This is a genomic window from Devosia sp. 919, from assembly GCF_013185965.1.
Classification (GTDB): domain Bacteria; phylum Pseudomonadota; class Alphaproteobacteria; order Rhizobiales; family Devosiaceae; genus Devosia.
Window position 1 is genome coordinate 57,672 of the sequence record NZ_JABAOL010000002.1, and the last position, 112,283, is coordinate 169,954.

Consider the following 112,283-nt stretch of genomic DNA (forward strand, 5'->3'; position numbering starts at 1 on the left):
CAAGCAGCGCATAAACCAGCGAGGGCGCGAAATCGACGCCGATCTGGACCACCAGGGTCGACTCGTCCGGTGCAGTCACCATCGTGTCGACATTCTCCTTGGTCCAGCCCAGTTGCGAGAGCAGAAACACCGGCGACTTTTCGAGCTTGATCACCCGTTGCAGCGACCATGCGGCGTCGCCTGCAGTCACGGGGTTGCCCGAAGCAAAGGTCTGGCCCGGCCGCATCTTGAACGTAAAGGTTCTGCCGTCTTCGCTGACTTCAACGCTCTCGGCGGCGCCGGGGACCAGACTGTTCACGTCCGTCGGCTCGAACCGCATGATGCGGTCATAGGCGTTGGCGAGCACCTCGATGCCCGAGAGCTCATACGCCTCGGCGGGATCAAGGGAGATCAGATCGTCGATCTGTTTGGCGATCACCAGCGTATCGGCCGGTGTCGCGGCAAACGCGTGAGGCATGAGCGCCAACAGCGCCCCCGTAACAAGACTATATTTCAGGCCGTTCCACATGCACGTCTCCCTATGGAAGTCCTTCGCGGTCGTTTGCGAGCGAGGATCTTACCGCAACCACGTCATGTGAAGTGCTTTTGCCTAAAAAGACAAGAGACTGGCTAGGCGCCTGCCCGCGTAAAGCCACGGCTTGCTTGAACCAGGTTGCGCGTGTACTCGACTTTCATCTTGCCTGCCCGCAGGTCCTCGGCGCTGATCACTTCAACCACCCGGCCGAGCTGCATGATGGCAATGCGGCTGCAAAGATGCGCCACCACCGCAAGATCGTGGCTCACCAGGATGGATGTGAGGCTGTAGCTGCGCCCGAGCCGCCCCAGCAGATTGAGGATTTCGGCCTGGATGGATACGTCCAGCGCCGATGTCGGCTCATCGAGCAGCAGGATTGGCGGTTTGAGCATCAGGGCGCGGGCAATGGCTACCCGCTGGCGCTGGCCGCCGGAGAGCTGGTGCGGATAGCGGAAGCGCTGCATGGGTTGAAGTCCGACATCGGCAATCGCTTGCGAGACCTTTGCGTCGATATCGCCTTCCCGGTGGATCTCAAGCGGCTCCCTGAGGGTGTCGTCGACGGTCTTGCGCGGATGCAGGGAGCCGTAGGGATCCTGGAACACATATTGCAGCAAGCGCCGATCGGAGCGTCGTCGACTGCCAGCGGGCCGGCCGTTGACCTCGATGGTTCCATCACTGGGGGGCACGAGGCCCGCAATCGCCCGCAGCACGGTGGACTTACCTGAACCGGACTCGCCAACAATGCCAAAGCTTTCACCCGGCGCCACCGCAAAGGAAACGCCCTGCACGGCGCGGATTTCCCGGCTGCCCACACGAAAAATGATGTCGAGATTGTTGACCGAGATCACGCGAGCCACTCGGGGTCGCGGACCATGGTCGCAAGTTCAGCCTGTTGGGCATCGAGCGATGGAGTCGCGGCCACCAACGCCCTTGTATAGGGGTGGCGCGCATTGTGAAGGTCCCTGGCCGCGCATTGCTCGACAATGCGGCCGCCATACATGATCAGCACGCGGTCGCAGAAGCTCGCCACCATGGTCAGATTGTGGCTGATCATGATGAGCCCCATGCCGCGGTCACGCACAAGATCATCCAGAATGCGCAGGACTTCGTTCTGCACAGTGACGTCAAGCGCCGAAGTCGGCTCGTCGGCGATCAGCAGGTCAGGTTCGGCCACCAGCATCATGGCAATCATCACGCGCTGGCCCATGCCGCCCGAGAGCTGGTGGGGGTGGAGCCCATGAACCAGTTCGGGGTCGCGGATCTGCACCGCCTCGAGCATCGCCAGCGTCCGCTGCCGGGCGTCGGCGCGGGACGTCTTGATGTGCAGCAGCAAGGTTTCCTCGATCTGCTTTCCGACGGTCTGCACCGGGTTGAGCGAATATTTGGGATCCTGCATCACCATTGACATACGGCGGCCGCGCAGTTCGCCCCATTCACGCTCGGTGCAACCCAGCAGGTTCTTGCCGGCGTAGGACATTGTTTGCGCCGTGACAGTGGCCGAGCGCGGCAGCAGGCCGAGAAGCGCCCGTCCCATTGTGCTTTTGCCTGATCCGGATTCCCCGACGACACCGAGGCGCTCCCGGCCCAGGGTGAAGCTGGCGTCCCGGACCGCGCGCGTCACGCCGGACCGTGTTGGAAAGCTAACCTCGAGGCCTTCAACGACAAGAAGATTATCGGTCATTGGATTTCGGATCAAACACGTCACGCAGCCCATCGCCCAGCAGATTGAACCCCAAGCTGACGATGAAGATGGCGAGCCCGGGAATGGTCGCCACCCACCACTGGTCAAGAATAACTTCGCGCCCCGCCGAAACCATTGCCCCCCATTCAGGAGTCGGCGGCTGGGCGCCAAGGCCAAGAAAGCCGAGACCGGCGGCGGTGAGAATGATTCCAGCCATGTCGAGGGTGAGGCGGACGATCACCGAGGACAGGCAAAGCGGCACCACGTGTCGAAACAAGATCCGCCCGGTCGAGGCGCCCTGAAGGACTGCCGCCTGGATGAAGTCGCTATGGGCGATCGCCATGGTTTCCGAGCGCGCCAAGCGGGCATAGGCAGGCCAGGACGTCAGAGCAATGGCGAGCACTGCGTTTTCAATGCCCGGCCCGAGCGCCGCAGCAAAGGCAAGTGCCAAAATCAGGCGGGGGAAGGCCAGGAATATGTCAGTGATGCGCATCAACACCACGTCCAGCCAGCCACCCGCATAGCCTGCCGCGGTGCCCAGCGCGAGGCCAATCGGCACAACCACAACAGAAACGAGAAGCACGATGGTCAGGGTCGCCCGTGCCCCGTACAGTGTTCGAGTGAAGATGTCGCGGCCCAACTCGTCGGCACCAAACCAGTAAGTGGCGGAGGGCGGTGCAAGCCGGTCGCTGAGCACTGACTCGAACGGTGACTTGCCCATGGTCAACAAGGGCGCGAACACCGCCAGCAGAACCAACACCGTGACAATCACCAACCCGATCAGCGCCGTTGGATTGGCGACAACGGCGCGGAAACTGCGGTAAACGCTGCCGAATATGGCCTGACGCCGGGACTGGGGCGCGTCGCTTGCCAGCCACTGTCCAATGGTGTCGCTCATGAGCGCCTCAGCCGCGGATCGAACAACTTGTAGAGCATGTCGGACACGACGTTGATCGTGATAAAGACCGCGCCAACCAGCACCGTCCCGCCGAGCACGGCGTTCATGTCGCTGTTGAACAAGGCGCGGGTGATGTAGAGACCCAGCCCCGGCCAGGCGAACACGGTTTCCGTAAGCACGGCTCCTTCCAGCAGCGAGGCATAGCTCAGCCCGATTACAGTGATCAGCGGCACCATGATGTTGGGGAATGCGTGCCGCCAGACTGCGCCCCAATAGGAGTTGCCCTTGATGCGCGCCGCGATGACATATTCCTGGCTTAGCTGGTCGATCATGAAGCTGCGCGTCATGCGGGCGATATAGGCAAGCGAGAAGTAGCCCAGCAAGCTCGCGGGCAGTATCAGGTGACTGAAAGCATTCGAGAAGATCTCCCAGTTTCCTTCCAGCGCTGCGTCGATCAGGATCACGCCGGTGCGGTGCTCAAGGACGCCCTGGTAGAACACATCCAATCGACCAGTTCCTGCCACCCAGCCGAGCTTGCCGTAAAACAGGAAAAGTCCAACCAGACCGAGCCAAAAGATCGGGACGGAATAGCCGAGAAGACCCACCACCCGGATAACTTGATCCGGCCAGCGGCCCTTGGCGGCAGCTGCAACAACCCCCATTGGAATGCCAAGCACCACCCCGATGATGATGGCGATAGTTGCAAGTTCAAACGTGGCCGGAAATACGCGCAACAGGTCGCTCAGCACCGGGCGCGAGGTCAGCACCGAAACCCCGAAATCGCCGGACACGAGGCGCTTTAGGTAGATGCCGTACTGAACAAACACCGGTTGGTCGAGCCCGAGCTCCTTGTAGACCGCATCATAAGTTGCCGCGCCCACCCGGTCGCCCGTCACAGCGAGCACCGGATCGATATTGGTCAGGCGGCTGATCAGAAAGGTTACCGCGGTCAGGCCAACAAAAGTGATCGCGAGGGTAAGTACAAGTGAGGCAATCCGGCCTAGAACAGCCATCGGCCGCTTGCCGCTGACGCCTCGCGCAGCAATCTGACCGCTAGGGGCCTGAACTTCGGCGCTCACTCTGCCGCGCCCACACGCATTACGACCTGAAGACGTGCTGGGCTGCATAGCGCGGCCCGGGTTCCGAACCACTCTCTCTGGCCGCTACGCGGTCTGCGGCTTATGGGAGGAACCGGCCTGCTACGGTTGGTACGCAGCATCAAATCAGTGGCCATGTCGAGGTCTGTAACTCTAGAAAGCATGGCATCTACCATCCGCGCAGGCGAACCTTCCGCGTCCACCAACAAGATCCGGGGTTCCGCACCGCGACGGTGGCGGTGACAAATGCACCTGCCGCCGACATAGTTGGCCCCTCATGGACCAATACTTGCCACTCATTATATTTCGGCGCAAGGCAAGCCTGATATACATTGGAGCTTTATATACAGCCCCCGCACCCAGCAAATGCGCGGGGCGCAGCCCATCGTTCGTTTGATCGCATGAGCGAAGGCACTCTGTGAGGTGCAGCGGAGGGCTGCGGCAACCTCGACAACAGCTTCGCCCGTGCAAGTTTTCGTTGTGCCGGCAGCATCCGCCACCCTGCAGGGCGGTGGTTACCCCGCACAAGGCAGCGGGGCTAGCGCCGGAATTGCAACTGCTTGGTTCGATCAAAAGCCGTGTTGGGCCATGAGTTCGATGCCTTCCCGCGCGACCTCGTCGCCGTCCTCGAACATGTTGCGCCAGGCCCCGACGCCAGCCGTGATGTCGGGATGGGAAATGGCAGACGAAAAGGCCTCGACGCCAACCAGCCCGCTATACTCAGCCGCCTTGAGCCGCTGCAGCAATGGCGAGAACTGGATCGTGCCCCGGCTTAACAAACCACGGTGGTTCTGGTCGATCTCGAAATAGGCAAGATGCGGCAGTGCCAATTCCAGCGTGGCCATCATGTCGTCTTCCTCGATATTCATGTGGAAGGTGTCGAGGTCAACTTTCACATTGTCGGCGCCGATCGCCTCGATGAGGCGCACAGCGTCGGCGGCGGTGTTGATCAAGTTGGTTTCATAGCGGGTGACCACCTCGAGCGAGAGTATCATCCCCATGCCTCGGGCCGTTTCCGCAACCAGCGCCAGCCCTTCTGCCGCGGCCTTGAAATTGTCTTCGCCGGCAACGCGTGAGGCTTTGCGATGGAAGGCGTGCGTGGTGTTTTCTCGATGCAGCAGGACGGGGCGCCCTTGTCGGAGTTCCGTATGTTGCTTGACGCGGCGATTACCGCAGGGGTGGAACAATATATTCACTCGACCGTCTCTGGCGTGCCCCAGCAGGAAGAGATCTATGGACATGATGCGGATGAACTGAAGCCCAACTATTGGCCGTCCAAGATTAATCAGGAACGGTGGGTGCGTTCGGCGCCGTTTCGCTACCATGCCTTCCTGCGGCCCGCCCTGATCCTGGACAACCTCGTGCTACGCGCCAGCTTCCTCTATCCGCGCTTAGCGACGAATGCAGATATTCTGATCGCCATGTCGCCAGATCAGCGGGTATCCTTCGTTTCCTACGATACGATTGGCCGGGCAGCAGCCGAGATGCTCACCGATCCACAGCGGTTCCATGGAGCGGAAATAGAGCTTGCCGACGCGTATGTCTCCTATGCTGAACTCGCCGAAGTGCTCGAAAGCAACAGCGGCAAAGCGGTGAGCGTAACATCAGTCAACGTAGATGAGGCTGTTGCGCTCGGCCTGCCGGCGAGGGTGGCCCTTTCACATATTTGGTTGGCAGATGTCGGTTATCCCGCGCGCCCCGAAATGCTGCAGCGTCATGGAATTGAGCCTCTCACCATCACGGACTGGGTCAGCCGCAACATCGGCAGAATAAGCGCCGTCGCCTTTCGATGAAGTCGAGAAAGCCGCTGTCGAGCACCTCCTGTGCCAAGGGCATGATGCGGAGTGCGGCGTTCGATTTCAGCTTCAGTTCTTTGCGGCGGCTACGGTGACGAGGATCGCCATCGAAATCGAAGTGTAGCAGGTCAAGACACATCCGGCCGTGCAGCATGCGGAAATCAAATACACTGAGTTGAGTGAACTCCTGCAGCCGCAGACCTTGACGGAGATTGATGCGCGGCCACCAAAAATCAGCGGAATTTCTTGGTTTTTGGCCAGTCCGACGCATAATCTCGGCCTGCATCTTCATCGAGAACGGCAGCCGGACCACAACGTTGAGAACGTCCTCGTCATTTTCACCTTGGACGGATTTCACAGCGCTAACGGGATTGCTGGTGAGCAATGCCCCTCTCCACCAGATAGCCAAAGAATCCACGGACGATTGTCAGGTATTTGCTGTTTACGGTGGTTGAACTGATGCTCGGCAGAGGAACCGCACGTCGTTGGTTGAGCGCGATCGCGCGAACAGGATCATCTGTCTTAAGGTGCTTGATTGCATCATGAGGCATCTGGTCGATCAGATCGCGATAACCGAGAAGATCGCCCTTGTTATACTCATGCACGGGCTTGTCGCCGACGGTGCAAGCGAAGATGCGCATCTTGGTGCCCACCTCGCTGAGATACTGCTCCCCCCGACCAGCCTTGCGTAAAGCAGCGATATGCTTTGGCAGGAAAAATGTGAGAGGCATAGCTGCGTCAGGGTGGGTTTTGCCGAGGTTGATTGCCTCGATCACAGCCTGCGCAATTTCTCCAGAGCTTTGGGAGGTCAGCGATTTAAACGGCTGTCGCTGTGGCTCAGGGCCGCGGGAAACGGGGTGCGGTTCCGATGCTGTGATCACGGTTGCCGGCGGTGCACTGATTTCCCCTGCAGCTGCAGGTTCGGCACCAACTAGGCTGTCCAGCAATGCCCGGTACCGCAACCTCTGGGACCATTGCTGGCCGGACCGATCCAGATCGTCCATGACATTGTCAAGGACTGCACTCAACGCATCGCGCACGCCGGGCGTCAGCCCTGCGTTGCGCAATATCGCGAATGCTTCCTCGACCACCAAGATCAGTGCCCACGCCCTTTGCCGGGCTACCCGGGCATTGCACGTACGCAATGACCGCCGGATGTCCGAACTGCCAAGGCGATCAATCAGGTCGACGGGCACCGATTTGCGGAACCAGTAGACCGAACCTCGCCGGTGCACCAAGGATGCAATGGACTTAAGCAATGAACAAACGCCCCGTCGGATGTGACGGGATGCTGTGACAGAATCCGCGTTTTGATTCGGACTCTCGGTCTGCATTTTCAACGGCTTAGGAGTGGCGGAGAGGAAGACCGCCTCCGACCAACTCGGAATGAGCCGGAGAGTGTCGCAAAAGGTTCGCATAGAGGTCGGAAGCGCCTGCGTGAACGGCGATTTTTCTGTTTACTTGCGCCGTAATCGCGCATTATTCGTCGTTGTGTGTCCGTAGGCCAATCCGGGGGTTGATCCGGGTTCATAACGGTGGGTGCTTATGAAACTCTCGGTCAAGAAGGTGGAGCGCCTCACTGAGCCGGGCAGGTATGGCGACGGGCGAGGATTATACCTCCAAGTAACCCCTACAGGAACTAAGTCCTGGCTTTTCCGCTACGAGCGAGACGGCCGTGAGAAATCGATGGGCTTGGGCAGCGTCGCAGACTTTACTCTTGAAGAGGCTCGAGACAAGGCACGTGATGCGCGTCGCGCATTAGCGGATGGGCGAGACCCACTAACGGAGAAGCGGGCGAAGATGGCCGCCAGCTCACTTGCGGCAGCGAAAACCATTACGTTCAGGGACGCGGCGCAGCACTACTACGACCAGCACAAAGCGCAGTGGCAGAATCCGAAGCACGCAGCTCAGTTTCTTTCTACGTTGCGAGACTACGTGTTCCCACATTTCGGTGAATTGCCAGTTGGAGAGATCGGCACTTCGGAGGTTTTGAGAGCGCTTGAACCCATCTGGCACAGCAAGACCGAAACTGCATCTCGGGTCCGTGGCCGAGTAGAAAAAGTGCTGGCCTGGGCCACGGTTCGTGGCTTTCGCAATGGTGATAATCCCGCTCGCTGGACTGGGCACCTGAAGGAGGCGCTGCCGGCCCGCTCCCGCATCTCAGCCGTTTCCCATCATGCTGCACTCCCTCACGCCGACATTCCGCACTTCATGAGCGTTCTGAGCGCTCGCGAGGGAAGTTCGGCGCGAGCGCTGGAGTACACGATAATCTGCGCAGCAAGGACCAGTGAAGTCACCGGCGCTAGATGGGACGAAATCGACTTAGAAAATCGGGTTTGGACTATTCCAGCGGAGCGCATGAAAGCCGGCAAAGAGCACCGCGTCCCGTTGAGCCCTTCTGCAGTCAAAACTCTCCGAGCTTTGCCGCGCGAGGAGGGCAATTCGTTCGTGTTCGCTGGGCTGCGGAGGGGAACTGGGATCAGCAACATGGCAATGGCGTCGGTGCTAAAGCGGATGGGCTTTGATCATGTTACGGTACATGGCTTTCGATCCACCTTCCGCGACTGGGCAGCAGAAAGCACAAGCTACGCAAATCACGTCGTGGAAATGGCTCTCGCGCATACAATCATAAACAAGGTTGAGGCAGCTTACCGACGCGGCGACCTGTTCGACAAGCGCCGGGAGTTGATGCGTGATTGGGCAAAGTACTGTAGCGAATGATCTAGCGCGGTTCTGGAGCTCGATGATCCCACCCCTAAAGGCACTTACATCGACATGTGCACGAAGTTGCCGGTGATGGACCTGGGGGCCATTACGGTGCCGGTGATGTCATTCGCGGCGAATGGGATGGCATCCCCTCAGAGACTGACGTTCTGGCCTTCTTCACCGCTCTGCCCAACCCCTACAAGCAATTGATCATCCTGCCAGGGTCGCCCATGCGGCTCTCACCGCGAAAAACTACGCGCCAGCGACCCACACGCTGCTCTCGTACCTGTCGCGGCCTAACGCAGTTTAATCTCGGCTAGAAGCTAGGCGACGATGAGCCATTGCCCCTGCATCGTCTGGCACAGGCCTCCGGCAACCTGTGTCGGGGCTTGCAGGACCGGTAAATCGGAATGGCTATTGAGCGTCATGGTTGTTCGGTTAACAGTCCTCCTTTGGTTGCCGACTGCTCGCGCGTCCGCCAAGGAGGGAGGCGATGTACAGTTACAGCGTCAAGGTCCGCACGAAGACCTATCTGTGGGGATCGGCCGGCGTTGTTGTTGGGCTCGACGATCCGCTGTTGCTGATGATTCACAATGACCCGCGCGGTGACGAGATCGTGCTCACCGCTGAGCCGGCCGCCGGGGGCCTTGGCACCCTGCAGCCGGGCGAGTGCTGGACCTATCCGTTAAAAGGGCTCACCGGCCTTTTTGCCGATTGTGACGCCGATAGCACGGTGAGTTGCACGATCATGGCCTTGAGATCCTAGATGGCGATCCGCGCGGACGAGGGAGCACGAGAATGGTTTCTGCAAAGGCGATCGATCTGAGCGTCCGCCCAACCCAGTCTGCGGATCTTTGCTATCCCCTTAGCGGCATAATCGAGTATCTGCCGGAGGACCTGCTGGGTAGGACAGTGCAGTCCTTCGGCCTGCGCGAGTTTCAAGATGAGCTGCGGCCCGAGGTATCGCTACCTTCGCCCTACGACCTGCTGGCAGTCCTTGGTACGGGTCAGGCTACGCCCAAACCCAGCGCCGTGGCCAGTGCAATAGCCATGTCGCAGCCAATCGGCGATGGGGCCGACCAGATTGACACATCCCTGTCGCGGATTGCGCTATCGCGGCTTCGGGCGGCGGACATCGCTGCTGGGCTGACGCAGGCGCTGTCGTGGTATGCGCTCAAGAATGGCGCCGACTTGACTGACGAAGCCGTCAAGAAGCGAACCGAGCTCATCGGCCGCAACGCCAATGATCCCAACTCGCTGCTGAAGCTCCTCGACCGCCTCTCGGAAGTGCTCTCCAAGCGCCACGACCGGATTGCCACGCTCTATCAAGAGCTCGGACCGGGCGAGGTGCTCGCGCCCGAAAGCATCAGCACCTCTAAAAGCACGACTACGGGTGGGCAAAGCTTCAACACCACGGCCGAGATAACAACCCGGTACATCGGTCACGAATACCAGATACCTCCCGCCGACAACCGCGCGCGCTACCTACGGAGCGAGATCGCCCTTCGCCAGGAACGGCTCGCTGCCTATCGCCTTGTCAGCCTCAACACCCACGAGAATGTCCTCTTCCAGCGTGCGATGACCGCGTCCGAGGTGCGCAAGATCCAGCTGGCTTATGTCGACACGTTCCTGATGGCGCCATTCGACGGGGTGATCACCGCGGTCTTTCACAATGTCGGGGATTTCGTCGCCGTCGGACAACCTGTGGTTCGGCTCGAGAACGACCGCACTGTCTTTCTTGTCGGCACGATCAAGTGCCGCGGCTTGGTGCGGATCGGATACAATGCCGAGCTCACCACGCAGCTGTTCGGGGAACCCGGCGCCCCGCCGGTGGTGATCAATGGGGTGGTTAGCGCTATCCGTGGTCATGATCCCGCCGACGAGCAATGGAACGTCATCATCCGCTGCGACAATCAGGGCCCTACCGGACGCCTACTGCCACTCAACTACCACTTCGACTTCGACGCCACCGAAATCACCCTGACGCCCTGATGTGGAACCCCCTAGATTTCCTGGATGAGATATTCGGCGGTGGTGGTTCCTCTGATTCTCCCACTGGCGGAAGTGGCGTGGCGCAGTATTCGATAGGCCAGTGGTCTGCCCAGGTACCTCATCTGGGACCCATACTCGGACTCTATCTGACTGGGCGAGACGACTTGTCCGATCTGACCGGCGGATTTGATACGCGCGGCGACGATCCTTTTGCCATCCGCACGGCGGGTGTTGATGACGACGTGGAGGCGGGTCGGCCCCGCGCACAGCCGGCCGGGGATGATGCCGCCGACGATCAGACGCGCATGGTGCAGCGCGCGGCAGATCCAGACGGCCGTGATCCCTCGCAGAGCCTGCTCAAAAGCCCCGACCTTCTCGCCGACAATACGCCCGCACCGGCAACCCGTTCCGACTTCCCGGACTACACGCCCGACCCGCTGGGCCCGGTTCGAGGCGAGCTGACCATGGATTTCGACACCCGGGTAATTCCGCGCTCTGCACCTCCACCCCCGAAGCCGATAGACGAGGTCTTGGTTCGCGGTGTAAGGCCCTATCGCGGCCCCGCCGAGTTCACCGGGATAACCTCGTCCACCCAAGTGGATGGTAGCCGTTCACCGCCTCTGCCATCGCAGCGACGCCCATCGGCGCCCCGGCCGGAGCGGCTCGTTGCCTCACGGCCGGAACGCACCCCGCCAAATCCCCCGGTGCAGTGGACGGAAGAGGTGGTGATCTCGGCGCCGATGCCTTTCCAGCCCCAAGTCTCGCACCCGGAAGCGCTGAGGACTGCTGAGGGGCTCGGTCACATTGAGGTGGGTGACCTCGTGCAATTCGGGCGGGGCGGCTATAATGGCTTGCTGTCGGCTGCCCAGACACTCGGCAAATTGGCAACGCGGGCCGCAATGAGCCACCTCGGTCCGCTCGCACCCTTGTTGACGCCCTATACGGATCGTCCATTCGACGCTCTCGACGATTTCCGGCTACCCATTGATCCTCACCATGGCGGTGCCGGGATCATGGGCGAGCAGCTGTTCGAAAACCTCGCCTTCGAGGGCTTGCCCTTGCTGCCGCAGGCGGGAAACGCGGTGCGCCGCGCCCTCAGCAGCGAGCGGATGCTCGCTCCCGCTTTCTGGTTCATGGGCGCCGGCGGCGTTGGTGGCGGCGCCAAGATTGGTCGGGCACTGCGCGCCCGCCGCGCCGTCAGCCCCTACCGCTTCGTCGGCAGGACACCGATGACCGGGGAGGAGGGGTGGGCGGAGTATCAGCGCTGGGCGACGGGGACCAACAAGGAGGCTGTCTTTGCGACTACGACGCGCGGCAACACCAGGCACATCCTTGTCGACGCCATGACCAACGGCTATCTGGTCGAGGCGAAATATGGAAACATGGGTCAGATGTGGCTGCCGCAACGGGAGGCACACATCCTGCGCCAAGCTCGCAACTATATCGCCATCGCGGGGAGCGGCAACTACGCCGGCGTGCGCTACATGGTCAGCACCGAATTGGGCGCCCAACGGTTGTCGATGGTGTTCGCGCGGGAGTTTCCGTCAGCGGTGGAGTCCGGCCTGCTAACCGTCTGGTTTGTGCCTTGAGCTACCCGTGCCAGCGCCCTAGTGCTGCACCCATCCTCCTTGCTGCCGCGCGACTGACTGCCCTACCTTTGGCTCCTGTCAGCTGCCAGTCTGCTCACGGCGCCAACTTCGCCGAGCCAACAACATCCAGGCGGACTCCCACCGGGGTGGATGTCGCCCTCAATGAGGACGATCGTCTCTTTTAGGAACTCCTGGAACGCATGGGAACTGCCCTGTTAGATCACACAGGCGGTCAACCAACAGTCCGCTGAATGCGGAAAGCAAGGTGCTGTCCAGTGCGAGGCCAGTCCAGCGTTTTTCATCAGGCTCCATCCTACTTGGGATTTAGAGTCCCCGATAGACCCGGTGCGGTTCAGATTCCCAAGCTGAGTTTCAGTCATTCATATGGCGTCGGCGAGGTGGAGGGGGCTATCACACGCTAGCAGACTGGCCAGAGCTACTCGCAGCATCTGCGGGGTTTTGCGGCAGTTGAAACGCGTCGGCATCCGTGAGGCTGTCACTGAGGGTCGGGCTCAGCTCTTCTAGCTGCCCCCAGCCCTGACTTGAACCCAATCAAGTTGGCCTTCGCCACTCAAGACGCTGCTGCGGCAAGATCCGGCTTGCACTGCCAACGGCTGATCGACCGCGACGGCAAGCTACTCAACCGCTTGGTGCCCTTCCGAATGCGTCAGCTTCTAAAATCGCCCGGTATCAACACTCACAATGAAACTGCCCCAAACAGAAAAGAGCTTTTCTTTTATAGTTCAGTGGTTTACCAACTTTTCGGTTGCACACTCGTTGCTACTCGGCTAATGCTTGCAGACGTTCTCGAGCGTTTAAGAGGACAGATTACTCCGCCGGGGGTCTAGCCACTTCCCCACATCAATTGGCTTTGTAAGCGCGGAACCCTTTGCACCATTTTCTGGATCAGGAGTTCCAAGTGGAAACCGCACAGCAGAGCCTTGCCCGTTTCTTGCGGCGTGATGAAGTTGAGAAAATTGTCGGACTTAAACGAACAGCCATACGCGATATGGTTGCTAGCGGTGAGTTTCCAGCACCGATCAAGTTGAGCGACTCCGGGCGTGCCATCGCGTGGTTAGAGTCAGAGCTCGTTGAGTGGCAGCAGCGGAGACTTGCGAAGGCAAGAACCAAAGCCGCTTAGCTTCCAATTATAGACCGCAAGATTCAGTTCTGAGCGCCATTGGCTTGGCTGCGGCGCCCTTTTGTCCTGAGCACAAACAACGACAGGTGAGTGATGACTTCGGGCTCGTTTAACGAGGATGATGAAGATCGTCCGCGGTGGGGAAGATCCACTACTTTATTGCAACGCTTCGAATATCGTTCAGCAAGTGGAGAAGTTCTCTACTATATCGACAAAGGCCTTACTGGTTCGCAGGAGAAGGTTTTTCGGACCCGTCGCCCCAATTTATTGCGGTACGGAGACAGGCTAAACCCAGAAGATCATATGGAGGAGTACAACGGACTCGGAGACTTGCATCCGGTCCTATATCGACTTCCTGAGCTGACCCAATCCGACCGGGAGCACCTTGTTTGGATCACCGAAGGCGAGAAAGACGCCGAACGCCTCGTCTCTATGGGCTTAGTTGCAACAACTAACCCGTTCGGCGCCCTCAAGTGGAAGAACGAATTCTCCCCAGCCCTAACTGGACGTGACGTAATCATATGCGCCGACAATGATGAACGCGGACGACAGCATGCTGAACAGGTTGCAACCTCCCTGTCAGGACTGGCTAAAAGTGTGACGGTGCTTAGATTTGACGGCATGGCTGAGAAGAGTGACGTTTCGGACTGGCTGAATGCGGGCCACGATCTTCCGGCTCTGATAAAATTAGCGGCCGTCACTCCAGCATGGCGGCCACAAATAATAGTGACAGACGGCCGCCTCGTTGAGATTGTAGACCAAGCTGAGCAGCAATTACTAAGTTCAGGCGTAAAGATATACCAGCGCGGAGGTGAGTTAGTGCGCCCATTCCGCATTGGAGCAGGCGGAAGCAGCGCCGGCGATGTTCTTCGGGACGAAGGAACCCTCGTCCTTACAAGTGTCTCCTCTACCCATTTGACGGAGGAATTCGCCAGACATATGCGCTGGGTGCGGAGAAAGAAGCTCGGCAAAGACTATCAACTGGTCCCGGTGGATCCACCGCAGAAATATGCCGATACATACCTTTCAAGAAAGGGATCTTGGAAGGCGCCGAACCTTCGTGCGGTCGTAAACGCCCCGACTTTGGCAACTGACGGGAGGATAATCCAAGAGCCCGGGTTTGACGCAGAGAGTGGCTTGTTACTCGACTTCGGCAACTCCGTATTCCCAACGATCCCGGCTGAACCCAGTAAAGAAGAGGCGGCTGCGGGTCTGGAGAAGTTTGCCTTTCTCTTGAGCGAGTTCCCCTTTGTCGATCCCGTAGCTGACGACGAGAACGAAGCAGCACTTCCGACCAAGACGGCGAGTTACTCGGTTGCTCTCTCAGCCATGTTGACTGCGCTAATTAGACGAAGTTTGCAGTCTGCACCTCTGCACGCCTTTGACGCGCCAGCCGCCGGCACCGGTAAATCGATGTTAGCTGAATTAGCGGGAATTTTAGCATCCGGCACATGCCCGGCGGCAATGTCACAGGGGAAGTCCAGCGAAGAAGATGAAAAGCGGCTCTCCACAGTTCTCCATGCCGGAGATCCGGTTATTCTAATCGACAACATCGAGAGGCCTGTGTGCGGCGACTTCCTCTGCTCAATGCTGAGTCAGAGTGTTGTTCAAGCGCGGATACTTGGGCAGAGTGAGCGGCGCCTCCTGCCATGTGTCAGCTTAGTATTGGCGACGGGCAATAACCTTACGCTTGCAGGAGATTTATCTCGACGAGCGGTTGTTTGTCGTCTCGACGCAAAAGTGGAACGCCCCGATACTCGAACTTTCGATTTCGACCCGAAAGCGTACGCTTTCGCTAACCGGGCCGACCTAGTTGTCGCAGGACTGACAGCCCTAAGAGCTTTTTCAATGCTGCATTTGAAACCTAAACTTCCAACCATGGGCTCGTTCGGCGACTGGGATCTAGTGCGGGGGACGCTGGTGTGGCTGGGCTACGCAGATCCTGCAGACTCGCGAACGACACTGTTTGAAAATGACCCCGTGAAGAACGAGTTGCGGGAAATCATGGCTACTTGGGAACGTGCCGTCGGCTCTCGCAGGATTGCACTGGCAGACATAGGCGTAGGTTCTGAAGACCAGGGACTTTGCCAAATCCGCGAGGCGCTTGCAAATGCATGTCCCAGAGGAATTTGGTCCCCGAAATCAGCAGGATGGTGGCTTAAGCGGAACAAGGATCGCGTAGTCAACGGGAAGTGCTTTCGGCAGCGAAGTGCCAACAAGGCTTCAGTGTGGTGGCTAGAGGGTGCTTGTGTAGAAGATGAGCGACCCATGTAGAACAACCATTTCTCAGGTATTTCCGGTATCTCCTAAGAAGAGAAATCTAGTGATCACTCCATTTGTTCTCTTCTACCCTCCACACACTAGGAAAACCGAATAAACCGACAAAACCGGACAACTTCAGAAATTAAGTACGATGAACTTGAAATAGAGCTATTACCATGAACGTCCAAACGGCGTCGGGCGATCTCTTGTCTATCCAATCAATAGGCCTGCTGAGAGTGAAGGAACGCCCAGAGGATGACATCCAGACCTTGATCCTTGAGCCACCACTAGGAGGATTTGGAGAGACCTATGAAGCATACACGCGGCTAGAGATTGATATTTCTTCCGCTGAGGTCGCCCGTGTTCGCTCAGTTGCCCCGCACCTCTTCAACAATGCGGAGCCCCTTGCTACCCGGTTAGCTAACTGGCCCGATTAGGCAACATCCAACATCCATTTTGGCGGAGATGTCCTCCGCCTACGCTGGGCTTCACAAAAGGTGTTTTTGCCTGAATGCAGGGTCAACCCCCGGGTCCGCTCCCGTGTAGCAGGGTGATTACACGCCCTTGTCTGCGGTCCAAGGCCGTATCCAAAAGATATCGCCTTCAATTGCTGCTCCTGCTCAGCATCCACGTGTCCACAATTCGGTCCATCACAGCCTCAAGCTGCTCGATCCTCCGCTGGGCATCGTTGAATGTCTTCCAGTGCATTCCCTTGGGCTTCTCCGGATAACAACGATCGGTGCCATTCAGGCGTTCTGAAATTAGTCGCTTCGACTTTGCAAGCTTATCTAGGCACCGGTCGTTTTGTGACATGGACTGAGTAGGGTAGTGTATCGAGCTGCATCTCCCGCACAGCCACTGGGAGGCCTTGAACAGAACGCGGCAGCGCGAGTGGCACTTCGGGCATTTGAACCAAAGGCGCCGTCCTCCGAAGCTTGTGGTTGAGCTCGCAAACTCAATGTTCTGGCGAGAAGAGGACCGTGACTCGTCCGGGTGATCAGAAATCTGGAGGCCTTCGTCCGTTGCCGAGAAGTACGATGTGGCTCTACTTCGGCTGTTATTCCAAGTAATCGATCCGGATACACCACTACTCAGTGGCAAGGTTCCCCGGATCTGTGCCAAGTCCAATCTACATAGATCGTGGTTCTTGCTTCCAGTTCGGCGCCTACCCGACCCTGCCCCGCCCATAATTTACCTCTTTTTACGAAAACAACCGGGAAAATAGCAAGTCCGCAATTTTACTCCGGAGTTGCCGGTGATTGCACCAGCTTTCTATGTGTCTTCGAAGTTTACCTCTGAGAAGACCGCTCTGGTTCCAGGTTCGAGTCCTGGTGGGCCCACCACATTACCCCGTTAAATCACTGGTGGATCACGCCTTTCGGGCTGCGGCGGATTGATGCCCCTAAGTTATTTCATAAACCCTGTGAAGCTTGCCTTATTCCGCCAATCGCTGGCACGCCTTAGCCGGCCCGCAGCGGCTCCGGCTGGCGCAACTGCCCCGGCTACTTCAGTCACCTCGAATGGAAAGGCAGCCGGCAGTTTGTAGGTGATACTTAGTCCGTTGCTGGGAAGCGCCGGCGCTTCCAACTCTTGCTGGCAACTGGGGACTTCATGGAGCATGAATGACACACGAAGTCCCCTGCCCGACTAAGCTGCTTTCGGTAGACGCTTAGGGCACCAGCGTAGATCGTCCTCGTCGGTTTCGGGTTCACTATCCGGTTCACCGTCAGCCGCGTTCAAGGCGGCAATCATCTCCTCAATGAGCGCTTCGACAGTGTCGCGCTTCATCTTACGTCCGAAAATTTCGATGGTCATTTGAGTAGGCTTTCGCGAGACCGGCTTTCGAAGGCCGGGGGCATCACGCTTTCGAAGGCGCTCAACCCATGCCAGTGGTCGTCACTGGCACCGGGAGCTTCGAAACATGTCGCGAAACATGCGCCACAGCCTTTCCCCGAAGGGTATTGCATGACCGCAAACTTTCGCTTGCGGGACCGTGGCACTCCCGGCATAGTGAGCCGGTCGCAGCCCGACGGTATCGGGCGCGTCAGTTTTCGATGAGCTTCAGGCCGGCAAGCCTTCTGCCCATCTATCGCGATTGCTGTGCAATCCCCGGCAAGGGACCACAGCGAGAGTTTCGAAGCTCTGCGATCACCCTACCGATTTCGTAATTAACGGCAAGCGAAGAAACTGCCCCAGCGGGCAGCGTTCTTGCGTTTTTCTGGTGCTTCAAGAGGGAGTAAGTCAGTGACATTCTAGTTGCGGACAACACGACTAGTATAATCATTCGCATATATGCGCATTCGCCGTGCGATACTATTCCGATACGAATATATCCTCCCAGAACAACATCGTTGACCAAGCCGAAGGCCGAATCTAATCTTGCAACATGCAAGACGGATACCGATCTTCCGCAACACGGCTCCGCTTAGGCGTCTCACCTCAGCACGCATTCCCGCAACGCGGAATCACGGATGTCGTCTGGCCGCAGCCCAGTATCGCTGCACGGGTTAGCAAGTGACGAGGTCACGCCCAAGCTCCCTACCCCCATCCCTACCCCCGATGGCGCTCTCGCGCATCATGGCTGCCGAGTACTGCAATGTGTCAGCGACGATGTTTGACCACATGGTCGCTGACGGACGCATGCCAAGGCCCAAGGCGATCGGCAGTCGGCGTATCTGGCTAAGGACAGAGATTGATGCCGCTCTGTTTGCTCTGGAACCCGTCGGCCCTACGTCGGACGTGGAGGAGGCCGACACTTGGGATGACTTTGAGGTTGGTACCGCTGTGGATATAGCCAAGACTCATGTCACCCAATGGGAGCGCATTCTGCTCACCGCCCTACTGAGGCGTGGCGGCGGCCCCGTAGATGCCTCTACGATCGAGGGTGCTGGGCCGACATCCCGCAAGAACCTAGCGTCTAGGGACTTGATCAAAGATGACGGCACACATTTGGAGCTTACAGCCGAGGGTATCGCACTAGCTCGGCAAAAATCCGGCTTATCAGGGAGCAAGGTGATACTGCCCTCCAGCCGCGCTGCCAAGAAGATCAACCCAAACGATTTTCGTGCGCCAGAATGGCACCGCTTTGTCGACGGCCACTCACCGGAAGAACTGGCCCGTCCTATGGGCAAGCGTGAGATGTCTGTAATGAAGCAGATTGTCGATGAATATGGTGGCCAGGCTGAACACTGGCAGTTGCGAGGTGCTGGAGCTGCAACAGCTGGCCTGCTCCATGCCAAACAGTATGTGGAAGCCGTGGACTGGGACGGGAAAGAGTTTCTGCGGGCCACACCAGCTGGCCAGGCAGCTTACCTCAAGTCCAAGCAATGACTCGCGTCACTGTCGAGCGCCGGGGCAGCCTTAAGCTCGTTCAGCGAGGGGATTATTGCTACGCAAGGGGCACCGTGTACGGGGAGGCCATCTTTGCGAGCACCAAAACCAAGGACCGAGCCCGGGCGCGTGTCGTGCTCCGTGAGATCGAGCGGCAAGTAGATCTCAGCTACGAGGAACACACTTTTAGCCAGGCGTGCGAAGCCTACATCGCGTACGGAGGCCAAGGCACGTACCTGCCCAAGCTGATCGGTGAGCTGGGAAAGCGTAAGCTGAACAGCATCAAACAGGCCGATCTCGATGATGCTTCTAGTCGGCTGTATGGGCACACTTCACGCGAGACCCAAAACCGCAGCGCGTACACTCCATTCATCGCCGTCTGGAACCATGCGGTGGGGAACGAGTGGGCGGCTGCCCGCACTTGGCGCCGGCCCCGCAAGCCTAAAGGCACTCTCGCGATCAAAACAATAGTCAGGGCTGGAACGACAGCAGTGAGCTATGATCTCGCTTGGGCGTTCCTCAGCCACATGTCTCCAGCACCGGCGGCTGTGCTGGCTACCCTTTTTTACACCGGCATGCGACCCATAGAGCTGTTCGCGCTCCAATCGGAACAGGTCGACGTGAGCGGTCGTTGGATTACGCTTCTGCACACCAAAACCGGGCAGCCGAGAGGTGTGCCGAGCCATGAGGTTCTGGTGCCATTGTTAGCGGACCTGGCTGCACGCGCTGGGGCGGTGTTTCGTACAATCGTGGCCCGCCATATCGGCCGCGCCAAGGCGGGGGCGGCCAGCTACGCTCAGCTATTGCGAGCGCAAGGGCAAGGTCAGGAATTACCGACATCTCGCTTTACACCGCTCGGCATACGTTATCGACGCAATTGGTTCTGAACGGCGTGCACCCACACATCAAGGACCAGATACTTGGCCACGCAGTCGATAGTATGAGTAGGCACTATACTCATCTGCCGCAGCGGGCGCTGATTGACGCGATCAACACGCTTCCAGTGCCGGAGGGCTGGCCGCAATCAGGCTCAAGGGCCGGGATGTGGGTGACAGTCTGACTGCAGAAAAAGTTGATCCGGAGTTGGCCAGGAGTAGCTTGCCCTCAATGTGGATCTAGAGCTGCCTTCGCTAAAGTTTGAGGCAAGTTTCTAGGGCGGCAGCAATCCTTCCTCGGTAGGCTACAGCGCGGGGAGGCTCATATGCAGGCAAAAACTTTTGGTAAGCGAGGCCGAAGCGCCGAGCCTTCTCCTGCGCATCGCAAACGGCCAACGATTTCACAAGAGGCTCTATCTCCATTCTCCGAAGATGACGAGTCGATTGGGTCCGCCCTCAAGTCATTCTTCAAGCCGAAGGACATGGCTATGGGGACCCTGAAAGGAGTAGCCCTAGTTGGCGGTTTAGGACTGCTGCTCTTTTTCGGTGCGGTCGGCTTCCAAGTGCTTGCGCTAGCGGTATCGGCCAGCAACGCCGCCGGTGTGCGAGAGGCTAACTTCACTCGATCGTGCGAGAAGTTGGCGAGGGCTAACCTAAACTTCCCGGGTTCATACCGTCGCGAGTGGAGCGGCACCCCGCCCTACGAAGTCGCCGGAGGCTTGGACATGCTTTTGGAATTTACCGCGACAAACGCCTTCAACGTCCCCTCCAAATATCAGGCGTATTGCACGTATCGCGTAACCGGGAACCAGGTAAGCATGCCGTATCTGAGGGAAGCAAGGTAACGATGGAAGGGCTGACAACTGAAATTGTGAAGCGCATCGCCGCCGACACCATCTTCGGCAAGCCGTTGGTGACCAACGTTTACCGATCTGTCATTGTCGAGGCCATTGTGGCCACTGCACTGCCGGACTGGAACTGGTGCAGTGCAGACTACGCCTCATGCGACTTCATCCATCCGGATGGGACCCGTCTGGAGGTCAAGCAATCGGCCATGAGGCAGACGTGGGTGACGAAGGCCCCATCGAAGCCATCGTGGGATATTGCGGCACGGACAGGGTTCTGGGAGAACGGCACGGATTGGACGGAGAGAGCCGGCCGCAACGCTGATGTTTATGTGCTTGGACTGCATGACCTTGTCGACGACAACGCCGACCATCGCGACCCAGCGCAGTGGCAGTTCTTCGTCCTTTCGGAACATCGGTTGCCGTCAACAAAGCGGCTGGGTCTCGCTACCGCCATGCGGCTGGTGCAACCGGTTGGCTGTAGCGACCTAGCCGGCGCGGTGAGGAAGGCCCTGAGCGAGCGCCGATTCGTCTATGGAACCGGCGACCTGCAGCGCTCTAGCGCGTGGTAGGCGGCACTGCTCGAGTTGTCGGCTTTCGCGCCATCCAGAACCCCCGCTACTGACCAAAATCCAACTCTCGATCAACTTGCGATTCCTGAATTAGCGTCGCTCTAGCTAAGCCACAAGATTGGACGGAGTGATCGCGTTTGCATCGGAGACGCCCGCCAACCTAACTATCGCATCCGGATTCGAGTCGCCCAGCTCATCGTAGAAGACCCAGGTGTCGGCACCGTTGTCGACAGCGACATACTTGATGGTGCCGTCAAGGTAAGTCTCTGCAATCGCCAGGGCACTAGCGTAGTCTGTCGCCTGTTCTGCGGCAACCCTAGCATTTGCGACGTCGGCTGCGACGTCGTTAAAATCCAGAAAGTCGTCGGCGGCGTCAAAGTCCGTCACGACGTCGATCTGATATGTTCCTGCCCCCTCCTTGAGCACTACAAAAGTATCTTGGCCACTCCCACCGGTGAGAGTGTCTAAACCTTCGCCAGCCCAGATCGTGTTATCCCCCAGACCTGTAGTGAGGGTCAGGTCGCCCAGCATATTTGCTGCGAAAACTTCTACACCCGCAATCGTGCTTACATCGACAACAAGGTCCACAGGACCGCTGACGTGGATCAGTTCCAAAAAGTTGCCGGTAATGCTCGCCGAGTTGATAAGCTCGGGACCGTCAGAGTAAATGTCGAGACGCACGACGTTCTGTATGTCGATTGTTGATCCAGCGCCACTGGTGGAGCCATACAGATTTATTCCAAACTGCGAGTCCAATGTCCCGCCCGTGGTGTTGAAAGAGAAGTTCGCCCCGTCCCCTAAATCGCCTCCGATTAAGACTTCACGTACCCGTTCAATGCCTACTAAAGTGCGGTCTGCTGTGAAGGCTTGATCAGGAGTGTTCATGGCGTACAAGTCAACGCCGGAGAAGTTAGCGAAAGAAATCGTCCGAGCGCTTGCTGTTGCATCAACTTGGTCTGGCTGATCTATAGGTGCGCCATCCACTTTGAGCAGAACGTCGGTAGGCAAGTTCCCTCTCTCGATACGCTGCCCCGCGATTATTGCGTCTTCCGAGAAAATGAGCGTAATTCGTGAAGTTCCATCCACCACAATTCTTCCGATTGGGGCGCCACTTCTGTTATCAGCGAGGTCAGTTTCGATGTCACCGCTAGTACTCTCGATACCAGAGTTGGTCTGTACAAAACCCACCATATTCTCGGTGCCATAACTCCCGATCCTCAGGGTCTCGACGGCGGTGTTAGCACCTGTCTGCTTGAGCACCGACAGGTTAGCGAAGCCAGTACTGACGAAGTCTATCTTAACTTCGTCGCTGCTTCCTGCAAACGCGTTCTCTTTGTAGGCCAGCAGAACTGCCCCCTCGAAGCCCTCGTTGCGGACCCTTATGTCTGTGTCGAGAGCTCCGAAGCCCACCTGGTCTGATCCAGAGCCGCGAAGGGTGATCCGTTCAATCGAACTGTCAGAATTACCAAGGTCGATACCCGCAGAGCCATCAACCGTGACATCAAGCTCCTCTATGCTCGTCAACTTTGGGGCGACCACACCGCCATCCAGAGCAACCTTCAGAATATCTAAGCCGCCCTCCCCGTTCAGGTCATCACCATCATCTAACGTACCAAGCGCGCCCTCAAACAGGTCGTTTGAGCTGGACCCGACTCTCGTCTCTGCACCAGCCACGAGCTCGATGTGTACCGAGACGCCACCACCACCTGGCGGCGTGGAGGTGACAAGGTCTATCACAGCGTCGTCAACTTCACGTGCGGTTGGGATGGTACTTGGATCGCTGGTGATGGTAGCCAAGAACGCCTGCCCTTTAGCGGCCGCGGCGGGTCCGACGTAGGCAAGCACTTCCTCTGGCGTGTCTAGAGATCTGGTGAACATGTCCGCAGCGATCAGCTTGTTCTCGACGACCACCAAATCTTGGTTCTTCGCGCCGTCCAAGATGTTAACAGCGACGTTCTCAATCGACAGCTGACCGCGGGCAAGCTTATCCGCGTAATAGGCCAGGCCCTCGGGTTCAGCGGGGCGGCCGAAGAGGCTGAGGTAAATGGAGTTTACGATACCGGCCTCGTTCATTCCCTGGAAACGGTCGAGGTACTCAGGCTGCCCGGCGATGGAGGATAAGAATTGCAAATCCCGGCCGTTGTTCGTCAGGTTATTGTAGAAATCCAGCCCTCGGGGATCTGCAGGACGGCCGAACAATGCCAAGTAAAGCCCCTGAACCGTCGCCATTTCTTCCCTCCAAGTATCAGCCAGAATTTACATTGGCACGGTGCAAACGGCAGCAACAAGTAGTTAACAATACTTAAAATACATTCTTATGTCGGCCTGACTAGTCAGCAAAGGCTAGCCTTCCTCAGTCTGGATTCCGCTGTCGTTTGCCGTCAATATCGCGCAAAGCGCAGGCCGAGAGCCGTGTCGAAACGAATGCACGGGCGGATGCCGGTGATCCTGGAGGAGGATGCCTATGATGCCTGGCTGTCGGGCGATGCTCAGGCGGACGAGGCCAAGGCGCTGTTGCTGGACAACCAGCTTGACAGTAACCTGCAGTTCCACCGGATCAGCCGTGCGGTGAACAACAGCCGCTATGAAGGCACGGACGTGAAGAAGCCGGTGGTGAACCCGCTTTGATGCAAACCGCACTGGCCGGAGTTTAACGCATGCTCAGCTGGAAGTTTGCTGCCGCCTTGGCGCTGCCGATCGCCATTGTGTCAAGTTGGGGGGCCGCTAACGTGAGCGGTATTTGCGTTCCCGAGCTGCGCCGGCTTAGTGAAGCTGAGTACATATCCACTGCACTCGAGTGGCGGGAAACCCGGCGGACTTGGGTCACGAGGCCGGATGGCCAAGTACGAGCTGTAGAGAAACCAGCCTCCGCAGAGGACTACCTGGCGTTGTATCCAGGCTGCTGTTCTGTTGTCACCGGACCGGGGGCGGACGCGTTCGAAGAGCCAGATGTGTGGGATAAATAGTTCGACAATTTCTCAACAATCGTCCGGATCAGCTCCCCGCAGTACCATGACGTAGATGGCACCGTGCTTCTGAAGGCACGCGAGTACTACGTGCCAATGAACAACTGCGGCGTGGTTTGGGACCTTTGAGAGGCCTGCCAACGTGGATCACGAACTGGCGGCAAGCTGAGTAGCAGCCGGTATGAGGGCACGGACGTGAAGAAGCCGGTGGTCAATCCGCTGTAATCGCTGACGAACAGCCGTTAACTTAGCGTCCCCGATGAGCAGTAGGATGCTGCAACAGCTGGATCAGGCCTCCCGCAGATCCCCACGGCGTTCAGCCCACCTTCATGCGGCTGATGCTGGCTCTTCGAAGTTGATACGGAATGAGCCCATACGAACCTCTTCTTGTTCGTCACCTACGTAACCACGAACTTTCAACACGCAGTCATCTTCGATCTGCAGAGGGACAGCGTTGAGATGGAAGTTCGCTATGAAAAAATGGTCATCGTCTTGCAGGTCGACCCCCTCCGGCTCGAGGTCGCCATCCAGAGCAATCATCTCTCTGGTAGTCTCCCCCAATTCCTGCAGCACGACGACACGAAGCTTCCCCACAGCCATTTTTATCGGGATGTACATGTGAACAGCGATGGTGAATTGGGGGAGAACAGCAGGTTTCGGACCTTTGATGTTCATGTCCGTCCCATAGATCCCCATGTAACTTATTTTGCCGCCTAGTTCGTGCCTGACGTCATCACAGAATAAACTGATGCCGTAGGGCTTAGGCATGCTCAGGGACCTCGACTACGGCGGCTTTTTGCACGGTCATTGTCATGGGGCGGCTGGTCGAAACGTTTCGGCCCGCGCACTTGTGAAAAGCCACGCCAGAGCCGCTAGATATTTTTACGTTATCCAAGCAGTCGGCGAGCCAGATTGGTTCACGAAGGTTTTGCATGCCTTCCCGAAGCGGCCAATCGCGTTCCACGCGGGGGCAGCTACCATCAATAGCAAACATCACCTGTCCCAGCGTTTCAGCGGTGATGTTGCTTGACGTGTTCAGGATTTTGGACAGGCGCGACCTATCCATGCCCAAGCGCCTGGCCAGCTGAGCTTTCGTCAAGCGGCTTTCTACAAACGCAGTGAGTATCATCTGATGGATACGGTCGCGCGCGAGCCCGGCCATGTAAGACAGCGCAAAGCGATCTACCGGTTCATCCCCGGTCGGCTCAGACAAAGCTGAAGCTTCCTGAAATGTACGCATTGATGTCTTCTCCTGTAATCGGGAGATAGCCTGGAAATAGGCCACCCCAGATAGACGTATTGTCAGCAACAGCTAGTGGGTATGCCAAGCGTCCCACTAGTTGTGTTTTCGGTGTAACGCTGAGCGCGATGAAAACGTCGCACTCGGCGAAACATCCAAAAATCCGCAGCTGCGGCTTCGGATCTCGAATTCGAAACTCCCACACACCCTCGGCCACCGGGTCGTTGCGGGACAGTTGGCAATAGGCTGGTTTTTCATGTGGATTTAGCGAGACGACGATACGATTGCCTGCGGTAAAGGAGTCGAGCATCCTCCTACCTTCAGCAGCCTTGTGGGCGAATTCCTTCGGAACCCCAGCCGTGACAAAATCCCACACCTCTCCTGTCACAAACACATGTCGTGCAGCGACAACGCCGGGCAGCTTATGCGAAAGGGGAGCCAATTCCCCCCTGTCAACTGCTGATGCCACGGCGTCACGAATGGACATATAAGTCAACAAACTCCCACTCGCAAGTTACTAATTGGTAAAGTAACCGGCGGTGAATGGCATCATTCTCACAACTTCCGCGTAAAGCAAGGCCCAGAAACGAGAGCTTCGCCAGGCCGGCTGCCCTTGTGTGCCTCTCTGGGAGAAGGCAACTCAGGGGGCATTGATGTCCTAATGGCAGACGCGCCGGCGGTACAACTCTGCCGACAGGCTCTTCAGCAGATCCTCTACCACCCGGGGCGTCTCTCCCGCCCACATCTGCGCCTCGAACTGCAGCCGCAGGGCGTTGATCAGCTTGCGCAGGAACTCGCTATCTTCGCTGAACAGGTAGTTGGGTGGCGGCACCACCAACACGCGCGCCACCAGCACATCGATCTCGGTTCCAACATCCCGCGGAATGGGTGTAGCCACATGCGCCCACCAAGCCTCGGTGGCCGCATCAGCTGCAGCCTGCTTGTCAGCCGCCTGCCCGTTCTGCTCAAACCACTTGGGCCAGCTGATGCCCAGAACCATTGATTGTTGGTGGGCAACTGACCGCGCCACTCGATCCACGCACAGCGTTCCGGATGCCGCCGGCCTGATGGAAAGGCCACGAACCGCGTTCCTTCGCGATGCCACTGTAGCCTTGCTGGAGCCATAGCATTTCAGTCGCGCTGACCGAACTTCCGGCGCACCCGCTGCTTGGCCCTGAGTGCATGGCGAACGTCTGAGGGTGCGGCGCCAAGTTTCCGCGCAATGTCTTGTTCGGTCATTTCTGGATGCAGCTGCTTCAAAGCCCTGGCTCGGGTCTGAATAAGAAACAATTGCAATGGACATGGGACGACTCCGGCACTTCTCGGCTGCCGGGACTAGAACATAATGGGAACGGATGCGAGTCAATCTTGGGTGGTGGTTAGGATCCAGGCCCTGTCGACGCGTACAATCAACATCAAGCGAGTCTCAAAATGCGCTTGAGCTGTTAGGGCCTTGAGGGAACCTTAGCTCTAACGATCTAGCCCTACCGATGTACTTAACAGCGAACGGGGGCTCGGTATGCTAGCACGTATGGCACTGGTCAGGGACTTTCTTGAGCAGGCCTTAGTGGTCCTGCCTTACGATGATCCAATGTCGGTTGAGCTGGAAGAATTGATCGAGCGCGCCATTGGGCTTGCCTACACGTCCAGCTTTGCAGGACACAAAGCCGGCCAGAACGTCGTTGACTTCCAAGGTGCCGCCCAGCGCCTCAGGCCTGCTTCGTAGCTGGGCCAAATTAGAGGCTCGGTTCCTACACTCCACCAAGCCCACTGGTTGGAACAAATATATGGGCCTTGCGCTCGCCCATCGTGCACGACCTCTTCCGTAGGTGCGGACGAGATCGTGTTCGAGATCGTCACCGCCCCGACCTCACGATCTCGCGCGTAAGCTCGCGGATCTCCGGCCGCACATCCTGTATGACAGCCATGATGCGCTCCACGGCTTCGGTGTTTTCTTCGAGAGCCTTACGCTGGGAGCTGCGGTCAGCGTGTTCCTCGCGCCGCAAGATGTTGTTCTCGGTCAGGATTAAATTGCTGGCTTCGATCGTGCCGGCCAGACGATCCATGGCCACCGTGTCACTGGTGATGATGGTGGTCTTTTCGGTCTTAACCGAAGGACTCATCTTCATGGCCTGCACCGTTCGCATCACCCACTGGATGCCAAAGAATGCACCGACGGCAATTACTGAGGCCGCGCCACCAATCGAGTAGAGCGCTTGGATCTGTTCATTGTCCATATTCCGGTGCCACCGCGTCCAAGAGCGCCCATGCGGCCGCAAAGAAACCATAGAAGGCCAGACGCCGTAGGTGCCGATACCGGTGGTGCCAGTGCCCGAGGCATAGAAGCCGATGGAAAGCATAAGAAAGAGAAACACCTGCAACAGCGCGGAGATGGTGCGCAGCGCAGACTGTAGGCTTGGGCACGGTTCCGTTGATGACGAGGGCTGCCACGTTTACGCAGCCGAGTGCAAAAATGCCAGATCCCCAGACCCATGGGCCGCCGACGAACCCGCGAAAGGAAGCATCGAAAAGTGTGGGGTTGAACAGAATGGTTAGGCCAAACACGATGGAGATCGTCGCGTTTTGCCACTCCAAGCTGCGCAGCCGAAAGCGCTGCCGCAGATGGACAGCGCTTTCCTCGATGATGGCCTTCATGACTACTTCCCGAGAGCTGGCTTGCTCGCGCCAACTACGCGGCCATAAGCAGCGTAGAGCAGACCAAGGACTTCAAAGATCGAGCCGCCAAGCTGCACGAGCTCGGGAATGCTGTTGGTCACGAGTTGCACATCGGCGCCACTGATCTGGACTCCGAAGTGCTGCGCCACGGCGCCCACGCCGGCGGCGATCAAACCGATATAGATACGGCTGCGATACCAGGGTTCGGAGTTGGTGGCGTTCACAAGCACGGGCTTGACTGCCTCGGTAATCTCACGCGCCACGTGCGGGGCGGCAGCGTCAGATACCGGCACCGATGGCCGGTCAGGGTTTCAAGCGTGCTCCGGAAGATGCCTTCCGCCAGTGCCTCAACAAGGGTTCTGCCCATGGTTAGAAGCCTTTCCAGAAAAAAGCCCCGGCAAATGCCAGGGCGATAGGGATGAAGAATGCGAGCCATAGCCAGACGGGCCACTTGTGGCGCTCGGCTGCGGTCGATGCGGGTATGGGTGTGGGTGTAGTGGGAACAGCGGGGCTAAGCGTCGGTACCGGTACAGGCGCGTCGGGCTCCGGATCCTTGTCCATAGCTGGAATCATCACCTTGGAGAACGCGGCCTTGAGTTCGGCTGACACGTTCACTCGCTTGGCGCTCGACCAATCCGGGGTCATGTTGGCCTTGACGCGGGTGTATTCGGTCATGGTGCCGTCGTTGGACCACTTGCCGTCAAAGAACAGGTCGTGCTCCTTCTTGCGGCGGCCCGCGATCTCTGCTGGCTTGCTCCAGTTGTCAACCATGGAAGCTCGCCCCTCCTTGATCTTGCCTGCCTTCCACAGTTTCACCCACTCTGCACGCCCGATGGCGCCGGTGTTCCAGTGGAACGACAACGCCGCGGCGAACTGAGCCTTTGTAATCTTGTGGCCGGCGAAAGCCTTGCGGACTGCTCGAGCGTAGTTCGTCAGCGCCCAGGCGAAGATGTCCATGCAGTGCTGCAGCGTCTGCGGCTTGCCGACATACCGCTCGACATGGTGGCCGGTCGCGTTCGTCATGCCGACGGACCATGTCATCACGCCGACACTGTCTTTGTAGGTCTGGCGGATCACGGCCTCATGGCCTCCGACCTCCAGTGCCACTTGGGAATCGACAGCAATAGTGCTGGCGTCCACTGCGGCGCCTGCCGTTTTGGTCATGGTTCACCTGTGATGTTGGGTATGAAAAAGGCCCCCGGTTAGGGAGCCTTAGGGGAAGTGAGGTCGGGCGGGGGTGCTGGTACTTACCAGTTGCGGTTAAGCCAGGATCGGGACGGTTTCTCCACCAGGTAGTAGCTGGCTATCGCGCAAGCGAATGCGCCGGCCAAGCACAATACCGGTGATCCGTCGATGTGATATCGGAACTGGAAGAAAGGCTGCTGCCACAGGTAGAGCGAGTAAGACCAAAGCCCGAGCGTAACCATCGGTGCAGTCGATAGCGCGCTTAAGATAGCTTTGGCGCTATAATCGATGGAGTTCACCGCTATGGCGAGTAAGGCAGTACCAAGCACGTAATGGAGCGGCATTGGCGCGGCGTCCAGGAACGCAGCTGTGGCACCCATAGCGGCAAAAACACTAATTAAGGGGTGCTGGAGTATGCGCGGGTAATACCCACCGGCTTTGATCAGACACAGCAAAACCGACAGCAAGATAGATGCAATATGCACATCAGTGCGCCAGTAAACCCGGGTCATGGGGTCGCTCATTACAGCCCATGAAGCTGCTCCGTTCATTAGCGCTAGAGCAGCTGACGCAAGTACCGCTAGCATCAAACCCCTCGAGTTTCTCACGAAAACTAAGCTCATGATGGCTAGGAAGACATACGAATGCTCTTCCACAGACAGGGACCAGACATGATCCAGTGCTCCAGCTCGCGTGACGAAGGCGCCGGCATAGTTGTAGGTGAAAGTGAGCGCTGTGAGCGCAGCCTTCCATTTGAACGCTATGAGGGTTCCGGAGAGAGCCACCATGCTAATCAAAACGTACACTAGAAGTGCGGGGTAAATTCTTGAGAACCGGCGCTTGAAGAACTTCTTGAGGGGGTAGCGCTCAATAAACAGGATCTCCGCCATTAGGCGCCCGCTCAAAACAAAGAAGAACTCGACACCTAATAGGCCAAGATTGATGCCACGGACCGGGGTAAAATGGCCCATCAGCACCAGAGCGATGGAGATGCCACGCCAGCCATCGAGATACAGAAGCCGCTCCCGAGAGCGCGCCGGGGCACCTTCCGAGACATCAGTTCTCTCAATAGCGATATCCATAAGCCCCCCCATGCGAACCGGGAGAGACTAGCTTGGGGGGCCCAACCTTCCCGCTTGGGAAGAATGCGGAGGGTGACTATGGGAGGTACTCCCTTGGCGCCCATGCGGGCCTTGATAAGACCCTTGGCCTCTGCCGCCTGCTCGTCAGTCAAGGCCTTCGCGTAGAACGACACCTCCCTAATGTCGCCTATGAAGCCGCTCGGCCCCCGTCAGGGATCCTGAGGGTAGGAGGAGCGGTGTGAGGGCGTGGGGTTGGGAGTCCAGTACGAGGTTAAGCATGCACTACCAGCACATTAGGCTTAATCCTATTGCGTACTGGCAGGAAGTCATCCGATATTCGCCCGGCAGTTGAACTATGTTTCAGGCTGGAGCAGTCCTGCTGCAGGATTTTTTTGTGGGAGGAAGATGATGGAAGAATATCTTCGCGCGACTATTCGCAAACACCGCCGGTCAGCTTTAGCTGTCACTGCAGCCCATTGGGCTGGACGATACCTCAACGCTTGGCATAATACGGGTTTCTACGATTTTGATCAAAACGGGGAACGTTTTCTTCTCGAAACGGCGCGGAAGATCCACAATCGACCGCTTACGGTTTGGGACGTTGGAGCTCATGAAGGGGAATATGCCCTCGCAGTTCACTCCGTTATGCCTTCCGCAAAGGTGACAAGCTTTGAAATATTACCGCAGGTAGCAGCTAAACTGCGGGCCAAAAACCTGGACGCCCAATGGTTCACGCTTCAAGAAATCGGCCTCTCTGATCGGCCGGGCACTGTCGACGTCACTTACAACCACAAGTTCCATACGACCAACGCGATCAATCCGCGGAATGAAATATGGCTCAACCATGATGAGGTGGAGGTTGTTAAGTGCTCTGTTTCCACGGTTGACGAATTGGTCAGCAGCGGGTCCACTGCTCCGGATATCCTGAAAATTGACGTAGAAGGCCACGAGGCTGCAGTTCTCGACGGGGCGCAAGCTCTCCTCGGGGGCGATCAGGCGCCGATCTTAGTCCAATTCGAATACGGTGCAACGTGGATACCATCGTCACGCACACTCTGCCAAGTTCAAACAAAGTTAGAAGCATGTGGCTACGCGGTTGGCCGTTTGTACTCTGACCACGTTAGTTTTAAGCCATACGAATACTCTGATGAGCACTATAGAATGGGCAACATGGTGGCAGTACGAGACCATGAATTGCAAAAGGCCCTATCAGCGGCGTAGGTGGAGCATTGCCAGATCGAGTGAGGCGGTAGGGGTTATGTCAGCGCGGTTATGAAGCCTTGGGAGAAATGCGGATTACATGGCGCGTCTGAGGGTCTGTAGTGTGCCTCGATACTCTGGAGCCACCCATGCAGAGCCTGGATAGAACCGTCCTATTGTTCTTCAAAGACTTCGAGGCGGACAAGTTCTTGCCCGGAGACCGCTACCTGAAGCGGGTTCTCCGGCCCTTGTACGAGCGGCTGCACACCCGCCAGAAGATCACCGGCTTTGGCATGTCGTTCCAGCTGCTGAAGAGAGCCTTGGAAGGCGAGGGGTTCGACGTTCGCGTTAATGACTACGGATTTGCAAAGCGCCACCCCGAACACCCAGTCGGAGTAGTTGGATTTCCGCTGATCCTCGACAATTGGGCGCTGCCTAACCCTGCTTTGCTGGGACCGTCACTTTACGATCATCCGGGCCTGAGGCCAAACCTGTTCGATGACCCGCGCTTCAGGAAGTACCTGGTGCTCGCGGAATGGACTTTCAGCATGTTCGCGCCCACCTACGGTGCCGACCGGTGCGTGCCCTGGTTCGCAGGAATTGACACGGCCCGTTGGCCAGACCTTTCGGCTCGAACTAAATCCGTTGATTTCCTGATCTACGATAAGATCAGATGGGACCAGGACGCATACCAGGGTTCCCTCATCGATCCCATCCGGGAGGAGCTTAGCACTCGCGGGCTCTCGTACGAGGTCATGCGATACAAGCAACACGACCATAAAACTTACCAAGACGCACTGGCGCGGTCACGCGGCATGATCTTCCTGTGCGAGCATGAAACCCAGGGGCTCGCCTATCAGGAGGCCATGGCGTCGGGCGTTCCGGTACTCGCTTGGGACCGAGAGTACTGGGCTGACCCCCTTTGGAAGCGGTTCCATAGAGCGGCGCCTGCGGCGTCATCGGTGCCCTTTTTCTCGACCCAGTGCGGAGAGCGGTTTGCCTCGCTTGCCGAATTTATCCCAAGGCTTTCCGCCTTCATGGATCGTCGTGGTAGCTACCGGCCGAGGGCTTACGTGCTTGAGAACCTGAGCATGCAAGCCTCGGCCAAGATCTACGCGCAAGCTTACTTCTCCTTGCGCAACAGCACAGGTCAAAGATCCGACGTTACAACCCGCTTAGAGCGCCTGGATGGTTAGATTCGTCCAGCCGGGTTAAACTTCCGGGCTGTGGGTCAGCGGAGTGTAGCGTGGGTGGGCAGAAGCGAACTCAGCCTCTTCGTCCGCGTCTGGCTTTGGAACTCGCGGCGCGCCTGGCTTGCGCTTTGTCTTGCCTGCGCCTTCCAGCTTCATTGTCAGTGCTGTGGTGTAGCCCGACTTCGAATAGTCGTGCGTCACGGATTGGATGATAAACGGAATGCCATCGACGCCTTCCCTGATACCAGCAAAAGACATGCCCGCACCAGCCCTGATGGTTGGGTCGCCGAATACTGTGCAAGAGGCCGTGATGCCTTCGCGCTTCAGATCCTTAGCTTTTGCTTGGGCGGCGCCGGCGGCTTCGTCTTCAGCGTAGGCGTCCATCACTTGATCAAATATCTAAAGACACCGACACAGCGCCCGCGCCTGTGCTGGGTGCTCGACGGCTTACCGATTCCAGCTGTCATCGAGATCGTAAATCTGGTGCGCGGGCGTGGCTGCCGCGATCCAAAGATGCGTGCTGATGATCCCTAAGCAAGGTGTTCGTCGTCCAGCGGACCTGACGCTGCCCGATAGTGGTAGTCCCTTGCGCGGATCTTGCATTCCATGCGGTGGGCCCTCAGGCCACCCGCTTCCATGTCGACAAGCGAGCGAAGCGCGAAAGTCGGTGCCGTCATGGCCGTTGTAAGTAGCGCCGCCGCACCACGGATCGGCGACTTCGCCTTCCGCTCCGCGCCTTTTCCATCGCCTGCTCCTTGCCTGACCTACCCAGCGTCATTCCTACGCCCGGTAGCTTGAGTGGATCGCGGTTCATGGCCGCCAAGTGGTCCGGGCAGCGAATTTATCAGCTGGCGGTCATGTCGATCCAAGACCTCGCACAACTGCCCATCACCTCGTCAATCGACCTGACGCGTAATCGCCAAAGCTATCCGGCAGTTGCTTCGTCGCCTCATTCACGTCCGCGAGTACTTCATCCAACGTGATCGCGCATGCGGGCGTTGCGGCCAGTAATGCCGCTGCGTAGATCCACGCCTGTCTCACTGCATTCTCCCTGTTTTCCGATACTCTAGATGGGAGCAGTACGATGTCGTCGCGACGGCCCCTGCTATTCACCGGCGTTTGCCATCTCGACCGCAGCGGCAGATCGACGGGCTCCAGGATGCAGTCTGAGGCAGCGAATCATCGCAGTAGTGCAGCAGCGCGTGCTTGCCCTGCCAATATCAGATTCTTCGAAATCCTGCGCTATTGTACTCAGAAGCACGGCTCGGCATGTACTCGGCGAGATCAATGACGAGCTCAGGCATTCAATAACTGGCGCCAATCTGGGTGCTCGGCCGGGGGTTGGAGCCCCCCAATACGGCCAATCCGTTGATTAAACAAGGGCAGTGGCGGAGAGGAAGGGATTCGAACCCTCGAGACAGTTCATCACCATCTGCGCCCTTAGCAGGGGCGTGCCTTCGACCACTCGGCCACCTCTCCGGCAGGGCTCGTCTAGCTTGAGGGAGCGGTGCTGGCAAGGGGTTTCTGGCGAACTGGCGTGTTCTTCCCACAACATCGGCGCCACCGCGTGCTCTGCCGCTTGAGATCGCCGCTGGTTTGGCTTGGTGAAGCCGCAAATACGGGTTATTTCTTCGCCCTGCCATACAACCAATTTGTTGTTGGCGGCAGCAGTGGAGGGGGCATGATGCGCGGCAGCGTCTTACCGAGGTTAGCAACCGTCCTTGTTGGCGCGGCCCTTCTTGGGGCGACAGCCAGCGCGGCCCAGGCTCAAGCCATGCTGGAAGGCACCTGGCGCACGGTGCTGGAATCGGAGATCACCATCACCCCATGCCCCGAGGGTTATTGCGGCGTATTGAGCAAGATCGTGGTGCCTGAGGGCAAGCTCAGCGCCGAAGAGACGCGGGCGGCCGCGGCGATTGGGCCGGAGGACTTCGTGGATGCGCGCAACAAGGAGCCAGAACTGCGCAACCGCCCGATGCTGGGGCTGCAGATCCTCACCTTGCGACCCAGCGACAAGCCTGCCGTTTTTGACGGCAGCATCTATAACCCCGAGGACGGCAACACCTATTCGGGCTATGTGCAGGTCACCGGGCCGGACGCGCTGCGCCTCAATGGCTGCGTGCTGTTCAACGTTATCTGCCGCGGCGAGGAGTGGGTCCGCGTTCCCTCCGAGGAGTTGGCCGGGGGGGCACCGCCTCCCGAGGCGGTGCCGTAAGCGAGCCTAGCGCGCCCGCTGGTTGAACAGCATGGCCTGGGCGGCCTTGTCATTGCTGAGATCGGCACTGGGCAGGTCCTTGCCCACTTCGAGGCCCCGCTTGACCGCGGGCCGGGCATTGCAGCGCTCGATCCAGGCTTTGACATTGGGGAACTCGTTGATGTCCATGCCCTGCCGCTCCCAGAGCTGCGCCCAGCCGATGCAGGCGATATCAGCGATGGAATACTCGCCGGCTATATAGTCCTGACCTTCGAGCTGCTTGTTGAGCACGCCATAAAGGCGGTGCGTCTCATCAACATAGCGCTTGGTGGCATAGGGGATGCGCTCGGGCGCATAAAGGGCGAAGTGGTGGTTCTGCCCCAGCATCGGGCCAAAGCCGCCGACCTGCCAGAACAGCCATTCATCCACCTTGACCTGGGCGCGCATGTCCTGGGGATAGAACTGCCCGAATTTGAGGCCGAGATATTTGAGGATCGCCCCCGATTCAAAGATCGAGATCGGCTCACCCCCGGGCCCTTCGGGATCGATGATGGCCGGGATTTTGTTGTTGGGCGAGATCGCCAGGAACTCGGGCTTGAACTGATCGCCCTTGCCGATATCGATGCGATGATAGGTATAGGGGACGCCCAGTTCTTCCAGCATGATGGCGGCCTTCTGGCCGTTGGGGGTCGGCAGCGAATAAAGCTCGATCGGCTTGGTCTGGGTGGTCATGGCGCGTTCCGCTATATTTGGGATGCAGTAGTTTATCGGCATTTGCCGATGAATCGCAAGGCGAGGCGGCTGCGCGAGCCGCCTCCTTTCAGAGTGGCTGGATGCGCAGCTGGGGCTCGCCATTGCCGAGCCGCGCCGGCGACACCCCCCGGATATCGATCGTCGCATTGACCCGCTGCCGGAACGCCGAGAACAGTTCGGAGCTCACCACATCCACCGGCTGGTCGAACTTCACCGTGATGTCGTAGTGGCTCATGTCGGCACGGATCCTGACGCCCAGCACCAGCCCGGTGAAGCTTTGCCCCAGATAGGTGCCGCGCACGCGCTGGCCCACTTGGAGTGGGCTTGCGACCGGTTCGGGCAGCATGGCGCTGGCCGTGTTCCAATCGCGAAAGCCATGGGTCCGGGCGACCGCTTCCAGGGCCGCGCCGTGGGTTAAGCTCTCGCCCGCGGCCTGCCGGCTGGTGCGCAACTCTCGTGCTTCGGCCTTGAGCGTCTGGATCGAAGGGGTATCAAGGGAATAAGTCATGGTGCTTCTCACATCCGTGAGGCTTAGTTCCATGGGGCTCGCCTTGCCATGAAGCGCCTCGCTGGGGAGAGACAACATGGGGGATATCAAAGGCTGTCTTCACCATCGGGCGGACCCGGCGAGCGGCAGGCGACAGCAACCATTGCCTGCATGCGCGCTTCCCCATGGAAAGTCAAGCGGAGCTAGGTTTTCGCGCCTTGGTGGCAACAATAGGTTTGGCCTTCGCGCGCCCAATTGGTTAGCTGAGGCAGTTCCTCTGCTTCACTTTGCGCCCAGAAAGCCCCTCGACATGACTGAAATGCTGCTGCTGATCGCCGGTTTGCTCGGCGGTGCAGTGAACTCGCTTGCGGGAGGAGGCTCGTTTATCGTGTTTCCGGCGCTGTTGTTTGCCGGCGTGCCGCCGGTGATCGCCAATGCTTCCAACACCTATGCCGCCCTGCCCGGTTACCTGAGCGGCGCCTTTGGCTATCGCCACGCCATGGCGCGCTATCGCAACAAGCTGGTGTTCTATACCGTCGTGGCACTGGTGTTCGGCTATGTCGGGGCCGAGCTGCTGCTGGTGGTGTCCGACGAGCAGTTTGCGCTGGTCGTGCCCTGGCTGATGCTGTTTGCGGTGCTGTTGTTTGCCTTTGGCAACCAGCTCAATGCGCTGGTGTCGGCGCGGGGCGGCAGCGGGCGCGGGATGCGGCTGGTCGGCAGCGTGCTGCTGACGGCCTTTCTTGGCGCCGTGTGCGTTTATGGCGGCTTTTTCAATGCCGGCCTCGGCATCCTGCTGCTGGCGTTCCTCGCCGTGGCGGGGCTCGACGACATCCATGCCATGAATGGGCTCAAGCTCTGGATCTCGGCCGTGGTGGCGCTGGTCGCCGTGGTGCGTTTTGCCTTCAACGGCTCAATCGACTGGTATCATGGCTCCATTGCGCTGGTGGGCGTCACCATTGGCGGCTACCTGGCGGCCCGCAATGCCCATCGGGTGCCCCGGGCGGCCTTGCGCCTCGCGATCATCCTTTATGGGGTGACGATGACCGCTTACTTCTTCTGGGGCGCCTATGCCTGATCGGCGCGACGTACCCAAACGGCGGCATCGTGAAAGGCGGCGCCGCCAAAGGGAGGCGCCGGCCGTGCATCGGTCAGGGTATTGATGCCCCTGCCCTCGCGGTGCGCCTTGTTGGGATGCAGCCCTTCGGCGATCACCACGCCACTGGGCAGGCCCAGGCGCAGGCGGGCGGTCAGATGCACTTCGCCCCGGCGATTGCCGACCAGAACCGCATCACCCTCGCCAATGCCGAGCGGAGCGGCGTCAGCGGGATGGATAAACAGCGATGGCGGGCCTTCACGGCGCTGGCTGCCGGGCGTTTCGTTGAAGGTCGAATTAAGAAAGGTGCGCGCCGGGCTCGTGGCCAGTCGGAACGGATGCGCGCTGTCGGTGCGCTCGGTGATGTCCCAATGGTCGGCAAAGCGGGGCATTGCGGCGGGATCGCAGGTCCAGAGATACCCCTTCTTGTCGGCTACGGCCTGCCAGTCCGGTGCAAAGCGGAAGCGCTTGTCGGGCCAGGCAAAGCCTTGGGCATAGCGCGCCTCGGCATCGGGGCGTTCGCGATCCACAAAGCCGAGGTGCTCGATGGCATCGAGTTCGCCATAGCCTGAGCGGCGGAATGTTTCGGCCACGACCTCGCGGTCGGTGCTGGTGAACGAGGGGTCGTCGAGCCCGAGGCGCAGCGCCAGGGCATTGATCACCTCGTGGTTGGACCAGCATTCGCCCGGCCGCTCGACCAGCGCGGGTCCATAGAGCACGCGGGTATGCCCGCCGCGGGTGTAATAATCATTGTGCTCGAGAAACATGGTCGCAGGCAGAACGATATCGGCCAGTTCAGCCGTTTCGGTCATGAACTGCTCGTGCACGACGAGGAACAGGTCTTCGCGCGCGAGACCCGCCCGGGCTAGGGTCTGATTGGGCGCGACCGAGGCCGGATTGGTGTTCTGCACGATCATGGCCTTGACCGGCCCGCCGCCCTTGAGCGCGGTTGCGTCACCCGTGAGGATCGGCCCGATCTCGCTCATGTCGAGCCAGCGCGGATCGCCCTTTTGCAAATGGCTGCCGACCAGGCGCGATTTATCAAGCTGCCATGTGCCCGAATTGGAATGGAACGCCCCACCGCCGCGATGCTGCCAGGCGCCGGTCATGGCCGGGATGCAAAGGACGGCATGCATGGCGGTGGCGCCATTGCGCTGGCGGGTAAAACCGTAACCCAGGCGGAAATAGGACCGCTTGGTCGTCCCCACGAGATGGGCGAAGCGCTCGATCTCGTCGACCGACAGCCCAGTGATCTCGGCGGCCCATTGCGGGGTCTTGGTGGAGAGATGCGCTTCGAATTCGGCGCTGAAATCGGTATACTGAGCCATATAGGCCCGGTCGGCGAGCCCATCGCGCAGCAGCACATGCATGACGCCGAGGGCCAGCGCGCCATCGGTGCCGGGGCGCAGCATCAGGCCCAGATCGGCCTTGTCCATGGTCGCCGTCTGGTAGATGTCGACCACGACAATGGTGGCACCCCGCTCCTTGCGGGCGCGCATGGCATGGGTCATCACATTGACCTGGGTATGCACCGCATTGGTGCCCCAGATCACGACGCAATCGCTTTCTGCCATCTGTTCGGGATTGACGCCACCCAGCATGCCAGTGCCGGCGATATAGCCGGGCCAGGCCGTGCCGGTGCAGATCGTGTCATACTGGCGCGAATAGCCCTTGGCGGCGCGCAGGCGGTCGATGCCGTCGCGCTGCACATGGCCCATCGTGCCGGCATAATAATAGGGCCAGATGCTTTCGGCGCCCCATTCGGCCTCGATGGCGCTGAAGCGGGCGGCAGTTTCGTCGAGGGCCTCGTCCCAGCTGATCGGCGCCCATTGCCCCCCGCCCTTGGGCCCGACCCGCCGCAGCGGCTGGGTCAGGCGATCTGGGTGGTGGACCCGCTCGCTATAGCGGCTGACCTTTTCGCAGATGACGCCGGCGGTATAGGGGTCGTCCTGGGCGCCGCGCACGCGCCCGATCCGGCCAGGGCCCAGCAATTCCACGTCGAGCGCGCAGGCCGATGGGCAATCATGGGGGCAGACGGTGCGGGCAATGCGCGGCAGAAAGGGCTGGTTCATGGCTGGCTCGGCGTTCACGGCAAACTAGCCGAGCCGATGGGGCCTGACCAGCGCTGACATCGCCTACTTCGGCCGCTTAAAGGGTGGCGAAGGCCTTGGTTGCGGTTTCGCTATTGCGGCGGGCGCGATTGCTGGCATGGCGGGCCAATTGCGCGGCACCCGAGTGGAACTGCGAAAAGGTGATGCTCTGCCGATCGGCGGTGGCGATGGTGATGCCGCGCCAATTGGGCTGCACCGAGCGCACATCGGACCAGGCGATGGTGGTTTCCCGGCCGAAAGCCGAGCGATGCTCGAGGCGCGAATTGTTCCAGCGCAGCTTGGTGAAGAGCCCGCCAATGCCGATGCCAAAGGCCCCTGCCCCCAGCAATACCGAGGCCGAAAAGGCTGCGATCATCTGGGTGGGGTTAACGGCCTTGGTGCTGCCGATCACGATCACGGCCGACATCAGAACGACCGAAAGGGCAGCCGCGCCATAGCAGGCAAAATATTCCACCATGGCCGGGCGCAACTCGGACCAGCCATCGACCTCGATCGCTTCCTCGTCCTGCAACAGGCGCAGGGCCAGGAACGCAGCATAGCCGAAAGCCACGACGCCGGCGGCGCGGGCCAGCGGCAGGGCGGCAGTAGCTGGAATGTGCTTGAGCACCAGAAGGAAAATAATAACGACAAGCGGCACAGCCACTTCCTGCCAGCGCAAGGGCACGATTGCTCTCCAAAAGCTGCGTCGCCAAACAGCGGCGGCGAACGAGTCTGAAACTAGCAAGTCACGCGCGCAAGACCATTAACAAAGTCGCGATTCTAAAAGGTTCCATCGCGACAAAGATATTTTTACCACAATGGAAATAGCCCGTTACGCGCGCCAAGCAGGCGAGAACAGCCCAGAATTGCGCGTCACGTCAATAGCTTAAGACCGGCGATGCCCGCGATGATGAGCCCGATGCAGCCCAGCCGCGCGGCAGTGGCGGGGTCACCGAACAGCACCATGCCAAGGATCACCGTGCCAACCGTGCCGATTCCGGTCCAGATAGCATAACCTGTACCCACTGGCAGATCACGCAGCGCGAGGCCCAAGAGCAGAACACTCGCGACCATGGCCGCGACGGTGAGGGTGGTAGGGACAAGGCGGGTGAAGCCTTCCGAGTACTTAAGGCCAACGGCCCAGCCAACTTCCAAAAGACCAGCGATAAACAGATAAAACCAGGCCAAGGATTACTCCTGCGCTTGGCGGGTCGTCCCGGCCAGAAAATGGGAAAGGCGCGAGGGTCGTCCCTCACGCCGTCTATTTAGTTCACACGCGCGCCGGTGGGAAGCCCCTGGTCGGTCGGTGTAGATGGCGCACCCACCGCTGCACTGCTTGCGTCGCCCTCGGCCTTGAGTTCTGCCTCCCCTTCTCGCCGCAGCGTACTGGCAAGCGGAAGCTCCTCAAGCAGGAAATTGAGCGCAAAAGCGAGCAAGGAAGCACCTGCGGCCGTAAAGAACACCGGATGGAGTGCACTGGCGAATCCCTCAAGCACCTGCTGGCGCACCTCAGGCGGCAGTGCTGCCACAGCCTGGGCATTGAAGGCTGAAGTGCCGCCGCCTTCGGGCAAGGCGTCACCCAACTCACGCGCAAGATTGCTCGCAAAGATGGCCCCGAAGACAGAAACCCCGATGGAGCCCCCGATCTGGCGGAACAGGGTGGCGCCGGCCGTCGCCACGCCCACTAGGTGCTGGGGCGAGGCGTTCTGGATTGCGGTGACGGCAACGCTGTTCACGGGACCGATGCCCACGCCAACGATGAGCATGAAAACGGCGATCTGCCAGTCGGGCGTGTCGAGGCTCATGCCGGCCAGCAGCAGCAGGCCCAAGGTCAGGAGGGCGGTCGAGATCATGGGCAGGATCTTGTAGCGACCGGTTCGGCTCATGAAAAAACCGGCGAGCGTCGAGGCGCTGATCAGGCCAATCATCATCGGTACCAACTGCATGGCGGAGGCAGTGGGGCTGGTGCCGCGGGCCGTCTGGAGGAACAGCGGCAGGAAAGTGATGGAGCCGAACATCGCCATGCCGACAAGGAACGACACGCTGTTGGAGACCAGAAAGGTGTTGTTGCGGAACAGGCTGAGCGGCAGCACCGGTTCGGCGGCTCGCTTTTCATTGATAACGAAAGCGGCGAGCAGCACCAGCGCTGCGACAACAAGGCCAATGATCTGGGCCGAGAACCAAGGGAAGGTCGTGCCGCCCAGGCTGGTGGCCAACACAAAAGAGGATAGCCCGGCACTCAGGAGAATAAAGCCAGCAAAATCAATCTTGTGGGACACACGGTCCGGGCGCGGCTTGAGAGCGGCGGCAATGACGCCAAGGGCGAGGAGGCCCAGCGGCAGGTTGATGAGGAAGATCCAGCGCCAGCTCAGATGCTCGACGATGAAGCCGCCCAGGAGCGGGCCGAGCACGGTGGACACCCCGAAAACCGCGCCGAAAATGCCCTGAATCTTGCCGCGCTGCCGGGGCGGGATGACGTCGGCGACCACCGCCATGGCGACGACCATGAGGCCGCCGCCGCCCAATCCCTGGATGGCGCGGGCGATGATGAGGAAGGTCATGGAGGAGGCCATGGCCGAGAGCGCGGCGCCGCCAAGGAAGATAAGTATCGCTATCTGCAAGACTTTTGCGGCCGAATAGATCGCCGAGCTTGCCATAGATGGGGGCGACGACGGTGGAGGAGAGGAGATAGGCGATTACCACCCAAGTGAGGTGATCAAGCCCGCCAAGCTCGCCCACAATGGTGGGAAGAGCTGTGGAAACAATGGTTTGGCCCAAAGAAGCCAGCAGGAGCGTAACGGCCACTGCGCCGATAATCACGCGAACCGACTGTGGTTCCGGCTCGCCGGGGGCTGAAGAAGTGGGAAACATGAACGCATCCTGAACGGATTCTGAACGGGCAGAGCACCGCCCTTGCGAGGGGGCGGCGGCCACGTTATATCTGCTTCTAGCATATGCATGTCAACAGCACGCAATTGCGACACATGCAGTTATGAGGCGTAAGTTGGCCCCCGAGACTCCCAATGATCAGGTCGATCTTTTGTTGCAGAAAGCAGGGCTCTCGCACGAAACTGTCACTGCGGCGCTGAGCATCGATGCGGTGCTGCAGAACTGGCGGCGGCGGGTGGCCAAGCGCGAACTGGGACACCGGGCGCTGGCCGATCTCAAGATCGGGCTCGACCTTGCGCAACTCGATGTGCTGGTCGCCATCGATGCGCCGGTTAACGAGTTCGGAGCGGTGACGGCGGGCGAAACCATGGTAGCAACCGTGGCCGAACGGCTGGGGATCGACCCCTCACGCGCTAGCAGGATCGTGGGGGACATGGTGGACAAGGGCTATGCGAGGCGGGCGGTAAGCCAGGCCGATGCGCGGCGCTCGATCATCGAGCTGACCGATGCGGGCCGTGCCGTGCTCGACGCGGTGCGGGCCTATAAATTCCTGATCTTGGGGGATTTCCTCAGCGGCTGGTCGAGCGAGGAGCTCGAAACTTTCCTCCCCCTGCTGCAGCGCTTTGGGCGCTGGTCCGAACACACGGAATCGGGGGCGGAAAAGTTCCGCGGGCAGATTGAGGCGCTGGCGGCAGGCCTGCCCCGGGCGTAGGCCGCCCGGGCGCAATCAGTTCAGTTCAAAAGGGTCAAACCTGCGGCTTGCGCTTGGGCTTGTGGTCCTTGCTCTTGGGCGGCTTTGGCTTTTCGGACCGGCTGGCGGCGGGAGCATCGCTCTTGCCGGCCCATTTTGGCTTGCCCTTGTCTTTGGCTGGAGGGGCCTTGGGACGCGGGGCGCGGGGCTTGTCGGCCGCAGGAGCAGCCGGAGCACCCGCCGGGTCCCAGGCGCCGGTTGGGGCAGCAGCGAAATCGTCGGGCTGCAACTCGGAGGAGCCATAACGAGCCTGGCGATCAGCGCGGCCGGGGCGTGGCGCATCGGGGTCAAAGCGCTCGATTGGACCGGCGGGACGGCGCTGCGACGGCGGGGGACCCGCGCGGCGTTCGCCCGGACCATCAACCGGGGCAATGGTGACGCCGCGTTCGCCCGAGCCATTCTTTTCGATGCTGCGGGCAAAGGCGTCGGCCTTTTGCGCAGCGACCTCAAAGATGGATTCGGTATCAAAAATGCGGATCGAGCCAATGGCAGTCTTGGTGACATTGCCGGCCTTGCACAGCATGGGCAGCAGCCAGCGCGGCTCGGCCTTGTGCTTGCGCCCGACTGTGACCTTGAACCAGGTGCCGCCTTCGAATTTTTCGCGGGTACGGGGGTCCTTGTCGCCGGGCTTGTCGAACACGGGAATGTCGCTGACATCCTCGGGTGCCGGACGTGCGGCCAGCTGCTGGCGCAGATAGGCGGCGGCAATGGCTTCGGGCGCATGGCGCTCCAGAAGCTGGGCGACGAAGGCGGTTTCTTCCTCGGCGATGGGCTTGCTCAGCATCTCGTTGGACAAAATGCTTTCGCGGTAGCGCGCCTCGATCTCCTCGGCCGATGGCGGGGCCATCATGGACACGTCGAGCTTGGCGGTCTTGAGGATGCGCTGGGCGACATTGCGCCGATGCGTCGGGGAAATGATGACGCAGGTGCCCTTGCGCCCGGCCCGACCAGTACGGCCCGAACGGTGCAGGAGCGTATCGGGATTGGTGGGCAGATCGGCGTGGATCACCAGATCCAGATTGGGCAGATCGATGCCGCGGGCCGCAACGTCGGTGGCGACACAGATATGGGCGCGCCCGTCGCGCATGGCCTGCAGCGCATTGGTGCGCTCGGCCTGCGAGAGTTCGCCCGAAAGGGTCACAACATCAAAGCCGCGATTATGCAGCCGCGCCGAAAGATGCTTCACCCCTTCGCGGGTGGAGGCGAAGACGATGGTGTTGACCGCCTCGAAGTAGAGCAGCGTGTTGATGATGGCGTTTTCGCGCTCGGCGGCGGGCACCAGCATCAGCTTGTAGTCGATATCGGCATGCTGCTCGGTGGCCGAGGTGGCCGAAATGCGCAGCGCGTCGCGCTGGAAGGTTTTGGCCAGCTGCGCGATGGGCTTGGGAACGGTCGCCGAGAACAGCAGCGTGCGGCGCTCTTCGGGCGCGGCATCAAGAATGAATTCGAGATCTTCGCGGAAACCCAGATCGAGCATCTCGTCGGCTTCATCGAGCACGACGGCGCGCAGCGCCGACATGTCGAGAGCGCCACGGGTGATGTGGTCGCGCAGACGCCCCGGAGTGCCGACAACGATATGGGCGCCCCGCTCCAGCGCCCGGCGCTCGGTGCGGGCATCCATGCCGCCAACGCAGGACGCGGTCTTGGCGCCGGTTTCGGCATAAAGCCATTCCAGCTCGCGCTGCACCTGCAGGGCCAATTCACGGGTCGGGGCAATAAGTAGGGCCAGCGGCGCGCCAACGGAGGTAAAATGGTCTTCATCGCCCAGGAGGGTTGGCGCGATGGCCATGCCAAAGGCGACGGTCTTGCCCGAACCGGTCTGGGCGGAAACCAGCAGGTCGCGCCCCGCGGTTTCCTCTTCGACCATCGCCGACTGGACGGGGGTCAGCGTGTCATAGCCCTTGGCCACGAGGGCGCGGGCGAGCGGGGCAAGGATAGTTTCAGGCAAGGACATTTCTGGCTTTCTGGACGCCGCCAATCATTGGCGTCATGGCCCGCGCGGCAGTGAGCCGTTGGTCGCGGATAGGGTAAAGGAGGCTCCTGCATTGGCAGGAACAAACGCCGTGGTGGTTGGAGGCACAGCACACAGCAAAGCAAAAGGCCGCCCCGAGGGCGGCCCGAAGGCTGTCTAAGCGCATTAAGCACAAAACCGGCGCCCTGTCACCCCGGCCAGCAGCCGGGACGACATTGCGCACAAGGCTTTTGGCTTAGCCGACGATCTCGTCTTCGGTGAAGAAGAACTTGATTTCTTCGGCAGCGGTTTCGGGAGCGTCCGAACCGTGTACCGAGTTTTCGCCGATCGAGAGGGCAAATTCCTTGCGGATCGTGCCGGGAGCGGCATTTTCCGGATTGGTCGCGCCCATCACTTCACGGTTCTTGAGGATGGCGCCTTCGCCTTCCAGAACCTGGACCACGACGGGCGACGCGATCATCTGCTCGACCAGTTCGCCAAAGAAGGGGCGTTCCTTGTGCACGGCGTAAAAGCCTTCGGCCTGTTCGCGCGTCATGTGGATCTTCTTGAGGGCGATCGGACGCAGGCCCGCTTCCTCGAACTTGGCAATGATCTTGCCGATCAGGTTGCGGCGGACGGCATCGGGCTTGATGATGGAAAAGGTGCGTTCGAGCGCCATGGCGGGCTGATCCCTTGATTGTTGTTGTTGGAAGGTGGCGCGCTTTTAGCTGCACTCTGTGTCCGACACAAGACGGCCGCGCTCAAAGGAACGCGGCCGCTGGGGATTGGCAAAAAGGATCAATCGTCGACCGTGGTGGTTCCGGTGGCAAGCGTTGCCCCATCAGGGCCGATCAGGGTGATGTTGACCGTGTTGACGGTGCCATCGACGGGCACGGTCTGGTCCACTTCCTGCTCGGTCTGCATGGCGGTGCAATTATCCCCTGTCCGAGTGACCGGGAAAGTGATGTCGAGCACGCCATCGATGGCATCGTTGAGTTCGGCCATGCCCACCTGGTCGCAGGAGCTGCCCATATACTCGAATTCGATCTCCATCTGCGTCTGGTCAATGCGGTCAGCATCCAGATCATCGATGGACGCAGCGTCCTGGGCGAAAGCCGCTCCAGTGGTCGCCAGAACGAGGCCGGCGGCAAGGTTCAGGGCAAAGTGCTTCATGCTGAGTTCCTTTCGAGTGAAGAGCTTGTCAGGACACCAACGCATGGGCCGCGCAGGTGGATGCGCGACAATGGGGCACGGCCATGCAGGGCTGGCGGTTGCCATAACGGACACTTAACTCTATCCAACATTCCAAAGACAGTTTTGCCGCGGCGTTTGACCCGCCCGCCTTGTTCCGCAGCGCTTTGTGCTGCCTTCTCGATTCAGAAATTGCTTGCGCCATGCTCACCATCAACAATCTCACCTACCGCATCCAGGGCCGCGAGCTGTTCGAGGACGCATCGGTGGTGCTGCCGACCGGCTCCAAGACCGGCTTTGTGGGCAAGAACGGCACGGGCAAGACCACGCTGTTTCACCTGATCCAGGGCCATATCCACCTCGATGCCGGCTCGATCGAGCTCAACAAGAAGGCCCGGATCGGCGCCGTTGCGCAGGAAGCGCCGGCGGGCGACGAGAGCGTGCTCGAAGTGGTGCTGGCCGCCGATACCGAGCGCACCGCGCTGATGGCGGAAGCGGAAACCGCTGATGATCCCGACCGGATCGGCGAGATTTATATTCGCCTGGCCGATATCGATGCCCACACCGCCGAAGCGCGCGCCTCATCCATTCTCAAGGGGCTTGGCTTCGAGCAGGACCGGCAGAACGCGCCGACCCGCGAGCTGTCGGGCGGCTGGCGCATGCGCGTGGCGCTGGCGGGCGTGTTGTTCAGCCAGCCCGATCTGCTGCTGCTCGACGAGCCCACCAACTATCTCGATCTCGAGGGCACGCTGTGGCTCGAGAAATATCTCGCCACCTATCCCTATACCGTCTTCATGATCAGCCACGATCGCGACCTGCTCAACAAGTCGGTGAGCTCGATCATCCATCTCGAGCACAAGAAGCTGACCTTCTACAAAGGCAATTACGACACCTTTGAGAATACGCGCCGCATGCAGATGGAGCTCAACAACAAGAGCCGCGACAAGACGCTCGACCAGATCGCGCATATGCAAAAGTTCGTCGATCGCTTCAAGGCCAAGGCCACCAAGGCCAAGCAGGCCCAGGCGCGTGTCAAAATGATCGAGAAGCTGCGTCCACCCGCCGCGATGTTCGATGAATATGCGGCGCCCTTCACCTTCCAGCAGCCCAAGATCGAGCCCCCTACCCCCATGATCACGCTGGATGGCGTTTCGGCGGGCTATGGCAACAAGACGATTTTGCGCAACATCAATATGCGCATCGATCCCGAGGACCGGATCGCGCTGGTCGGCGTCAACGGCAACGGTAAATCCACCTTCGCCAAGCTGCTGGCCGGGGACATTCCGGTGATGGGGGGCTCGTTCAACAAGGGTAAGAAGCTCGAGATCGCCCACTTCGCCCAGCACCAGATGGACAAGCTCAAGCCCGAATGGACCCCGTTCGAGCATGTGATCGAGCTGATGCCCACCGATAGCGAGGCCAAGCGCCGCTCGCGGCTCAGCCAGATGGGCCTGACCAAATCGCGCATGGATACGCCAGCCAAGAACCTCTCGGGTGGCGAGCGCGCGCGTTTGCTGATGGGCCTCATCACCTTTGGCGGCCCGGGGATGATGATCCTTGACGAGCCCACCAACCACCTCGATATCGACAGCCGCGATGCGCTGGTGCATGCGCTCAACGAATATGAAGGGGCCGTGCTGATCATTTCGCACGACCGCCATCTGGTGGAAGCCACCTGCGACACGCTCTGGATCGCCGAAGGCGGCACGATCAAGCAGCTCGACGAGGATCTCGACAGCTACCAGCGCTCCATCACCGGCGCCAAGGAAAGCCGGGGCGGCACCAAGGAAGACCGCAAGGCCGCCAAGGCGCAGGCCGCGGCCCGCCGCGCCGAGATCGCGCCGATCAAGGCCTCGATCAAGGACGTGGAAGCCAAGATCAGCCGGCTCAAGAGCGAGATCGGCAAGATCGACGCCCAGCTCGAGGACCCCAAGGTTTATAACGGCCCCGCCGACAAGGTGGTGAGCCTGGGCAAGGACAAGGCGCGCTTGAACGCCCAGCTCGAGGAGGCCGAGGAAAGCTGGCTGACCCTGAGCGCGGACCTCGAAAGCATGGAGGGGGCATGATCGGCCGCACTGCCGCCGAGGTGATTGCCCTTTTGGGGCTCGAGCGGCACCCCGAGGGTGGCTGGTATGTGCAGAGTTTTGCCGACAAGGCGGCGGCGGATGGTCGGGTCCATTCCACGGCGATCTATTTCCTGCTCGAAGGCGGGGAGCGTTCGCACTGGCACCGGGTGGATGCGGCCGAAGTCTGGCACTGGTATGCCGGCGCGCCCCTGACGCTCGAGATTGCCGACGACACCGGGGCCTGGGCGCTGACCTTGGGGGGTGACCTCTTTGCCGGGGAGCGGCCGCAGGCGGTGGTGCCGCCCGGGGCCTGGCAGGCGGCGAGCAGCAGCGGGGAGTGGACGCTGGTGGGCTGCACGGTGGCGCCGGGCTTTGAGTTCGCCCGGTTTGAGCTCGCGGCGCCCGGCTGGAGCCCTACGGAGCGTTAAGCCTGCCGCCCGGCCGGCGTTGACTCCACTCCGCTCGCCCCCGACAATCCCCAAGAGGGATCAACGACCGGAAAGAACCGCTATGCGCTTTTGGGGCCCGGGCCTTGCCGTTGTCATGTCCCTGTTGCTGATGCTGGGCGGCGCGGCGCAGGCGCAGCCGTTGAGCGAGGCCGAGCGGCGGGCGCGGGTGATCCAATTTGCCGCCAACAACAGCCTGTTCGTGCTGTACCATGAAATGGCGCATCTGCTGGTGCATCAGCTGGGGCTGCCGGTGCTTGGGCGCGAGGAAGACGCGGCCGACAACATGGCGACCTGGACGCTGCTCAACCAGGGCACGCCCCATGCCGAAGCCGTGCTGGCCGATGCGGCGCGCGGCTGGCTGTTGTCGGGGCTGGTCTATGGTGCCGAGCTTGATGACACCGATTACTACGACAATCACAGCCTGGATCGGCAGCGCGCGTTCGGGATCGTGTGTCTGATGGTGGGCAGCGACGCGCGCGCCTTTGCTCCCATCGCCAATGCCTATGCTATCGACGAGGGGCGGCAAGGCACCTGTCCGGATGACTACCGGCTGGTGAACCGCAGTTTGGCGAAGCTCCTGGCCGGGCGGGACCGCAAGAAAAGCAAGACCCGGGTCGAGGTGTCCTACCAGAGCGTGAGCGGACGGCTCAAAGGGGCGGCGGATGCCTTCAAGGCCAGCGGCGTGTTCGAGCAGGTGGCGGATGAATTGCGCGGGCATTACAGCCTGCACAAACCGGTGCAGCTCAACGCCAAGCGTTGTGGGGAAGCCAACGCCTTTTATGATCCGCAAACGCGCGAGATCATCTTTTGCTACGAGATGATGCAGGACTATATGCAGCTTTATACCAGCCAAAAGCCCGGCAAGGCCGTCCCTGCGCTCTAGTCAGCTAAAGCCGACATATCGGCCGGCGCGATGATTGGTGGCAATGATGAGATTGAGCACCAGCGCGCCCAGCAGGGAATACAGCACCCGGTCGAGCGGCAGGATGAAGAAGGCGGCGAGCAGGATCACCGCGTCGATCCCCAGCTGCACATAGCCGGCGCGAATGCCGAAATTTTCCTGCAGATACAGCGCGAGTATATTGATGCCGCCCACGCTCGCCTTGTGCCGGAACAGCGACAAAATCCCCAGCCCCATCATGCCGCCACCCATGAGCGCGGCGTAGAGCGGCTCGATGCGCCTGATATCGAGCCAGGTGGGGATGGCGGAAGAGAAGAACGACACCAGCAAAACGCAGCAAAAGGTCTTAAGCGCAAAGGGCCAGCCCATGCGCAGCACCGCCAGCACGTAGAATGGCAGGTTGATGACGAAGAACAGCAGGCCAAAGCTCAAGCCAGTGCCGTATTGCAAAAGGAGGGCAAGACCCGCCGTGCTGCCGGTGATGAGGGTGGCTTCGGCGTAGAATACGATGCCCAGCCCCACCAGCATGGTGCCGATGAGCATGGCGAAGATGTCTTCGGCAAGGCTGTGGCGGCTGGGAGCGGCGAGGTCGGGGGTCAAGCGCGTTTGCTCCAGCGTCCGTCCTGGTTTTGCTGCCAGTAGGTCACGGTATTGCCCGGCGTCAGCGCCCGCCAGGCGAGGCGCGCTTCGGCCACGGCATCGGGATCGTGCCCGGAAAACAGATAAACCAGCCGCTGATAGCCCTCGGCCGATTGGGGCACGGCGCGCTCAACGAAAAAGCGCACCTCAGCCCCGTTCGGGTTTTCAGTGCCGGTGGTCAACAGCACGGGCTGGAGCGGATCGGTGTCCTCCCCAGCCAAGCCGTGGGGCAGGAAACTGTCGTCGCGATAGGCCCAGAGATGGGCTTCGAGCGCTTCGGCGCGCTCGGAGCTGCCGATTTCCACCACCGCTCGCCAGCCGCGCTCGAGGGTTTTTTCCAGCAATTGGGGCAGCACCGCTTCCAGCGGGCGCTGCTCCAGATGGTAAAACAGAACTTCGGCCATGCCAGCTCCGATGCGCGGCTCAGTTCTCGTAGAAGTCCCGGACCAGCCGGTCCAGCAGCGCCACGCCAAAGCCCGGCGCCCAGGACGCGTTGATCTCGCTATTGCCGGCGCCAAAGGCCATGCCGGCAATATCGAGATGGGCCCAAGGCACATCATTGACGAAATGCTGCAGGAAATGGGCCGCCGTGATCGAGCCGGCCGGGCGGCCGCCGGTGTTCTTGATATCGGCAAAGCGCGATTCGATGAGCTTTTCATAGGCCGGCGACAGCGGCAGGCGCCAAAGCTTTTCATTGGCGGCAAGCCCGGCATTGAGCAGCTGGATCGAGAGCTCGTCATTGTTGGAGAACAGACCCGCATGATCATGGCCGAGCGCCACGATGATCGCCCCGGTCAGGGTCGCCAGATTGATCATGAAGCGCGGCTTGAAGCGCTGCTGGGTGTACCAGAGCGCATCGGCCAGCACGAGCCGGCCTTCGGCATCGGTATTGATCACTTCGATCGTGGTGCCCGACATCGCCTTGACGATATCGCCCGGGCGCACCGCAGTGGCCGAGGGCATGTTTTCAACGAGGCCAATCACGCCCACGGCGTTGACCGGCGCCTTGCGCTTGGCCAGCGCCAGCATCAATCCGGTAACGGCCGCAGCGCCGCCCATATCGCCCTTCATGTCTTCCATGCTGGCAGCGGGCTTGATGGAAATGCCGCCGCTGTCGAAGACGACGCCCTTGCCCACAAAGGCGAGTGGGGCGGCATCTACATCGCCGCCACGCCACTGCATGATGGCAAGGCGAGCCGGACGGGCCGAGCCTTGGGCCACGCAGAGCAGCGATTCCATGCCCAGCCGCTTCATGTCCTCGGGCAGGAGGATCTCGACATTGATGCCGTATTCGCTCAGTTCGGAAACACGGTCGGCAAACTCCACCGGGCCCAGCACATTGGCCGGCTCGTTGACCAGTTCACGCGCCAGCAGCGTGCCGTCCACCACCGCGCCGCGATCGGCAATCGCGGCATCGACGGCCGCGGGATCGGCCACATGGAGGGTGACGGCAAGATCGGCCGGTGCATCCTCGCGTACCGCCTTGTATTTATCGAACTTGTATTGACGCAGCCGTAGCCCGGCCGCGAGTTCGGCGATGGCGGCGGGGGTAGCGCCGGCCTCATCGACGACGACTGCAACCGTGGGCACGCGGCTGGCCAGAATCTTGGCCATCAGCGAGCCGCCTCGGTCGGTCCAGGCATTGAGCGGGATTTCGCTCGTCCCATTGCCCGCGCCCAGCACAAGGAGGCGCCCCGCAGCCGTCACCACATCGAGTCCCTGCCCCTGCTTGCCCGTAAAGGTGGCAGCCTTGCTCACCTGGCTCCAGTCCAGCCCCGTCTGCGCCCACAAACCAGCGGCAGCGCCGGCGGGGGCTTGCCCTTCATGGGCGTAAACGATGACGAGAGGCGCAGCAGCGCCAGCCAGCGCTGCGGTGTGGAGATCAAACTGTTGGGGCATGGAATGGCCTTGTTGGCGAAATAGGCTCGCAGTGTGCGCAAAGGTTGAGGGGGACTTTCACGGGGTTTTCGGCCCGCGTCAATCCCGCAACAGCGGCGCGGCAAAGGGCCCCTGCGGCCGGGCCCGCGCTTGAACCGGGCAGGGAAAGGTCTCAAGGTCGTTCCGACAGTCCAAGAGTAGTGCGAGTTTCTGCCAGCCCATGAAGCGATTGACGAGATATGTGGCGGGCCTGTTCGTGCGCGATGCCGTAATCCTGTTTGGTGTGGTGTGCGTGCTGCTTTGGCTGGTCAACTGCCTGCGATCCTTTGACGTGGTGGCGGTCAAGGGACAGGATCTGCTGACGCTGGCGCTGCAGGCGCTGCTCACCATGCCGCCGCTAGCCTTGACCTTTGCTTATGTGTGCATCGGCATCGGCGTTGCCCGGGCCCTGCAGGCACTGCAGAACAATCGCGAACTCCATATCATCCACACCAGCCATGGACTGGGATCGCTGTGGCGGGCGGCCGCCATCGTGGCAGCGGGCGGGATGATCTTCGTGCTGCTGCTGAGCAATTTTGTCGAGCCAATGGCCAATCGGCGGGTCAACCTGCTGCAAACCAGTATCGCGGCGGACCTCGTCAGCTCCACCCTCAAGCCCAAGCGCTTCACCCAGGTAACGCCTGGCGTTGTGCTGTTGATCGGTGGCCGCTCCGGCAATGGAGAAATCACCGATTTCTTTGCCGATGACCGGCGCGATCCGCGCACCGAGCGCACCTATATCGCCAGTTCGGCCCGGGTGGCACGGGACGGCGACAATTACATGCTCGAGCTGCGCGATGGCTCACTGCAATATACCGAAAGTACGGGGCAGTTCTCGCAGATCTCGTTTGCCCGCTATGACCTCAGCGTCGAGCGGCTAACGCAAACCCCCGAGGACAATTTCCGCTTCCGCGAGCAGGACAGCCTTTCCGCAGTCAATGAAGCACTGCAGAGCGGGCAATGGACGCCCGAGCTGCGCGCCGACCTGCTGGAGCGGCAAGCACCCGCGCTCAGCGTTCTGGGCATTTGTCTGCTGATGGTCGCGGTGCTGGGCTTTCCCAATGGCAGGCGCAGCAGGTTCACCGTGCCCATGGAAGCCTTGGTGATGCTGCTGGCTTTTGCCGAGCGGGGCGTGAGCTCCTATAGCCCATGGGGTCCGGCCACCGGAGGGATCGTGCTCATTGTCGCCGCCCTCCTGATCATCCTGATGCGCGCGCGGCCCCGGGCGCCGGGCAAGGTGGTGCCCGCATGAGCCGGATCGACCTCCTCGTGCTCACCCGGCTGGGCGGGCGCATCGCCACCATCGTTTTTGTGTTTTACGGGCTGATCGCCCTGGTGGAATCGCTCGACACCTGGCGCTTCAACTATGTGGCCGAAAACCAGGGGGTGCCGCTGGCCATCCTGATGGTGGCGATGAGCGCGGTGCGCTGGACCATCAAGACCCTGCCCGTGACCGTGCTGCTGGGCGCAATCCTGGGCTTCCTCGATCTCAAGGCGCGCCATGAGCTGACCGTGATTGCCGCCAGCGGTATCTCCATCTGGCGCATCGTGCGCGCCCCCACCGTGGCGCTGATCTTGGTGAGCTTTGTCATTGCCCTGGGCGCCGAAACGATGAGCACCCAGATCAACCGTCAGCTTTATCCAACCTCCCCGGGCAAATCCTCCATGCTCACCGATGGGGACGATATCTGGCTCGAGCAGCGCAGCGGGGAGTTCCGCTATGTGCTGCTCGCCCGTGCCATGCAGCCGGGCGGCTCGGTGCTGGGGGATGTGACGGTCTATGCCCTCGGAGGCGAAATGCCCCCGCGCATCGAGGCACCCGAAGCGCAGCTGCGCGACGGACATTGGCTGATGCCGGAAGCGACCGTGCGCACGGCCGATGCCCCGGCACGGTTGGTACGCGACTTCGCCCTGCCTACCACATCGAGCCCGGCCGAAATCAGCCTCAAGCTGGCCTCCACCGAAGACATGACCTTTTTCGAGCTGTCGCGCCTTGTGAGCGCGGGGATTGCCGATGAGGGCATCCGGGCGGCAGCGACAATGCGGCTGATCAAGCTGCTCTCCTTGCCGCTTGTGCTTACCGGATCGCTGTTCATTGCATTTGCATTTACTGCGGGTTATCGAAGGTCGGCTAACTATGGCCCCGCGGTTCTTTCGGGGATCGTTCTTGGGTTCGTTGTGTTCGTGATTACCGAGATGGCTGACCGCGCAGGGTCGACCGGCGTTCTCGACCCCACGTTTGCGGCAGTTGGACCGGCATTGGTGGCGATCGTTATTGGTGTAACGGTGCTGCTGTATAAGGAAGACGGGCGCGCGTGAGTAACAGGGGCTGGAACACAGGTTTGGTGTCGCCGCTCCGCAAGGCGGGTGCGGGTGCCCTGCTGGCGCTGGCCTTGTCTACGGGCGCCATGGCGCAAGGGCTGGTGCCGGCGCAATTCTTCAATGCTCCCGTCGATTCCGAAGCCGCTGCAGCGGTGGAAGCCGATAATCTGCAATTTGATGCCCGCACCGGGATCATCACCGCTTCAGGCGATGTGGTGCTGAATTATAGCGGTTACACCGTAACCGGGCACAATCTCGTCTTCAACCGCAACAGCAATGATGTGCAGTTCACGGGGCCCGTGAGCGTGCGCGACCCCTCGGGCAATGTGGCACAGACTACCGATCTGCGCGTGACGGGTGGCATGAAGCAGGCCTTCATCAACGCCCTGACGATCACCACCTATGACGGCGCCCGGATCACGGCGGACAGCGTCGAATATGACGCGGCGCTGCGAACCCTTTTGAATGATGCCACCTATTCGCCTTGCGGCGATTGTATCGACGCCAAGGGACGGCGAATCGGCTGGTCGATGCGCGCGGCGCGCATCATCTCCAATGAGGAAGATGGCTCTCTGACGCTCGAGCAGCCCTCGCTGGCGTTGCTGGGATTTCCTGTGGCGTGGCTGCCTTACCTTTGGCTGCCCGATACCAGCGACAGCGCGCTGGCCAATGTCCGCATGCCATCGATCGACTCCAGCGAGGAAATCGGGCTCAAGGTTGAAGTGCCCTTTGTGGCCTATTCCAATCAATGGACCGACATCATCCTGTCGCCCGCGCTGGTGAGCCGGCAGGGCCTGTTGCTGGGCGCCGAATGGATCCAGCGCTTCGACCAGGGCTCGTTCCGGATCAAGGCCTCGGGGATCTACCAGCTTCAACCGGACGCCTTCAGCTTCCCCGAAGCGCGCGAGGACTGGCGCGGAGCGGTGCAAAGCTCGGGCTCATTCCGGCCAGTCGAGGACTGGACGGTGGGTTGGTCCTACTCGGCCTTCACCGATGCGGCATTCTTCGAGGATTATCGCCTCGAAGAGCGCGAAGCCTCGGTCAACGAGGTCTATGCGACCAATGTAACGCGTGACACCTTTATCGATCTGCGCCTGCAGCAGTTCAACCTCCTGGGCGATGTGCCCGAGGCCGACCAGGACCGACAGGGCGATGCGGTGCCCAATGCCCGGTTCAACCATGTCGAGCGCCTCGCGCCCGGCTATGGCCAGGTGGAGGTGAGCGCGCGCCTTTTAGGCGTACAGCGTGAGGGCGATCACCGCGCCTTTGCCAATAGTGTGCCCTATGTGTTCGGCTTTGCTGGCGACAAGACCCACGCCATGCTGCAGGGCGGCTGGCAGACGCAGTGGATCGGCGCCGGCGGCTTTGTCGCCACACCCTATCTGGGCGGGCGCCTCGATGCGGCCTATTACAATGGCGAAAGCACCTTGCCAGTGGCGCCCGATGAAACCACGCTCTGGAGCGCAACGCCAATCGCCGCCATGGATGTGCGCTTCCCGATGGCCGCGAGCGATGGATCCACGGTGCATCTGGTGGAGCCGATCGGGCAACTGGTTTATCGCGGCTCGGACACTTCGCTTGTCGGCATCACCAATGACGACGCCCAAAGCTTTGTCTTCGATGACACCAATCTGTTTTCGTATAATCGCTTTTCAGGCAGCGATCGGCAGGAAACCGGGCTGCGCGCCAATATCGGCGGCCGTTATCTGGCTGACTTCGCCGATGGCAGCTATCTCGAACTGATTGCCGGCCAGTCCTTCCATTTGGCAGGTGAGAATGCCTTTGTCACCGCGGATCCTGCATTCAGCAGCGCCCGGACGGGGCTTGAGGACGGGGCATCCTATGCGGTGCTGGGCGCTTATGGCGCCCTCAATCCCCATACCCGATTTGGCGGCAAGCTGCAGGTTGATACCCAAACCATGGACATCGCCCGCGCGGGGCTGGGGGCGAGTTTTTCGGCCGAAGGGTATTCGGCGGGGCTCGATTACTTCTATATTGCCGCCGACCCCCAAGGTGGCGTGCTGCGCGACCAACATGAGATTGGCGCGCAAGTGGGCGTGCCCATCGCCGACTACTGGACCGTCAAGGCTGCCACCTATTGGGATCTCGCGGCCAATGAGTGGCTGCAGGTCAGCGGCGGCGTCGTATACGACGACGGCTATCTGGAACTGGGCGCCGGGGCGACCCGAACTGGACCAACGCACACCACCCCCGACGATACGCGGTTCACGGCATCGTTCCGCCTCAAGGCGCCCGCAGGGTTCAATGTCGGCGTCGGCGGCGAGTAGGTTACCGATTTTGGCCGTATTCGTGAGCAATTGACTCCACGATGTTCCCGCCCCATTGGAGGTGGGCAAGCGAACAACAGGCGGATAAGCGAGATGGCGGTTGGAAATTTGGCCCGCGCGGCCGGGGCTGTGATGATCGGCGCGCTGATGAGCTTTGGTTTGGCAATGCCGAGCTTGGCAGCCAATGTGAAGGTCACCGTGAACGGCACCCCGATCACCGACGTGCAGATTGCCCAGCGCGTCAAGCTGTTCGCCATTGAAGGCAACAAGACCGGCCAGCGCGGCGCCACCGAGCAGTTGATCGATGAAGCCATCCAGATGCAGGAAGCCGAGCGGCTCGGCATCGAGGTTTCGGGCGCACAGGTGGATGAAGGCATCCTCCAGATCGCACGTAACACCAAGCTCAGCCAGGACAAGCTGATCCAGATGCTGCAGCAAAGCGGCGTTAATATCGACACGCTGCGTGATCGGCTGGAAGCGGCTATTGCCTGGAACGGCGTGACCCAGGCGGCGATCATGCCCCAGGTGCAGATCTCGGACCTGGCGCTCGATCAGCAGGCGGCCAGCAAGGTCGCGGCCTATCAGAGCTTTGATTATATCCTCAAGGAAATCATCTTCGTGGCCCCGGGCGGCCAGGGCGCCGGCGCCCGCACTGCCCAGGCCAATCGCTACCGCAGCAGCTTTTCGGGCTGCGACAGCGCGGTGGAACTCTCGCTCGGCTTTACTGACGCGGCCGTGATCGATGTGGGCCGTCGGCACGCCACCCAGCTGCCCGAAGCCATTGCCAAGGAACTGGCCGGGCTCAACGCCGGCGGCATCACCAAGCCGCGCGTGGTGGAAACCGGCGTGTCGATGCTGGCGGTCTGCCAGAAGACGCAGGCGGAAGACCTGACCTTCATCAAGGGCGATCTGCGCGCCGAAGCGGGCAGCGACGCGCTCAAGGGACAGGTCGAGACCTATCTGGCCGATTTGCGCAAACGCGCCAAAATCATCTACAACTAATCAGGGCCCGCTTCGGCGGGCCTTTTGCTTTGGGGGGTATGGATTTGGCTCAGCCGCTGGCGATCAGCATGGGAGAACCGGCCGGGATTGGGCCTGACCTGATCTTGCAGTTGTTCGCGCGACGTCATGCTGAGGCCCTGCCCCCATTTTGCGTCTTTGGCGCATCCGAGTTCTTTCGCGCCCGTGCGGCTCGGCTGGGCCTCGATCTGGCGGTAGAGGAATGCACGCCCGCTGACGCGGCCGAGGTGTTCGCGCGGGCTTTGCCCGTGTCAGCCGTTGAGGGGCTGGTGCCAGACCATCCCGGCAAAACGAGCCCGTTGTCGGGCCAGGCGGTGATCCGCGCCATCGAGCAATCGGTGGCCGCGGTGCTGCGTGGCGATTGTCGTGGGCTGGTGACCGCGCCCATCCACAAGGCGGCGCTTTACCATGCCGGCTTCCGGCACCCCGGCCATACCGAGTTTCTGGCCGAGCTTTGCGCGGGCGGCGGCAAGCCCAAGCTGCCGGTGATGATGCTGGCCCATGGCGACCTGCGGGCGGTACCGGTCACCATTCACGTCCCGATCAAGGATGTGCCGGGGCTCCTCACCAAGGAGTTGATCGTCGAGACGGGCTGCGCCGTGCATCGTGATCTTAAGCACCGCTTCGGGATCGCCGAGCCGCGGATCGGGGTGGCCGGTCTAAACCCCCATGCGGGAGAAGGCGGCGCGATCGGACGCGAGGACCTGGAGATCGTGGGCCCGGCCGTGGCCGAAATGCGCTTCCAGGGCGTTGACGCAGTCGGTCCCATTCCTGCCGACACGCTGTTTTATCCGCCCCATTGGCGGCAATATGATGCGGTGATCGCCATGTATCACGACCAGGCGCTGATCCCGATCAAGACGGTGGCGTTTGAAGACGCCGTCAATGTTACATTAGGACTGCCGATCGTGCGCACCTCGCCCGACCATGGCACGGCGTTCGACCTCGCGGGCACCGGGAATGGGTCGCCACGCAGTTTTCTTGCGGCCATCCGGCTGGCCGACACCATGACGGAGCCGAGCAAGGCATGAGCCAGATCGATGACTTGCCCCCGCTGCGCGAAGTGATCGCCGAGCATGGGCTGCGCGCTAAAAAGGAACTCGGACAGAATTTCCTCCTGGACCTCAATCTCACCTCGCGCATTGCCCGCGTGGGCGGCTCGCTGGAAGGCGTGCGGGTGATCGAGGTGGGTCCGGGGCCTGGCGGGCTGACGCGGGCGCTGCTGGCCGAAGGGGCGCGCGAAGTGATCGCCATTGAGCGCGACCCACGCACGCTCCCTGCCCTCGCGCAGATTGCCCAAGCCTATCCTGGCCGGCTGACCGTAATCAGCGGCGACGCGCTGGAGATGGACTACCGTGCGCTGGCGGATGGGCCGACCCGCATCATTGCCAACCTGCCCTACAATATCGCAACACCCCTGCTGACGGGATGGCTCACCGCCGAGCCCTGGCCGCCGTTCTGGGACAGCCTGACGCTGATGTTCCAGCGCGAAGTGGCCGAGCGGATCTGCGCGGCGCCGGGCGAGGATCCCTATGGCCGGCTTGGCGTCCTGGCCGGCTGGCGCACCGATGCGCGGATTGCCTTCAATGTGGGTCGGCAAGCCTTTGTGCCGCCCCCAAACGTGACGTCTGCCGTGGTGCATCTCGTACCCAAGCCGGTGGACGACACCATCGCGGTCAAGCAGCTCGAACAGGTCACCAAGGCCGCGTTCGGACAGCGGCGCAAGATGGTGCGGCAAAGCCTGAAATCGCTGGGCGTGCCGTTGGAAGGCCTGCTCGCTGCCGCCGGGCTCAAGGGCGATGAACGTGCTGAGGATTTGCCTGTTGGTGCGTTCCTCGCCATGGCGAGCGTATTGCCGCAGCTGCGCCAGGCAGCAGCGGCGGCCAGCCAGCAATAGGTCGGCTAGGCTCCGGAAGGGGCTGCAGGCACCGGCTGCTCGGATGGCAGCGGCGCAAGGCGGGTCAGGTGCAGCCCAACGAACAGGGCTGCCGCTGCCGCCCCGCCGCTAACCAGCAGCACGCCGTTCCAGTCCCAGGCGACCCACGCATAGCCGCCCAGCGTACCTAGCACCGATGAGCCCAGATAATAGCTGAACAGATAAATGGCGGAGGCCTGGGCACGACCGACGCTGGCGCGGCGGGCGACCCAGGCGCTGGCAATGCCATGGGCGGCGAAATAGCCGGTGGTGGCAATGGCGAGCCCCAGAATGATCACCGGGGTTGACGGCACAAGGGTCAGGAACACCCCTAGCATCATGACGAGCACCAGGGTCCAATACACCCGCCGCCGTCCGAGGCGCTGTGCGAGGCCGCCGGCCCAAGCTGAGCTGAAACTGCCCAGCAGATAGACCACGAAAATGGCCGAGATGGCCGCATGACTCAGCGCAAAGGGCGGCAGCGCCAGCCGGAAACCGACATAGTTGTAAAGGGTGACAAAGCTGCCCATCAACAGGAAGGCCGAGGCAAAGAGCCAGGGTAGCCCAGGATCGCGGAATTGCAGGCGTACCAGCGCGGCAAGCTCACGCAGCGCAATGCGGCTGCGGCGTGAATTATGCGGCGCGGGAAGGAGCAGCACGACCACCAGAGCAGCGAGCGCGATGGCGGCGCCAAGAACCATGAGCGCGGGGCGCCAGCCAATGAGATCGGCAAGGATGCCCGACAGCAGCCGCCCGGCCATGCCGCCAATGGCAGTGCCCCCGATGTAAAGCCCCATGGAAAAGCCCAAAGCTTCGGGGTCCATCTCCTCGGCGAGATAAACCATGGCGACCGCGGGCAGGCCGGAAAGGGTAAGGCCCATCAGGGTGCGGATGATGAGGAGCGCGCTCCAATTGGGCGCGAAGGGCAGGACGAGCCCCAAAGCCGCGGTGAGGAGAATGGCCCAGACCATCAGCGTGCGGCGCCCCAAGCGGTCGGACACCCAGCTGGCGAGCAGGAGTGCGAGCGCCAAGGTGGCGGTGGTGCTGGAAAGCGCAAGGGAACTGGTGCCGGCGTCGAGCCCAAACTCGGCCGCCAGGATGGGCAGCAGCGGCTGCACGGAATACAGCGACGCGAAGATCGCGAAGGCGGACAGAAAAAACGCGATATTGGCGCGCACAAAGGCCGGGGTGCCACGGCGGATGATCTGCGTGCCGTTAGTCATGCCAGAAGTGCCTTGTCGCGCAGCGGGAGGTCGAGGAGCTTAAGACCGCAGCCCGGCGCCACTCAAAGGGAATCGATCTGGTTTTGCAGATCCTTGACGAAATTGTCGAGCTGCGTCAGCCGGCTCCGCTCGAGCCGTGCAGCGGCAAGGATGGAGCGCACTTTCTGGGTCGAAGCCTCCAGATCGTCATTGACGATGATATAGTCGTATTCGTTGTAGTGCTGCATCTCGAGCTTGGCGTTGCGCAGCCGCTTTTCGATCGTGCCCACGCTGTCCTGCGCGCGCCGCTCGAGCCGGGCGCGCAGCTCCTTGATGCTGGGGGGCAGGATGAACACGGTCACCATGTCCTTGCGGCTCTTTTCGTAGAGCTGCAGCGTGCCCTGGTAATCGACGTCAAACAGGATGTCGTTGCCGGCGGCCAGCTGCTCTTCCACCTTGGCGCGGGGGGTGCCGTAGAAATTGTCGTGCACCTGCGCCGATTCGAGCAATTCGCCATCGGCCTTCATGCGGTTGAAGGTGGGCACATCGATGAAATAATAGTGCGTACCCTCGACCTCGTCGGTGCGGCGGGCTCGCGTTGTCACCGATACCGACAGCCGGATATTGGGGTCCTGCCCGAACAGGGAGCGTGAAATGGATGATTTACCCGCCCCAGAGGGCGAAGCAATCACCAGCATCACGCCGCGACGTTGAGATTCCATTGGGGCACGGCCTTGCGTGAGGTTCTGTCGCTGGGTTGTTTAGCGAACAAAGCCTTGCGGTCAAGAGCCGTGCGCCACCCCGTCCCCAGCTGCGACCTATTGCGGCGCGGCGGGGGCCGCCTCACCCGCTTCTTCGGCTTCCAGCGCCTGGCGGGCTGCTTCGGCATCTGCCTCGGCCTGGGCGGCCGCCTCACGCTCTATTTCGCGCCAACGCGCCACATTGGTCTGGTGCTCGGCATAGGTTTCGGCAAAGGCATGGCCGTCAGAGGGTACCGGCCCCTTGGCCACGAAGTAGAGATACTCGTGGGTGTCGGGGTTGGCGACAGCGCGCAGGGCATCGGCGCCCGGATTGGCAATCGGGGTCGGGGGCAGACCATCGATCTGGTAGGTGTTGAACGGGGTCTTGGCTTCGATCTCGGAGCGCCGCAGCCCGCGCCCAAGCGGGGCCTGGCCATTGGTGATGCCATAGATGATGGTGGGATCCGACTGCAGGCGCATGCCTTCGCGCAGCCGGTTGACGAACACGGCGGCGACCTGTGGACGCTCGCTAGCGACCCCGGTTTCCTTTTCCACGATGGAAGCGAGAACCAGCAGCTCTTGGGCCGATTGGAGGGGCAGGTCCGGATTGCGGGCGGCCCAGATCGCGTCTAGCTCGGCCTTCATCGCGGCCTGCATCTTGTCGACCACTGACTGGCGGGTATCGCCGGGAAGGTAGTCATAGCTGCCGGGCAGCAGCGAGCCTTCGGGGGGCACCGGGGTGATTTCGCCCACCAAATTGCTGTCGCCATTGATCCGTTGCACCGCTTCCCACGTGGTCCAGCCCTCAGGGATGGTCACGGCGTAGCGGATCGGATTGCCTTCGGTGAGTTCCTTGAGGATATCGGCCATGCTGGCGCCGGCGGGGATGGTGAAGTCACCCGCCTTGAGCTTGCCTTGCCGCTCGAGCGCCCGCCCGCCCAGCTGGAACACATAGCGGTTGGAAATCAGCCCCTGCTCTTCGAGGCGCTCGGCGGTGGTGCCAAGACCATTGCCCGATTCGACCCGGAACACCGTATCGGCCTGGGCGGGACCATCGCCATAGAACTGGGATGCGCCAAACAGCAACACGCCACCGGCAACCACCAGCCCGATCACGAGCAGCGTCAGCAATCCGTTGAGGATCTCGAGAAACCCGTTGCCCGACCGCTTGCGCGTCCGCCGGTTCTTTGGATCGGCCATGTTGCTGCTGCCCCCGCCCTTTGTGGTGAATCGTTGTGGGGCTGTGTTCCACCGCAATGGCACAAAACTGTGGCACGGCCAGTCGCCCGGGCTGGGCAACCGGCGTCGCCGCCGGTCAGCCCCGCATCAGAGATTGCCCTAATCGGCCTTGCGCATCACCAGAGTCGCATTGGTGCCGCCAAACCCGAAGGAATTGGACAGCGCCACATTGATCTCTTTCTTGCGCGGTGTCTTGGGCACCAAATCCATGCTGGTTTCCACCGACGGATTGTCGAGGTTCAGCGTTGCCGGAGCAATGCTGTCACGCATGGCCAGGAGGCAGAAGATGGCCTCAACCGAGCCGGCAGCGCCCAGGAGGTGACCGATGGCCGATTTTGTGGAGCTCATAACCGCCCCGGCGGCGGCATCGCCCATGACGCGCATGACGGCGCCCAGTTCGATTTCGTCGCCGAGCGGGGTCGAGGTGCCGTGGGCGTTGATGTAGTCGATCTCGGCGGGGCTGATGCCAGCGCGCTTGATCGCCGCGCTCATAGCACGGAACCCGCCATCGCCATCGGGCGAGGGAGCCGTGATGTGATAGGCATCGCCCGAAAGGCCATAACCAACCACTTCGCCATAGATCTTGGCGCCGCGGGCCTTGGCGCGCTCATAGTCCTCGAGCACGACAATGCCGGCGCCTTCGCCCATGACAAAGCCGTCGCGATCCTTGTCATAGGGGCGGGATGCAGCTTCCGGATTGTCGTTAAAGCCCGTCGACAGGGCCCGTGCAGCCGAAAAACCGGCGAGAGCCAGCCGGTTAACGCAGCTTTCGGCGCCGCCGGCGACCATCACATCGGCATCGCCGAGTGCAATCAGCCGGGCCGCATCGCCAATGGCATGCGCGCCGGTGGAGCAGGCGGTAACCACGGAATGGTTGGGACCCTTGAGGCCAAAACGGATCGAAACATGGCCGGAAGCCAGGTTGATCAGGCGGCCAGGGATAAAGAACGGGCTGATCCGGCGCGGACCTTTTTCGTGCAGCGTGATGGAGGCATCATAGATGCCGCCGACCCCGCCAATGCCAGAGCCGATCAGAACGCCGGTGCGTTCCTGATCTTCCTGGGTCTTGGGCTCGACTCCGGCGTCCTGAATGGCCTGCGTTGCCGCGGCCATGGCATAGACGATGAAAGGATCAACCTTGCGCTGTTCCTTGACGTCCATCCAGTCGTCGGGATCATACTTGCCCTCGGCATAGGGGCCGAGCGGCAAGCGATGAGCGATCTGGCAGGCGATGTCGTCGACCTGGAAATCGTCGATGCGCTTGGCGCCGCTCTTACCAGCCAGAAGATTGGCCCAGGTTGCTTCTACGCCACATCCTAAAGGTGTGACGAGACCCAAACCGGTGACGACGACGCGGCGCATTTCCATTGTCGAGCCTATCGTGCGCCGGCCTTAGCCGACAGCCTTGGTGAGGAAGGAAACTGCGTCACCAAAAGTCTGGATGGATTCAGCAGCATCGTCCGGGATCTCGACCGAGAATTCTTCCTCGAACGCCATCACCAGCTCGACCTGATCGAGCGAGTCGGCGCCCAGATCGTCGATGAAGCTCGCCTTTTCGACGACCTTCTCAGCATCCACATTGAGGTGTTCCACAACGATCTTGCGGACCCGATCAGCGACATCGCTCATATTTGACTTCCCTTTTTCGAAATCGAAGTTTCGGTTGCTTCTTATTGGCGCCTAGCCAAATCTTCAAGCGCCGTCTTGGGCTGCCACACCGGAATATCGGCTTCCAGCACAGCTTTTCCCGGGACGGGGCCGTCCTTGCAGTGGGGCCGATAGGGGCGCCCGCTGCCCTATCCTAACGCAGCACCGGCGATTTAGATCATCGCCATGCCGCCGTTCACGTTCAGCGTATGCCCGGTGATATAGGCCGCAGCATCGCTGGCGAGGAACACCGCGCAGGCCGCCACTTCCTGGGGCGTGCCCAGACGGTTGGCGGGGATGGTCGACAAAATCCCCTCGCGCTGCTTGTCATTGAGTTCATCGGTCATGGCCGAAGCGATAAAGCCCGGCGCGATGGAATTGACCGTGATGTTGCGCGAAGCCACTTCATGGGCAAGTGCCTTGTTCATGCCGATAAGGCCGGCCTTGGAGGCAGCATAATTGCCCTGCCCCTGATTGCCCATGACACCCACGACCGACGAAATGCCGATGATGCGCCCAAAGCGCTGCTTCATCATGCCGCGCAAAACGGCACGGTTGAGGTGGAAGGCGGCGGTGAGATTGACCGCGATCACCTCGTCCCACTCCTCGTCCTTCATGCGCATGAAGAGGTTGTCGCGCGTCATGCCGGCATTATTGACCAAAATATCGAGCCCACCCAGCGCCGCTTCCGCGGACGGCACGAGCTTGTCGACGTCATCGAGCTTGGAGAGATTGCACGGCAGGATCGGGCTGTCGGCGCCAATTTCCTTGGCAACATCCTCCAGCGCTGCCTGGCGGGTGCCGCTCAGCGCCACCTTGGCTCCCGCTGCGGCGAGCGCCTTGGCGATCTCGCGCCCGATGCCGCCGCTGGCGCCAGTTACGAGGGCGCGCTTGCCGGTCAAATCAAACATGGGACAGCTCTCCGCAGATAATCAAACAGGGGATCAACAAGAATCAGGCGGACAGCGTCGCGGCGAAGGCGGCGATGTCGTCGGGCGTGTTGACCGCCACAGCAGTAGCCTCAGGGTTGATGCGTTTGGCAAGGCCCGTCAGCACCTTGCCGCTACCCAGCTCGGCCAGATGGGTGACCCCGCCCTCGCCGGTGAGCCAGGTCACGCTTTCGGTCCAGCGCACGACGCCGGTCACCTGCTCGACGAGACGCTGGCGGATCGCGTCGGGATCGCTGATCGGCGCGGCCAGCACATTGGCGACCAGCGGCACAACGGGAGCCTGCATCTGCACCTCGGCCAGCGCTTCGCGCATGGCGTCGGCGGCAGGCTGCATCAGGGCGCAATGGAACGGGGCACTGACAGGCAGCAGCAGGGCACGCTTGGCGCCTTTGGCCTTGGCCAGCTCAATGGCGCGCTCGATGGCGGCGACTGCACCCGATACCACGACCTGGCCGGGGGCATTGTCATTGGCGACATCGCAGATTTCGCCCTGGCCCGCTTCTGCCGCGACGGCACGGGCGGTCTCGAGATCAAGGCCTAACAGCGCCGCCATGGCGCCATGACCGACCGGAACGGCCTTTTGCATGGCCTGCCCGCGCGTCTTGAGCAGCCGCGCCGCATCGGCAACAGTAAAGGTGCCCGCCGCGCAAAGGGCGGAATATTCGCCCAGCGAATGGCCCGCCACATAGGCAGCGTGATCGGCAAGGCGCACGCCGCGTGCTTCGAGCACCCGCATCACCGCAATGCTCACCGCCATCAGCGCCGGCTGCGCGTTTTCCGTCAGGCGCAACATCTCGTCCGAACCTTCGAACATGATGGCTGACAACCGCTGCCCCAGCGCCTCATCGACCTCGCCGAACACGGCGCGCGCTTCGGGGAAGCTCGCGGCCAGATCCTTGCCCATGCCAACTGCCTGGCTGCCCTGGCCGGGAAAGGTGAATGCATAGCGGGTCATTGACGGCGTCCTTGTTGCTCGGGAGCGGCGCCGCTCCCTCTTGGGAGGGGCGTTTGCCGGGTGTGTGTGGCAGAGTCAAGGCACTGGCCGCTGCCCCCGGCCATCCAATCTAGTTGTTGAGGCCAGCCGCCTGGCGGGCCGAGCGCTCGGCGACGTCACCGGCCTGCCGGATCTCGGCTTCGGTTTGCCCCAGGGCACGAGCACCTTCTTCGGCTGCGCGACGAGCAGCGACAACCGCATCGCGCCGCATCTGCTCGGTCATGGTGCCGGCCCGCGACCGCAGATTATCGATCGTCGCCTGGGGGTTGGCCATCGCGTCAACCGCGGGCGCCAGCGATTCGGGCACGTTGAGCTGCAAGGTGCGCGAACCATCGGGATTGGTTTGAACACTTGCCGCAGGCTCCCGGTCCGGCGCGTCATCACAGGCCACAAGCCCAAGGGTGGCAAGGAGCGCGAGTGGGGCAAACAGCTTTTTCATGCGAAACAAAATTCCTGGTAACGTTGAGTGGTCTCGCCATGGCAAAGCCTGAGCCGCCGGGCGGTTCCAAAATAGCCAACAGGCCGAAAAGCCTTGTGCGAAGCCCCTCTTTGGCCTATGTGACCCGCAGCATTCGTTTGGCCGGGGGCTGAACGGAGGGTTGGTGCATGGGGTTTCTCCTGCGCCGATAGGACCAACAAGTCCGGCCTCCCGTGTTCCCGCTCTTTGCAAGACTGCTTTGACGCCGTTCCCGGCTTCAAAGAGGCTCCGCGCCAGCAAGTGCACTGTGTTGAACCACAAAGGAAGGCGCATCAATGGCCCTTTACGAGCATATCTTCCTGGCGCGCCAGGACGTTTCCCAGCAGCAGGTTGAAGAGCTGACCGCTGCTCTGACCGAAGTCCTCGCTTCTGGCGGCGGCAAGGTCACCAAGAATGAATATTGGGGCCTCAAGGGCCTCTCCTACCGCATTCGCAAGAATCGCAAGGCCCACTACACGCTGATGAACATCGACGCTCCGGCTCCTGCCGTTGCCGAGATGGAGCGCCAGATGCGCATCAATGAAGACATCCTGCGCTTCATGACCGTGCGCGTTGACGAGCTGGAAGAAGGCCCGTCGGCCATGATGCAGAAGCGCGACCGTGATGACCGCGGCGACCGCGATGGCGGCCGTCCTGATCGTGGTGGCTTCGGCGGCGAACGCCGTCCCCGCCGTTTCTAATTCAAGGACCTCAAAGCTATGGCAATCAAAGACCTTACCACCGCCCAGGCCCGCCGTCCGTTCCAGCGCCGGCGCAAGACCTGCCCATTCTCGGGCGAAGGCGCTCCCAAGATCGACTACAAGGACGTGCGTCTGCTCAGCCGCTATGTATCCGAGCGCGGCAAGATCGTTCCCTCGCGCATCACCGCCGTTTCGGCGCTCAAGCAGCGTGAACTGGCTCGTGCGATCAAGCGGGCCCGCTTCATCGGCATCATGCCTTACGCTGTTCAATAAGCTCACTGGGACGGCCAGTTAGCGGCAATCTGCTGCGCTTCCGGTGCTCACGTACTTCAGTACGCTCCGCTCCGGTTCTCGCAGATCACCACTATCCGACTCGTCCCAGCGGCTTTTTGTCCGCGTAAGTGCCTGCCACAGTGCCCCTCACCAGGGCACATCGCTGGGGTTCCGGATGGTCCGGGGCTCCTAACCGTCCATGAGACGGGACAGCCACAAGGAAATTGCAATGAAAGTTATCCTGCTCGAACGCGTCGGTCGCACCGGCTCCATCGGCGACGAAGTGACGGTTAAGGACGGGTTCGCCCGTAACTACCTGCTGCCCCAGGGCAAGGCCTTGCGCGCCACTGCCGGCAACCGCTCCAAGTTCGAAGCCGAACGCGCCCATATCGAAAAGCGCAACGAAGAGCGCCGCAACGCCGCTGCCGGGATCGCTGAAGGCCTCAATGGCCATGTGGTGGTGATCATCCGCCAGGCCGGCGAAACCGGCCAGCTCTACGGCTCGGTTGCTTCGCGCGACATCGTCGAGGCCCTGGCTACCGACGGCTACACCGTACAGCGCTCGCAGGTGGACCTTGCCGACCCGATCAAGTCGGTCGGCATCCACACCGTCGCACTCAACCTGCATGCCGAAGTTGCGGTCACCATCACCGTCAACGTCGCTCGCTCGGAAGACGAAGCAAGCCGCCAGGTGGCTGGTGAAGACCTCACCGTCACCCAGTATGACGATGACGAGGCTGGCGATTTCGCCGCCGGCCAGGCCGATGCGGCCCAGGACGATCGTTTCGACGACTCGATCTAAAAACCTTCTGCCCAAATTTGTGAAAGGCCGGGCACCCTGCCCGGCCTTTCGCTATTTCCAGGCGCTTCGATTCGCCCCCATCTTGCCGCGTTCGCGCGCTAGCAAGGCAATCGCGCCCGCCATCCCCGTTATGCCCATAGTTCACAACCTTGTTCGCCAGCCGTTAACCTTTGTGGCGTAGCGCGAGACTCCCGGCTCCGTGCCATGGTTAAGAAGCGTTAACGATCCCTTAGGAGGTCCGCATGGCAGAGATCGCGCACTTCCCCCGCGCCGAAGAAAAGCCCCTTCGTCTGGCGCCACACAATGTGGAGGCCGAACAGGCATTGCTGGGCGCGGTCCTGGTCAACAACGAAGCGTTCTACCGGGTCTCGGACTTTCTCGAGCCCGTGCATTTCTACGAGCCCATCCACCGCGAAATCTACGAGGTGATCGGCAAGTTCATCCGCGCCGGCAAATCGGCCGATCCGATCACCATCAAGAGCCACCTGCCCGAGCAGCTACTCGCCGATATGACCATGCCGCAATATCTGGCGCGGCTGGCGGCCGAAGCAACCACCGTGCTCAACGCCGCCGATTATGGGCGGGCGATCTATGACCTCGCAATTCGCCGCAACCTGATCCTTGTGGGCGAGGAGATGGTGTCGGTCGCCTATGAGTCGGACGTCGACATGAGTCCGAACCAGCAGATCGAAAAGGTCGAGGGCGAGTTGTTCCAGCTCGCCGAAAAAGGACGCTATGACGGCGGCTTTCAGGCCTTTGGCGCTGCGCTCACCGCCTCGATCCGGATGGCCGGCGAAGCCTTTCAGCGCGACGGTGGGCTTTCGGGCGTTGCCACCGCGCTGCACGATCTTGACCGACAGATGGGCGGGTTGCAGCGCTCGGACTTGATCATCCTGGCCGGCCGCCCCGCCATGGGCAAGACCTCGCTCGTGACCAATATCGCCTATAACGTCGCCAAGGCCTGGAAGGGCGATGTCACCCCCGACGGGCACAACCGCACGGTGGATGGCGGCATTGTTGGCTTTTTCAGCCTTGAAATGAGCTCCGAACAGCTTGCCACCCGTATTCTGGCGGAGCAGGCGGAAATCTCCTCCTCCGATATCCGCCGCGGCCGTATCCATGACAGCCAGTTCTCCAAGCTGGTGGATGTGTCCAATGCCATGAGCCGGGTGCCGCTTTATATCGACGACACCGGCGGCATCTCGGTGGCGCAGATGGCGGCCCGCGCCCGGCGCCTGAAGCGGCAAAAGGGTCTGGACCTCTTGATCGTCGACTATTTGCAACTGCTGTCCGGCTCGTCCAAATCCTCGAGCCAGAACCGCGTGCAGGAGTTGACCGAGATCACCACCACGCTCAAGGCGCTGGCCAAGGAGCTGGAAGTGCCCATCATCGCGCTGTCCCAGCTGTCCCGTCAGGTGGAAGCGCGCGACGACAAGCATCCCCAGCTCGCCGACTTGCGCGAATCGGGCTCGATCGAGCAGGACGCCGACGTGGTGATGTTTGTGTATCGCGAAGAATACTATCTCAAGAACAAGGAGCCCAAAGAGGGCACGCCCGAGCACATTGCCTGGCAAAGCGAGATGGAAAAGGTGCATGGCAAGGCCGAAGTGATCATTGCCAAGCAGCGTCACGGCCCGACCGGCACGGTGCAGCTCTCGTTTGAGGCGCAATATACCCGCTTCGGCAATCTGGCTCGCGCCGATTACCTCCCCGAGCGAATGGAATAATTCATGGCCCTGCAATCCGGCCTGGGCGGCCAGTTGAGCATCGATCTTGGCGCGCTGGCCCGTAACTGGCGCGCCCTCGACAAAGTCAGCGCCGGAGCGCTGACTGGCGCCGTGGTGAAAGCGGACGCCTATGGCACCGGCATCACCCAGGCCAGCAAGGCCCTGTTTGCGGCAGGCGCCCGATTCTTTTTCACCGCAACCCCTGACGAGGCGCTTTCAGTGCGCGCCGCCCTGCCCGAAGCCCATATCTTTGTGCTGGACGGGCTTTACCCCGGGGCGGCCAATCTTTACGTGCGGCAAAACCTGATGCCGGTGATCTCCTCGGTGCCTATGCTTGAGGAATGGCTGGCCAAATGCGTGGAGCGCAACGAGGCCTATCCTTGCGCTTTTCATTTCGATACCGGCATGAACCGCCTGGGTTTCCGGCTCAACGAGGCCGAGGAAGTGCGCGAGCGCACCGCGGCGCTTGGTTATCAGCCGCAAATGCTGATGAGCCACCTGGCCTGTGCCGACCAGCCCAACCATGAAAAGAACCGCACGCAGCTGGCGCTGTTCAGCTCCGTGCTCAACCAATTCCCCAATATCCCGGCCTCGCTCGCCAATTCGGCCGGGCTGATGACCGGACGCGAATATCATTTCCAGATGGTACGACCTGGCATCGCCCTTTATGGCGGGCGCGCGGTCAACGGGCGCCGCAACCCGATGGCGCCCGTGGCAACGCTGCACGTGCCCATCTTGCAGGTGCGCGAAGCCCGCACCGGGGAAACCGTTGGTTACGGCGCCCATTATTCGCTGGCCCGCGACAGCCGTCTGGCGATCCTTGGTCACGGCTATGCCGATGGCTGGCTGCGTTCGCTGTCCTCGGCAACGGCGCGGCAGACCGCCAAGGCCTATATTCGCGGCAAGCTCTGCCCCATCATCGGGCGCATCTCGATGGACCTTTCCATCGTCGACATCACCGAGCTCGGTTCCGACCTGCCCCTTCCCGGTGAAGCGGCGGAAATCCTGGGCGCCAATGTGCCGGTGGACGAGCAGGCCGATGCCGGCAATACGATCGGCTATGAATTGCTGACTTCGCTGCGGCTGGCTCGGGTCAACCGGGTATATCTCGGCGACGGCGTCGGCGAGGATTAGCGTTCGTCTTTTGTTCTTGCCGCCCCGTCGTCCTTGTCGTATTGCCTGAGGGGAAACGAGAGGGTGCGATGGGCGTATATGTGATCCTGCTGCGGGCCATCGGTCCGGTCACGCACAAGATCATGTCCATGGCCGCCTGGCGCGATGCGGTAGCGGCCGCCGGCTTTACCGCGCCGCAGACCTATATCGCTACCGGCAACATGATCGTGCAAAGCGACGATACGCCAGCCGAGGTGGAGCGCCGGATGAACGAGATCGTCCGCGGCTTGGGCTTGGGCCCCGGCAATGTGGCGGTGGTGCGCACCTCAGCGCAGGTGCGCCAGTTGGTGGACAGCAATCCCTTCCCCGAAGCGGCGGCCGAGCGTGGCGGGCAGATGGGCGTGTATTTCTTTGTGGACCCCAGCCCGGACTTCGGCTGGGTCGCCCAATATAACGGCCCGGAACAGTTGCATGTCGAGGCCAACCACCTGATCGTCGATTATACCAGGAAGATCTCTGCTAGCCCCAAGCTTCCCGGTCTGATCGAGAAGCGATCGGGCACCGCCACCGCCCGCAACTGGAATACACTCAAAGGACTGGCCGAACGCGCCAGCGCCCGCGAGCAGAAGGATCACTGACTTGGCAAAATCGCGCTCTTCCTTTGTCTGCCAAGCCTGCGGCGCGGTCACCAGCCGCTGGCAGGGCCGCTGCGACGCTTGCGGCGAGTGGAACACCATTGTCGAGGAACTTACCGATAGCGGCGTGGGCGCGGGACCCAAATCGGCCAGGGCTGGCGGCAAGCCGACCAATCTCGTGCCCCTTTCGGGGGAAACCGAAACCGCGGCGCGCGTCATCACTGGCATTGCCGAACTCGACCGGGTGACCGGCGGTGGCTTCGTGATGGGTTCGGCCCTGCTCGTGGGCGGCGATCCCGGCATCGGCAAGTCAACGCTCCTCTTGCAATCGGCAGCGGCGCTTGCCAATCGTGGCAAGCGCGTCGTTTACGTGTCGGGCGAAGAAGCGGTGGCGCAGGTGCGCCTGCGTGCCCAGCGGCTGGGGCTGGGGGAAGCCGAAGTGTTGCTCGCGGCCGAAACCAATGTCGAGATCATTCTCGCCACGCTCGAAAACGGGCCGCCGCCCGATCTTGTCATCATCGACTCCATCCAGACCCTCTGGACCGACCGCGTCGACAGTGCGCCGGGCACCGTCACCCAGGTGCGCACCTCCGCCCAGGCGCTGACGCGCTTTGCCAAGAAAAGCGGCGCCGCCGTGGTGCTGGTGGGCCATGTGACCAAGGACGGCCAGATCGCCGGCCCACGCGTCGTCGAGCACATGGTGGATGCCGTGCTGTATTTCGAGGGCGACACCAGCCACACTTTCCGCATCCTGCGCGGCGTCAAGAACCGCTATGGCGCAACCGACGAGATCGGGGTTTTCGCCATGACCGAGCGGGGGCTCGAACAGGTGGCCAATCCATCAGCGCTGTTCCTGGATCAGCGTGACGAAGGCGCCGCCGGCTCGGCCGTGTTCGCCGGGCTCGAAGGCACTCGGCCGCTGCTGGTTGAAATCCAGGCCTTGGTGTCGCCCTCGCCCTTGGGTACGCCCCGGCGGGCGGTGGTGGGCTGGGATTCCTCGCGCCTGTCCATGGTGCTGGCGGTGCTGGAAACCCGTTGCGGCGTGCGGATCGGCGCCAACGACATCTATTTGAACGTGGCGGGCGGGCTCAAGATCAACGAACCGGCAGCCGACCTCGCCGTTGCAGCCGCGCTGATCTCGTCCCTCACCGGTTCGCCCCTGCCGGCGGATGCGGTGTATTTCGGCGAAATCTCGCTCGCCGGCGGTGTGCGGCCGGTGGTGCACGGCTCCTTGCGCCTGCGCGAAGCCCATAAGCTTGGGTTCAAGTCGGCTTCCACCGGGCGCCTTGCTAGCAATGACCGGCATGGCGGGCTCGACATCGCAGAATTCTCGGTGTTGTCCGAACTGGTTGGGCGCATTGCCGCCAATGGCAAGGCGCCCGCCCATCCCGGCGAGGACGACTAAGCAGCGCCTTTCAGGGGACATCCTGCCGCGCCCCCGGGTCCTGCCCTTGGCATCTCAGCTTAAAGCAGTTAAACGAGGCGCTTGTTGCACCTGACCCAACAAGCAGAACAGGCAAATAGACTATGCTAACAGCGTTCGATGTCGGTGTTGGTGTGCTGGTGCTGATTTCAGCAATCCTGGCCACAGCCCGCGGCCTGACCCGCGAAGTCTTGTCACTCGCCACCTGGGCCGGTTCGGCCGCGATTGCCATCTATATGTGGCAATATCACCCCGAAATCGCGCGGCAATATATCGCCGAACAGGTGGTCGCCGATATCGCCACCGTAGTTGGCACCTTCATCATTTCCCTGATCGTGCTGCATCTGCTCACCATGCGGATTGCCGACTTTGTGGTGGATAGCCGGGTTGGGCCGATCGACCGTACGCTGGGCTTTGTGTTCGGCGTGCTGCGGGGTGTGCTGATCGCCATTGTCGTCACCATTTTCGGCACCTGGCTCCTGGGCAGCAACCTGCCCCCCTGGGCCGCCCAGTCCCAGACCCTGCCGCATCTGCAAAGCATGGGCAATTCGCTGATCGCCATGCTGCCGCCTGACCTCGAAGAACAGGTTACCGAAATCCTCAAGGGTGGCACTGGCCTGACCGATGACGCCGAGGACGCCCCCGGCCCTGCCGACGAAGGCACCGATACCAATGAGGACGGCACAGTCCCGCCGCCGGCAGGCGCGCCGACAACGCCTCCCGCACCGGTCACGCCAGCTACGGGGGCGTGATCAAGCCTTGGTGACCCGGCCAGCATGGGCATGCCTGCCGGGCCATATCGGCATTGGTACATGCCGCCTGAATAAGGTATGGGTCACCATCCGCTATAGTTTCTGCGCCGGACGCTTCGCACCGGCTACCGCACAAGCCTGAAATGGAGAGCCCGGTGGTCCATCCGAGCGATGACGATTTCGATCTTGACGGCGACACCCTGCATGAAGAGTGCGGGGTGTTTGGCATTTTGGGGCATCCCGATGCCCCGGCACTGACTGCGCTGGGGCTGCATGCGCTGCAGCACCGGGGGCAGGAAGCGGCCGGCATCGTTTCGTTTGATGGGCGCCAGTTTCACTCCGAGCGCCAACTGGGGCTGGTGGGCGACCACTTCACCGACCCCGCGACGCTCAAGCGCATTCCCGGCTCCATGGCCATGGGCCATGTGCGCTATTCCACCACCGGCGAAACCATTCTGCGCAATGTGCAACCCTTGTTCGCCGAACTGGAAGTTGGCGGCATTGCCATCGCCCATAATGGCAACCTGACCAATGGGCTGACCCTGCGCCGGCGCTTGATCGCGCAGGGCGCGATTTGCCAGTCGACCTCGGATACCGAGGTGATCCTGCACCTGATCGCCCGGTCGCAGCGCACCTCGTCCTCGGACCGGTTTGTGGATGCGATCGGGGCAGTTGAAGGTGCCTATGCCATGGTGGCGATGACGCGCACCAAGCTGATCGGCGCACGCGACCCCAACGGCATCCGCCCGCTGGTGCTGGGCGATCTGGATGGCAAGCCCATCTTTGCTTCGGAAAGCTGCGCGCTCGATATCATCGGCGCCAAGTTCGTCAGGGATGTCGAGAACGGGGAAGTGGTGGTCTGCGAGATCCAGCCCGATGGCTCGATCAGCATCGAATCGCTCAAGCCCTTCCCGCCCCGTCCGGAGCGGATGTGCCTGTTCGAATATGTTTATTTCGCCCGCCCCGATTCGGTGGTCGCCGGGCGCAGCGTCTATGCGGCGCGCAAGCGCATGGGCATGAACCTGGCCAAGGAAGCTCCGGTCGATGCCGATGTGGTGGTGCCCGTGCCCGATGGCGGCACGCCCGCGGCCATCGGCTTTGCCCAGCAGAGCGGCATTCCGTTCGAGCTCGGCATTATCCGCAACCACTATGTGGGCCGCACCTTTATCGAACCGACTCAGTCGATCCGTGCCTTTGGCGTCAAGCTCAAGCACTCGGCCAACCGCGCCGAGATCGCGGGCAAGCGGGTGGTGCTGATCGACGATTCCATCGTGCGCGGCACCACATCGGTGAAGATCGTGCAGATGATCCGCGAAGCGGGCGCGAGGGAAGTCCATATCCGCGTCGCCAGCCCCATGATCCATTATTCCGATTATTACGGCATCGACACGCCCGACCCAGACAAGCTGCTGGCCAACCAGCACGCGGACCTCGCTTCCATGTGTCGGTTCATCGGCGCCGATTCGCTGGAGTTCCTCTCCATTGACGGGCTCTACGAAGCTGTGGGCGGCGCCAAGCGCAATCCCCAGGCGCCCCAGTTTACCGACCATTATTTCACCGGCGACTACCCAACACAGTTGACGGATCTGAACGGGCGCTCCAAGAACGAACCCAAGCAGATTTCCTTGTTGCGAGAGGCTGGTTAATGCCTGCAGAACACGATCTTGCGGGCAAAGTTGTCCTGGTCACCGGCGCATCGCGCGGTATCGGCTATGCCAGCGCCCTCGAAGCGGCCCGTCGCGGCGCCCATGTGGTCGCGGTCGCCCGCACCGTTGGCGCCCTTGAAGAGCTGGATGACGAAATCCAGGAGCTCGGCTCATCCTCAACGCTCGTGCCGCTCGACCTACGTGATGGCGATGCCATCGACCGGCTGGGCGCGGCGATATTCGAGCGCTGGGGTGCGCTGGATGGCCTGATCGCTAATGCAGGCATGCTGGGCACGCTGTCGCCTGTGCCCCATCTCAAGCCCGAAGAATTTGAATCGGTGATGGCGGTCAATGTCACCGCCAATTACCGGCTGATCCGCGCCACCGACCTGCTGCTGCGCCAGGCGGCGGATGGACGGGTTGTGTTCGTGTCCTCGGGCGCCGCGCGCAATGTCCGGCCCTATTGGGGACTTTACGCCGCGAGCAAAGCCGCGGCCGACGCTTTGGCCAAGGCCTATGCCGGCGAAATCGAGCAAACCCGCTTGCGCGTCAATGTGTTCTATCCCGGCGCCGTGCGTACCGCGATGCGCGCTAAGGCGATGCCGGGGGAGGATCCTGAGACCCTGCCCCGCCCACAGGATGTTGCGCCGCGCCTGGTGGATTTGCTGAGCCCGTCGCTAACGCAGACGGGCCAGATCTATGACATGCGCCAAGGCGGGTTTACCCCGCTCTAGGCCGTTGTCGTGACGCCATCGAGCCGCGTCATCAGCACCTTGTCGATCCTGCGGCCATCGAGATCAACGATCTCGAAGCGCCAGCCGTCGTGCTCGAAGGTTTCGCCCACGGCGGGCAGGCGGTTGATGGTCGAAAGCACATAGCCCGCTACGGTTTCAAAACGCGCATCCTTGGGGATGGCGACCTTGAGCTTTTCACTGAACTCGTCCACAGGCATCCAGCCGGCCACGAGGTAGGAGCCGTCTTCGCGCCGGACCACGGCCGGATCGTCGCCGGTTTCTTCCTGGAACACGCCGGTGATGACTTCCAGAATGTCGCCGGAGGTGACAATGCCTTCGAAATGGCCGTATTCATCCACGACCAGCGCCATATGCACGGTGGAATTGCGAATGGCGCGCACGACGTCGAGCGCATCGGCATGATCCATGACCACTGGCACAGGCTGCACGAATTTGCGGATATCGAGCGGCTGCCCGTTGGCGAAAGTGGCGACAAGATCGGTGATCGCCACGACGCCAATGATGGAGTCGGCGTCGCCGTCCTGCACCAGGAGGCGCGAACGGTGCGTGCTCAGGATGTTGCGGCGGATTTCAGCGCCGTCATCGGCAAGATCGATCACATCTACTTCGAGGCGCGGCGTCATCAGGCCGCGCGCGGAGCGATCAGCGAGACGCATGACGCCTGAGATCATGGAGTGCTCGTCGGTCTCGATCACGCCGGCCGTGGTGGCTTCCGCGATGATGGTGCGCACTTCTTCTTCGGTGACCGTTTCTTCCATCTGGCCGCCCTGCCCCAAAAGGGTCAGCACCGCCTTGCCCGAGATGTCGAGTACCCAGACGATGGGCGAGCCAACCTTGGCCAGCAGCTTCATCGCGGGGGCGACGCGGGCGGCAACGCCTTCAGGGTCGCGGAGAGCGATCTGCTTGGGCACCAGTTCGCCCAGGATCAAGGAGATATAGGTGATGAACAGCACCACTCCGCCCACACCCACCACATCGGCGATGTTATCGGGGACACCCAGGGCTTCGAGCCAGTCGGTGAAGCGCAGGCCAAGCGTCGCGCCGGAGATGGCGCCAGACAGGATGCCGACGAGGGTGATACCGATCTGCACCGAAGACAGGAACTTGCCGGAGTCCTCGGCCAGATGGATGGCGACCTCAGCCCCCTTGTTGCCGGCATCGGCCATGGTGCGCAGGCGCGCCGGACGGGCGGAAACAACGGCGAGCTCGGACATGGCCAACGCGCCATTGACGATGGTCAGAACGATTACGATCAGGATTTCTAGGAACAAGATTTCAACGTGATACGCGGCCCCGCACTCAGCATCGGGTCGCTTCAGACACGTTGATTATGAGGCAAAGCGAGCCGAAGCACCATGGGGTGTTGATGCTTCGTCCGGTTTGGCTAGCCTAGCCGGCGCTTGCTAGGATCGTTATAGGGGTTATTGCTGCCCGAACGCACCCAGAGCCGAATGGGCGTGCCTTTGATATCAAAGGCTTCGCGCATCCCGTTGACCAGGTAGCGCTGATACGCAGTCGGCAAGGCATCGGGGCGCGAGGCAAACAGGATAAAGCTGGGCGGCCGCGTCTTGGCCTGCGTCATATAGCGCAGCTTGAGGCGGCGGCCCGAAACGGCCGGCGGCGGATGCCCCTCAACCATTCCCGCGAGCCAGCGGTTGAGGCGCGCGGTGGAAACATGGGAGTTCCAGGCCCGCTCGATGGTGAAAATCGCGTCCATCAGCTTGTCGATATTGCGCCCGGTCAGCCCCGAAAGGGTGACCAGGGGAATGCCGCGCAGCTGCGGCAAGAGCCGGTCGCAGGCCTCGCGCAGCGCCGATAGGGTGGCGTTCTTGTCCTCGATCAGATCCCATTTGTTGAGCGCGATCACCATGGCGCGCCCTTCGCGCTCCACCAGGTCGGCCAGCGCCAGATCCTGCTTTTCGAACGGGATCGTGGCGTCGAGCATCAGCACGACGACTTCGGCATACTGGATGGAGCGTAGGCTATCGCCGACAGCGAGCTTTTCGAGCTTTTCCTGCACGCGCGAGCGGCGGCGGATGCCGGCGGTATCGACGAGATTGATGGTGCGCCCTTCCCATTCCCAGGGCACGAGAATGGAGTCGCGGGTGATCCCGGCTTCCGGGCCCACCAGCACGCGATCTTCCCCGACCATGCGGTTGATGAGGGTGGACTTGCCGGCATTGGGGCGGCCGACAATCGCGACATTGAGATAGCGGCGCGGGTTCCAGCGCAGCGTGGCTTCGTCGCCCTCGCCTTCGAGCATGTCCGGGGTGATGTCGATATCGACCTCGGGCATGGCATCGAGATCGGCAATGGCTTCGGCCTGCTGCTTCTCGGCAGCGGCATCGATGGCCTGCCCGACGATGGAATAAAGCTCGGAGAGCCCCAGTCCATGCTCGGCCGAAAGCGCGATGGGTTCGCCAAAGCCGAGCTTGAAGGCTTCCACGAGCCCCGCTTCCGCAGCCTTGCTTTCAGCCTTGTTGCCCACGAGATGGACGGTCTTGCCGGCCTTGCGCAGCACCTGGGCAAAACGCTGGTCGAGCGGCACGACGCCGGCCCTCGCATCGATCATGAAAAGGATCACATCGGCTTCGGCAATGGCCAGCTCGGTCTGCTGGCGCATGCGGTCTTCCAGCGAGCCGTCGGTGACATCCTCATAGCCCGCGGTGTCGAGCACGCGAAAGGTGAGATCGGCGATATGGCCTTCGGCTTCGCGCCGGTCGCGGGTGACGCCGGGCGTATCGTCGACCAGCGCGATCTTGCGGCCGACCAGGCGGTTGAACAGGGTCGACTTGCCGACATTGGGACGACCGACAATGGCTACGGTGACGGTCATGGCATGGCTTTCTGGTGGGCGGGGCGCAAGGCTCCGCCGCTATTCAAGGACAGGATCGGTGGTTGGGGTGGCCGGAGCCGGAGCCGCGGGAGCCGTAGCTGCAGGCGCGCCCGTGGCCGGGGCCGCCGGGGCAACAGCTTCTGGCGCAGCGGGTGCCGCAGCCTCGGGTGCCGGTGCCTCAGCTGCCGGCTCGACGGGCGCGGCCTCGTCCACGACGACGGTTTCGCTCGATTGCAGCGTAGCTTCGCTGTCGGGGATCGGTTCGGGCGCAATCACGCCTTCCGACACCATCTGGCCGAGATAATAGCCCATGCGCTGGCGCGTGGTGTTCTGCGTCAGGGGATCGTTGAGCACCGATTCAAAGCTGGCCTGGGCGGCGGCAAAGTCGCCGGCCTTGTATTGCGCCAGCCCCATGGCTTCGCGCGCCGCATTGCGCAGCGGATTGCCTTCGGTGGCGATGGTTTCAACGCGCGTCTGCACATCGGCAAGCGTGCCGTTATCCACCAGCAGCGTGCCGGCAAACACTAGCGCCAGTTCGCGCAGGCGCGGATTGGACTGGGTATTGGCCAGTTCGTCGTAAACGGCTACGGCCTCGGCCGCCTTGCCTTCCTTGGCCAGCAGCCCCGCCTTGCGGAACTGCGCCAGCACCGGATAGCCGCCCGACCCATCGGCGATCAGGCGGTCGAGCTCGGTTTGGGCCGCGGCAAGGTCGCCTCCGTCGGCGAGGTCAAAAGCGGCATAAAGCTCGTCCGAGGACTGGGCCGCATTGCTCGACTGATACCAGGACCACCCTTCGTTGATCGCAACGATCAGCACCACGCCAACGGCTGCACCCAGGATATAGGGCGCAAAGCGGCGCCAGAACGCGCGCATGCGATCAGAGCGCAGTTCCTCGTCGACTTCGCGAAAGATGTTGTCCTGGGACATGGGCGGCCTGACGTCGTTGGAGAAGTGCGGGGAGCATTACCATGGGTCCCCGCGATTGCAAACGGAATGGGCTTGAGTGGGCGACCGGCCGGCCGCTCACTCCCACTCGATCGTGCCGGGGGGCTTGGAGGTCACGTCATAGACCACCCGGTTGATGCCGCGCACTTCATTGATGATGCGGGTGGCTGTGCGCCCGAGGAAGTTCATGTCGAACTGGTAGAAATCCGCGGTCATGCCGTCCACCGACGTCACCGCGCGCAGCGCACACACGAACTCATAGGTGCGCCCATCGCCCATCACGCCCACGGTCTGGACCGGCAGCAGCACGGCAAAGGCCTGCCAGATCTTGTCGTATTGGCCCGACTTGCGGATCTCATCGAGATAGATGGCGTCCGCCTTGCGCAGGATATCGAGCTTTTCGGGCGTGATGCCACCCGGGCAGCGGATGGCCAGGCCCGGGCCGGGGAAGGGGTGGCGGCCGATAAAGCTTTCGGGCAAGCCAAGCTCGCGACCGAGCACGCGCACTTCGTCCTTGAACAATTCGCGCAAGGGCTCGACGAGCTTCATGTTCATGCGCTCGGGCAAGCCGCCCACATTGTGGTGCGACTTGATGGTCACCGAAGGTCCGCCGGTGAACGACACGCTTTCGATCACGTCGGGATAGAGCGTGCCCTGGGCGAGGAACTCGGCGCCGCCGAGCTTTTCGGCTTCCGCCTCGAAGGTCTCGATAAACAGGCGCCCGATGATCTTGCGCTTGGTTTCGGGATCGACCTGCCCGGTCAGCTCGCGCAGGAACAGCTCGGAGGCATCCACATGCACGAGCGGGATATTGTAGTGGTCGCGGAAAAGGCTGACGACCTGCTCGCTCTCGTTGAGCCGCATCAGGCCGTGATCCACATAAATGCAGGTCAGCTGATCGCCGATCGCTTCGTGGATGAGGACGGCCGCCACCGAGGAATCAACGCCGCCCGAAAGGCCGCAGATTACCCGGCCGGTGCCGACCTGGGCGCGGATGCGCTCGATCATCTTGTCGCGGTAGGCCGCCATGGTCCAGCTGGACGCCACGCCGCACACTTCATGCACGAAATTGGCAAAGAGCTTGGACCCGTCAGGGGTGTGCACCACTTCGGGGTGGAACTGGGTGGCCCAGATGCGCCGGCTTTCATCGGCGATCATGGCAAAGGGCGCGCCGGGCGAAGTGGCCACGATCTCAAAGCCGGGCGGGATGGTGACGACGCGGTCGCCATGGCTCATCCAGACCTGGTGCTCGGTGCCAACTTCCCAGACGCCGGTGGTGAGGGCCGAGTGCTTTTGCACGGTCAGCTCGGCGCGGCCGAATTCGCGGTGATGGCCCGCTTCCACCGTGCCGCCCAGCGCCATGCACAAGGCTTGCTGGCCATAGCAGATGCCAAGAATCGGCACGCCGGCCTCGAGCAGTGAGGGATCAATGGTGGGAGCGTTCTCGTCCAGCGTCGAAGCGGGGCTGCCCGACAGCACAATGCCGCGCGGCTTGAGCTTCGCGGCGGCCTGGGCCGCGTGCTGGAAGGGATGGATTTCGCAATAAACCCCGGTTTCGCGGATACGGCGCGCAATCAACTGGGTGACTTGCGAACCGAAGTCCACAATCAGGATTGCGTCGGTCTCGGGATCTTTCTGGGGGTGCTGCATGGCGAGCATTTACCGGCACAAAGAGCTAAGTGCAAGCCTCGCGGATGCATGCCTGCCTAGTTCAAAAGTGCAATCGAAAGATTGAGGGCGCTGGCAAAGCTCACCCACAGCAAATAGGGCAGGAACAGCCAGCTGGCGAGCTTGTCGAGCGGGCGCGCCATCAGCATGAAGCCGATGATCGCCAGCCACATGAGAACGATCACCACAAAGGCCGGCCACAAGAGGTGCGCGCCGAACCAGACCGGCGACCAGGCGAAATTGAGCACCATCTGCGCCCACCACAGCTTCATGGCGGTGCTGCTTGGATCGACCGTAAAGATGCGCCAGCCGGCAATGCCGATCAGCACGTAAAGCGTCGACCAGACCGGGCCGAACACCCAGCTGGGCGGATTAAAGAACGGCTTTTCGAGATTGTCGTACCATTCCCCGCCCCCGCCGGTGAACACCCCGATCAGCGAGCCGATCCCCAGCACCCCGACCACAAAGACAGCGAGAAGCAGCCAGGAGCGCGGGGTGCGATGATCGGCGGTGGAGACGCTGGACATTGGGCTCTCGCGGTTGGACAGAGGTCCCCCGCTGAACGCCGTGGCGCCCGCTCGGTTTCACCGCCGCAGGATGTGGCAGTAAAAGCCGTCCGTGCCGGTCAGGCGCGGGGTCAGGGCAATGCCGCCCGCCGCGGTTGCAACGCCATCGGGAAGCGCTGTGCCGAAAGCGGCGCTCCAGAGCTCGGCGGGCGGCACCGAAACAAGGCCCGGCTGTTCGGCCCGCAGCGCCACGATCTGGTCGTCGTTTTCTTCCGGCAGGATCGAGCAGGTGATGTAAACGAGCGTTCCACCCGGCTTGAGGAAGGCGAGGCCGTCGCGCAACAGCGCCGACTGTTCGCCCATGCGGGTCGCGAGGAGTTCTGGCGAGAGCTTCCATTTGGTGTCGGGGCGCCGCCGCCAAGTGCCCGTGCCGGTGCAAGGGGCGTCGATGACGACGCGGTCCATCTTGCCCAAAAGGTCATCGAGGGCGCCCTCATGGGGGGCGCGCACCTGCACATTGCGCGCGCCATTGCGCTTGAGGCGATCATAAATGGGCGCCAAACGGTTGCGATCGCTGTCATAGGCAAAGATCTGGCCCTTGTTGCCCATAGCTGCCGCCAAGGCGAGGGTCTTGCCCCCGGCCCCGGCGCAGAGATCGAGCACCTGTTCGCCGGGCTGTGCATTGGCGAGGGCCGAGACGATCTGGCTGCCCTGGTCCTGCACCTCGAACCAGCCCTTGAGATAGCCCTCGTCGGTGGTGACATTGGGCGTGCGCGCATCGCGAGGCCCGGCCGGCATGGTCACACCCTGGGGCGCAATGGCGGTAGGCTGCGGATTGAAGCGCGCAAGGGACTTGAGCACCCGCTCGCGGCTGGATTTGAGCGTATTGACGCGCAGATCAAGCGACGGACGACTGGCCATGGCAGCCCCTTCGGCTACCCAGTCGGCACCAAAGGCCCGCTCGAGCGAGGGCGCCAGCCATTCCGACAGATCGGCGCGCACCGGAGCGGGCGCCCCCTCGAGGCTGCCGGCGGCACGGGCGATCTCGTCCTCGCTCAGCGGCTCGGGGGCATGATTGTCGCCCGCAAAAGCCGCGTTGAGCGCCTGCGGGTCCTCCTGCCAGTCGCGCAGGGCGACGGCAAGCACCAAGGCGCGCGGGGAATCGCTGCCCATCAGGAAAGCATGCGAAGCGCGGTGGCGCAGCGCGTCATAAACGAGATTACCGATAGCGGCGCGATCACCGGCGCCAGCGAAACGATTGGCCAGTCCCCAGGCCTTGAGCGCTTCGGAAACGGGGCGCTTGCGCGTTTCCACCTCGGACAGAACGGCAATTGCAGCGGCAAGGCGGCCGGGAAGGCGCATGGGCAACTCAGGCTAACAGAATGCGGAAAACCAGCACTAGCCAGAAGATGGCCAGCACCGCAAGGCCAAGGCCGTAGGCGGCAAAACGCTGCTGCACATTGTTGGTAGTCACGTGAATGGCGGCGTGAACGTAGCGCGAGGCCACGAAGAAGGCGGCCAGCAGCACTTCGATGAGGTTCGGCACCCCAGCCCAGAGCGCCAGTAGCGCGCCAATGTAAAACAGCACCGGCAGCTGAAACTGGTTGTCGAAATTGTTCGACAGCAGTCGCGCCCGCAGCGGATAGGCGGTTCTTTCCACCGCAATATCGGCGACCTTGATCTCGCCCGACAAGACGCGTGGCACCCGCTCGCGCCCCATCAGCACAAGGATGACCAGGGTCAGCAGCACCTGGGCGGCGATGGCGAGCACAAGGAGCTTGGCATTGAGCGGCATGAGGCAAGCCCCCGGTGAGACAGCGAGAATGTGACGGAGGGTTAGTCGTTCAGCGGGTCATGGCCCCAGTTCATCAGCGAAAAGCGCCAGGGCGTTTCGCTGATGTCCCCGCTCGGGCGCTGCGCCAGGTGGCGATGCACATAGCCCACCACCTTGCGCATATGCTGGTAGTCGTCATCGGTCAGCTCGGCCTTGGGCTTCCGCTTGATCTCGATGATGCGCTGGCCCGATTGGTGGCCCACCGATTCTTCGCCTTCGTCGCGATCCTTGGGCCAGCCGAACTTCTGGCTGTGCTCGGAGGCCAGCCATTTGTTGAGCTCGGCGGGCGCCATGTTGACCGCCGCGTTGAAATCCTTGCGGATCGCGTCCTTCTCCGCCTCGTCCATGCCAGCCAATCCCCCGGAGTTTGTGCCCGGGGGTAACGGGTGCGGCAGGGCGGCGTTCCGTCAGCGCCTTAGCGGGCGCTGCGATAGTTGGGGGCTTCGCGGGTGATGGTCACATCATGCACATGGCTTTCGCTGAGCGCCGCGCCCGAAATCTTGACGAACACCGAATTGTTGCGGAAGTCCTCGAGATTATGGGCGCCGGTATAGCCCATGGCGGCGCGCAGGCCCCCTGCGAGCTGATGCAGCACGGCGCCGGCCGAACCCTTATAGGGCACCTGCCCCTCGATACCCTCGGGCACGAGCTTCATCTGGTCGCGCACATCCTGCTGGAAATAGCGGTCGGCCGAGCCCGAACCCATGGCCCCCACCGAGCCCATGCCGCGATAGGATTTATAGGAGCGGCCTTGATAGAGATAAACCTCGCCCGGGCTCTCATCGGTGCCGGCGAGCAGCGAGCCCACCATCACGCAGGAGGCGCCGCCGGCCAAGGCCTTGGCCATGTCGCCCGAGAACTTGATGCCGCCATCGGCGATCACGGGAACACCGTGCTTGGCGCCCTCTTCAGCGCAGGCCATCACAGCGGCCAACTGCGGCACGCCGACGCCTGCAACGATGCGGGTGGTGCAGATCGACCCGGGGCCGATGCCCACCTTGACCGCATCGGCGCCCGCATCGATCAGCGCGCGGGTGGCTTCGGCGGTGGCGACATTGCCGGCCATGATGCGGGTGGAATTGCTTTCACGTTTGACGCGCTCGACGGCTTCGGCAACCCGCACCGAGTGACCATGGGCGGTGTCGATGACGAGGAGGTCCACCCCTGCTTCGATCAGCGCCAGCGAACGCTCGAAGCCCGCATCCCCGACGGTGGAAGCCGCCGCGACCCGCAGGCGCCCCTGGGCGTCCTTGACCGCGTTGGGATTAAGCTGGGCTTTTTCGATGTCCTTGACGGTGATGAGCCCGGTGCAGCGCCCTTCACTGTCGACCACCAGCAGCTTTTCGATGCGGTGCTTGTGCAGCAGCACCTTGGCCTCGTCCTTGCTGACGCCATCGCGCACGGTGATGAGGTTTTCATGCGTCATCAGCTCGGCAATGCGCTGGGCTGGATTGGAAGCAAAGCGCACATCGCGGTTGGTGAGGATGCCGACAAGCTTGCCGGTCATGCGCCCGCCCTTGCCGCCATTTTCCACCACGGGAATGCCCGAAATGCGGTTGGTCTGCATCAGCGAGAGCGCATCGGCCAGGGTCGCATCAGGGCCGATGGTGATGGGGTTGACCACCATGCCCGATTCAAAACTCTTGACCTGACGCACCTGCTCGGCCTGCTCGGCCGGGGTGAGATTTTTGTGGATCACGCCCATGCCCCCGGCCTGCGCCATGGCAATGGCCATGGCGCTTTCGGTGACCGTATCCATGGCCGAGGACAGGATGGGCAGGTTGAGCGCGATGTCGCGCGTCACATAGGTGGCGATGTCGGTTTCGCCGGGCAGCACATCGGAGCGTGCCGGCTGCAGCAGCACGTCATCAAAGGTGAGGGCGGAATCGCCGGTAATGGTGGTGATGATCTTTGCCAATGCCAATAACTTTCCGGTGGTCTGAGGGGGATCAGAGCTTTGGGGGTGTGAACGGGGCGAGCGGGGCGCCGGGTTCAGGTTGGCGAGGGTCTCTAGCACCCCCCGATTGCGCTGCATAGGGGGGCGGGCGCGCAGCGGGGGTGCCGGCTTTGCATGACGCGCATGCCCATGGCGAGCGCCGCCAATACAGCGCGGCAAGAGCAAGCATTCATCAATTGGTCGATCAACACTTGTTTGCGCTTTCCAGTGCCGCCGCTGGCGACCATACTGGCATTGGCTGCTGCGTCGGCCCTTCTTTTGCTTTGCCCCGGTTTTCCCTTGATCCGCGTTACACCCCTCATCCTGGCGGTCGCCCTGTTCATGGAACAGATGGACTCCACGGTGATCGCCACCTCGCTGCCCGCCATTGCGGTGAACATCGGCACCGAGCCGGTGGCGCTGAAACTGGCGCTGACCAGCTATTTTGTCGCGCTGGCGATCTTCATTCCGGTCAGCGGCTGGATGGCGGACCGCTTCGGCGCCAAGAACATTTTCCGCATCGCCATTTTCGTGTTCATGCTGGGCTCGCTCGCCTGCTCGTTTTCCTATTCGCTCGAGACCTTCGTGATCTCGCGCTTCTTTCAGGGCATCGGCTCCTCGATGATGACCCCGGTTGGACGCCTGCTGCTGGTGCGTTCGACCCCGCGCAACGAACTCGTTGCCGCCATGGCCTGGCTCACCGTGCCCGGGCTGATCGGACCGCTCACCGGCCCGCTGATCGGGGGGTTCCTCACCACCTATCTCAGCTGGCACTGGATCTTTTGGATCAATATCCCCATCGGCATTGCCGGCATTCTGCTCGCCGGGCGGTACCTCAAGGTCAAGGACGAGCGCAATTCGCGCCCCATCGACGCCGTCGGCTTTTTGCTCGCCAGCATCGCCTTTTCCGGCACCGTGTTTGGCCTCTCGGTGATCAGCCTGCCCGCCCTGCCCCTGATCTATGGCTATCTCACCATTGCCGTCGGGGTCGTCGCCGGCATTTTCTATCTGCTCCATGCTCAGCGCACCAAATATCCGCTGCTCGACCCGCGCATGTTCCGCCAGCGCCTGTTCCGCTCCTCCATCATCGGCGGCTCGATCTACCGCATCGGCATAGGCGCCGTGCCGTTCCTCTTGCCCCTGATGCTGCAGCTCGGCTTCGGACTTAACCCCTTCCAGTCAGGCGCCATCACCTTTGTGTCCGCAATCGGCGCCATCATGAGCAAGTTCATCGCCGAACGCGTTTTTGCCTGGTTCGGCTTTCCCCATGTGCTGGCCGTCGCCGGCATCATCGGCGGCGTGCTGATCGCGGTGCAGGGCACCTTCACGACCACCACCTGGGTGCCCCTGATCATGGCCGTGCTGCTGGTCGGGGGCGTCTTGCGCTCGATGTTCTTTACCGGCTCCAACGCGCTGGGCTACGCCGATATCAGCGACGAGGATGCCAGCCAGGCCACCGCAATCGTTGCTGTAGCCCAGCAACTGAGCATCGCCTTTGGCGTTGCGGTGGCAGGGGCGGTGCTGGAAATCAGCACCCGCACCCATGGCGGGGAACTGTCCCTCGCCGACTTCCAGATCGCGTTTTTCGTTGTTGGTTGCGTCAGCGCCCTTGCCGGCCTCGTTTATCTTCGCCTCCCCGCGGAAGCGGGCAACAATGTCTCGGGCTACAAGGCCCTAGTTGCCACAAAGGAGTGAGTGGGGGGCTGCCGCCCCTTGGCTCGAACACAGATTTGTCCCGCATCACGCCCCTGATCCTCGCCACCGCCTTGTTCATGGAAAACATGGACGCCACGGTGATCTCGACATCGCTCAATGCCATTGCCAGCGATATCGGCACCGACCCGATCTCGCTCAAGCTGGCGCTGACGGCCTATCTCGTGGCGCTTGCGATCTTTATCCCCATCAGCTCCTGGATGGCCGACCGGTTTGGCGCCCGTACCGTGTTTCGCTGGGCCATGGGCGTCTTCGTGCTGGGCTCGCTCGCCTGCGCCTTTGCCAATTCGCTGGAAACCTTTGTCGGCGCCCGCTTCCTTCAGGGCATGGGCGGCGCGATGATGACGCCCGTAGCGCGCCTTGTGCTGGTGCGCTCCACCGCCCGGCACGACCTGGTCGCGGCCATGGCGTGGCTGACCATCCCCGGTCTCATCGGGCCTATCGTGGGCCCCCCGTTTGGCGGTTTTCTCACCACCTATCTGTCCTGGCACTGGATCTTCCTGATCAATGTGCCGATCGGCATGGTCGGCATCGCTCTCGTCAGCAAGTTCCTGCCCGAAATGGAGCGGATCGAACCGGGCATGATGGATTTCAAGGGCTTCATCCTGGCTGGCAGCGCCTTTGCCCTCTTTGTTTTTGGCACCTCGGTGATCAGCCTGCCCGCCCTGCCGCCCCTGTTTGGCGTGATCGCGACAGTGCTGGGCATTGTGCTCGGCCTGCTTTACGTCCGCTACGCGCTGGCCACCCCCAAGCCCCTGTTTGATCTGCGGCTGCTGCGCTTCCCGTTTTTCCGCAGCGCCGTCGTGGCCGGCTCGTTTTTCCGCCTGGGCCAGGGCGCGATCCCGTTCCTCTTTCCCTTGATGCTGCAGCTCAGCTTTGGCATGTCGCCCTTTGAGTCAGGGATGGTCACCTTCGCTGGTGCCGTCGGTGCCATCATCGCCAAATTCGTCGCCAACCAGATCTTTGCCACGATGGGGTTCCGCAACGCCCTTGTGGTCGCGACGGCCGTGTCGGCGCTGGGGCTCGTCGCCATGGGGCTTTATACCCCCCAAACGCCCCTGCCCCTGATCATCGCCATTCTCGTTGTGGTGGGCTTTTGGCAATCCATCTTCTGGACCGGCAGCAATGCCTTTGTGTTTTCCGACATCAACGACAAGGACGCCGGCCAGGCCAATGTGATCAGCCAGGTCAATGTACAGCTGACCATCGCCCTTGGCGTGGCGCTGGGAGGTGGCATTCTCGAAGCCAGCAATGCCCTGCGGGGGGGCGAGTTGATCCTCGCCGATTTCCACCTGGCGTTTTTCGTTTTGGCGGGCATGTGCCTGATCTCGACGGCGCTCTTCATGCGCCTGCCCGGCAATGCCGGCCACCAGCTGACGCGCCCGGCCCCGGCGGCCGAGTAAGAGGGGGCGAGGAACTCCGGCACAGCCCACCCGTTGCTGGCAGGATCAATCCAGCCACGGAGTTCTGCGCTTGTTTCATTCCCTTCTGATCGGCATGGCCGGCGGCATGCGGGCGCTGAGCCCCCTTGCGGCCGTGTCCATTGCCGCCAATCGCGGTGCCCTGCCCGCCGATAACGGCGCCCCGCCCTTTTTGGGTCATCCCCTGGTGGTTGCGGGCACGGTCGCGCTCGCCGCCGGCGAATTGCTGGGCGACAAACTGCCCTCCTCACCCGACCGGATCATTGCGCCGGGCCTGGCCGCCCGCGCGATCACCGGCGCCATCACCGGCATGGCCCTGGCCCCGCGCGAACAGCGCTATACCGGGGCGTTGCTAGGAGCGGCGGGGGCTCTCGCCGCGGCCTATCTCACCTTTAACGCGCGCATGGCGGCAATGCGCGACCATGGACAGACCACGACTGGCCTCGTGGAAGATGCGGTAATGCTGGGCGCCACCGCCTGGGTCGTGGCCGATGCCAGCCATGCCAGCACCCGTGCCTTAGAGGACACTAGTCCTCGTCGTCTTCCGCCGCCGCCTCGGGCGCTTGGCGCCCCTTGAAACCCTTGGCCAGTAGATAAGCCTCCGCCGAGTCGGAACGACTGGACGGTGGCTTGGAATGCTGGGTGGTGCGGAAGTGGCGCTTGAGCATGTGCAGCAGCTCATGCTCGGTGCCGCCCTGGAACACCTTGGCCACAAAGGTGCCCCCCGGCGCCAGAACGTCGAGCGCAAAGTCCGCCGCAATCTCGATCAAGTGCACGATGCGCAGGTGATCGGTCGGCCGATGGCCAGTGGTCGGCCAGGCCATGTCGGACATCACGAGATCGGCCTTTTTGCCGCCCATCGCCTCGATCAGCATGGCCGGCGCATCGTCGTCAGTGAAATCCTTCTGCAGCAGGATCACGCCCGGAATGGGATCCATTTCCAGGTAATCGATCCCCACGATCAGCGGATTAGCCTCGGTGGAGCCTGTCGCCGTCGCCGCCACCTGAGACCACCCGCCCGGCGCCGCGCCCAGATCGACCACGCGCATGCCCTTGCGGAACAGATGGTGCTTTTCATCCATCTCCTTGATCTTGAACGCCGCCCGCGAGCGATAGCCCGCAGCACGCGCCCGCGCCACATAGGGGTCGTTGAGCTGCCGCTCCAGCCATTTGGTGGATGAAACCTTGCGTCCCTTGGCCGATTTGACCCGGATCTTGAGGTCCTTGTCGGACTTGCGCCCGCCCGTACCCAGTGCCTTGTCAACCATTGCTGCTTCTCCGCGTCGGATAGCGCGAGGCGCGCGTTCGAGTCTTGTCGGCATCCATCAGCGAAATCAGGATCCCTTCGCGCAGGCCCCGATCAGCCACCCGCACGCGTTCCGCCGGCCATTCGCGCCGGATGGCTTCAAAGATCGCGCAGCCCGGCAGCACCAGATCGGCGCGGTCGCGCCCGATGCAGGGGTGAGCCACCCGGCGATCGAATGGCATGTTGAGCAACACGCGCATGGTTTCATCCACCTCCGCGCGGTTCATCCACAAGCCATCGACCTTTTGCCGCTCATAGCGCTCGAGCCCCAGATGCAGCCCCGCCAACGTCGTCACCGTGCCCGACGTGCCGATCAGGTGCACGGGATGGGTGGTGATCATCTGGCGCAGCTTTTCGCGGCCACGGAACTGGCGCAACTGATCGGCGACATAGGCGACCATGGCCTCGAACACCGCCGGGGTCACATCGACGCCGCCAAAGCGCTCGGCAATCGACACCACGCCCACCGGCAGCGACTGCCAGGAGCGGATCGAGGCGGACATGCGCCCGGTGGCCTTCGGGCGGCCGCCGCGGAAATCGAGCCAGGCGAGCTCGGATGAGCCACCCCCGATATCGAACATGAGGGCTCCCTGCGCCCCACCATCGATGAGGTCGGCGCAGCCGGTCACGGCCAGCTCGGCTTCCGTGCGGCGATCGACGATCTCGAGCTCGATCCCCAGTTCATCCTTGACCCGCTGCAAAAAAGCGGGGCCATTTTCCGCCGCCCGGCAGGCTTCGGTCGCGATCAGGCGCATGCGGGCGGGCTGATGCTCGCGCAGCTTGTTGCGGCAATGGCGCAGCGCCTCGACCGTGCGCTCCATCGCGGCATCGCCGAGCCGGCCGGTGACGGAAACGCCCTCGCCCAGCCGCACGATGCGGGTAAACCCATCCAGCACCCGAAAGCCGCCATCATGGGGTCGGGCAATCAGGAGCCGACAATTATTGGTGCCGAGATCGAGAGCGGCATAGATGGTGCCCCGATGCCGGCGGGGAGGTGGAGGTGCGGCTGATGTCCGCTGTTCCGAGGGGTATGGAGGCGCACCGGCCCCCTCTTCCCTGCCCGGCTGGCCTTGCGCTGGCCGGGAACGGAATGGCGCATCGTCGGCAAGCGACGGCGCTGCAGCGGACCGATCGGGATCGGTCACTGTGAACTCCTGCGTGCACGGTCGCCGGTCCGGCTTGTCCGGACGCGCCCGGGCACTGTTTATTGCGTGTCACGCGATAAGGTAGTGCAAGGGGCGGCCAAGCGCAATGGCAAGGATTGTTGCTGGCGCGCTATCCTCTTGAGGGAGGTAAGGATATCGACCTCGCCCTTGTCCCTTTGTCGCCCCACCCTCGCGGCGCTCAAGCCGGGCGCCAAGTCCCTGCAAAGCGCCCGAGCGCCCGAAAGGAGCATGGCAAGAGCCCACAACGGCGGAGCGGACAGCCGCCATCGGTGGGCAATCCTGGCCAGTTATCTACCCTAAAATCAGCTGCTCGGTGCCGCTTCCCCGTAGGCCGCGCCCTTGGCTGGGCCAGGTTTATCCACTGACCCCGCGCTTTCTCCGTCAAAGCCCCTTGATCCCCACCGCCCATGTGCTAAAAGCCGCCCCGAAGCCAGCCGGGCACCCGCCCCGCCAGCCTCCCAGCGCCGGGCTCGCTCACAGCCCACCGATGCCGCTTGCGCATTGGGGAATAGTTCAACGGTAGAACAGCGGACTCTGACTCCGTCAATCTTGGTTCGAATCCAGGTTCCCCAGCCAATCCTCCCTAAGTCATTGATATCGCAATAAGTCCTTGTTTTCCAAGGGCTTTCGAGCGCGTCACTGGCCCACTTTGGTGATCCACCACCGGGCAAAATCTGCATCGGTTTTGGTGGATCGCTATAATACCTGGGGAAGGAGAAATCACGCATGCCTACCGGCTCCAACCTCAAGATTCGTAACTCTGTCTACTATGTCCGGCTCAAGGTTCCCGTTGAGCTTCGGCACCTGATGAGCACAGCGGAATTCTCGCGTTCGCTCAACACTAAGGATCGGCGGACGGCCAATGTCCGCAAACTCTCCGTTCTTTCAGAATGGCATGCCAAGTTCGATGAGTTGCGTCGGCGGCGCGATATGACCGAATCCGATTTCGCAAATGCGACTTGGGATCACTACGCGACCGAGCTTCACACCGATGAGCTTCAGCGCACCATGCCGGAGCTGGGCAACGCAACGCGCCTGCTCGGACACCGGGAACACCACCTGAAGGCCTTGCGGGAGCATCTGGGGCGCGGTGAGACGATTCTGATTGAATGGGCAGCAGACGCCTTCATCGAGCGGCATCAGCTCTTGGTTCCACCTGGGACCGGGCAGTATCGTGAACTTTGCTTCCGGCTGATGCGCGCCCAGATTGAGGTGCTGTTGCGGGCCGGTGAGCGGGACATCGGCAACTATGCTGGCGTCCCTGCCGACCCTATCGTCACCCGCCCTACTGCCACTGCGGAAGTCGCCAAGCCCGGTGAACGGCTGATGGACCTGTTTGAGCGTTACGCCAAGGAAAACCCCAAGCGGGTAAAGAAAGCGGCGCTGATGCAGGCCCGGCGCGATATTGGCACATTCATCGAGCTTGTCGGTCCTGACTTCCCGGTTACTAGGCTCGACAAGAAGGCAGCGCGTGAGTGGAAGGCCCTGCTCATGGAATACCCGCTAAAGGCAGCTGAGATCGGCATCTTTAAGGGTATGGGGATCAAGGAGATTGTCGCTGCGAACGCCCGGCTTGAAACGCCAAAGAAGATCATCGTTGCAAAGACCGTCAATCGCTACATTGCCGCCTTTAGCGCCTTCTGTAATTGGCTGGTGGCCCACGACTACCTTACTGCCAATCCGTTCATTGACATGTATCTGTCGGTGGACAAGACCAAGACTAATGTGCGGCCCTTCACCGACGAAGAGCGCAAGGTGCTGTTTGCCTCTCCCCTCTTCCACTGCTGCAAGAGCGATGCGAAGTGGCATGTGGTCGGCGGGCATAAGATCAGGGACCACCGCTACTGGCTGCCGCACGTGATGATGTATTCCGGCGCACGGCCCGGTGAGATTGCCCAGCTCTTGGTGGACGACGTGCGTCAGATGCACGGCGTCTGGGTGATGCACATCACCGACGAGGGCGACGAAGAAAAGAGTCTCAAGACCAAGGGATCATTCCGGATCGTGCCTGTGCATTCCAAGCTGGTGGAAATGGGCTTCATTGAGCATGTGGAGCGCCAGCGCGTGGCTGGCGAGCGTCGGGTTTTCCCCGAAGCAGAGCGCAATGCGCGCGGTCATATCGCCTCGGCGTTTGAAAAGAAGTTCGGCACCTATTTGATCAAGCTCGGCCTGAAAGAAGGACGCGGTTTGACACTCTATAGCTTCCGGCACGGCTTCTCAGATGCCATGCGGCAGGCTGGGTTCATGGACGAAGAATTCGGCTTCCTGATGGGCCATAGCAAGTTCAGCATGACGGCGCGCTATGGGCAGATGCCCCAGGGCACTTTGCAAAAGCGTGTGGAGCTTATTGAAGCGGTGAGGTATTTTGACTCAAGCGAGGGCGGAGAATGACCTATCTCAACGGGCAGCGGGAGATACTTCCGGATAGCCGGTTGTTCGAGCCTGTCCGGCAACTTCTCACGCTCACCGAGTGCGTTGCTGTCGCTTTTATGGTCACTCAAAACCGGGCGATCCCAAACATCAACACAAGCTATTTCCCTAGCCGGAACTTTGATCTGACAGTCGCGGTGCCTTCTCGTGGCCCATTAGCGCTGGCGATACACGACGAAAAGCCGGATCGAATTGCCCTTGGTTTTATGCCTGGGCAGGCGCAACATCTGCGCGAACAACTTCCGGAGACGGGTCGCTCTGGCACTCTGTTTCCATTGCTCACGATGGCCGCTGGTGTGGCGCTGGCCAACTTTTATGAGTCGCATAGAGACTGGCTTAGACAGGCAAATGGCCTGTCAGGCGGCGTAGATCACTGGCCCCCAGTTCTGAACTTCGGAAGAGCAATCAGGAACTTTATCGCCCATTCCGGAAGGGTCTATTTCGATAGACCTACAGCGTTACCGGTTGGGTGGCACCATCTCCAATTCTCCTATGCCGACCAAGGACGCGAGGTCATTGGAACAGAAATTCAGTATCCAGAAATGGTTATCCTGATGGTTGAGATGGCAGATGAGCTTGACCGGCTGGGCGCGCCAGTTCCCAGCTAATCCTGAAGCGCCGCCAAACCACAAAGGTCGGGCGGCGCTAGTGTTTGATCGGGCCGGTGTTAAGTCAGGCTATCAAGATCATCGGAGACGTTGCACCATGCTGCGCCATTCGCAACGGCGTCATGAAGGCGCATCAGATTGTTAGTGAAGCGCTTCTGGTCGCCAGCCGGTGCCCTGGCCAGATAGGTGCCGACGATTTCAGCAAACCTGCTTACATCGTGTCCGTCATAAGCCTCGATGCGCTGAATAAATTCCATCTCATCGCGGGCAATGTCGACGGCATCAATGTCATCAAGGTTTTCCGGCTGATAGGCCCTGATGGCATTGTTGCGACGTTCCCGGCGCTCAGCCATCATCTTGTTGAGTTCTTCGCCGGAGTGCTTGGCGGCTTCCACCATTTCCATAATGCGCTTATCGAGTGCCATTACGCTGCCTTTCCTTCTGCCGAATTCGCGCGCAGTCGGATGAGACGGGCCAATTCTTCAAGCTGCGCGGCGGCGACCTCCAGGTCTTCAATTTCGGACAGAAGTTCACTGGCGTTTTCTACCTGCAAAGCCACGCCATAGTCAGAGCAAGCCATAAGCATGAAGTCGATCTGTTCAGTGAGCGTTGCCGGTGCGGGTTCAGTGGTGATAGTCTCCGTCATGTCATTTCCTTCCAAGGTTTGACGCTTCAAGACGGCGAGCGCGAAGTTTCCTAGGCCAAACGCTCGCCGCTTTCCTTTCCATAGACGCGCGAAACGTCGCCTGGCTGCTGGCCGGGTGAGCATCGTCGTTTATGTCGGGATTTCGTATTAGCCACACGAATGGTAGGAAATCAAAAGGCGATTTGAGGCGATTGTGGTTCGCGTGTTTTATCAGCGGCTTAGCTGTGCCGATGCCAGCTCCACCCTGCCCTGCTCAATCACCTTCCGCCACTTCGCAGGCCAGACGTTGAGCATCCCGCCCAGCCGGTCCACTAGCGTGTATTCTTCCACTTTGCCGGAGAACGGGCAGAGCTGGACGCCTAGCTTTAGGCGCAAGGCCTCATCGATATTGAGCGCGTGGAGAAGGTCGGCCCAAGTCATAGTGCGCAGGAAGGTCGGCTGGTCGTGCATGGTGTGCCCTCATTGAGGCCATGAGTCTCACGGGAACCGAGAATCGGTCAAGCGCTATATTCTGCTAAGTAGCTGATATTTAATAAGTAAATGTTTATTTAGTCGGCCGGTTTGTCTGCCGCAAGTGCAGCCTTTCTGGCGCGTGAAGTGCGCTTTGCTGCTGCCTCGGCATCACGATCCACTTGAGTCATAGAAGCGCGTTTGGCGTTCTTACGGGCTCTATCCTTTGCACGCCGCCGCTGCGCCTTTTCCTCTTCGGGCAGGCCGGTTACATACTCGCGAGGTGGCGTGCCCTTATCGGCTGCATACCGCTGGCGCTCTGCCTCATTGTATGCGGCGCGGCCCTCCTCGGTTTGCCGGTGCTTGTCGATAATCGCGCCAGCTTCGCGCAACAACCGCTTGTTCCGCAGGTGAAGCCGGGCAGCGTTGTCCTGCTCGGCTTTTGGCAGCGTGGTAGCGTTCCAATTCTTGGCCAGATCAACAATCTGGCTGAGCCTAGAAAGACGCTCCACTTCGCTGCCATCTACTAAACATGCTTGAGCGTCACTGTTCGTTCTTGGTGGACAATCATCTGAGTTTGTCATAGTATTGAGGCGTTCTCCAAACACCAGTTAGCCCCTTTCCGGTCATCACACCGGTGAGGGGTTTTCTATTTTGCCACCCCTTCAATCAGGTCAGCCAGATCAAGCGCGAGGTCGCCCGGAAACGCTACGCCGGAGCCAGGGAACGGGACGACGATTTTAAAACCGGTGCCCTGCCGGAGCACCGCCACCTGCTCGATGGGGAAGATTGTCGGCTCTTCTGTGCCCTGAACAACTCCACGGATGCATGCTGCAAGACGGCGAGCAAAGTCATGTGTGATCACCGTTCGCGGATTGTCGTTCAGGCTGATAGCTACACCAGTGGGGGTATGGGTAACTGTTACACCCGGAATCGCAGGCCCAATCACCCCGGCAGCGATGTTGGCGCGGATCAACTCAGCAATGACGCCGGTGCTGGTGGTTCCGGTAGCGGCGGCAATGGCCTTAAGCTGATCAAGGCGGCGGGGATCAAGGCGAAGCATAGGCGAAGCGGTGGACATGGGAACTCCATTGACGTAAGCCATACATGTATACTAGTTTACGTGTATATTCAACTCAGCGGGGTGCGGTGTCCATCCGCAATTTCCCCCGTTATTTATCTCCTACCTGTAGATAGAGAACATAAATAAAGGACAGGAAAATGCGGAAGGACACTACCAACGCTGAGCCTCCGGCTCAGCCTGCGCGGCCTTCGGCCTTGCCAGCTCGCTTACGCTCGCTTCCGGTGAAACTCGTTTGCCGAAAGAGGGTTCATGCTCCCGGCAAGACGTTCCGGCACGACAACCAGAAACCGCGTCAGAGCCTCACAGGCAACCGAAGGTGTTCGGTAGCTGCACACCCCTTCCGGTCACACCTTCATGCCGCCCTGACTCAAGTGCGCGCCCGTGTCGCTATGCCCGAACCTGCTAACGGCTCCGGGTGTTCGCGATGTTGCCTGGCCTCATGGCGAGCCGCATCTCATTAGCGACGACACCACGCATGGTGGCTTCAAGCTGCCGTGCCATCCTCTTCGCTAAGTCGGCGTTCTGCTCTGGCGTTCCCGAAGAGCCTTCAACCGTAATCGGAGCGTGAATGGTTATAACCGGCGAGGCGTTGTCATTGTTGGCGTTATTGCTTGCCGCGTTAAGGCTCTGAGGTTTACCAACCAAGCCGCCGCTTGCAAAAGCCGCGATCTCTCCCCGGTTGATTGCGTGCAGCACGTCCAGATTGCGTCTTGTGGCAGAGGCATTGACGACGAACTCACCATCGCTAAGGCGAGCCGGGATGCTGTCGCTGGTGCCGCTGCCCGGCCCACGGATCAAACCACCCGTTGCGGCCTCGACAACGCCACCCTCACTGAAGCCGAAGAAACCACCCAAGAAGTCAATACCACCAGCACCGCCCATCAGGTTCGAGAAAAGGCTGTTGATGAGCTGGTCCAGCGCCATATCAAGCAGGCGGTCAGCGAGGCGACCGAAGGCGTTGGCGAGTGCCGTCGCACCGTCAACACCGCTGCGCAGGTCGCCCAGCAAACCACCCAAGAAGTCCTTCGCCAAACCCTTGGCGTTGTCCATCGCTGCCTGCATGCGGTCCATGGCAGCGGTCTCTGCTTCAATGGTCATCACAAGGTCACGGATGCTGGCCTTCTGTGCATCGGTTGCGTAAGCGCCCACGCGGCGAAGCTCGGCGTCAACGCGCTTCTCGACTTCGGACATGCCGATAACGCGCAGCTCTTCCTCAAGCTCTGCAATAAGCTCGGCAGCAGCATCGCGCTCTTCGCGCATGGCACTAGCTGAGCGTCCACCACCACCGCCAACGCGCGGCAGCGGCTCAATGGGATTGGCGCCGTCCACCACGATCTGCAAAGGCGGGGGGTTGAGCGCAGCCTGCATTTCCTCAACGCTGCCATAGGTCGGGGTCTTGAGGCCTTCAAAAACGCTGGCGACGTCGAACTGGCTAGGGTCGCTGCGCTTTTCAATTGCTGCGGAAAGCTCGGCAATCTCAGCAGCCAAGCTGTCCTTGGCATCATCATGGCCGATGCCCGTGTTGAACCAGCCGCTCAGCTCACCCTTAGTTTCCCGCTCAAGCACGCCATCAAGCGCAGCTTGCTTGTCGGCAAGCTGGCGCCGGATGATGGACATGTCACGGGTGTCCAGAGGAGCAGTGCTGGCCCGCAGATGGACCATGGCCGGTAGCTGATTGAAGGTATTGAGGAAGTCCACCAGCGCCAAGGTTGCACCGACAATTGCCTGCTTGAGCGCGCTGCCTACGGTGTTGGCAACAGCATTGAACCGGCGGTCCAGCTCATCGGCCTTGGCAACAAGCTCATCGCTCATGATGAGGCCCAGGCCGTGCGCTTCCTGCCGGGTGGCATAGATGGCGTCTTCGCCCTGCTCGATGAGCTGCACAAACTTCTCACCACCGTTCCCGCCGAAGATTTCATCAGCGATGCGGATTTGCGCGGCCCGGTCGAGCTGGCCCAGCTTGCCAATGATCTCGGTGAACAGCGCCGAAGGATCGCGCAACTTGGTGCGCAAGGCCTCTGCACTGTAACCAAGGCGGGCGAAGGCTTCCGCTGCCGACCCACCACCGGTGCCGATGAACTCATCAGCGCGAAGATTCAGCTCTTTAATGCCGTCTACGAGGCTATCAACGCCGATGCGGTTCTGCTCAGCGACATACTTCAACTCCTGAAAAGTCTCGATGCTTAACCCGGCGCGTTTCGCCTCATCACCAATTTCAGCGATGCCGCGTGCAAGCTCACCACCACGGCCAAGAATGCCCATGATGCCGCCCGCGGCGAGACCACCGACGAAGCCAGCCGCCATGTTCTTACCGATGCCGCCCATGCGTGAGCCAAGGCCGGAGAAGTGTTTTTCGATGTCAGTGGCCGCGCGCTTGCTGCGGCTTTCCATACCATCGAAACTCTTGCCGACGATGCCGCTGGCCTTCTTCATTTCGCGCTCAAGCTTGTTGATGCGCGCCTCAACGGATACGGCGAGGATCTGGTCGTTATTCAATGCTCGTCCCTTCTAGAACATGAGGAAGCCGCCGGGGCGGGCTTCTTGGTCGTCATAAATCGATGCGTGGTTATCGTTCGCGGCAGCGCGTGACACGGCCATCCAACTGGCAACGGCGCCATCGATGCGCCCGGTGCTCTTGCCCTTGTGCATGGTGCGGTTGCCCGCGCTGTCGGTATGGATGGCGACGTTGGAAAAGCACCAGCGCAAGAGCGGGTGTCCGCCGTGCCGGAACTTGCCGCCGACGATGACACGCTCAAGCTCATTGAGCGCGGGCGACTGCGTCACCCAGCCCTGCCGCATGGTGAGCACCGGCAGGCCCTCTTCAAGCAGCGGAGCCATCACCGGCTGGGCGAAGTGCGGATCAAAGTTCAATTCACGCACGTCATAGCGAGCGCAAAGCTCAGCCAGGTATTCCGTCACCGCACCATAATCGATGACGTTGCCGGGTGTGGCGGTGAGATATCCCTGCTCTGCCCATTCAGAATAAGGCACACCATCCCTGTCGGCACGATCGCGCAAGAGATCGCCGGGCAGGAAGAAATGCGGCTTAACGCTGATGGTGCCATGCTCATCGCGGAAGGCAGCGACAACGGCGGTGAGGTCGGTGGTGGTGGACATGTCCACACCAATCCAGCACGGCTCATTGTCCATCGGCTCAACGTCGCCAGCGCCACGGTCATAGACTTCCATGTCAACAAACGGGTCGGTGGACTGGTCCAGCCAGATATTGAGCTTGAGCTGTTTGAAGCTTTGGCGTTCGCGCATGCTGCGCTCAGCCTTGGCAGCGGCACGGTGGAAACCTTCAATGCTGGGATAACCATGCTCAAGGCCGGGATTAGTCTGGAACCATACCGCCTCATCCCGCCAGTCGGCATCGCGCTCAGCTTCAAACAAGATCGGCAAGACGGAAGGGTCGTCGACTTCTCCGCGTGCCACCTTGCGGGCGTCTTCGATCTGCTCCCAAGCGACGTTCTCCTGCCCACGCCCGGCAGTCGTCGCAATGACCATGAGTGTGTTGTCGCTCTTATCCAGGCCAGACTGAAGCGCTTCCCACAGATAGAAGTTCGGCCAGACGTGCAGCTCATCGGCCAGCACGAAGTTCGGCGTCCGACCATGCTGGGTGCCGGCATCGCCGGAGATAACCTCGAGCGCCACCCCCTCCTTGGCATAGACGATCTTCTTCGCACTGTTATGGGCGTCATAGACCTTCACCGCGCCGCTGATCTGGGCACGTGCCTGCACAATGCCCAGCGCTTCCTTGAAAGCGATGCTGGCCTGTTTGCGGTCGGCAGCGGCAAAGATGGCTTCGCCATGCGGCACCCGTTCCGGGCCGATGGTGTGCAGCAGGGCCAGCGCCGCTGCCGTGCTGGTCTTGCGATTGCCGCGCGGCAGCAACAGCACCACCGTCTTGACTATGCGGTCTCCATTAGGGTGGCGCGGGCCATAGATGCGGCGAACGATACGCTCCAGCCAAGGGTCAAGCTGAAAGCCTTTGCCGGGCAGCTTGCTCTTGGGATGCTTGAGCCAGCGCAGGAACTGCACCGCGCGCTCACCATCACCGAAGGTGTCTTCGATGGGCCTGCTGTCATAAATCCAAGCCGGATAGGTGCTAGATGCCGAAGGGGTTATCGTCATCGTTCCCTTCGCTACGCACGTGAGGCCGCGAACGGCTCACTGGCGTCAAGCCAAGCTCAGCAGCGCAAAGGCGCTGGGTAGTCTGGGCAGCGTTCATGATGCCGAAGGCCGGGTGGCGCTTGCCGTCTGCCGTAACCAATCCATCCACGTTGATGATGCGCTGGGCCTGCCGCATGGTGCTGGTGGACAGGCAGTAGCTTTCCAGCGTGCCCATATCGGCTTCAGTGAGCGTCTTGCGCTCAAGCACTAGAATGGGCGCGATCTTGCGCCATTCTGCCTTAGCATCCTTGGGGAAATAGCTAGGCGGCGACGGCACAACCGTAACCGGGCTGCTACCGCTCACGATGGTGCTGGGCTTGCGTCCGCGCGTCATGTCGACACCCCGCAACGCAGTTCCATGGCACGGCGACGGCCAAGCTCAACAATGCTGGTGATGCCATACGGCTGGCCTTCATAGACCAGCCGGTCTTTGGTGGTGAGGCCGTGATAGTGCCGGATGCGAAACACCATGTCCGCGCCATCACCCTCGCCATAAGCGCGAGCAACCTCGGCGAATACGTTGCTCACCAGCTCGGCGCGCAGGATGGCAAAATCCGTCCAGGTGGAGGTGACGGTGCCAGCCGGTGAGACGCTCTCGGTCTCACGCTGCAAGGTGATGGTGCGGTCCAACCGCCCGGCGCGCATCACAGGTGATACCCCATGTTGGCGCGCAGGCTCACAACGCCATGGCCGCAACCGGAAGGGTCGCGCATGTAGATGCTGCGCTCAACATGGATGCCATCGTGCAGGTCAAAGCCGGGCACCGTGAGATCACGCCCAATGGCGTTCCAAACGGCACCACCGATGGTCTTGGTGTTCTCAAGTCCTTCGCCTTCTGCCCAAATGTGCAGGTCCAGGTAGGCGGTCACGTTCCGATAATTGGTGTAGTGACCGGCTATCACGACCTGCCCAGCGCCAAGGATGATGCTCGGAAACGCATCGGGCCGGGTGTCGCCATCACGGATTTCGCGGGGCTCCACCAGCTCCATCACATGCGGCGAGGCGATGAGGCGGGCACGAATGGCCGTCTGTAAGGCAAGGCTAGGTTCGGTCACGGCTGATTCCAATGCTCTTTGATGGCCTTCCGCAGGGCGCGGTTGATCCTATAGTTGATGCGCTTCTGCAGCGTCCGCACGGCAGGCCAGAAGAAGGGCTGGGCCGGTGCATTGGCGGTGCCATGCTCCACAAGGTGCGGATAGCGGACGGCGTGATTGCCAACAGCGACGATGGCCTCAAGCTCATGGGCGGTGCGCTCACCGCCCGGCTGGCTATAGGCAGGCGTGTTGCCACCGGGCGGCGTCACTTCGATGCTGTCGATCAGCGCACCCGTGTCGCGCGACGGCTCGGCAAGATGACCCATCATTTCGGCCAGCTCTTCGGCAGATTTGACGATGCTGGGCTGCATATCCTGCCGGATAGCGTCGGGAATGCTTTCGATGCGCCGCATAAGGCGCTGAACCTGCGCAGAATACGCCATCAGAACACCCATTCCCGGTGCGGCGCGACCAGTTCCCAGAAGCCTAGGGGCAGCTCATCAGCGCTCACGCCAACCAGCACGGCCTCGCGGTTCTCGTAAAAATGGGCGGCAAGCATCAGGACAGCGCGGCGAAGGCCACCCGGCGCATCGTCATAGTTCACAGGCGTTTCAGCGCCGATGGCGCTGCGCGTATGGTCCAGCGCGTCGGCAACCATGCCGCTGAGCAAGTCATCGTCGGCATCATCATCGATGATGTTGAGCTGGGCTTTGAGGTCGGAAAGTGCGGTCACTGTGAAAACTCTATTTGTGAAATATCTTGTGCGGTGCTCCCCCCGCCGGTCCCCTTCAGGGCTAGCAAGTTCTTCACCACCCCCGGCCAGCATTTGCGGTTGCACTCACCGTTCACTGCGGTGACGATGAGCACGACAACACTGGGGGAATACAAATGTCGTGGGGCTTCGAGCGAGGGCGGGTCTACAACAGGCGTGCGGACATTCACGCCAGGTTTGGAGGGCAGCAGCAGGGCGGGATAATCACGCCTGCAAGACACTCCCTCGTCGTGATAATCACCGGCGAAGAAGGGCTTGCACATGGCTATGCCGACCGGCGTCTGGTTGACGGGACGTTTGAATACTTTGGTGAGGGCCAGCTGGGAGACATGACGTTCATCCGCGGGAATGCCGCGGTCAGCGATCACGTGGCTAACGGTCGTGACCTGCTGCTCTTCAGCAAGGTGCCGGCCGGCCTTCGATTTGAAGGTGAAATGGTGTGCGCCGGAACCCACTTCGAGCAGGCGCCCGATCGATCGGGGCAAATGCGTCAAGCAATCGTCTTTGAGCTGAGGCCGATCGATGCAGTCAACGAAGTTGCCGATGAGGTGCCGCCAGCAGTTGGACCTGACCTTGCAGCGATGCGACGTCTCGCGATGGAGGCGGCGAAGTCGACACCTGGTCGCAGAAGCTCTGAAGTCTCGATAGTCGAGCGTAGCCGCTGCGTTCGGGACTACGTGGTTGCGCGGGCCAGCGGCAATTGCGAAGGGTGCAAGTCCCCCGCTCCCTTTCTGAGAGCGAACGGCGTGCCCTATCTTGAACCGCATCACATTCGACGCCTGGGAGACGGCGGGCCAGACGACCCACGCTATGTAATTGCGCTCTGCCCCAATTGTCACAGGCGGGTGCACTCCGGCGCAGACGGCGCTGCTTACAACGTCACTCTGCTCCAAGCCATGACGCAGATCGAGCTTACTTAGGGTCACGGCTGCACCGGTTTGCGCTCTTCACGCTGCTTAGTGCTGTTGTGGTGATGGGCACAAAGGCCCTGCCAATTCGAGCCGTCCCAGAACAAGGCATCATCACCCTTGTGCGGGGTGACGTGGTCCACATGGGTGGCCGCTGCATTGCAGCCAGGATGGGTGCAATGGGGATGGGTGATGAGGTAGGCGGCGCGGGCTTTGCGCCACTCGTGGTTGTAGCCGCGCTCACGTGCGGAAGGGCGGCGGCGATCATGGCGGGCCTTGCGGGCGCGGTCGCCAGCGATCTGACAAGAGCAGCGCTGGCCGGAAGCGACAATGTTGCCGCAACTGCAAAGGTGAGGCGGTGCAACGGGCATCAGGCAACGCGCTCCTTACCCTTGAGGGCATGAAGGCCAGCGCGATTGAACGCCGGGTCGCGGCCCTCTGCTTCGATCTGCTTGAGCTGCGCTTCGGTGTAGTGGTCTGCGGTCTGGTCGGACTTCTGTTGGACCAGCACGCCAGTCCGAATGAGATGGGCGGTCTGCCCATTGTGTGCGGCGATGATTTCGGCAGGTGTTGCGTTCCATGCTTCTTCCGGGGCCCAGCCTAGTGCGCCCGTCGCGATGCCGAAGAGCTGGGCAAACACCCGCTCAGGATCGACGGGCTTGCCCGGTGCTGGCTCAGCCGGCGTGGCGTCGTCGGGATCGATACCCGCAACAGCCAGGACGAATTCTGCCAGCGGCCCGGTGAGCCGACTGCGGACAGTGCCAAGGCCAATAGCTGCGATCTCGGCCAGCAACAGGCTGGGCTTGATCGCGGCTTCCCTCAATACGTCGAGGATGGTGGTGACGTTGAAGCCCTGCACGGCGGCAAGCAGGCTGGTAAGCCCATGCCGCCGAACAAGGCGAATGCAGGCGCGGAGTGACGGGCGAAGCTCGAAAGCCTCGCCTGCCAACTCGACATAGATGCCGTCCGCGCTCAGCTTCATTTAGGCGGCGATCTTCAGCTTCGTCAGGGCTTCGCCCATGATGATGCGACCACCCACGCGACGGCGCGCGTGCAGCTTAACGATGCCGTTGCCAGCGCCGGTGAGGTCATCACGGATGATTTCGAAACCGGTCCGGTCTGCGATGGCATAACCAGTTGCGAAATCACCAAAGACGATGGGCGTGGCCGCGTCGGCAATGTCAGGCATATCCACGGCCTCATAGACCGGGCGGCCCAAGAGCTGCGGCGGCTGACCACCGGCAATGCCGCGTTCCCAGATATAGGAACCGTCAGTGTCCTTGAGCTTGCGCACAACCGCCATGGTCTTGCGGTTCATCAGCCAAGCGCCATTGGACGAATAGGCCGTCTTAATCGAATAGAAGAGGTCAATGAGGTCGTCGCCGGTGATGGCTTCAACTTCATGCTCAGGGACGGCATCAGACGTAAGAACGCCTTCGGCCTGCGTCGTGCCATTGCCGTTGACGAACCAAGTCGCTTCCTTCTGGCCGAAGCGCCGGGCAACGTGGTTGCTCAGGTAGCTGGTGAGGTCGATCTGGGCATCTTCAAGCAGGATGCGCGTCACTGGGACGATCACGGCCATTTCGAAGGGCTTGAGGTCGATCTGGTCAAAGGTCGGCTCATCTTCGGTGCGGGCCGCGGTTTCAGCGACGGGCACCGGGTCAACTTCATCGACAAGGCGCGGAAGCTGAAGCAGCGGGCCGGACATGCTGATAGTCTGGGCAAGCGTGCGGACAGGAGAGAACTCAGCCACCTTTTCCAGAATGGTCGTGGCAACCTGCTCAGGTGCCAGAATGCCGCCGGTGGACGGCGAGCCATAGCCCAGCGACTTCACTTCCGTGGTGTCGCCATTGCGGATGAAATCGGCAAACGCCTTGCGCTCGTTGTCGTTGGCAGCGCCGGGCTGATTATCATTGGCAGCAACAGGGCGACTGGCCTTGGCCTCTACCTTGTCCAGCCGTGCGGTGAGCTTGGCGATGTTGTCGTTTGCCGCCTTCAATTCGAGTGCGGCGTTTTCGTCGGTCGTTTCGGGGTCCATACGGGTTTCCTGATTGATGGATTTGACAGAGGTAATCCGCGCGCCGGGATGAACCGGACGGCGACAAAGAGAGATTTCGGTGATGGTGAGGGCGTTGAACTTGCGACCACCGCTGGGCAGCGGGTCAAAGCCATTGGCCTTGAAGCCGATGGATAGGCCGGTGATACGCTTGCTGCGCATGTCGTCCCGCGCCTTCCGGGCCGGGCCGATGCCTTCCACGAAGAGACGGCCCTTCACCTCAAGCCCGGCATCGGTTTCGGCGGCACTTTCCCAGACACCGACAACCTGAGACTGATCGTGCTCCATGACGATGGGCAGCGCAGGCGGAAGGGTGAAAGCACCCTTTTCGATGATGTCACCAATACTGTCGGCAATGCCGAACGGCCAAGCCAGTCCGGTAATGGTGCCAGCGTCATCGATGCTGACTTCGGCCTTGATTTCGAGCTTGTCCATCAGGCGGCACTACCGTTGACGGCAGCGGAAAGGTCGCCGGTGGCAGCGGCGTCATTGACAGGCTGCTCAGCCGGGCCGGTCCAAAGGTCATTGAGAATGTCCAGTGCAAGCAGATGCACCTCACCCAATGGATGCGCCTTTACATAGGCGTTGACGAGAGAACTGGCCTCTTCTGGATGGGCACCACCGCCAATGAGGCCAAGCCGGATCGTGTTGACTAGCTCGGCAAAGCTTGCGCGGCGCACGCCTTCAACAATAGCAGCGATGCCCTTGCCGGTGAGGCGTTCAAGTTCCGGAATCAGGTGCGGCGTGAGCGAGAAATCCCGCTCACGGTCGCCAAAGAATGCTGTGTGCATCAGGCGGCGTCTTTCTCGGTATCAGGGGGATTGTCGTTATCGGCCTTCGGCGTGCTGGCCGGGTCGGGATTAATGTGCGGGCTGCCCAGCTCATCACCACCGGGAAGCGACGGCAGGTTGCGGGCGGCACGAACTTCATTCGCCGTCAAAACGCCCATGCTGCGATACTGGCCGAACGCCGTTGCCTGCGCGCCATGGCTCACGGTGAGCAGGTCGTCGGCAATGAACTCAAAGAAGCGCTCGGTGCGCTCTTCTGCTGACAACAGCACGCGGGCATAAGCCCACTCCCATGCGTCCAGCCAAGGCCGGAGGGTATAGGTGAGGAACTGGTGTCCCATTTCTTCGGTATTCGCCCAGGTGCCGCGCGTGAGGTCGAAAAGCATGGTGGGTGGAACCCGGAAGGCGCGGGCGATTTCTTCCGTCTGATATCGGCGCTGCTCAAGAAACTGAGAGTCCACGCTGTTGAACGTGAGCGCCTGAAAATCCATGCCGTCCTCGAGCAATGCGGTTCCACCACTTGCGTCACCGGACTGGCTGGCCTGCCAACCTTCCTTCAGACGCTTGGCGGTCTCAGCGCCAAGCTTTCCCGGATGCTTGAGGATGCCAGACGGGCGGGCGCCGCGTGCAAAGAGGCGGGCGGCGTGCTGCTCAAGCGACATGGCAAGGCCAATTGCATTGCGGGCACGGGTGATCGGCGCGGCGTCATCGAAGGCGCGGATATGCAGAACGTCACGGTATTCATACCGAACGTTCTTGCGGCCCTGCCGGACCATATAGAAGGGTTCGCCGGTGGCCTCATCGGTCTTGAGTTCGACGCTGGCCGGGTTAACCCGGATGAACTCGACTACGCGGCCACCGCCGGTGCGGTTGGCCAGGGCGAAGCCACCATTGTCGTGCAACAGCGCATCTCGGGTGAGCTGCGTGCGCAGCTCGGCAGCGCTGGTCCAGTCATTGGCCTCATCGTGCGCAAGGCGAAAGGCAGGGTGTGCCGGGTCGGCTTCCTTGCCCTTGGCATTACGCACGAAAAGTTCGATCGGCAGCGTGCCCACAGCTTCTGCGATCAACTCCACCGCTGATGAAACGGCGGGCACCTGCATTGCGGACTTTGGCGTAACCGACACATTGGAGTGCGTCGGCTGAGCAGCAAAAAGCCAAGCCGCCAGAGGATCGGTAAACGTTACCGGCTCAGACGATGTCGCAGGTTCTGCCTTGCGAAAGATGCCAGTAAGTAGGTCGTTTAAAGACAAAAGCTCTGCTCATGAGGTATTATGATACCGCACTATGCCAGAGCAGGAACAAAATGTGAATCCATTATTTTCACACTACAATTTTTCGCCCGACCACAGCGAAGTAAGTTGGCGTTCCTAGAACAGCAAGTAATCTAACCCTAACCGTCACTAGTTCAGGGCGCACAATGCCTCCATTTTCAAAATCTACTTCATGCAACTCCGTTGAAGGCGGTTCGTCGCTTCGGAGACCGCCGATATATCGCGCTATATGGTCTGTATTCCCTGACCGAATTATTTCTGAAAGGTAGGGCCAAAACGCACCAGCCCCCAGTTCAGCAACGGCAAATGAGTGCGCGATCTTGGCTACCATCAAACAGAACTCGGAGACCCGCACGTCACATTCTGGCATTAGGTTGGTTGCCTTGAGATATTTAGCGACTGCTTCTAAATGGCCCTCCATCAAGTTCGGCGAGCCACGGATCCAAAGTTTGTCTGTCGCGCCGTTCATCGGGCCGTTTCCCGTATGTCCGGTTAATTCGTCCGGCATCCGAAGAAAAGGAAATCCGATCAGAAAAGGATACATCTCAGTAGGCACCGGCACTTTCTGCCATTCCTCATCTGGATGAAACTTAGCCTTCAACAGGAGCGTCTCTGGCCTCTGCCGTTTCCGACGCGAGTTCATGTCATATCGAAGACGAAGGGGCCCGAGATGCGCCCGCATGCAAGTGCCCTCAAATGTGCATGTCAGAGCCGCGCAAGCTTTGCAGCTCGAACTTGGCAGCACCCAGCGCCCACCAAGCCCAAAGGGCACTATGTGCTCGTCGGTTAATTCTTCTTTTGCACCGCAATAGATACACCGCCCTAAGGAACCATATTTGCGGTATGAGTGCCGGGGCAGTTCTACGCCCATTGCTTTGCCGCCTGGAGATTCTGATGCCACGAATGAATGTAAAGGACGCTGTGAGCGCCGCGAAAGCATTTGTTTCCGAGGTTCTTGCTGAGGAAAACCCCACAAACGTTGGTCTTGAGGAAGTTGACTATGATGATCGGCACAATAAGTGGAACGTCACGATAGGATTTTCGCGCCCATGGAACACCAGCCGGTCGGCGGTGGCCGCAATTACCGGCGAACAGCTCCAAAAAAGGGCCTATCGGGTCATTACTATTGATGATGCGAGTGGCAATGCAATTTCTATGAAGCGCAGAGACGTAATCGAGACTGATTAAATGCCAAGAAAGGTAGTTATAGATACCAACTTGGCACTATTGTTTGCTGTCGGATTGACTAACAGGAAATACATCGAGAAACATAAGCGACTTGCAACGTTCGACGAAAAGGACTTTGAGGTCATTCTTGAATTGATCGACGCTTCGGCGGGCCTTCTGTTATGTCCCAACGTTTTGAGTGAGACTTCTAACCTTATCCGCTACATTGCCGATCCGATCCGCTCCGAGATCACGACCATGTTTTCTCGCATCATCGCATCTTCGGAGGAAACGTATATAGCGAGCCATTCTGTTGCCTCCGGGTGGGACTTCGCACGTCTTGGTCTTACTGACATGGTCCTAGTTGCCCTTGCAGATGGAGCAACACTTCTCACTGACGACTTAGACCTTTATCTTGCAGCTTCATCAGCCGGGTTCGAGGCCATCAACTATAGCCATATCAGGGAGGCACGGTTCGGCTAGTTCCGGACCGAGAAGGTGACCCACTTTGGCCCACTTTTTCGGTCACCTATCTTGCTAACCCATTGAATTGACTATACTACTCTCGACAACGGGAGGGTCCAGGTTCCCCAGCCACACTCTCAGCAAAACTCTTTGTTCCCAGCAGGTTAGTGCCAACGCCGCCGGCCCGACTGCGTGGTTTCCCACCAGTTTGGCCACCGGACACGATTCGGTTTGCGGATTTGCAGGGGAGCAATGTTCGCAGCCAAAGCTGTCGTTCCGGTCAGTTGGGAGCATGCATCGACATGCGCACCGGACATTACACGCGCCTGAAAGGTCGCGTGACCTACTTCCGCCGGAAGGTACCTGAGTTCCTTCAGGTAAGGCTTGCATCTACAGAGATCTGTTACAGACTTGGGGTCATCTCCTCCGCTTTGGCAGAGCGGCTTGGCCGCAAGCTGGCCTGGCTCAATTCGCGAACGGCGCGACCCCGGCCCGAGTTGAGGGATGGGGCCGCGAGGCGCGCGTAGTTGGTTGGGCCTCCATCGGTCTTGGCTCCGTGGACGTTCCGACCAAAAGTGACCTGACACTTCTCACCCCGCGCCAGTCGAACTGCCGGAACAGGCGCAGTGCTGAACAGCGGCTTGGACCATTCCAAAGGTCCGAGCACCTGCGCCGGCATGCCGAGGGCCGCAACACCTTTTACGGTGCGGGTCTTTTTTGGTATCCGATCAAGGCCGCTGAGATTCCCCCGTTCGGTGTCATGCCGGGATCGATACGGACATACTCGCCTGAGATTCCAGCTTGGCGTCGCTGAGCTGCTCGATGAACATTCGCATGACGGGAGACGGTTGCCGGTCCCAACGCGTAACCAGCATATAGGGCTCGGAGCGTGTGCGCAGGGTCACCGGCAGCACGCGGACCGCCGCCGATTGCGAAAAGAAATTACCTACGTCGGTCGACAGCAGCGCTACCATCTGATGACTGTGCCGCATTAAAGACATGGTAGCAAAGGCAGACGTGGTTTCCACCAGATTGGTCGGGAACTGCAATCCATACTCATTGAACTCGCGCTCGAGTAGCCGGCGCATCGGCATATTGGCCGAGCAGACGATCCACGGATAGTCTGCGACATCCTCGAGAGTCACGGCGCTCAGCTTGGCGCAGGGATGTTGCACGCTGACTGCAATGCACAGCTGCTCATCCTTTACCTTGAGCGTGTGATACTGTTCAGGTCGGTGGCTGACGCTGGTGCGGCAAATGGCAATGTCGAGCCGGCCGTCATCGATAAGATGAAGTAGCCGGGCGCTGGTATCCTCGTGCACCTGAACCGAGAGTTGGGGCTGCTTGTGCAGCAAGCGGGAGAGGCTCTGCATGGCGAGTGGAACAGCGCCCATTATCATGCCGATTGACAGTCGCCCGCCGACCCCTTCGAGCACCGCCTTCATCTCGTCGCGCAGGTGTTGCATGTCCATCATCACCATCCGTGCATAGCGGATCACGCAATGTCCAAGCTCGTTCGGCTCCAAGCCGCGATAGTTGCGGACGAACAACTGCTCGCCCATGGCAGCTTCTATTTCCTGCAATGCCTTGGTCGCACCTGGCTGGGTCAACGCCACCGCGTCGGCCGCCTTCTGGATGGAGCCGTGGTCTTCAAGCGCGATGAGCAGTCGGAAATGGCGCAGGCGCAGGCGCGCCGCCATGGAATCCAAAGATGGCAGCACTGATATAACTCCCCCTCATACCATTATCAGAACACCTCATTATACACGCTAGTAAGCGGCCGCTAGAGAAACCAGCATGCGTGTAATCCAAGGACCCGCCATCTCAAGGCGGACACTTTGCGCATGAGGAGGGCTGGGGTTGAACAAGCCAAAATTCGTCATCTTTCGCTGGATGGAGCATTTGCTCGTCCTGGGCATGGCCGTGATGTGCCTCTTGGTCTTCTGGAACGTGGTGCTGCGCTACGGCCTGCGTTCGGGCATTCCCATCTCGGTGGAAATATCTCGCTTGATCTTCGTCTGGATCATCATGCTGGGCAGCGTCGTCGCTCTGCGTGAAGGCGCTCACCTTTCGGTCGACGCCGTTATCAACCGCTTGCCCACTCGTGCTCGCGTGGGCGTCCTCTGGATATCCCACCTCTTGATGTTGGGTTGCTGCTGGCTGGTGTTCTGGGGGTGCCTGCGCCAGACGCAGCTCAACTGGAACAACGTCCTGCCGCTTTCGGGCGTGTCGTCCGGCCTGATCTACGCTTCGGGTGTCGTCGCCGCACTCCTGTGGGCCGCCATCCT

Annotated in this window: 116 protein-coding genes and 2 tRNA genes (2 of these 118 cut by a window edge); 46 read left to right on the forward strand and 72 right to left on the reverse strand. The window is 61.1% G+C overall.

Annotated features, from left to right (window positions below):
- The 6 genes from HRQ64_RS17665 to HRQ64_RS17690 form a co-directional block, all read right to left on the reverse strand.
- On the reverse strand, positions 1-508 hold the beginning of the coding sequence (locus tag HRQ64_RS17665; protein WP_172125253.1) for an ABC transporter substrate-binding protein. Its footprint begins 1,079 nt before the window's first position; only the first 508 of its 1,587 coding nucleotides appear in the window; its start codon is at positions 506-508; its stop codon lies beyond the left edge, outside the window.
- A 101-nt stretch (positions 509-609) separates the two neighbouring features.
- The gene (locus HRQ64_RS17670) at positions 610-1,371 is read right to left on the reverse strand and encodes an ABC transporter ATP-binding protein (RefSeq protein ID WP_349236747.1); all 762 of its coding nucleotides are present in this window, start codon (positions 1,369-1,371) and stop codon (positions 610-612) included.
- On the reverse strand, positions 1,359-2,195 hold the full coding sequence (locus HRQ64_RS17675; RefSeq protein WP_172125255.1) for an ABC transporter ATP-binding protein: 837 nt from the start codon (positions 2,193-2,195) through the stop codon (positions 1,359-1,361). Before HRQ64_RS17675 ends, HRQ64_RS17670 begins: the two co-directional genes overlap by 13 nt.
- Positions 2,185-3,093, reverse strand: coding sequence for a nickel transporter permease (nikC, locus tag HRQ64_RS17680; RefSeq protein WP_172125257.1), 909 nt, complete (start codon positions 3,091-3,093; stop codon positions 2,185-2,187). The genes HRQ64_RS17675 and nikC overlap by 11 nt, the downstream gene beginning before the upstream one ends.
- Complete coding sequence (locus HRQ64_RS17685; protein ID WP_127754453.1) at positions 3,090-4,106, reverse strand: ABC transporter permease; 1,017 nt, start codon at positions 4,104-4,106, stop codon at positions 3,090-3,092. Before HRQ64_RS17685 ends, nikC begins: the two co-directional genes overlap by 4 nt.
- Positions 4,107-4,759: 653 nt before the next feature.
- Positions 4,760-5,386: a sugar phosphate isomerase/epimerase family protein gene (locus HRQ64_RS17690; RefSeq protein ID WP_172125259.1), complete on the reverse strand. Its 627-nt coding sequence runs from the start codon at positions 5,384-5,386 to the stop codon at positions 4,760-4,762.
- On the opposite strand from HRQ64_RS17690, the gene HRQ64_RS17695 reads away from it, so the two are divergent.
- Positions 5,276-5,983, forward strand: a complete 708-nt coding sequence (locus tag HRQ64_RS17695; protein ID WP_248307283.1) for an NmrA family NAD(P)-binding protein — start codon at positions 5,276-5,278, stop codon at positions 5,981-5,983. The genes HRQ64_RS17690 and HRQ64_RS17695 overlap by 111 nt on opposite strands.
- Here HRQ64_RS17695 and HRQ64_RS17700 read toward each other — a convergent pair.
- Entirely contained in the window at positions 5,940-6,371 is a 432-nt protein-coding gene (locus HRQ64_RS17700) for a hypothetical protein (protein ID WP_172125263.1), read from the reverse strand. The genes HRQ64_RS17695 and HRQ64_RS17700 overlap by 44 nt on opposite strands.
- A complete protein-coding gene (locus HRQ64_RS17705) occupies positions 6,349-7,245 on the reverse strand; it encodes a DUF6538 domain-containing protein (protein ID WP_172125265.1) in 897 nt (298 codons plus the stop codon). The genes HRQ64_RS17700 and HRQ64_RS17705 overlap by 23 nt, the downstream gene beginning before the upstream one ends.
- 286 nt (positions 7,246-7,531) lie before the next feature.
- Between HRQ64_RS17705 and HRQ64_RS17710 the strand changes: the two genes are divergently transcribed.
- From HRQ64_RS17710 to HRQ64_RS17735, 5 genes are all read left to right on the forward strand, one after another.
- Positions 7,532-8,707 (forward strand): site-specific integrase, encoded by a 1,176-nt coding sequence (locus tag HRQ64_RS17710; protein WP_172125267.1) that lies wholly within the window; start codon positions 7,532-7,534, stop codon positions 8,705-8,707.
- 478 nt (positions 8,708-9,185) lie between these two features.
- Complete coding sequence (locus HRQ64_RS17715) at positions 9,186-9,458, forward strand: hypothetical protein (protein ID WP_172125269.1); 273 nt, start codon at positions 9,186-9,188, stop codon at positions 9,456-9,458.
- 32 nt (positions 9,459-9,490) lie between these two features.
- Positions 9,491-10,684, forward strand: coding sequence for an HlyD family efflux transporter periplasmic adaptor subunit (locus HRQ64_RS17720; RefSeq protein WP_172125271.1), 1,194 nt, complete (start codon positions 9,491-9,493; stop codon positions 10,682-10,684).
- 164 nt (positions 10,685-10,848) lie between these two features.
- On the forward strand, positions 10,849-12,273 hold the full coding sequence (locus HRQ64_RS17725; RefSeq protein ID WP_172125273.1) for a hypothetical protein: 1,425 nt from the start codon (positions 10,849-10,851) through the stop codon (positions 12,271-12,273).
- 1,234 nt (positions 12,274-13,507) lie between these two features.
- Positions 13,508-15,688: a hypothetical protein gene (locus HRQ64_RS17735; RefSeq protein WP_172125277.1), complete on the forward strand. Its 2,181-nt coding sequence runs from the start codon at positions 13,508-13,510 to the stop codon at positions 15,686-15,688.
- A 1,635-nt stretch (positions 15,689-17,323) separates the two neighbouring features.
- Here the strand turns inward: HRQ64_RS17735 and HRQ64_RS17740 are convergent.
- Positions 17,324-17,491 (reverse strand): hypothetical protein, encoded by a 168-nt coding sequence (locus HRQ64_RS17740; protein ID WP_172125279.1) that lies wholly within the window; start codon positions 17,489-17,491, stop codon positions 17,324-17,326.
- Between the two features lie 762 nt (positions 17,492-18,253).
- Here HRQ64_RS17740 and HRQ64_RS17745 point away from each other — a divergent pair.
- The 4 genes from HRQ64_RS17745 to HRQ64_RS17760 all read left to right on the forward strand — a co-directional run bounded on the left by HRQ64_RS17745 (position 18,254) and on the right by HRQ64_RS17760 (position 21,298).
- Complete coding sequence (locus HRQ64_RS17745; protein WP_172125169.1) at positions 18,254-19,006, forward strand: hypothetical protein; 753 nt, start codon at positions 18,254-18,256, stop codon at positions 19,004-19,006.
- Between the two features lie 134 nt (positions 19,007-19,140).
- On the forward strand, positions 19,141-19,893 hold the full coding sequence (locus tag HRQ64_RS19990) for a hypothetical protein (RefSeq protein WP_210258705.1): 753 nt from the start codon (positions 19,141-19,143) through the stop codon (positions 19,891-19,893).
- 314 nt (positions 19,894-20,207) lie between these two features.
- The gene (locus HRQ64_RS17755) at positions 20,208-20,726 is read left to right on the forward strand and encodes a hypothetical protein (RefSeq protein WP_172125281.1); all 519 of its coding nucleotides are present in this window, start codon (positions 20,208-20,210) and stop codon (positions 20,724-20,726) included.
- Positions 20,727-20,728: 2 nt separating this feature from the next.
- Positions 20,729-21,298, forward strand: a complete 570-nt coding sequence (locus tag HRQ64_RS17760; protein WP_172125283.1) for a hypothetical protein — start codon at positions 20,729-20,731, stop codon at positions 21,296-21,298.
- Between the two features lie 105 nt (positions 21,299-21,403).
- Here HRQ64_RS17760 and HRQ64_RS17765 read toward each other — a convergent pair whose 3' ends face one another.
- A complete protein-coding gene (locus HRQ64_RS17765) occupies positions 21,404-23,527 on the reverse strand; it encodes a DUF4214 domain-containing protein (RefSeq protein WP_172125285.1) in 2,124 nt (707 codons plus the stop codon).
- A 195-nt stretch (positions 23,528-23,722) separates the two neighbouring features.
- On the opposite strand from HRQ64_RS17765, the gene HRQ64_RS17770 reads away from it, so the two are divergent.
- A complete protein-coding gene (locus HRQ64_RS17770; protein ID WP_282568088.1) occupies positions 23,723-23,926 on the forward strand; it encodes an SOS response-associated peptidase family protein in 204 nt (67 codons plus the stop codon).
- Positions 23,927-24,591: 665 nt separating this feature from the next.
- Here the strand turns inward: HRQ64_RS17770 and HRQ64_RS17775 are convergent.
- From HRQ64_RS17775 to HRQ64_RS17790, 4 genes are all read right to left on the reverse strand, one after another.
- Positions 24,592-24,939: a hypothetical protein gene (locus HRQ64_RS17775; RefSeq protein WP_172125289.1), complete on the reverse strand. Its 348-nt coding sequence runs from the start codon at positions 24,937-24,939 to the stop codon at positions 24,592-24,594.
- Between the two features lie 85 nt (positions 24,940-25,024).
- Entirely contained in the window at positions 25,025-25,504 is a 480-nt protein-coding gene (locus tag HRQ64_RS17780) for a helix-turn-helix domain-containing protein (RefSeq protein ID WP_172125291.1), read from the reverse strand.
- Entirely contained in the window at positions 25,470-25,991 is a 522-nt protein-coding gene (locus tag HRQ64_RS17785; RefSeq protein ID WP_172125293.1) for a hypothetical protein, read from the reverse strand. Before HRQ64_RS17785 ends, HRQ64_RS17780 begins: the two co-directional genes overlap by 35 nt.
- Positions 25,992-26,162: 171 nt before the next feature.
- On the reverse strand, positions 26,163-26,504 hold the full coding sequence (locus tag HRQ64_RS17790; protein ID WP_172125295.1) for a hypothetical protein: 342 nt from the start codon (positions 26,502-26,504) through the stop codon (positions 26,163-26,165).
- A 519-nt stretch (positions 26,505-27,023) separates the two neighbouring features.
- On the opposite strand from HRQ64_RS17790, the gene HRQ64_RS17795 reads away from it, so the two are divergent.
- Complete coding sequence (locus HRQ64_RS17795; RefSeq protein ID WP_172125297.1) at positions 27,024-27,230, forward strand: hypothetical protein; 207 nt, start codon at positions 27,024-27,026, stop codon at positions 27,228-27,230.
- A gap of 130 nt (positions 27,231-27,360) precedes the next feature.
- Here HRQ64_RS17795 and HRQ64_RS17800 read toward each other — a convergent pair whose 3' ends face one another.
- The 5 genes from HRQ64_RS17800 to HRQ64_RS17820 form a co-directional block, all read right to left on the reverse strand.
- Complete coding sequence (locus HRQ64_RS17800) at positions 27,361-27,741, reverse strand: hypothetical protein (RefSeq protein WP_172125299.1); 381 nt, start codon at positions 27,739-27,741, stop codon at positions 27,361-27,363.
- A complete protein-coding gene (locus tag HRQ64_RS17805; RefSeq protein ID WP_172125301.1) occupies positions 27,731-28,159 on the reverse strand; it encodes a hypothetical protein in 429 nt (142 codons plus the stop codon). The genes HRQ64_RS17800 and HRQ64_RS17805 overlap by 11 nt, the downstream gene beginning before the upstream one ends.
- Positions 28,160-28,161: 2 nt before the next feature.
- Entirely contained in the window at positions 28,162-28,473 is a 312-nt protein-coding gene (locus HRQ64_RS17810; RefSeq protein ID WP_172125303.1) for a hypothetical protein, read from the reverse strand.
- Positions 28,474-28,549: 76 nt separating this feature from the next.
- A complete protein-coding gene (locus HRQ64_RS17815; protein WP_172125305.1) occupies positions 28,550-29,344 on the reverse strand; it encodes a hypothetical protein in 795 nt (264 codons plus the stop codon).
- 83 nt (positions 29,345-29,427) lie between these two features.
- Entirely contained in the window at positions 29,428-30,447 is a 1,020-nt protein-coding gene (locus tag HRQ64_RS17820) for an acyltransferase (RefSeq protein WP_172125307.1), read from the reverse strand.
- A 405-nt stretch (positions 30,448-30,852) separates the two neighbouring features.
- Here HRQ64_RS17820 and HRQ64_RS17825 point away from each other — a divergent pair, with 405 nt between their 5' ends.
- A complete protein-coding gene (locus HRQ64_RS17825) occupies positions 30,853-31,668 on the forward strand; it encodes an FkbM family methyltransferase (RefSeq protein ID WP_172125309.1) in 816 nt (271 codons plus the stop codon).
- Between the two features lie 128 nt (positions 31,669-31,796).
- Positions 31,797-32,843: a glycosyltransferase gene (locus HRQ64_RS17830; protein WP_172125311.1), complete on the forward strand. Its 1,047-nt coding sequence runs from the start codon at positions 31,797-31,799 to the stop codon at positions 32,841-32,843.
- Between the two features lie 15 nt (positions 32,844-32,858).
- On the opposite strand, the gene HRQ64_RS17835 is transcribed toward HRQ64_RS17830, so the two are convergent.
- Positions 32,859-33,224 carry a hypothetical protein gene (locus HRQ64_RS17835; RefSeq protein ID WP_172125313.1) on the reverse strand — a complete coding sequence of 122 codons (366 nt, stop codon included), beginning with the start codon at positions 33,222-33,224 and terminating at the stop codon, positions 32,859-32,861.
- A 1,002-nt stretch (positions 33,225-34,226) separates the two neighbouring features.
- Positions 34,227-34,319: transfer RNA gene (locus HRQ64_RS17840), tRNA-Ser, on the reverse strand.
- Between the two features lie 202 nt (positions 34,320-34,521).
- Between HRQ64_RS17840 and HRQ64_RS17845 the strand changes: the two genes are divergently transcribed.
- Complete coding sequence (locus HRQ64_RS17845; RefSeq protein WP_172125315.1) at positions 34,522-35,055, forward strand: DUF2147 domain-containing protein; 534 nt, start codon at positions 34,522-34,524, stop codon at positions 35,053-35,055.
- Between the two features lie 6 nt (positions 35,056-35,061).
- Here HRQ64_RS17845 and HRQ64_RS17850 read toward each other — a convergent pair whose 3' ends face one another.
- Both HRQ64_RS17850 and HRQ64_RS17855 read right to left on the reverse strand, forming a co-directional pair.
- Positions 35,062-35,766 carry a glutathione S-transferase N-terminal domain-containing protein gene (locus HRQ64_RS17850; protein ID WP_172125317.1) on the reverse strand — a complete coding sequence of 235 codons (705 nt, stop codon included), beginning with the start codon at positions 35,764-35,766 and terminating at the stop codon, positions 35,062-35,064.
- 88 nt (positions 35,767-35,854) lie between these two features.
- A complete protein-coding gene (locus HRQ64_RS17855; RefSeq protein ID WP_172125319.1) occupies positions 35,855-36,295 on the reverse strand; it encodes a glyoxalase superfamily protein in 441 nt (146 codons plus the stop codon).
- Between the two features lie 289 nt (positions 36,296-36,584).
- On the opposite strand from HRQ64_RS17855, the gene HRQ64_RS17860 reads away from it, so the two are divergent.
- Entirely contained in the window at positions 36,585-37,349 is a 765-nt protein-coding gene (locus HRQ64_RS17860) for a sulfite exporter TauE/SafE family protein (RefSeq protein WP_172125321.1), read from the forward strand.
- On the opposite strand, the gene HRQ64_RS17865 is transcribed toward HRQ64_RS17860, so the two are convergent.
- The 4 genes from HRQ64_RS17865 to HRQ64_RS17880 form a co-directional block, all read right to left on the reverse strand.
- Complete coding sequence (locus HRQ64_RS17865) at positions 37,340-39,439, reverse strand: molybdopterin oxidoreductase family protein (RefSeq protein WP_172125323.1); 2,100 nt, start codon at positions 39,437-39,439, stop codon at positions 37,340-37,342. The two genes, HRQ64_RS17860 and HRQ64_RS17865, sit on opposite strands and share 10 nt — an antisense overlap.
- Before the next feature lie 76 nt (positions 39,440-39,515).
- Positions 39,516-40,142: a hypothetical protein gene (locus tag HRQ64_RS17870; RefSeq protein ID WP_172125325.1), complete on the reverse strand. Its 627-nt coding sequence runs from the start codon at positions 40,140-40,142 to the stop codon at positions 39,516-39,518.
- A gap of 188 nt (positions 40,143-40,330) precedes the next feature.
- Positions 40,331-40,645, reverse strand: coding sequence for a quaternary ammonium compound efflux SMR transporter SugE (gene sugE, locus HRQ64_RS17875; RefSeq protein WP_172125327.1), 315 nt, complete (start codon positions 40,643-40,645; stop codon positions 40,331-40,333).
- 77 nt (positions 40,646-40,722) lie between these two features.
- Complete coding sequence (locus HRQ64_RS17880; RefSeq protein ID WP_248308271.1) at positions 40,723-42,078, reverse strand: MFS transporter; 1,356 nt, start codon at positions 42,076-42,078, stop codon at positions 40,723-40,725.
- A gap of 383 nt (positions 42,079-42,461) precedes the next feature.
- On the opposite strand from HRQ64_RS17880, the gene HRQ64_RS17885 reads away from it, so the two are divergent.
- Positions 42,462-43,058 (forward strand): MarR family transcriptional regulator, encoded by a 597-nt coding sequence (locus tag HRQ64_RS17885; protein ID WP_210258706.1) that lies wholly within the window; start codon positions 42,462-42,464, stop codon positions 43,056-43,058.
- 34 nt (positions 43,059-43,092) lie between these two features.
- Here the strand turns inward: HRQ64_RS17885 and HRQ64_RS17890 are convergent, their stop codons facing one another.
- From HRQ64_RS17890 to HRQ64_RS17900, 3 genes are all read right to left on the reverse strand, one after another.
- Positions 43,093-45,051 carry a DEAD/DEAH box helicase gene (locus HRQ64_RS17890; protein WP_172125331.1) on the reverse strand — a complete coding sequence of 653 codons (1,959 nt, stop codon included), beginning with the start codon at positions 45,049-45,051 and terminating at the stop codon, positions 43,093-43,095.
- A gap of 253 nt (positions 45,052-45,304) precedes the next feature.
- The gene (gene ndk, locus HRQ64_RS17895; protein ID WP_127754317.1) at positions 45,305-45,727 is read right to left on the reverse strand and encodes a nucleoside-diphosphate kinase; all 423 of its coding nucleotides are present in this window, start codon (positions 45,725-45,727) and stop codon (positions 45,305-45,307) included.
- A 119-nt stretch (positions 45,728-45,846) separates the two neighbouring features.
- The gene (locus tag HRQ64_RS17900; RefSeq protein WP_127754318.1) at positions 45,847-46,221 is read right to left on the reverse strand and encodes a hypothetical protein; all 375 of its coding nucleotides are present in this window, start codon (positions 46,219-46,221) and stop codon (positions 45,847-45,849) included.
- Between the two features lie 221 nt (positions 46,222-46,442).
- On the opposite strand from HRQ64_RS17900, the gene HRQ64_RS17905 reads away from it, so the two are divergent.
- From HRQ64_RS17905 to HRQ64_RS17915, 3 genes are all read left to right on the forward strand, one after another.
- Complete coding sequence (locus tag HRQ64_RS17905) at positions 46,443-48,305, forward strand: ABC-F family ATP-binding cassette domain-containing protein (protein ID WP_172125333.1); 1,863 nt, start codon at positions 46,443-46,445, stop codon at positions 48,303-48,305.
- Positions 48,302-48,733, forward strand: a complete 432-nt coding sequence (locus HRQ64_RS17910) for a cupin domain-containing protein (RefSeq protein ID WP_172125335.1) — start codon at positions 48,302-48,304, stop codon at positions 48,731-48,733. Before HRQ64_RS17905 ends, HRQ64_RS17910 begins: the two co-directional genes overlap by 4 nt.
- An 82-nt stretch (positions 48,734-48,815) precedes the next feature.
- The gene (locus tag HRQ64_RS17915; protein WP_172125337.1) at positions 48,816-49,637 is read left to right on the forward strand and encodes a DUF4344 domain-containing metallopeptidase; all 822 of its coding nucleotides are present in this window, start codon (positions 48,816-48,818) and stop codon (positions 49,635-49,637) included.
- Here the strand turns inward: HRQ64_RS17915 and HRQ64_RS17920 are convergent, their stop codons facing one another.
- Genes HRQ64_RS17920 through HRQ64_RS17930 form a run of 3 tightly spaced genes read right to left on the reverse strand, consistent with a single transcriptional unit; the run spans position 49,638 to position 52,193 of the window.
- Positions 49,638-50,198: a YitT family protein gene (locus tag HRQ64_RS17920; protein WP_172125495.1), complete on the reverse strand. Its 561-nt coding sequence runs from the start codon at positions 50,196-50,198 to the stop codon at positions 49,638-49,640. It abuts the gene before it with no gap.
- A 53-nt stretch (positions 50,199-50,251) separates the two neighbouring features.
- Complete coding sequence (locus HRQ64_RS17925) at positions 50,252-50,698, reverse strand: DNA polymerase III subunit chi (RefSeq protein WP_172125339.1); 447 nt, start codon at positions 50,696-50,698, stop codon at positions 50,252-50,254.
- 19 nt (positions 50,699-50,717) lie between these two features.
- Entirely contained in the window at positions 50,718-52,193 is a 1,476-nt protein-coding gene (locus tag HRQ64_RS17930) for a leucyl aminopeptidase (RefSeq protein ID WP_172125341.1), read from the reverse strand.
- Positions 52,194-52,401: 208 nt separating this feature from the next.
- On the opposite strand from HRQ64_RS17930, the gene HRQ64_RS17935 reads away from it, so the two are divergent.
- The 6 genes from HRQ64_RS17935 to rsmA all read left to right on the forward strand — a co-directional run bounded on the left by HRQ64_RS17935 (position 52,402) and on the right by rsmA (position 59,738).
- Positions 52,402-53,463 (forward strand): LptF/LptG family permease, encoded by a 1,062-nt coding sequence (locus HRQ64_RS17935; protein ID WP_172125343.1) that lies wholly within the window; start codon positions 52,402-52,404, stop codon positions 53,461-53,463.
- The gene (locus tag HRQ64_RS17940; protein WP_172125345.1) at positions 53,460-54,530 is read left to right on the forward strand and encodes an LptF/LptG family permease; all 1,071 of its coding nucleotides are present in this window, start codon (positions 53,460-53,462) and stop codon (positions 54,528-54,530) included. Before HRQ64_RS17935 ends, HRQ64_RS17940 begins: the two co-directional genes overlap by 4 nt.
- Positions 54,531-54,556: 26 nt before the next feature.
- Positions 54,557-56,821, forward strand: a complete 2,265-nt coding sequence (gene lptD, locus HRQ64_RS17945) for an LPS assembly protein LptD (RefSeq protein WP_349236749.1) — start codon at positions 54,557-54,559, stop codon at positions 56,819-56,821.
- A gap of 93 nt (positions 56,822-56,914) precedes the next feature.
- The gene (locus HRQ64_RS17950; RefSeq protein WP_172125349.1) at positions 56,915-57,823 is read left to right on the forward strand and encodes a SurA N-terminal domain-containing protein; all 909 of its coding nucleotides are present in this window, start codon (positions 56,915-56,917) and stop codon (positions 57,821-57,823) included.
- A 38-nt stretch (positions 57,824-57,861) separates the two neighbouring features.
- Positions 57,862-58,872: a 4-hydroxythreonine-4-phosphate dehydrogenase PdxA gene (gene pdxA / locus HRQ64_RS17955; RefSeq protein ID WP_172125351.1), complete on the forward strand. Its 1,011-nt coding sequence runs from the start codon at positions 57,862-57,864 to the stop codon at positions 58,870-58,872.
- Positions 58,869-59,738, forward strand: coding sequence for a 16S rRNA (adenine(1518)-N(6)/adenine(1519)-N(6))-dimethyltransferase RsmA (rsmA, locus tag HRQ64_RS17960; RefSeq protein WP_172125353.1), 870 nt, complete (start codon positions 58,869-58,871; stop codon positions 59,736-59,738). Before pdxA ends, rsmA begins: the two co-directional genes overlap by 4 nt.
- 5 nt (positions 59,739-59,743) lie before the next feature.
- On the opposite strand, the gene HRQ64_RS17965 is transcribed toward rsmA, so the two are convergent.
- From HRQ64_RS17965 to HRQ64_RS18000, 8 genes are all read right to left on the reverse strand, one after another.
- Positions 59,744-60,979: an MFS transporter gene (locus HRQ64_RS17965; RefSeq protein ID WP_172125355.1), complete on the reverse strand. Its 1,236-nt coding sequence runs from the start codon at positions 60,977-60,979 to the stop codon at positions 59,744-59,746.
- Between the two features lie 62 nt (positions 60,980-61,041).
- Positions 61,042-61,680, reverse strand: coding sequence for a guanylate kinase (gene gmk / locus HRQ64_RS17970; protein ID WP_248305141.1), 639 nt, complete (start codon positions 61,678-61,680; stop codon positions 61,042-61,044).
- Between the two features lie 96 nt (positions 61,681-61,776).
- Positions 61,777-62,898 (reverse strand): endolytic transglycosylase MltG, encoded by a 1,122-nt coding sequence (gene mltG / locus HRQ64_RS17975; protein ID WP_172125357.1) that lies wholly within the window; start codon positions 62,896-62,898, stop codon positions 61,777-61,779.
- A 138-nt stretch (positions 62,899-63,036) separates the two neighbouring features.
- A complete protein-coding gene (fabF, locus tag HRQ64_RS17980) occupies positions 63,037-64,299 on the reverse strand; it encodes a beta-ketoacyl-ACP synthase II (protein WP_127755321.1) in 1,263 nt (420 codons plus the stop codon).
- Positions 64,300-64,329: 30 nt separating this feature from the next.
- Positions 64,330-64,566, reverse strand: a complete 237-nt coding sequence (locus tag HRQ64_RS17985) for an acyl carrier protein (RefSeq protein WP_035100440.1) — start codon at positions 64,564-64,566, stop codon at positions 64,330-64,332.
- A 191-nt stretch (positions 64,567-64,757) separates the two neighbouring features.
- The gene (gene fabG / locus HRQ64_RS17990) at positions 64,758-65,495 is read right to left on the reverse strand and encodes a 3-oxoacyl-[acyl-carrier-protein] reductase (protein ID WP_172125360.1); all 738 of its coding nucleotides are present in this window, start codon (positions 65,493-65,495) and stop codon (positions 64,758-64,760) included.
- A 43-nt stretch (positions 65,496-65,538) separates the two neighbouring features.
- Positions 65,539-66,489 (reverse strand): ACP S-malonyltransferase, encoded by a 951-nt coding sequence (gene fabD, locus HRQ64_RS17995; protein WP_172125362.1) that lies wholly within the window; start codon positions 66,487-66,489, stop codon positions 65,539-65,541.
- A 109-nt stretch (positions 66,490-66,598) separates the two neighbouring features.
- Positions 66,599-66,967 carry a hypothetical protein gene (locus HRQ64_RS18000; protein WP_127754334.1) on the reverse strand — a complete coding sequence of 123 codons (369 nt, stop codon included), beginning with the start codon at positions 66,965-66,967 and terminating at the stop codon, positions 66,599-66,601.
- Positions 66,968-67,281: 314 nt separating this feature from the next.
- On the opposite strand from HRQ64_RS18000, the gene rpsF reads away from it, so the two are divergent.
- From rpsF to HRQ64_RS18050, 10 genes are all read left to right on the forward strand, one after another.
- The gene (rpsF, locus tag HRQ64_RS18005) at positions 67,282-67,686 is read left to right on the forward strand and encodes a 30S ribosomal protein S6 (protein WP_127754335.1); all 405 of its coding nucleotides are present in this window, start codon (positions 67,282-67,284) and stop codon (positions 67,684-67,686) included.
- Positions 67,687-67,704: 18 nt separating this feature from the next.
- Positions 67,705-67,959 carry a 30S ribosomal protein S18 gene (gene rpsR / locus HRQ64_RS18010; protein ID WP_035100429.1) on the forward strand — a complete coding sequence of 85 codons (255 nt, stop codon included), beginning with the start codon at positions 67,705-67,707 and terminating at the stop codon, positions 67,957-67,959.
- A gap of 229 nt (positions 67,960-68,188) precedes the next feature.
- Positions 68,189-68,761 (forward strand): 50S ribosomal protein L9, encoded by a 573-nt coding sequence (gene rplI / locus HRQ64_RS18015; protein ID WP_127754336.1) that lies wholly within the window; start codon positions 68,189-68,191, stop codon positions 68,759-68,761.
- A gap of 242 nt (positions 68,762-69,003) precedes the next feature.
- Entirely contained in the window at positions 69,004-70,488 is a 1,485-nt protein-coding gene (locus tag HRQ64_RS18020) for a replicative DNA helicase (RefSeq protein WP_127754337.1), read from the forward strand.
- Positions 70,489-70,491: 3 nt separating this feature from the next.
- Positions 70,492-71,622, forward strand: a complete 1,131-nt coding sequence (gene alr, locus HRQ64_RS18025) for an alanine racemase (protein ID WP_172125364.1) — start codon at positions 70,492-70,494, stop codon at positions 71,620-71,622.
- A gap of 68 nt (positions 71,623-71,690) precedes the next feature.
- The gene (locus tag HRQ64_RS18030; protein WP_172125366.1) at positions 71,691-72,239 is read left to right on the forward strand and encodes a DUF1697 domain-containing protein; all 549 of its coding nucleotides are present in this window, start codon (positions 71,691-71,693) and stop codon (positions 72,237-72,239) included.
- A gap of 1 nt (position 72,240) precedes the next feature.
- Positions 72,241-73,641 carry a DNA repair protein RadA gene (radA, locus tag HRQ64_RS18035; RefSeq protein WP_172125368.1) on the forward strand — a complete coding sequence of 467 codons (1,401 nt, stop codon included), beginning with the start codon at positions 72,241-72,243 and terminating at the stop codon, positions 73,639-73,641.
- A 122-nt stretch (positions 73,642-73,763) separates the two neighbouring features.
- Entirely contained in the window at positions 73,764-74,411 is a 648-nt protein-coding gene (locus HRQ64_RS18040) for a CvpA family protein (protein WP_127754341.1), read from the forward strand.
- A 143-nt stretch (positions 74,412-74,554) separates the two neighbouring features.
- Positions 74,555-76,057: an amidophosphoribosyltransferase gene (gene purF, locus HRQ64_RS18045; RefSeq protein WP_127754342.1), complete on the forward strand. Its 1,503-nt coding sequence runs from the start codon at positions 74,555-74,557 to the stop codon at positions 76,055-76,057.
- Entirely contained in the window at positions 76,057-76,791 is a 735-nt protein-coding gene (locus HRQ64_RS18050) for an SDR family NAD(P)-dependent oxidoreductase (RefSeq protein ID WP_172125370.1), read from the forward strand. Before purF ends, HRQ64_RS18050 begins: the two co-directional genes overlap by 1 nt.
- Here HRQ64_RS18050 and HRQ64_RS18055 read toward each other — a convergent pair.
- The 9 genes from HRQ64_RS18055 to guaB all read right to left on the reverse strand — a co-directional run bounded on the left by HRQ64_RS18055 (position 76,788) and on the right by guaB (position 86,519).
- Entirely contained in the window at positions 76,788-78,068 is a 1,281-nt protein-coding gene (locus HRQ64_RS18055) for a hemolysin family protein (protein ID WP_172125497.1), read from the reverse strand. The two genes, HRQ64_RS18050 and HRQ64_RS18055, sit on opposite strands and share 4 nt — an antisense overlap.
- 128 nt (positions 78,069-78,196) lie before the next feature.
- On the reverse strand, positions 78,197-79,648 hold the full coding sequence (der, locus tag HRQ64_RS18060; protein ID WP_127754345.1) for a ribosome biogenesis GTPase Der: 1,452 nt from the start codon (positions 79,646-79,648) through the stop codon (positions 78,197-78,199).
- 39 nt (positions 79,649-79,687) lie between these two features.
- Entirely contained in the window at positions 79,688-80,575 is an 888-nt protein-coding gene (locus tag HRQ64_RS18065; RefSeq protein ID WP_172125372.1) for a tetratricopeptide repeat protein, read from the reverse strand.
- Between the two features lie 96 nt (positions 80,576-80,671).
- The gene (gene guaA / locus HRQ64_RS18070) at positions 80,672-82,243 is read right to left on the reverse strand and encodes a glutamine-hydrolyzing GMP synthase (RefSeq protein WP_172125499.1); all 1,572 of its coding nucleotides are present in this window, start codon (positions 82,241-82,243) and stop codon (positions 80,672-80,674) included.
- Between the two features lie 56 nt (positions 82,244-82,299).
- Positions 82,300-82,788: a TspO/MBR family protein gene (locus HRQ64_RS18075; RefSeq protein WP_172125374.1), complete on the reverse strand. Its 489-nt coding sequence runs from the start codon at positions 82,786-82,788 to the stop codon at positions 82,300-82,302.
- Between the two features lie 57 nt (positions 82,789-82,845).
- The gene (locus HRQ64_RS18080; RefSeq protein ID WP_172125376.1) at positions 82,846-84,129 is read right to left on the reverse strand and encodes an RsmB/NOP family class I SAM-dependent RNA methyltransferase; all 1,284 of its coding nucleotides are present in this window, start codon (positions 84,127-84,129) and stop codon (positions 82,846-82,848) included.
- Positions 84,130-84,136: 7 nt separating this feature from the next.
- Positions 84,137-84,562, reverse strand: coding sequence for an MAPEG family protein (locus tag HRQ64_RS18085; protein WP_172125378.1), 426 nt, complete (start codon positions 84,560-84,562; stop codon positions 84,137-84,139).
- Between the two features lie 41 nt (positions 84,563-84,603).
- On the reverse strand, positions 84,604-84,948 hold the full coding sequence (locus tag HRQ64_RS18090) for a DUF3140 domain-containing protein (RefSeq protein WP_172125380.1): 345 nt from the start codon (positions 84,946-84,948) through the stop codon (positions 84,604-84,606).
- 68 nt (positions 84,949-85,016) lie between these two features.
- Complete coding sequence (guaB, locus tag HRQ64_RS18095) at positions 85,017-86,519, reverse strand: IMP dehydrogenase (RefSeq protein WP_127754352.1); 1,503 nt, start codon at positions 86,517-86,519, stop codon at positions 85,017-85,019.
- A gap of 153 nt (positions 86,520-86,672) precedes the next feature.
- On the opposite strand from guaB, the gene HRQ64_RS18100 reads away from it, so the two are divergent.
- The 3 genes from HRQ64_RS18100 to HRQ64_RS18110 all read left to right on the forward strand — a co-directional run bounded on the left by HRQ64_RS18100 (position 86,673) and on the right by HRQ64_RS18110 (position 90,248).
- The gene (locus HRQ64_RS18100) at positions 86,673-88,232 is read left to right on the forward strand and encodes an MFS transporter (RefSeq protein WP_282567801.1); all 1,560 of its coding nucleotides are present in this window, start codon (positions 86,673-86,675) and stop codon (positions 88,230-88,232) included.
- A gap of 35 nt (positions 88,233-88,267) precedes the next feature.
- Positions 88,268-89,653 (forward strand): MFS transporter, encoded by a 1,386-nt coding sequence (locus tag HRQ64_RS18105; protein WP_172125382.1) that lies wholly within the window; start codon positions 88,268-88,270, stop codon positions 89,651-89,653.
- A 70-nt stretch (positions 89,654-89,723) separates the two neighbouring features.
- Entirely contained in the window at positions 89,724-90,248 is a 525-nt protein-coding gene (locus tag HRQ64_RS18110; RefSeq protein WP_210258707.1) for a DUF4126 family protein, read from the forward strand.
- Here HRQ64_RS18110 and HRQ64_RS18115 read toward each other — a convergent pair.
- Together HRQ64_RS18115 and HRQ64_RS18120 are read right to left on the reverse strand one after the other, a co-directional pair.
- A complete protein-coding gene (locus HRQ64_RS18115) occupies positions 90,199-90,939 on the reverse strand; it encodes an RlmE family RNA methyltransferase (RefSeq protein ID WP_172125384.1) in 741 nt (246 codons plus the stop codon). The genes HRQ64_RS18110 and HRQ64_RS18115 overlap by 50 nt on opposite strands.
- Positions 90,932-92,122, reverse strand: coding sequence for a Ppx/GppA phosphatase family protein (locus tag HRQ64_RS18120; protein ID WP_349236748.1), 1,191 nt, complete (start codon positions 92,120-92,122; stop codon positions 90,932-90,934). Before HRQ64_RS18120 ends, HRQ64_RS18115 begins: the two co-directional genes overlap by 8 nt.
- A gap of 523 nt (positions 92,123-92,645) precedes the next feature.
- On the opposite strand from HRQ64_RS18120, the gene HRQ64_RS18125 reads away from it, so the two are divergent.
- From HRQ64_RS18125 to HRQ64_RS18135, 3 genes are all read left to right on the forward strand, one after another.
- Positions 92,646-92,719, forward strand: a tRNA-Gln gene (locus HRQ64_RS18125).
- Positions 92,720-92,869: 150 nt separating this feature from the next.
- Positions 92,870-94,534 carry a site-specific integrase gene (locus tag HRQ64_RS18130; RefSeq protein ID WP_172125386.1) on the forward strand — a complete coding sequence of 555 codons (1,665 nt, stop codon included), beginning with the start codon at positions 92,870-92,872 and terminating at the stop codon, positions 94,532-94,534.
- Entirely contained in the window at positions 94,531-95,181 is a 651-nt protein-coding gene (locus tag HRQ64_RS18135; protein WP_172125388.1) for a hypothetical protein, read from the forward strand. Before HRQ64_RS18130 ends, HRQ64_RS18135 begins: the two co-directional genes overlap by 4 nt.
- A gap of 59 nt (positions 95,182-95,240) precedes the next feature.
- Here the strand turns inward: HRQ64_RS18135 and HRQ64_RS18140 are convergent, their stop codons facing one another.
- The 13 genes from HRQ64_RS18140 to HRQ64_RS20280 form a co-directional block, all read right to left on the reverse strand.
- On the reverse strand, positions 95,241-95,606 hold the full coding sequence (locus HRQ64_RS18140; protein ID WP_172125390.1) for a hypothetical protein: 366 nt from the start codon (positions 95,604-95,606) through the stop codon (positions 95,241-95,243).
- Positions 95,606-95,827: a hypothetical protein gene (locus HRQ64_RS18145; protein WP_172125392.1), complete on the reverse strand. Its 222-nt coding sequence runs from the start codon at positions 95,825-95,827 to the stop codon at positions 95,606-95,608. Before HRQ64_RS18145 ends, HRQ64_RS18140 begins: the two co-directional genes overlap by 1 nt.
- Positions 95,828-96,037: 210 nt before the next feature.
- The gene (locus HRQ64_RS18150) at positions 96,038-96,277 is read right to left on the reverse strand and encodes a hypothetical protein (RefSeq protein ID WP_172125394.1); all 240 of its coding nucleotides are present in this window, start codon (positions 96,275-96,277) and stop codon (positions 96,038-96,040) included.
- A 98-nt stretch (positions 96,278-96,375) separates the two neighbouring features.
- Positions 96,376-96,885, reverse strand: coding sequence for a hypothetical protein (locus HRQ64_RS18155; protein ID WP_172125396.1), 510 nt, complete (start codon positions 96,883-96,885; stop codon positions 96,376-96,378).
- A 41-nt stretch (positions 96,886-96,926) separates the two neighbouring features.
- Entirely contained in the window at positions 96,927-97,358 is a 432-nt protein-coding gene (locus HRQ64_RS18160) for a hypothetical protein (RefSeq protein WP_172125398.1), read from the reverse strand.
- 405 nt (positions 97,359-97,763) lie between these two features.
- The gene (locus HRQ64_RS18165; protein ID WP_172125400.1) at positions 97,764-99,857 is read right to left on the reverse strand and encodes a phage tail tape measure protein; all 2,094 of its coding nucleotides are present in this window, start codon (positions 99,855-99,857) and stop codon (positions 97,764-97,766) included.
- A 12-nt stretch (positions 99,858-99,869) separates the two neighbouring features.
- Complete coding sequence (locus HRQ64_RS18170; protein ID WP_172125402.1) at positions 99,870-101,495, reverse strand: terminase TerL endonuclease subunit; 1,626 nt, start codon at positions 101,493-101,495, stop codon at positions 99,870-99,872.
- Positions 101,470-101,868: a phage terminase small subunit P27 family gene (locus HRQ64_RS18175; RefSeq protein WP_172125404.1), complete on the reverse strand. Its 399-nt coding sequence runs from the start codon at positions 101,866-101,868 to the stop codon at positions 101,470-101,472. The genes HRQ64_RS18170 and HRQ64_RS18175 overlap by 26 nt, the downstream gene beginning before the upstream one ends.
- Complete coding sequence (locus tag HRQ64_RS18180) at positions 101,865-102,164, reverse strand: phage head closure protein (protein WP_172125406.1); 300 nt, start codon at positions 102,162-102,164, stop codon at positions 101,865-101,867. Before HRQ64_RS18180 ends, HRQ64_RS18175 begins: the two co-directional genes overlap by 4 nt.
- A gap of 14 nt (positions 102,165-102,178) precedes the next feature.
- Positions 102,179-102,589, reverse strand: coding sequence for a DUF3168 domain-containing protein (locus HRQ64_RS18185; RefSeq protein WP_172125408.1), 411 nt, complete (start codon positions 102,587-102,589; stop codon positions 102,179-102,181).
- The gene (locus HRQ64_RS18190; RefSeq protein WP_172125410.1) at positions 102,586-103,011 is read right to left on the reverse strand and encodes an HK97 gp10 family phage protein; all 426 of its coding nucleotides are present in this window, start codon (positions 103,009-103,011) and stop codon (positions 102,586-102,588) included. Before HRQ64_RS18190 ends, HRQ64_RS18185 begins: the two co-directional genes overlap by 4 nt.
- Positions 103,011-103,301 (reverse strand): head-tail connector protein, encoded by a 291-nt coding sequence (locus tag HRQ64_RS18195; RefSeq protein ID WP_172125412.1) that lies wholly within the window; start codon positions 103,299-103,301, stop codon positions 103,011-103,013. Before HRQ64_RS18195 ends, HRQ64_RS18190 begins: the two co-directional genes overlap by 1 nt.
- Positions 103,298-103,834, reverse strand: a complete 537-nt coding sequence (locus tag HRQ64_RS20280) for a hypothetical protein (RefSeq protein ID WP_248308278.1) — start codon at positions 103,832-103,834, stop codon at positions 103,298-103,300. The genes HRQ64_RS18195 and HRQ64_RS20280 overlap by 4 nt, the downstream gene beginning before the upstream one ends.
- Before the next feature lie 102 nt (positions 103,835-103,936).
- Between HRQ64_RS20280 and HRQ64_RS20285 the strand changes: the two genes are divergently transcribed.
- Positions 103,937-104,260 (forward strand): HNH endonuclease signature motif containing protein, encoded by a 324-nt coding sequence (locus tag HRQ64_RS20285; RefSeq protein WP_248308276.1) that lies wholly within the window; start codon positions 103,937-103,939, stop codon positions 104,258-104,260.
- A 2-nt stretch (positions 104,261-104,262) separates the two neighbouring features.
- Here the strand turns inward: HRQ64_RS20285 and HRQ64_RS18205 are convergent, their stop codons facing one another.
- The 6 genes from HRQ64_RS18205 to HRQ64_RS18230 all read right to left on the reverse strand — a co-directional run bounded on the left by HRQ64_RS18205 (position 104,263) and on the right by HRQ64_RS18230 (position 108,964).
- Positions 104,263-104,619 (reverse strand): HNH endonuclease signature motif containing protein, encoded by a 357-nt coding sequence (locus HRQ64_RS18205; protein ID WP_172125416.1) that lies wholly within the window; start codon positions 104,617-104,619, stop codon positions 104,263-104,265.
- Positions 104,619-105,230, reverse strand: a complete 612-nt coding sequence (locus tag HRQ64_RS18210) for a phage tail assembly chaperone (protein WP_172125418.1) — start codon at positions 105,228-105,230, stop codon at positions 104,619-104,621. The genes HRQ64_RS18205 and HRQ64_RS18210 overlap by 1 nt, the downstream gene beginning before the upstream one ends.
- On the reverse strand, positions 105,231-106,739 hold the full coding sequence (locus tag HRQ64_RS18215; RefSeq protein WP_172125420.1) for a phage major capsid protein: 1,509 nt from the start codon (positions 106,737-106,739) through the stop codon (positions 105,231-105,233). It lies immediately after the preceding gene.
- Complete coding sequence (locus tag HRQ64_RS18220) at positions 106,739-107,095, reverse strand: gene transfer agent family protein (RefSeq protein WP_172125422.1); 357 nt, start codon at positions 107,093-107,095, stop codon at positions 106,739-106,741. The genes HRQ64_RS18215 and HRQ64_RS18220 overlap by 1 nt, the downstream gene beginning before the upstream one ends.
- Complete coding sequence (locus HRQ64_RS18225; RefSeq protein ID WP_172125424.1) at positions 107,095-108,342, reverse strand: phage portal protein; 1,248 nt, start codon at positions 108,340-108,342, stop codon at positions 107,095-107,097. Before HRQ64_RS18225 ends, HRQ64_RS18220 begins: the two co-directional genes overlap by 1 nt.
- Before the next feature lie 70 nt (positions 108,343-108,412).
- Positions 108,413-108,964, reverse strand: coding sequence for a hypothetical protein (locus tag HRQ64_RS18230; RefSeq protein WP_172125426.1), 552 nt, complete (start codon positions 108,962-108,964; stop codon positions 108,413-108,415).
- Positions 108,965-109,257: 293 nt separating this feature from the next.
- Here HRQ64_RS18230 and HRQ64_RS18235 point away from each other — a divergent pair, with 293 nt between their 5' ends.
- Together HRQ64_RS18235 and HRQ64_RS18240 are read left to right on the forward strand one after the other, a co-directional pair.
- Positions 109,258-109,551: a hypothetical protein gene (locus tag HRQ64_RS18235; RefSeq protein ID WP_210258708.1), complete on the forward strand. Its 294-nt coding sequence runs from the start codon at positions 109,258-109,260 to the stop codon at positions 109,549-109,551.
- Positions 109,552-110,013 (forward strand): hypothetical protein, encoded by a 462-nt coding sequence (locus tag HRQ64_RS18240; protein WP_172125428.1) that lies wholly within the window; start codon positions 109,552-109,554, stop codon positions 110,011-110,013. It begins immediately after the preceding gene.
- Positions 110,014-110,753: 740 nt separating this feature from the next.
- Here HRQ64_RS18240 and HRQ64_RS18245 read toward each other — a convergent pair.
- Positions 110,754-111,716, reverse strand: a complete 963-nt coding sequence (locus HRQ64_RS18245; RefSeq protein ID WP_210258709.1) for a LysR family transcriptional regulator — start codon at positions 111,714-111,716, stop codon at positions 110,754-110,756.
- A 139-nt stretch (positions 111,717-111,855) separates the two neighbouring features.
- Here HRQ64_RS18245 and HRQ64_RS18250 point away from each other — a divergent pair, with 139 nt between their 5' ends.
- A protein-coding gene (locus HRQ64_RS18250; RefSeq protein WP_172125430.1) for a TRAP transporter small permease crosses the window boundary here: on the forward strand, positions 111,856-112,283 show its 5' portion. Its footprint extends 94 nt past the window's final position; 428 of the gene's 522 nt are visible here — the first part of the coding sequence; its start codon is at positions 111,856-111,858; its stop codon lies off the right edge, out of view.

What these genes read in the sequence shown, in the direction of transcription:
- HRQ64_RS17675 (WP_172125255.1), bottom strand. Translation starts at nt 2,195, where the DNA reads ATGACCGATAATCTTCTTGTCGTTGAAGGCCTCGAGGTTAGCTTTCCA.
- nikC (WP_172125257.1), bottom strand. Translation starts at nt 3,093, where the DNA reads ATGAGCGACACCATTGGACAGTGGCTGGCAAGCGACGCGCCCCAGTCC.
- HRQ64_RS17685 (WP_127754453.1), bottom strand. Translation starts at nt 4,106, where the DNA reads ATGGCTGTTCTAGGCCGGATTGCCTCACTTGTACTTACCCTCGCGATC.
- HRQ64_RS17695 (WP_248307283.1), top strand. Translation starts at nt 5,276, where the DNA reads ATGGAAGGCGTGCGTGGTGTTTTCTCGATGCAGCAGGACGGGGCGCCC.
- HRQ64_RS17710 (WP_172125267.1), top strand. Translation starts at nt 7,532, where the DNA reads ATGAAACTCTCGGTCAAGAAGGTGGAGCGCCTCACTGAGCCGGGCAGG.
- HRQ64_RS17715 (WP_172125269.1), top strand. Translation starts at nt 9,186, where the DNA reads ATGTACAGTTACAGCGTCAAGGTCCGCACGAAGACCTATCTGTGGGGA.
- HRQ64_RS17720 (WP_172125271.1), top strand. Translation starts at nt 9,491, where the DNA reads ATGGTTTCTGCAAAGGCGATCGATCTGAGCGTCCGCCCAACCCAGTCT.
- HRQ64_RS17735 (WP_172125277.1), top strand. Translation starts at nt 13,508, where the DNA reads ATGACTTCGGGCTCGTTTAACGAGGATGATGAAGATCGTCCGCGGTGG.
- HRQ64_RS17740 (WP_172125279.1), bottom strand. Translation starts at nt 17,491, where the DNA reads ATGACCATCGAAATTTTCGGACGTAAGATGAAGCGCGACACTGTCGAA.
- HRQ64_RS17745 (WP_172125169.1), top strand. Translation starts at nt 18,254, where the DNA reads ATGGCTGCCGAGTACTGCAATGTGTCAGCGACGATGTTTGACCACATG.
- HRQ64_RS17755 (WP_172125281.1), top strand. Translation starts at nt 20,208, where the DNA reads ATGCAGGCAAAAACTTTTGGTAAGCGAGGCCGAAGCGCCGAGCCTTCT.
- HRQ64_RS17760 (WP_172125283.1), top strand. Translation starts at nt 20,729, where the DNA reads ATGGAAGGGCTGACAACTGAAATTGTGAAGCGCATCGCCGCCGACACC.
- HRQ64_RS17765 (WP_172125285.1), bottom strand. Translation starts at nt 23,527, where the DNA reads ATGGCGACGGTTCAGGGGCTTTACTTGGCATTGTTCGGCCGTCCTGCA.
- HRQ64_RS17770 (WP_282568088.1), top strand. Translation starts at nt 23,723, where the DNA reads ATGCACGGGCGGATGCCGGTGATCCTGGAGGAGGATGCCTATGATGCC.
- HRQ64_RS17775 (WP_172125289.1), bottom strand. Translation starts at nt 24,939, where the DNA reads ATGAACATCAAAGGTCCGAAACCTGCTGTTCTCCCCCAATTCACCATC.
- HRQ64_RS17780 (WP_172125291.1), bottom strand. Translation starts at nt 25,504, where the DNA reads ATGCGTACATTTCAGGAAGCTTCAGCTTTGTCTGAGCCGACCGGGGAT.
- HRQ64_RS17785 (WP_172125293.1), bottom strand. Translation starts at nt 25,991, where the DNA reads ATGTCCATTCGTGACGCCGTGGCATCAGCAGTTGACAGGGGGGAATTG.
- HRQ64_RS17790 (WP_172125295.1), bottom strand. Translation starts at nt 26,504, where the DNA reads ATGGTTCTGGGCATCAGCTGGCCCAAGTGGTTTGAGCAGAACGGGCAG.
- HRQ64_RS17795 (WP_172125297.1), top strand. Translation starts at nt 27,024, where the DNA reads ATGCTAGCACGTATGGCACTGGTCAGGGACTTTCTTGAGCAGGCCTTA.
- HRQ64_RS17800 (WP_172125299.1), bottom strand. Translation starts at nt 27,741, where the DNA reads ATGGACAATGAACAGATCCAAGCGCTCTACTCGATTGGTGGCGCGGCC.
- HRQ64_RS17805 (WP_172125301.1), bottom strand. Translation starts at nt 28,159, where the DNA reads ATGAAGGCCATCATCGAGGAAAGCGCTGTCCATCTGCGGCAGCGCTTT.
- HRQ64_RS17815 (WP_172125305.1), bottom strand. Translation starts at nt 29,344, where the DNA reads ATGACCAAAACGGCAGGCGCCGCAGTGGACGCCAGCACTATTGCTGTC.
- HRQ64_RS17820 (WP_172125307.1), bottom strand. Translation starts at nt 30,447, where the DNA reads ATGGATATCGCTATTGAGAGAACTGATGTCTCGGAAGGTGCCCCGGCG.
- HRQ64_RS17825 (WP_172125309.1), top strand. Translation starts at nt 30,853, where the DNA reads ATGATGGAAGAATATCTTCGCGCGACTATTCGCAAACACCGCCGGTCA.
- HRQ64_RS17830 (WP_172125311.1), top strand. Translation starts at nt 31,797, where the DNA reads ATGCAGAGCCTGGATAGAACCGTCCTATTGTTCTTCAAAGACTTCGAG.
- HRQ64_RS17835 (WP_172125313.1), bottom strand. Translation starts at nt 33,224, where the DNA reads ATGGACGCCTACGCTGAAGACGAAGCCGCCGGCGCCGCCCAAGCAAAA.
- HRQ64_RS17845 (WP_172125315.1), top strand. Translation starts at nt 34,522, where the DNA reads ATGATGCGCGGCAGCGTCTTACCGAGGTTAGCAACCGTCCTTGTTGGC.
- HRQ64_RS17850 (WP_172125317.1), bottom strand. Translation starts at nt 35,766, where the DNA reads ATGACCACCCAGACCAAGCCGATCGAGCTTTATTCGCTGCCGACCCCC.
- HRQ64_RS17855 (WP_172125319.1), bottom strand. Translation starts at nt 36,295, where the DNA reads ATGACTTATTCCCTTGATACCCCTTCGATCCAGACGCTCAAGGCCGAA.
- HRQ64_RS17860 (WP_172125321.1), top strand. Translation starts at nt 36,585, where the DNA reads ATGACTGAAATGCTGCTGCTGATCGCCGGTTTGCTCGGCGGTGCAGTG.
- HRQ64_RS17865 (WP_172125323.1), bottom strand. Translation starts at nt 39,439, where the DNA reads ATGAACCAGCCCTTTCTGCCGCGCATTGCCCGCACCGTCTGCCCCCAT.
- HRQ64_RS17890 (WP_172125331.1), bottom strand. Translation starts at nt 45,051, where the DNA reads ATGTCCTTGCCTGAAACTATCCTTGCCCCGCTCGCCCGCGCCCTCGTG.
- ndk (WP_127754317.1), bottom strand. Translation starts at nt 45,727, where the DNA reads ATGGCGCTCGAACGCACCTTTTCCATCATCAAGCCCGATGCCGTCCGC.
- HRQ64_RS17900 (WP_127754318.1), bottom strand. Translation starts at nt 46,221, where the DNA reads ATGAAGCACTTTGCCCTGAACCTTGCCGCCGGCCTCGTTCTGGCGACC.
- HRQ64_RS17905 (WP_172125333.1), top strand. Translation starts at nt 46,443, where the DNA reads ATGCTCACCATCAACAATCTCACCTACCGCATCCAGGGCCGCGAGCTG.
- HRQ64_RS17910 (WP_172125335.1), top strand. Translation starts at nt 48,302, where the DNA reads ATGATCGGCCGCACTGCCGCCGAGGTGATTGCCCTTTTGGGGCTCGAG.
- HRQ64_RS17915 (WP_172125337.1), top strand. Translation starts at nt 48,816, where the DNA reads ATGCGCTTTTGGGGCCCGGGCCTTGCCGTTGTCATGTCCCTGTTGCTG.
- HRQ64_RS17920 (WP_172125495.1), bottom strand. Translation starts at nt 50,198, where the DNA reads ATGCTCATCGGCACCATGCTGGTGGGGCTGGGCATCGTATTCTACGCC.
- HRQ64_RS17925 (WP_172125339.1), bottom strand. Translation starts at nt 50,698, where the DNA reads ATGGCCGAAGTTCTGTTTTACCATCTGGAGCAGCGCCCGCTGGAAGCG.
- HRQ64_RS17930 (WP_172125341.1), bottom strand. Translation starts at nt 52,193, where the DNA reads ATGCCCCAACAGTTTGATCTCCACACCGCAGCGCTGGCTGGCGCTGCT.
- HRQ64_RS17940 (WP_172125345.1), top strand. Translation starts at nt 53,460, where the DNA reads ATGAGCCGGATCGACCTCCTCGTGCTCACCCGGCTGGGCGGGCGCATC.
- HRQ64_RS17950 (WP_172125349.1), top strand. Translation starts at nt 56,915, where the DNA reads ATGGCGGTTGGAAATTTGGCCCGCGCGGCCGGGGCTGTGATGATCGGC.
- pdxA (WP_172125351.1), top strand. Translation starts at nt 57,862, where the DNA reads ATGGATTTGGCTCAGCCGCTGGCGATCAGCATGGGAGAACCGGCCGGG.
- rsmA (WP_172125353.1), top strand. Translation starts at nt 58,869, where the DNA reads ATGAGCCAGATCGATGACTTGCCCCCGCTGCGCGAAGTGATCGCCGAG.
- HRQ64_RS17965 (WP_172125355.1), bottom strand. Translation starts at nt 60,979, where the DNA reads ATGACTAACGGCACGCAGATCATCCGCCGTGGCACCCCGGCCTTTGTG.
- gmk (WP_248305141.1), bottom strand. Translation starts at nt 61,680, where the DNA reads ATGGAATCTCAACGTCGCGGCGTGATGCTGGTGATTGCTTCGCCCTCT.
- mltG (WP_172125357.1), bottom strand. Translation starts at nt 62,898, where the DNA reads ATGGCCGATCCAAAGAACCGGCGGACGCGCAAGCGGTCGGGCAACGGG.
- fabF (WP_127755321.1), bottom strand. Translation starts at nt 64,299, where the DNA reads ATGCGCCGCGTCGTCGTCACCGGTTTGGGTCTCGTCACACCTTTAGGA.
- HRQ64_RS17985 (WP_035100440.1), bottom strand. Translation starts at nt 64,566, where the DNA reads ATGAGCGATGTCGCTGATCGGGTCCGCAAGATCGTTGTGGAACACCTC.
- fabG (WP_172125360.1), bottom strand. Translation starts at nt 65,495, where the DNA reads ATGTTTGATTTGACCGGCAAGCGCGCCCTCGTAACTGGCGCCAGCGGC.
- fabD (WP_172125362.1), bottom strand. Translation starts at nt 66,489, where the DNA reads ATGACCCGCTATGCATTCACCTTTCCCGGCCAGGGCAGCCAGGCAGTT.
- HRQ64_RS18000 (WP_127754334.1), bottom strand. Translation starts at nt 66,967, where the DNA reads ATGAAAAAGCTGTTTGCCCCACTCGCGCTCCTTGCCACCCTTGGGCTT.
- rpsF (WP_127754335.1), top strand. Translation starts at nt 67,282, where the DNA reads ATGGCCCTTTACGAGCATATCTTCCTGGCGCGCCAGGACGTTTCCCAG.
- rpsR (WP_035100429.1), top strand. Translation starts at nt 67,705, where the DNA reads ATGGCAATCAAAGACCTTACCACCGCCCAGGCCCGCCGTCCGTTCCAG.
- rplI (WP_127754336.1), top strand. Translation starts at nt 68,189, where the DNA reads ATGAAAGTTATCCTGCTCGAACGCGTCGGTCGCACCGGCTCCATCGGC.
- HRQ64_RS18020 (WP_127754337.1), top strand. Translation starts at nt 69,004, where the DNA reads ATGGCAGAGATCGCGCACTTCCCCCGCGCCGAAGAAAAGCCCCTTCGT.
- alr (WP_172125364.1), top strand. Translation starts at nt 70,492, where the DNA reads ATGGCCCTGCAATCCGGCCTGGGCGGCCAGTTGAGCATCGATCTTGGC.
- HRQ64_RS18030 (WP_172125366.1), top strand. Translation starts at nt 71,691, where the DNA reads ATGGGCGTATATGTGATCCTGCTGCGGGCCATCGGTCCGGTCACGCAC.
- HRQ64_RS18040 (WP_127754341.1), top strand. Translation starts at nt 73,764, where the DNA reads ATGCTAACAGCGTTCGATGTCGGTGTTGGTGTGCTGGTGCTGATTTCA.
- purF (WP_127754342.1), top strand. Translation starts at nt 74,555, where the DNA reads ATGGAGAGCCCGGTGGTCCATCCGAGCGATGACGATTTCGATCTTGAC.
- HRQ64_RS18050 (WP_172125370.1), top strand. Translation starts at nt 76,057, where the DNA reads ATGCCTGCAGAACACGATCTTGCGGGCAAAGTTGTCCTGGTCACCGGC.
- der (WP_127754345.1), bottom strand. Translation starts at nt 79,648, where the DNA reads ATGACCGTCACCGTAGCCATTGTCGGTCGTCCCAATGTCGGCAAGTCG.
- HRQ64_RS18065 (WP_172125372.1), bottom strand. Translation starts at nt 80,575, where the DNA reads ATGTCCCAGGACAACATCTTTCGCGAAGTCGACGAGGAACTGCGCTCT.
- guaA (WP_172125499.1), bottom strand. Translation starts at nt 82,243, where the DNA reads ATGCAGCACCCCCAGAAAGATCCCGAGACCGACGCAATCCTGATTGTG.
- HRQ64_RS18075 (WP_172125374.1), bottom strand. Translation starts at nt 82,788, where the DNA reads ATGTCCAGCGTCTCCACCGCCGATCATCGCACCCCGCGCTCCTGGCTG.
- HRQ64_RS18080 (WP_172125376.1), bottom strand. Translation starts at nt 84,129, where the DNA reads ATGCGCCTTCCCGGCCGCCTTGCCGCTGCAATTGCCGTTCTGTCCGAG.
- HRQ64_RS18085 (WP_172125378.1), bottom strand. Translation starts at nt 84,562, where the DNA reads ATGCCGCTCAATGCCAAGCTCCTTGTGCTCGCCATCGCCGCCCAGGTG.
- HRQ64_RS18090 (WP_172125380.1), bottom strand. Translation starts at nt 84,948, where the DNA reads ATGGACGAGGCGGAGAAGGACGCGATCCGCAAGGATTTCAACGCGGCG.
- HRQ64_RS18100 (WP_282567801.1), top strand. Translation starts at nt 86,673, where the DNA reads ATGACGCGCATGCCCATGGCGAGCGCCGCCAATACAGCGCGGCAAGAG.
- HRQ64_RS18115 (WP_172125384.1), bottom strand. Translation starts at nt 90,939, where the DNA reads ATGGTTGACAAGGCACTGGGTACGGGCGGGCGCAAGTCCGACAAGGAC.
- HRQ64_RS18130 (WP_172125386.1), top strand. Translation starts at nt 92,870, where the DNA reads ATGCCTACCGGCTCCAACCTCAAGATTCGTAACTCTGTCTACTATGTC.
- HRQ64_RS18135 (WP_172125388.1), top strand. Translation starts at nt 94,531, where the DNA reads ATGACCTATCTCAACGGGCAGCGGGAGATACTTCCGGATAGCCGGTTG.
- HRQ64_RS18140 (WP_172125390.1), bottom strand. Translation starts at nt 95,606, where the DNA reads ATGGCACTCGATAAGCGCATTATGGAAATGGTGGAAGCCGCCAAGCAC.
- HRQ64_RS18145 (WP_172125392.1), bottom strand. Translation starts at nt 95,827, where the DNA reads ATGACGGAGACTATCACCACTGAACCCGCACCGGCAACGCTCACTGAA.
- HRQ64_RS18150 (WP_172125394.1), bottom strand. Translation starts at nt 96,277, where the DNA reads ATGCACGACCAGCCGACCTTCCTGCGCACTATGACTTGGGCCGACCTT.
- HRQ64_RS18160 (WP_172125398.1), bottom strand. Translation starts at nt 97,358, where the DNA reads ATGTCCACCGCTTCGCCTATGCTTCGCCTTGATCCCCGCCGCCTTGAT.
- HRQ64_RS18170 (WP_172125402.1), bottom strand. Translation starts at nt 101,495, where the DNA reads ATGACGATAACCCCTTCGGCATCTAGCACCTATCCGGCTTGGATTTAT.
- HRQ64_RS18175 (WP_172125404.1), bottom strand. Translation starts at nt 101,868, where the DNA reads ATGACGCGCGGACGCAAGCCCAGCACCATCGTGAGCGGTAGCAGCCCG.
- HRQ64_RS18190 (WP_172125410.1), bottom strand. Translation starts at nt 103,011, where the DNA reads ATGGCGTATTCTGCGCAGGTTCAGCGCCTTATGCGGCGCATCGAAAGC.
- HRQ64_RS20285 (WP_248308276.1), top strand. Translation starts at nt 103,937, where the DNA reads ATGGAGGCGGCGAAGTCGACACCTGGTCGCAGAAGCTCTGAAGTCTCG.
- HRQ64_RS18205 (WP_172125416.1), bottom strand. Translation starts at nt 104,619, where the DNA reads ATGCCCGTTGCACCGCCTCACCTTTGCAGTTGCGGCAACATTGTCGCT.
- HRQ64_RS18210 (WP_172125418.1), bottom strand. Translation starts at nt 105,230, where the DNA reads ATGAAGCTGAGCGCGGACGGCATCTATGTCGAGTTGGCAGGCGAGGCT.
- HRQ64_RS18215 (WP_172125420.1), bottom strand. Translation starts at nt 106,739, where the DNA reads ATGGACAAGCTCGAAATCAAGGCCGAAGTCAGCATCGATGACGCTGGC.
- HRQ64_RS18220 (WP_172125422.1), bottom strand. Translation starts at nt 107,095, where the DNA reads ATGCACACAGCATTCTTTGGCGACCGTGAGCGGGATTTCTCGCTCACG.
- HRQ64_RS18235 (WP_210258708.1), top strand. Translation starts at nt 109,258, where the DNA reads ATGCCACGAATGAATGTAAAGGACGCTGTGAGCGCCGCGAAAGCATTT.
- HRQ64_RS18240 (WP_172125428.1), top strand. Translation starts at nt 109,552, where the DNA reads ATGCCAAGAAAGGTAGTTATAGATACCAACTTGGCACTATTGTTTGCT.